At 47.6% G+C, this 115343-nt stretch carries 113 protein-coding genes, 1 tRNA gene and 3 pseudogenes (2 of these 117 only partly in view); 58 read left to right on the top strand and 59 right to left on the bottom strand.

Translation table 11 applies throughout. The features are described from left to right. The 3 genes from ACV7NC_RS06235 to ACV7NC_RS06245 form a co-directional block, all read right to left on the bottom strand. A protein-coding gene (locus ACV7NC_RS06235) for a TolC family protein (protein WP_458154648.1) crosses the window boundary here: on the bottom strand, positions 1-309 show its beginning. Its footprint begins 1119 nt before the window's first position; the window shows 309 of its 1428 coding nt (coding positions 1-309); its start codon is at positions 307-309; the stop codon falls past the left edge of the window. 116 nt (positions 310-425) lie between these two features. Then, positions 426-767, bottom strand: a complete 342-nt coding sequence (locus ACV7NC_RS06240; RefSeq protein WP_458154649.1) for a hypothetical protein — start codon at positions 765-767, stop codon at positions 426-428. Between the two features lie 144 nt (positions 768-911). Further along, positions 912-1508, bottom strand: coding sequence for a Maf family protein (locus tag ACV7NC_RS06245; protein WP_458154650.1), 597 nt, complete (start codon positions 1506-1508; stop codon positions 912-914). Between the two features lie 56 nt (positions 1509-1564). Here ACV7NC_RS06245 and ACV7NC_RS06250 point away from each other — a divergent pair, with 56 nt between their 5' ends. From ACV7NC_RS06250 to ACV7NC_RS06295, 10 genes are all read left to right on the top strand, one after another. Further along, entirely contained in the window at positions 1565-2080 is a 516-nt protein-coding gene (locus ACV7NC_RS06250; protein WP_458154651.1) for a YceD family protein, read from the top strand. Between the two features lie 18 nt (positions 2081-2098). Then, on the top strand, positions 2099-2278 hold the full coding sequence (gene rpmF / locus ACV7NC_RS06255; RefSeq protein WP_458154652.1) for a 50S ribosomal protein L32: 180 nt from the start codon (positions 2099-2101) through the stop codon (positions 2276-2278). A 64-nt stretch (positions 2279-2342) separates the two neighbouring features. Continuing rightward, positions 2343-3371, top strand: a complete 1029-nt coding sequence (plsX, locus tag ACV7NC_RS06260; protein ID WP_458154653.1) for a phosphate acyltransferase PlsX — start codon at positions 2343-2345, stop codon at positions 3369-3371. A gap of 13 nt (positions 3372-3384) precedes the next feature. Further along, complete coding sequence (locus ACV7NC_RS06265; protein ID WP_458154655.1) at positions 3385-4341, top strand: beta-ketoacyl-ACP synthase III; 957 nt, start codon at positions 3385-3387, stop codon at positions 4339-4341. A 3-nt stretch (positions 4342-4344) separates the two neighbouring features. Further along, a complete protein-coding gene (gene fabD, locus ACV7NC_RS06270) occupies positions 4345-5289 on the top strand; it encodes an ACP S-malonyltransferase (protein ID WP_458154656.1) in 945 nt (314 codons plus the stop codon). A gap of 55 nt (positions 5290-5344) precedes the next feature. Next, a complete protein-coding gene (gene fabG / locus ACV7NC_RS06275; protein ID WP_458154658.1) occupies positions 5345-6082 on the top strand; it encodes a 3-oxoacyl-ACP reductase FabG in 738 nt (245 codons plus the stop codon). A gap of 111 nt (positions 6083-6193) precedes the next feature. Further along, positions 6194-6433, top strand: a complete 240-nt coding sequence (gene acpP, locus ACV7NC_RS06280; RefSeq protein WP_292917131.1) for an acyl carrier protein — start codon at positions 6194-6196, stop codon at positions 6431-6433. 43 nt (positions 6434-6476) lie between these two features. Next, a complete protein-coding gene (gene fabF, locus ACV7NC_RS06285; RefSeq protein ID WP_458154659.1) occupies positions 6477-7718 on the top strand; it encodes a beta-ketoacyl-ACP synthase II in 1242 nt (413 codons plus the stop codon). Between the two features lie 17 nt (positions 7719-7735). Continuing rightward, entirely contained in the window at positions 7736-8731 is a 996-nt protein-coding gene (gene mltG / locus ACV7NC_RS06290; RefSeq protein ID WP_458154660.1) for an endolytic transglycosylase MltG, read from the top strand. Positions 8732-8770: 39 nt separating this feature from the next. Then, the gene (locus ACV7NC_RS06295) at positions 8771-11362 is read left to right on the top strand and encodes a glycosyltransferase family 39 protein (protein WP_458154662.1); all 2592 of its coding nucleotides are present in this window, start codon (positions 8771-8773) and stop codon (positions 11360-11362) included. Positions 11363-11373: 11 nt separating this feature from the next. Here the strand turns inward: ACV7NC_RS06295 and ACV7NC_RS06300 are convergent, their stop codons facing one another. The 4 genes from ACV7NC_RS06300 to pgeF form a co-directional block, all read right to left on the bottom strand. Continuing rightward, on the bottom strand, positions 11374-11826 hold the full coding sequence (locus ACV7NC_RS06300) for a DUF4019 domain-containing protein (protein ID WP_458154663.1): 453 nt from the start codon (positions 11824-11826) through the stop codon (positions 11374-11376). Positions 11827-12070: 244 nt separating this feature from the next. Beyond that, the gene (locus ACV7NC_RS06305) at positions 12071-13093 is read right to left on the bottom strand and encodes an IS110 family RNA-guided transposase (protein WP_458152745.1); all 1023 of its coding nucleotides are present in this window, start codon (positions 13091-13093) and stop codon (positions 12071-12073) included. Between the two features lie 182 nt (positions 13094-13275). After that, positions 13276-14085: a ZIP family metal transporter gene (locus ACV7NC_RS06310; RefSeq protein WP_458154664.1), complete on the bottom strand. Its 810-nt coding sequence runs from the start codon at positions 14083-14085 to the stop codon at positions 13276-13278. A 74-nt stretch (positions 14086-14159) separates the two neighbouring features. Next, on the bottom strand, positions 14160-14921 hold the full coding sequence (gene pgeF, locus ACV7NC_RS06315) for a peptidoglycan editing factor PgeF (protein ID WP_458154666.1): 762 nt from the start codon (positions 14919-14921) through the stop codon (positions 14160-14162). Positions 14922-15159: 238 nt separating this feature from the next. On the opposite strand from pgeF, the gene ACV7NC_RS06320 reads away from it, so the two are divergent. The 9 genes from ACV7NC_RS06320 to ACV7NC_RS06360 all read left to right on the top strand — a co-directional run bounded on the left by ACV7NC_RS06320 (position 15160) and on the right by ACV7NC_RS06360 (position 25815). Beyond that, a complete protein-coding gene (locus ACV7NC_RS06320) occupies positions 15160-16296 on the top strand; it encodes an ankyrin repeat domain-containing protein (RefSeq protein WP_458154668.1) in 1137 nt (378 codons plus the stop codon). Between the two features lie 14 nt (positions 16297-16310). Next, positions 16311-17066, top strand: coding sequence for a glycerophosphodiester phosphodiesterase (locus ACV7NC_RS06325; protein WP_458154669.1), 756 nt, complete (start codon positions 16311-16313; stop codon positions 17064-17066). Then, positions 17063-18652, top strand: a complete 1590-nt coding sequence (locus ACV7NC_RS06330) for an FAD-dependent oxidoreductase (protein WP_458154670.1) — start codon at positions 17063-17065, stop codon at positions 18650-18652. The genes ACV7NC_RS06325 and ACV7NC_RS06330 overlap by 4 nt, the downstream gene beginning before the upstream one ends. Continuing rightward, positions 18649-20037 carry an FGGY family carbohydrate kinase gene (locus ACV7NC_RS06335; protein ID WP_458154671.1) on the top strand — a complete coding sequence of 463 codons (1389 nt, stop codon included), beginning with the start codon at positions 18649-18651 and terminating at the stop codon, positions 20035-20037. The genes ACV7NC_RS06330 and ACV7NC_RS06335 overlap by 4 nt, the downstream gene beginning before the upstream one ends. A gap of 183 nt (positions 20038-20220) precedes the next feature. Beyond that, a complete protein-coding gene (locus ACV7NC_RS06340) occupies positions 20221-20808 on the top strand; it encodes a protoglobin domain-containing protein (protein ID WP_292924014.1) in 588 nt (195 codons plus the stop codon). A gap of 75 nt (positions 20809-20883) precedes the next feature. Further along, on the top strand, positions 20884-21609 hold the full coding sequence (locus tag ACV7NC_RS06345) for a glycosyltransferase (protein WP_458154672.1): 726 nt from the start codon (positions 20884-20886) through the stop codon (positions 21607-21609). Between the two features lie 32 nt (positions 21610-21641). After that, positions 21642-22862, top strand: coding sequence for a hypothetical protein (locus ACV7NC_RS06350; RefSeq protein ID WP_458154673.1), 1221 nt, complete (start codon positions 21642-21644; stop codon positions 22860-22862). Next, complete coding sequence (locus ACV7NC_RS06355; RefSeq protein ID WP_458154674.1) at positions 22859-23989, top strand: D-alanine--D-alanine ligase; 1131 nt, start codon at positions 22859-22861, stop codon at positions 23987-23989. Before ACV7NC_RS06350 ends, ACV7NC_RS06355 begins: the two co-directional genes overlap by 4 nt. Positions 23990-24201: 212 nt before the next feature. Then, positions 24202-25815: a hybrid sensor histidine kinase/response regulator gene (locus ACV7NC_RS06360; protein WP_458154675.1), complete on the top strand. Its 1614-nt coding sequence runs from the start codon at positions 24202-24204 to the stop codon at positions 25813-25815. 36 nt (positions 25816-25851) lie between these two features. On the opposite strand, the gene ACV7NC_RS06365 is transcribed toward ACV7NC_RS06360, so the two are convergent. The 8 genes from ACV7NC_RS06365 to arfB all read right to left on the bottom strand — a co-directional run bounded on the left by ACV7NC_RS06365 (position 25852) and on the right by arfB (position 31606). Further along, positions 25852-27033, bottom strand: coding sequence for a hypothetical protein (locus tag ACV7NC_RS06365; RefSeq protein ID WP_458154676.1), 1182 nt, complete (start codon positions 27031-27033; stop codon positions 25852-25854). Between the two features lie 32 nt (positions 27034-27065). Further along, on the bottom strand, positions 27066-27833 hold the full coding sequence (locus ACV7NC_RS06370) for a CPBP family glutamic-type intramembrane protease (RefSeq protein ID WP_458154677.1): 768 nt from the start codon (positions 27831-27833) through the stop codon (positions 27066-27068). A 153-nt stretch (positions 27834-27986) separates the two neighbouring features. Further along, a complete protein-coding gene (gene dnaB, locus ACV7NC_RS06375) occupies positions 27987-29375 on the bottom strand; it encodes a replicative DNA helicase (RefSeq protein ID WP_458154678.1) in 1389 nt (462 codons plus the stop codon). A gap of 113 nt (positions 29376-29488) precedes the next feature. After that, positions 29489-29944, bottom strand: coding sequence for a 50S ribosomal protein L9 (rplI, locus tag ACV7NC_RS06380; protein WP_458154679.1), 456 nt, complete (start codon positions 29942-29944; stop codon positions 29489-29491). Positions 29945-29956: 12 nt separating this feature from the next. After that, positions 29957-30238 carry a 30S ribosomal protein S18 gene (gene rpsR, locus ACV7NC_RS06385; protein WP_458154680.1) on the bottom strand — a complete coding sequence of 94 codons (282 nt, stop codon included), beginning with the start codon at positions 30236-30238 and terminating at the stop codon, positions 29957-29959. A gap of 23 nt (positions 30239-30261) precedes the next feature. Beyond that, the gene (gene priB, locus ACV7NC_RS06390) at positions 30262-30558 is read right to left on the bottom strand and encodes a primosomal replication protein N (protein WP_458154682.1); all 297 of its coding nucleotides are present in this window, start codon (positions 30556-30558) and stop codon (positions 30262-30264) included. A 14-nt stretch (positions 30559-30572) separates the two neighbouring features. Next, positions 30573-30977: a 30S ribosomal protein S6 gene (gene rpsF / locus ACV7NC_RS06395; protein WP_458154684.1), complete on the bottom strand. Its 405-nt coding sequence runs from the start codon at positions 30975-30977 to the stop codon at positions 30573-30575. A 200-nt stretch (positions 30978-31177) separates the two neighbouring features. After that, positions 31178-31606 (bottom strand): alternative ribosome rescue aminoacyl-tRNA hydrolase ArfB, encoded by a 429-nt coding sequence (gene arfB, locus ACV7NC_RS06400; RefSeq protein ID WP_458154686.1) that lies wholly within the window; start codon positions 31604-31606, stop codon positions 31178-31180. 124 nt (positions 31607-31730) lie between these two features. On the opposite strand from arfB, the gene ACV7NC_RS06405 reads away from it, so the two are divergent. From ACV7NC_RS06405 to ACV7NC_RS06415, 3 genes are all read left to right on the top strand, one after another. Then, entirely contained in the window at positions 31731-33002 is a 1272-nt protein-coding gene (locus ACV7NC_RS06405; protein ID WP_458154687.1) for a flavin-containing monooxygenase, read from the top strand. 198 nt (positions 33003-33200) lie between these two features. Continuing rightward, on the top strand, positions 33201-34580 hold the full coding sequence (locus tag ACV7NC_RS06410; protein WP_458154688.1) for an L-serine ammonia-lyase: 1380 nt from the start codon (positions 33201-33203) through the stop codon (positions 34578-34580). A gap of 455 nt (positions 34581-35035) precedes the next feature. Beyond that, positions 35036-35518 carry a hypothetical protein gene (locus ACV7NC_RS06415; protein ID WP_458154689.1) on the top strand — a complete coding sequence of 161 codons (483 nt, stop codon included), beginning with the start codon at positions 35036-35038 and terminating at the stop codon, positions 35516-35518. Between the two features lie 46 nt (positions 35519-35564). On the opposite strand, the gene ACV7NC_RS06420 is transcribed toward ACV7NC_RS06415, so the two are convergent. After that, complete coding sequence (locus ACV7NC_RS06420) at positions 35565-36053, bottom strand: hotdog fold thioesterase (protein WP_458154690.1); 489 nt, start codon at positions 36051-36053, stop codon at positions 35565-35567. 390 nt (positions 36054-36443) lie between these two features. Between ACV7NC_RS06420 and cheY the strand changes: the two genes are divergently transcribed. Then, entirely contained in the window at positions 36444-36851 is a 408-nt protein-coding gene (gene cheY, locus ACV7NC_RS06425; RefSeq protein WP_458154691.1) for a chemotaxis response regulator CheY, read from the top strand. Between the two features lie 38 nt (positions 36852-36889). Beyond that, positions 36890-37645, top strand: a complete 756-nt coding sequence (gene cheZ, locus ACV7NC_RS06430) for a protein phosphatase CheZ (protein WP_458154692.1) — start codon at positions 36890-36892, stop codon at positions 37643-37645. A 431-nt stretch (positions 37646-38076) separates the two neighbouring features. Here cheZ and ACV7NC_RS06435 read toward each other — a convergent pair. After that, positions 38077-38605: pseudogene (locus tag ACV7NC_RS06435) on the bottom strand (ATP-binding protein); the annotation flags it as partial. Between the two features lie 58 nt (positions 38606-38663). Further along, positions 38664-40062, bottom strand: a pseudogene (istA, locus tag ACV7NC_RS06440) (IS21 family transposase); the annotation flags it as partial. Between the two features lie 239 nt (positions 40063-40301). On the opposite strand from istA, the gene ACV7NC_RS06445 reads away from it, so the two are divergent. Genes ACV7NC_RS06445 through ACV7NC_RS06455 form a run of 3 tightly spaced genes read left to right on the top strand, consistent with a single transcriptional unit; the run spans position 40302 to position 41229 of the window. Beyond that, positions 40302-40586 carry a hypothetical protein gene (locus ACV7NC_RS06445; protein ID WP_458154693.1) on the top strand — a complete coding sequence of 95 codons (285 nt, stop codon included), beginning with the start codon at positions 40302-40304 and terminating at the stop codon, positions 40584-40586. 29 nt (positions 40587-40615) lie between these two features. Then, positions 40616-40930, top strand: coding sequence for a type II toxin-antitoxin system RelE/ParE family toxin (locus tag ACV7NC_RS06450; protein ID WP_458154694.1), 315 nt, complete (start codon positions 40616-40618; stop codon positions 40928-40930). Beyond that, on the top strand, positions 40927-41229 hold the full coding sequence (locus ACV7NC_RS06455) for a helix-turn-helix domain-containing protein (protein WP_458154695.1): 303 nt from the start codon (positions 40927-40929) through the stop codon (positions 41227-41229). Before ACV7NC_RS06450 ends, ACV7NC_RS06455 begins: the two co-directional genes overlap by 4 nt. Before the next feature lie 160 nt (positions 41230-41389). Here the strand turns inward: ACV7NC_RS06455 and ACV7NC_RS06460 are convergent, their stop codons facing one another. After that, a complete protein-coding gene (locus tag ACV7NC_RS06460) occupies positions 41390-41614 on the bottom strand; it encodes a hypothetical protein (RefSeq protein ID WP_458154696.1) in 225 nt (74 codons plus the stop codon). 413 nt (positions 41615-42027) lie between these two features. On the opposite strand from ACV7NC_RS06460, the gene ACV7NC_RS06465 reads away from it, so the two are divergent. The 8 genes from ACV7NC_RS06465 to ACV7NC_RS06500 all read left to right on the top strand — a co-directional run bounded on the left by ACV7NC_RS06465 (position 42028) and on the right by ACV7NC_RS06500 (position 50230). Then, positions 42028-42699 (top strand): hypothetical protein, encoded by a 672-nt coding sequence (locus ACV7NC_RS06465; protein ID WP_458154697.1) that lies wholly within the window; start codon positions 42028-42030, stop codon positions 42697-42699. A 180-nt stretch (positions 42700-42879) separates the two neighbouring features. Next, positions 42880-43074 (top strand): helix-turn-helix transcriptional regulator, encoded by a 195-nt coding sequence (locus tag ACV7NC_RS06470; RefSeq protein WP_458154699.1) that lies wholly within the window; start codon positions 42880-42882, stop codon positions 43072-43074. 9 nt (positions 43075-43083) lie between these two features. Next, positions 43084-44790, top strand: a complete 1707-nt coding sequence (locus ACV7NC_RS06475) for a replication endonuclease (protein ID WP_458154700.1) — start codon at positions 43084-43086, stop codon at positions 44788-44790. 242 nt (positions 44791-45032) lie between these two features. Further along, positions 45033-46280 (top strand): IS256 family transposase, encoded by a 1248-nt coding sequence (locus tag ACV7NC_RS06480; protein ID WP_458153863.1) that lies wholly within the window; start codon positions 45033-45035, stop codon positions 46278-46280. 105 nt (positions 46281-46385) lie between these two features. Continuing rightward, positions 46386-47501 carry a hypothetical protein gene (locus tag ACV7NC_RS06485; protein WP_458154701.1) on the top strand — a complete coding sequence of 372 codons (1116 nt, stop codon included), beginning with the start codon at positions 46386-46388 and terminating at the stop codon, positions 47499-47501. A 136-nt stretch (positions 47502-47637) separates the two neighbouring features. Beyond that, on the top strand, positions 47638-48999 hold the full coding sequence (locus ACV7NC_RS06490; RefSeq protein ID WP_458154702.1) for a hypothetical protein: 1362 nt from the start codon (positions 47638-47640) through the stop codon (positions 48997-48999). Further along, complete coding sequence (locus ACV7NC_RS06495) at positions 48996-49325, top strand: helix-turn-helix domain-containing protein (protein WP_458154703.1); 330 nt, start codon at positions 48996-48998, stop codon at positions 49323-49325. Before ACV7NC_RS06490 ends, ACV7NC_RS06495 begins: the two co-directional genes overlap by 4 nt. Continuing rightward, entirely contained in the window at positions 49235-50230 is a 996-nt protein-coding gene (locus ACV7NC_RS06500) for a tyrosine-type recombinase/integrase (RefSeq protein ID WP_458154850.1), read from the top strand. Before ACV7NC_RS06495 ends, ACV7NC_RS06500 begins: the two co-directional genes overlap by 91 nt. 22 nt (positions 50231-50252) lie before the next feature. Here the strand turns inward: ACV7NC_RS06500 and ACV7NC_RS06505 are convergent. The 8 genes from ACV7NC_RS06505 to ACV7NC_RS06540 form a co-directional block, all read right to left on the bottom strand. Then, positions 50253-50328, bottom strand: a tRNA-Thr gene (locus tag ACV7NC_RS06505). A gap of 26 nt (positions 50329-50354) precedes the next feature. Next, entirely contained in the window at positions 50355-50777 is a 423-nt protein-coding gene (locus ACV7NC_RS06510) for a ClpXP protease specificity-enhancing factor (protein WP_458154704.1), read from the bottom strand. Continuing rightward, positions 50774-51373, bottom strand: coding sequence for a glutathione S-transferase N-terminal domain-containing protein (locus ACV7NC_RS06515; protein WP_458154706.1), 600 nt, complete (start codon positions 51371-51373; stop codon positions 50774-50776). The genes ACV7NC_RS06510 and ACV7NC_RS06515 overlap by 4 nt, the downstream gene beginning before the upstream one ends. A gap of 49 nt (positions 51374-51422) precedes the next feature. After that, positions 51423-52136, bottom strand: a complete 714-nt coding sequence (locus tag ACV7NC_RS06520; RefSeq protein WP_458154707.1) for a cytochrome c1 — start codon at positions 52134-52136, stop codon at positions 51423-51425. A gap of 4 nt (positions 52137-52140) precedes the next feature. After that, positions 52141-53388, bottom strand: coding sequence for a cytochrome b (locus ACV7NC_RS06525; RefSeq protein WP_458154708.1), 1248 nt, complete (start codon positions 53386-53388; stop codon positions 52141-52143). Next, positions 53389-54000: a ubiquinol-cytochrome c reductase iron-sulfur subunit gene (gene petA, locus ACV7NC_RS06530; RefSeq protein WP_458154709.1), complete on the bottom strand. Its 612-nt coding sequence runs from the start codon at positions 53998-54000 to the stop codon at positions 53389-53391. A 193-nt stretch (positions 54001-54193) separates the two neighbouring features. Next, positions 54194-56923, bottom strand: a complete 2730-nt coding sequence (gene secA, locus ACV7NC_RS06535) for a preprotein translocase subunit SecA (protein ID WP_458154710.1) — start codon at positions 56921-56923, stop codon at positions 54194-54196. 99 nt (positions 56924-57022) lie between these two features. Further along, positions 57023-57823, bottom strand: coding sequence for a M23 family metallopeptidase (locus ACV7NC_RS06540; RefSeq protein ID WP_458154711.1), 801 nt, complete (start codon positions 57821-57823; stop codon positions 57023-57025). 149 nt (positions 57824-57972) lie between these two features. Between ACV7NC_RS06540 and ACV7NC_RS06545 the strand changes: the two genes are divergently transcribed. After that, a complete protein-coding gene (locus ACV7NC_RS06545; RefSeq protein ID WP_458154712.1) occupies positions 57973-58434 on the top strand; it encodes a DciA family protein in 462 nt (153 codons plus the stop codon). A gap of 157 nt (positions 58435-58591) precedes the next feature. On the opposite strand, the gene ACV7NC_RS06550 is transcribed toward ACV7NC_RS06545, so the two are convergent. Then, on the bottom strand, positions 58592-59008 hold the full coding sequence (locus ACV7NC_RS06550) for a Kazal-type serine protease inhibitor family protein (RefSeq protein WP_458154713.1): 417 nt from the start codon (positions 59006-59008) through the stop codon (positions 58592-58594). On the opposite strand from ACV7NC_RS06550, the gene ACV7NC_RS06555 reads away from it, so the two are divergent. After that, entirely contained in the window at positions 58974-59237 is a 264-nt protein-coding gene (locus ACV7NC_RS06555; RefSeq protein ID WP_458154963.1) for a hypothetical protein, read from the top strand. The two genes, ACV7NC_RS06550 and ACV7NC_RS06555, sit on opposite strands and share 35 nt — an antisense overlap. Here ACV7NC_RS06555 and ACV7NC_RS06560 read toward each other — a convergent pair. After that, positions 59213-59380 carry a hypothetical protein gene (locus ACV7NC_RS06560; protein ID WP_458154714.1) on the bottom strand — a complete coding sequence of 56 codons (168 nt, stop codon included), beginning with the start codon at positions 59378-59380 and terminating at the stop codon, positions 59213-59215. The genes ACV7NC_RS06555 and ACV7NC_RS06560 overlap by 25 nt on opposite strands. Positions 59381-59896: 516 nt before the next feature. Here ACV7NC_RS06560 and ACV7NC_RS06565 point away from each other — a divergent pair. The 4 genes from ACV7NC_RS06565 (at position 59897) to mgtE (ending at position 65376) form a co-directional block, all read left to right on the top strand. Then, positions 59897-61753 carry a ribonuclease catalytic domain-containing protein gene (locus ACV7NC_RS06565; protein ID WP_458154715.1) on the top strand — a complete coding sequence of 619 codons (1857 nt, stop codon included), beginning with the start codon at positions 59897-59899 and terminating at the stop codon, positions 61751-61753. A gap of 108 nt (positions 61754-61861) precedes the next feature. Continuing rightward, positions 61862-62782, top strand: a complete 921-nt coding sequence (locus tag ACV7NC_RS06570) for an energy transducer TonB (RefSeq protein WP_458154852.1) — start codon at positions 61862-61864, stop codon at positions 62780-62782. Between the two features lie 52 nt (positions 62783-62834). Next, positions 62835-63662 (top strand): shikimate dehydrogenase, encoded by an 828-nt coding sequence (gene aroE / locus ACV7NC_RS06575; RefSeq protein ID WP_458154854.1) that lies wholly within the window; start codon positions 62835-62837, stop codon positions 63660-63662. A gap of 268 nt (positions 63663-63930) precedes the next feature. Beyond that, positions 63931-65376, top strand: a complete 1446-nt coding sequence (gene mgtE / locus ACV7NC_RS06580) for a magnesium transporter (RefSeq protein ID WP_458154716.1) — start codon at positions 63931-63933, stop codon at positions 65374-65376. A gap of 66 nt (positions 65377-65442) precedes the next feature. On the opposite strand, the gene ACV7NC_RS06585 is transcribed toward mgtE, so the two are convergent. From ACV7NC_RS06585 to ACV7NC_RS06615, 7 genes are all read right to left on the bottom strand, one after another. Further along, a complete protein-coding gene (locus ACV7NC_RS06585; protein WP_458154718.1) occupies positions 65443-66309 on the bottom strand; it encodes a YicC/YloC family endoribonuclease in 867 nt (288 codons plus the stop codon). A 22-nt stretch (positions 66310-66331) separates the two neighbouring features. Further along, the gene (locus ACV7NC_RS06590; protein ID WP_458154719.1) at positions 66332-67348 is read right to left on the bottom strand and encodes a metallophosphoesterase; all 1017 of its coding nucleotides are present in this window, start codon (positions 67346-67348) and stop codon (positions 66332-66334) included. A gap of 8 nt (positions 67349-67356) precedes the next feature. Then, the gene (locus ACV7NC_RS06595) at positions 67357-68967 is read right to left on the bottom strand and encodes a peptide chain release factor 3 (RefSeq protein WP_458154720.1); all 1611 of its coding nucleotides are present in this window, start codon (positions 68965-68967) and stop codon (positions 67357-67359) included. Between the two features lie 4 nt (positions 68968-68971). Further along, positions 68972-71023, bottom strand: a complete 2052-nt coding sequence (locus ACV7NC_RS06600) for a dipeptide ABC transporter ATP-binding protein (RefSeq protein WP_458154721.1) — start codon at positions 71021-71023, stop codon at positions 68972-68974. After that, positions 71020-72531, bottom strand: a complete 1512-nt coding sequence (locus ACV7NC_RS06605) for an ABC transporter permease (RefSeq protein WP_458154722.1) — start codon at positions 72529-72531, stop codon at positions 71020-71022. Before ACV7NC_RS06605 ends, ACV7NC_RS06600 begins: the two co-directional genes overlap by 4 nt. 390 nt (positions 72532-72921) lie before the next feature. Next, positions 72922-73944 (bottom strand): PstS family phosphate ABC transporter substrate-binding protein, encoded by a 1023-nt coding sequence (locus tag ACV7NC_RS06610; protein ID WP_458154723.1) that lies wholly within the window; start codon positions 73942-73944, stop codon positions 72922-72924. A 50-nt stretch (positions 73945-73994) separates the two neighbouring features. Continuing rightward, positions 73995-75728, bottom strand: a complete 1734-nt coding sequence (locus ACV7NC_RS06615; protein ID WP_458154724.1) for an OprO/OprP family phosphate-selective porin — start codon at positions 75726-75728, stop codon at positions 73995-73997. A 355-nt stretch (positions 75729-76083) separates the two neighbouring features. Between ACV7NC_RS06615 and ACV7NC_RS06620 the strand changes: the two genes are divergently transcribed. The 11 genes from ACV7NC_RS06620 to nudB all read left to right on the top strand — a co-directional run bounded on the left by ACV7NC_RS06620 (position 76084) and on the right by nudB (position 85316). Beyond that, positions 76084-76893 carry a methane monooxygenase/ammonia monooxygenase subunit C gene (locus ACV7NC_RS06620; RefSeq protein ID WP_458152066.1) on the top strand — a complete coding sequence of 270 codons (810 nt, stop codon included), beginning with the start codon at positions 76084-76086 and terminating at the stop codon, positions 76891-76893. A gap of 150 nt (positions 76894-77043) precedes the next feature. Continuing rightward, entirely contained in the window at positions 77044-77478 is a 435-nt protein-coding gene (locus ACV7NC_RS06625; RefSeq protein WP_458154725.1) for a hypothetical protein, read from the top strand. Between the two features lie 38 nt (positions 77479-77516). Continuing rightward, positions 77517-78032, top strand: a complete 516-nt coding sequence (locus tag ACV7NC_RS06630) for a GNAT family N-acetyltransferase (protein ID WP_458154727.1) — start codon at positions 77517-77519, stop codon at positions 78030-78032. Between the two features lie 3 nt (positions 78033-78035). Next, positions 78036-78863, top strand: coding sequence for a diaminopimelate epimerase (dapF, locus tag ACV7NC_RS06635; protein WP_458154728.1), 828 nt, complete (start codon positions 78036-78038; stop codon positions 78861-78863). 17 nt (positions 78864-78880) lie between these two features. Beyond that, entirely contained in the window at positions 78881-79558 is a 678-nt protein-coding gene (locus ACV7NC_RS06640; RefSeq protein ID WP_458154729.1) for a DUF484 family protein, read from the top strand. A gap of 17 nt (positions 79559-79575) precedes the next feature. Further along, positions 79576-80475, top strand: a complete 900-nt coding sequence (gene xerC / locus ACV7NC_RS06645; RefSeq protein ID WP_458154730.1) for a tyrosine recombinase XerC — start codon at positions 79576-79578, stop codon at positions 80473-80475. A 79-nt stretch (positions 80476-80554) separates the two neighbouring features. After that, a complete protein-coding gene (gene hslV, locus ACV7NC_RS06650; protein WP_307933292.1) occupies positions 80555-81076 on the top strand; it encodes an ATP-dependent protease subunit HslV in 522 nt (173 codons plus the stop codon). Positions 81077-81155: 79 nt separating this feature from the next. After that, a complete protein-coding gene (gene hslU, locus ACV7NC_RS06655; protein WP_458154731.1) occupies positions 81156-82490 on the top strand; it encodes an ATP-dependent protease ATPase subunit HslU in 1335 nt (444 codons plus the stop codon). A 168-nt stretch (positions 82491-82658) separates the two neighbouring features. Then, positions 82659-82964, top strand: coding sequence for an FmdB family zinc ribbon protein (locus ACV7NC_RS06660; protein ID WP_458154732.1), 306 nt, complete (start codon positions 82659-82661; stop codon positions 82962-82964). Between the two features lie 120 nt (positions 82965-83084). Continuing rightward, the gene (gene aspS / locus ACV7NC_RS06665; protein WP_458154733.1) at positions 83085-84866 is read left to right on the top strand and encodes an aspartate--tRNA ligase; all 1782 of its coding nucleotides are present in this window, start codon (positions 83085-83087) and stop codon (positions 84864-84866) included. Between the two features lie 18 nt (positions 84867-84884). After that, positions 84885-85316: a dihydroneopterin triphosphate diphosphatase gene (nudB, locus tag ACV7NC_RS06670; protein ID WP_458154734.1), complete on the top strand. Its 432-nt coding sequence runs from the start codon at positions 84885-84887 to the stop codon at positions 85314-85316. A gap of 171 nt (positions 85317-85487) precedes the next feature. Here nudB and ACV7NC_RS06675 read toward each other — a convergent pair whose 3' ends face one another. The 5 genes from ACV7NC_RS06675 to ACV7NC_RS06695 all read right to left on the bottom strand — a co-directional run bounded on the left by ACV7NC_RS06675 (position 85488) and on the right by ACV7NC_RS06695 (position 90629). Further along, a complete protein-coding gene (locus ACV7NC_RS06675; protein WP_458154735.1) occupies positions 85488-86300 on the bottom strand; it encodes a nucleotidyltransferase family protein in 813 nt (270 codons plus the stop codon). Between the two features lie 95 nt (positions 86301-86395). Beyond that, a complete protein-coding gene (locus ACV7NC_RS06680; protein ID WP_458154736.1) occupies positions 86396-87688 on the bottom strand; it encodes a SulP family inorganic anion transporter in 1293 nt (430 codons plus the stop codon). Between the two features lie 247 nt (positions 87689-87935). Then, the gene (locus ACV7NC_RS06685) at positions 87936-88937 is read right to left on the bottom strand and encodes a cadmium-containing carbonic anhydrase (RefSeq protein WP_458154737.1); all 1002 of its coding nucleotides are present in this window, start codon (positions 88935-88937) and stop codon (positions 87936-87938) included. Between the two features lie 486 nt (positions 88938-89423). Next, positions 89424-89786, bottom strand: coding sequence for a DUF1428 domain-containing protein (locus tag ACV7NC_RS06690; protein ID WP_458154738.1), 363 nt, complete (start codon positions 89784-89786; stop codon positions 89424-89426). A gap of 63 nt (positions 89787-89849) precedes the next feature. Next, complete coding sequence (locus tag ACV7NC_RS06695) at positions 89850-90629, bottom strand: DUF5995 family protein (protein WP_458154739.1); 780 nt, start codon at positions 90627-90629, stop codon at positions 89850-89852. A 331-nt stretch (positions 90630-90960) separates the two neighbouring features. On the opposite strand from ACV7NC_RS06695, the gene ACV7NC_RS06700 reads away from it, so the two are divergent. Further along, positions 90961-91947: a malate dehydrogenase gene (locus ACV7NC_RS06700; protein ID WP_458154741.1), complete on the top strand. Its 987-nt coding sequence runs from the start codon at positions 90961-90963 to the stop codon at positions 91945-91947. 295 nt (positions 91948-92242) lie between these two features. Here the strand turns inward: ACV7NC_RS06700 and ACV7NC_RS06705 are convergent, their stop codons facing one another. Together ACV7NC_RS06705 and fur are read right to left on the bottom strand one after the other, a co-directional pair. Next, on the bottom strand, positions 92243-93514 hold the full coding sequence (locus ACV7NC_RS06705; RefSeq protein WP_458154742.1) for a lytic murein transglycosylase: 1272 nt from the start codon (positions 93512-93514) through the stop codon (positions 92243-92245). A 2-nt stretch (positions 93515-93516) separates the two neighbouring features. After that, a complete protein-coding gene (gene fur, locus ACV7NC_RS06710) occupies positions 93517-93957 on the bottom strand; it encodes a ferric iron uptake transcriptional regulator (RefSeq protein WP_307933276.1) in 441 nt (146 codons plus the stop codon). A 76-nt stretch (positions 93958-94033) separates the two neighbouring features. On the opposite strand from fur, the gene ACV7NC_RS06715 reads away from it, so the two are divergent. Genes ACV7NC_RS06715 through ACV7NC_RS06725 form a run of 3 tightly spaced genes read left to right on the top strand, consistent with a single transcriptional unit; the run spans position 94034 to position 96103 of the window. Beyond that, complete coding sequence (locus ACV7NC_RS06715) at positions 94034-94435, top strand: outer membrane protein assembly factor BamE (protein ID WP_458154743.1); 402 nt, start codon at positions 94034-94036, stop codon at positions 94433-94435. 52 nt (positions 94436-94487) lie between these two features. After that, positions 94488-95294, top strand: coding sequence for a 4-hydroxy-tetrahydrodipicolinate reductase (gene dapB, locus ACV7NC_RS06720; protein WP_458154744.1), 807 nt, complete (start codon positions 94488-94490; stop codon positions 95292-95294). A gap of 8 nt (positions 95295-95302) precedes the next feature. Next, positions 95303-96103, top strand: coding sequence for a symmetrical bis(5'-nucleosyl)-tetraphosphatase (locus tag ACV7NC_RS06725; RefSeq protein WP_458154745.1), 801 nt, complete (start codon positions 95303-95305; stop codon positions 96101-96103). On the opposite strand, the gene ACV7NC_RS06730 is transcribed toward ACV7NC_RS06725, so the two are convergent. From ACV7NC_RS06730 to ACV7NC_RS06790, 13 genes and pseudogenes are all read right to left on the bottom strand, one after another. Beyond that, positions 96057-96851 carry a lysophospholipid acyltransferase family protein gene (locus ACV7NC_RS06730; protein ID WP_458154746.1) on the bottom strand — a complete coding sequence of 265 codons (795 nt, stop codon included), beginning with the start codon at positions 96849-96851 and terminating at the stop codon, positions 96057-96059. The two genes, ACV7NC_RS06725 and ACV7NC_RS06730, sit on opposite strands and share 47 nt — an antisense overlap. A gap of 155 nt (positions 96852-97006) precedes the next feature. Then, positions 97007-97324 carry a P-II family nitrogen regulator gene (locus tag ACV7NC_RS06735; RefSeq protein WP_458154747.1) on the bottom strand — a complete coding sequence of 106 codons (318 nt, stop codon included), beginning with the start codon at positions 97322-97324 and terminating at the stop codon, positions 97007-97009. A gap of 41 nt (positions 97325-97365) precedes the next feature. Then, positions 97366-98322, bottom strand: coding sequence for a sodium-dependent bicarbonate transport family permease (locus ACV7NC_RS06740; protein WP_458154748.1), 957 nt, complete (start codon positions 98320-98322; stop codon positions 97366-97368). Positions 98323-98611: 289 nt separating this feature from the next. Further along, entirely contained in the window at positions 98612-99886 is a 1275-nt protein-coding gene (locus ACV7NC_RS06745) for a sensor histidine kinase (protein WP_458154749.1), read from the bottom strand. Continuing rightward, on the bottom strand, positions 99867-100556 hold the full coding sequence (locus ACV7NC_RS06750) for a response regulator transcription factor (protein WP_458154750.1): 690 nt from the start codon (positions 100554-100556) through the stop codon (positions 99867-99869). The genes ACV7NC_RS06745 and ACV7NC_RS06750 overlap by 20 nt, the downstream gene beginning before the upstream one ends. Positions 100557-100587: 31 nt before the next feature. Further along, positions 100588-101661, bottom strand: a complete 1074-nt coding sequence (gene hemE, locus ACV7NC_RS06755; RefSeq protein ID WP_458154751.1) for a uroporphyrinogen decarboxylase — start codon at positions 101659-101661, stop codon at positions 100588-100590. Between the two features lie 347 nt (positions 101662-102008). Further along, positions 102009-103130: a deoxyguanosinetriphosphate triphosphohydrolase gene (locus ACV7NC_RS06760; RefSeq protein WP_458154752.1), complete on the bottom strand. Its 1122-nt coding sequence runs from the start codon at positions 103128-103130 to the stop codon at positions 102009-102011. Further along, the gene (gene aroB / locus ACV7NC_RS06765; RefSeq protein WP_458154856.1) at positions 103123-104223 is read right to left on the bottom strand and encodes a 3-dehydroquinate synthase; all 1101 of its coding nucleotides are present in this window, start codon (positions 104221-104223) and stop codon (positions 103123-103125) included. Before aroB ends, ACV7NC_RS06760 begins: the two co-directional genes overlap by 8 nt. A gap of 60 nt (positions 104224-104283) precedes the next feature. After that, positions 104284-104820 (bottom strand): annotated as a pseudogene (locus ACV7NC_RS06770) (shikimate kinase); the annotation flags it as partial. A gap of 103 nt (positions 104821-104923) precedes the next feature. After that, positions 104924-108052 (bottom strand): efflux RND transporter permease subunit, encoded by a 3129-nt coding sequence (locus ACV7NC_RS06775; protein WP_458154753.1) that lies wholly within the window; start codon positions 108050-108052, stop codon positions 104924-104926. 414 nt (positions 108053-108466) lie between these two features. Continuing rightward, positions 108467-109504 carry an IS630 family transposase gene (locus ACV7NC_RS06780; protein WP_458151853.1) on the bottom strand — a complete coding sequence of 346 codons (1038 nt, stop codon included), beginning with the start codon at positions 109502-109504 and terminating at the stop codon, positions 108467-108469. 50 nt (positions 109505-109554) lie between these two features. Next, positions 109555-111279: a methyl-accepting chemotaxis protein gene (locus ACV7NC_RS06785; protein ID WP_458154754.1), complete on the bottom strand. Its 1725-nt coding sequence runs from the start codon at positions 111277-111279 to the stop codon at positions 109555-109557. Positions 111280-111326: 47 nt separating this feature from the next. After that, positions 111327-111839, bottom strand: coding sequence for a chemotaxis protein CheW (locus tag ACV7NC_RS06790; protein WP_458154858.1), 513 nt, complete (start codon positions 111837-111839; stop codon positions 111327-111329). A gap of 392 nt (positions 111840-112231) precedes the next feature. On the opposite strand from ACV7NC_RS06790, the gene ACV7NC_RS06795 reads away from it, so the two are divergent. Further along, entirely contained in the window at positions 112232-112615 is a 384-nt protein-coding gene (locus ACV7NC_RS06795) for a VOC family protein (protein ID WP_458154755.1), read from the top strand. A gap of 7 nt (positions 112616-112622) precedes the next feature. Here ACV7NC_RS06795 and ACV7NC_RS06800 read toward each other — a convergent pair whose 3' ends face one another. After that, positions 112623-113408 (bottom strand): M48 family metallopeptidase, encoded by a 786-nt coding sequence (locus tag ACV7NC_RS06800; RefSeq protein WP_458154756.1) that lies wholly within the window; start codon positions 113406-113408, stop codon positions 112623-112625. Between the two features lie 78 nt (positions 113409-113486). Here ACV7NC_RS06800 and ACV7NC_RS06805 point away from each other — a divergent pair, with 78 nt between their 5' ends. Further along, on the top strand, positions 113487-113693 hold the full coding sequence (locus ACV7NC_RS06805; protein ID WP_458154758.1) for a dodecin: 207 nt from the start codon (positions 113487-113489) through the stop codon (positions 113691-113693). Positions 113694-113762: 69 nt separating this feature from the next. Here the strand turns inward: ACV7NC_RS06805 and ACV7NC_RS06810 are convergent, their stop codons facing one another. Together ACV7NC_RS06810 and devC are read right to left on the bottom strand one after the other, a co-directional pair. Beyond that, positions 113763-114440, bottom strand: a complete 678-nt coding sequence (locus tag ACV7NC_RS06810; protein WP_458154759.1) for an ATP-binding cassette domain-containing protein — start codon at positions 114438-114440, stop codon at positions 113763-113765. Next, on the bottom strand, positions 114440-115343 hold the 3' portion of the coding sequence (devC, locus tag ACV7NC_RS06815) for an ABC transporter permease DevC (RefSeq protein WP_458154760.1). 266 nt of this gene lie beyond the right edge of the window; 904 of the gene's 1170 nt are visible here — the last part of the coding sequence; the start codon falls outside the window, past its right edge — the gene reads right to left on this strand; the stop codon is at positions 114440-114442. The genes ACV7NC_RS06810 and devC overlap by 1 nt, the downstream gene beginning before the upstream one ends.

A 115343-nucleotide genomic window follows, 5' to 3' on the forward strand; every position in this document is an offset into this window, starting at 1 on the left:
GAGTTCCGGGTTTCGCAATAACCCAGCTTGCAATGTCGCTCCTTCGAGCGCCTTCATTTCTTTGACAAATGCCGCCAATTCGGGATTAAGCGTTAAAGCCAAATTGATCGCATCGCGTAAAGTCAAATCACCGTTATCACGCACCGGCATGGTCGATAGCCGTTCCTTCGAAGGTTCTGTTACGGTGCCGAAAGTGTCAGCACCCGCTTCAATGCGAAACGGAACAATCATGATCAGGATGAAACATAGCTGCAAGACTCGCAGCCCGGATGCAACCCATCGTGTGAAATTCAGATCGCTTAATTTCATGAAATTCTCCCACAGAGCTATAACATGTATGAACCGTGCTCTTGTTCAGAGCCATACTGGACTGTTCCTTAGCTGACTATACGTTAGCAATCAGCGCATAAACAGCCATAACGTCGTTAGCTTGCAGAGAAATTGCGGGGTGGCCGGAGCGGCAAATCCGGGATTGCTTCAGGTACCGCTTCAGAAATAAAGACGGTCATCACTTCCGTCATATTCTGACTAGGAACCGAAGGGAAGGAATTAAAGAAAAATGGTTGGTATTGTCCTGCGGAATGTAAGCACAGATGCGTTGCCGCATCCAGTTCAACGCCATCCCAGGAAACGTTGTTGCGATGCATTTCCAGATGGGTTGCGGGATCCGCGGTAAGTGCATGGCGAATATGATCCAGTTCATGTGCGAAAACCTCGCCCCGGAATGATAAACTCAGCCCGTTCGTCAATATGCTGACAACTAGCATAGCGATTAGCGGATAAGCTCTGTATTTCCTCATGAATGTCTCAATTAAAGATCAGTGAAAGTTTCACTTCGATATAATCATTTCATATTATGCCAAGCTTTGCAATTATGGATCAGCATAATAAAACGCTTTTATTGACACATATCAAATAATTCGCACCCCTTCCGCCGACAGCATTGTCACCAGAGCGATCAACGGCAATCCGATCAATCCGGTAGGATCGTCGCCTGTCATTTTTTCGATCAACGCAATCCCCAATCCTTCTGATTTCGCACTGCCGGCGCACTGATAAGGTTGTTCCATGCGCAAATAGTGATCGATTTGCTGATCATCCAAGGACCGATACTTCACATAATAGGGTGAGAGATGGGTCTGCAGCCGGTTGGTTTCGCTGTTCAACAGACAAAGTGCCGTATAAAAAACCACTTCCCGGCCTTGAATCAAGCGCAACTGCTGGGTTGCATTGCTGTGATTTAATGGTTTTCCCAAATGCCTATCATCCAAGGCAGCCACTTGATCGGAACCGATAACCAACGCGTGCGGATAAATACCGGCAACTGCGCGCGCTTTCGCTTCGGCCAAGCGGCAAGCAGTTAGTTGGGGTAATTCTTGATCCAGCGGAGCTTCATCAATCTGTGGACTGCAGGTATCGAAAGGAATCTGTAAACGTTGTAGCAATTCTTTCCGGTAAATTGAACCAGAGCCCAGTATTATTTTTGGGGTAATCTGTTGTGTTTTCAAAATTTCCTTCTGTATTTTTTGACACTTACGATTAAAAACTATAACATGCGCGCCTTATGTCTGTACGGTTTGTTATTGATCCCCTCGAATTTGTAAAAAATGCGGGTAATCGCCATGATAAAATCCCGTTGGATGAACTTGCACGGTTGCATGACTTGTTGTTTGACCGGGAAGGAGAAATAATTTACCACATCACCGGACGGCTCGATCAAAACGAAAAACCGGGCTTGCATTTGCGGATTAATGGAAAAATTCATCTTAATTGCCAGCGCTGTCTTGACAAATTAGTTCATACCGTTGATCTTGAAACTTTCCTGTTACTTGCAAAAGATGAATTTGAATTGGATCAAGCAGACGAGGATGACAGTATGGATGCGATATTAGCGACATCTGAACTTGATATTCTCAGTTTAATCGAAGAAGAAGTCATATTAAGTCTTTCCATTTCATCACGTCACGCCGAAGGTGAATGCAGTACGCTAAAATTGAAACCAACTGACAATAATCCGGGCGATAATCCACAATCGGCACATCCTTTTGCGGCACTGGCAGCATTAAAAAAAGCAAACTAAGTTTAAGGAGTAATTCACATGGCTGTTCAACAAAATAAGAAATCCCCCTCAAAACGCGGCATGCATCGCGCTCATGATTTTCTGACCAACCCGCCATTGGCCGTAGAACCCAGCACTGGAGAAGTTCATTTACGTCACCATATTAGTCCCAACGGATATTATCGTGGCAAAAAAGTGGTCAAAACCAAAAACGATTAAACTATTTTCTATTGCTACAAACCATATTGAAATATAGCTTTTCCGAGTCTCAAGAGCACCGAAATTGGATATCACTGTAGCAATAGATTGTATGGGCGGTGACCATGGTCCCCATGTTACCGTTCCATCTGCGTTGGATTATTTGCAGCAAGATCCCGAAGCCAACATCATCCTGGTTGGAATTCCCGACGCCATTGAAGCCGAATTACACGCTGCTAAAGCTGATTTTGGCCCGAGAATCCGACTGCACCCTGCCAGTGAAGTCGTCAGCATGGACGAATCCCCTTCAGCGGCATTACGCGGCAAAAAAGATTCATCGATGCGCGTAGCTATTAATCTTGTCAAAACAGGAGAAGCGCAGGCTTGTATTAGCGCTGGAAATACCGGTGCGCTATTGGCAACGTCCCGGTTTGTCTTGAAGACAATCCCTGGTGTTGATCGACCTGCACTTGCAGTGGTACTACCCACTAGCACAGGTCACACCTACGTTCTGGATCTGGGAGCCAATATCGATTGCACCGCCGAGCATTTGTTTCAATTCGGTATTATGGGCGCTTCGCTAGTATCCTCAGTGGAGAATAAAGCATTTCCCAGTGTCGGGTTGCTTAATGTCGGCGAAGAAGAAATCAAAGGTAATGAAGTCGTAAAACAGGCGGCCGAGCTATTGCGCCGTAGCGGACTCAATTTTTATGGTAATGTTGAGGGCACGGATATTTATAAAGGAACAACGGATGTTGTAGTATGTGATGGGTTTGTTGGAAACATCACATTAAAAACATCGGAAGGTCTGGCTCAAATGCTGGGAACTTATTTACGGCAAGAATTCAAACGCAATCTTTTAACCAAACTGGCCGGGGTGATTGCAATGCCGGTGATTAAATCCTTCAAGCGCCGAGTGGATCATCGCCGTTATAACGGTGCCAGTTTTTTGGGTTTGCGAGGTATCGTCATCAAAAGCCATGGATCGGCAGATAAATATGCCTTCAGTTTCGCAATCAAACGCGCCGCCGATGAAGTGCGAGGCGGTATGCTGCGGAGAATCAGTGAGCGGGTCGCAGAGTTCTCGCGTCAGGCTCAATCCACTTCTAATTAAATTGACCCGATAAATGTATTCAAGAATCACAGGCACAGGTAGTTATTTACCGGAAAAAATTCTCACCAACGCCGATCTGGAACGTATGGTCGATACCAGTGATGAATGGATACGCACCCGCACCGGTATCACCCAGCGGCATATAGCACGTGATGATCAGGTTGCCAGCGACTTGGCGTTGTATGCCAGCCAGAATGCCATGCAGGCTGCCGGTGTCAGCAGTGAAGATATCGACTTGATCATCGTCGCCACGACAACGCCGGACATGATATTTCCTAGCACTGCATGCATCTTGCAAAATAAGCTGGGTATTGAAAATTGCCCGGCATTCGATGTGCAGGCGGTTTGCAGCGGCTTTGTATATGCACTGGCTACGGCTGACATGTTTGTCAGTTCCGGAAAATGCCGCAATGCCTTAGTGGTAGGCAGTGAAATTTATTCCAAAATACTCGACTGGAATGATCGCAATACGTGCGTTTTATTCGGTGACGGCGCTGGCGCAGTGGTTCTATCACAAAGCGATCAGCCTGGTATCTTATCAAGCCATCTCCACGCCAGCGGCAGTCATAGCAATATTTTGTCGGCACCTGGGTGTATCAGCGGCGGAAGAGTGCAAGGCAATCCCTATATCAATATGGAAGGGAATGCAGTTTTTAAATTTGCCGTCAAAGTCCTGGAAGAAGTCGTACAAGAAGCGGTCGAGAAAAATAATCTGCAATCGACCGACATCGATTGGCTGATTCCGCATCAAGCGAATATCAGAATAATACAGTCGACCGCCAAAAAACTGGGATTACCGATGGACAAAGTCGTCGTATCGGTCGACAAACATGGTAATACATCCGCAGCTTCGATTCCGCTTGCATTAGATATCGCGGTTCGAGACGGCCGTATACAGCGAGACCAATTGCTATTACTTGAAGGAGTCGGCGGCGGTTTTACATGGGGTGCAGTGCTACTGCGTTGGTGATTTATGACATTTGCATTTGTATTTCCTGGGCAAGGTTCGCAATCGGTTGGCATGATGAACGGTTACACCGACTTACCCGTCATACAGGAAACTTTTTCAGAAGCTTCCGATATTCTCAAGCAAGATTTATGGTCCCTGGTTAATAATGGCTCCGTCGACGATCTGAATCTTACCGTCAATACGCAACCGGTCATGTTGACTGCTGGTGTTGCAGTCTATCGCGCATGGACGAGCCTTGGCGGAAAAAAACCGGCAATCATCGCCGGCCATAGCCTGGGTGAATACACGGCTTTAGTCGCAGCAGAAGCTTTAACTTTTGCCGATGCGTTGGCATTGGTCCGCTACCGAGCGCAGGCAATGCAACAGGCGGTACCGGAAGGTAAAGGCGGTATGGCTGCAATCTTGGGATTGGATGATACAAGCATCGAAACCATTTGCCGTGAAATTACCGCCCAAAGTAATGGTGAATCGCTGGAACCGGCTAATTTCAACGCTCCGGGCCAAGTCGTTATTGCCGGACACAAAAGCGCCATTCAACAGGGTATCGATCTGGCCAAGGCGAAGGGCGCCAAAAGAGCAATCATGTTGCCAATGAGCATCCCTTCGCATTGCTCGCTGATGAAACCAGCTGCCGAGCAAATGAAACAACAACTGGATAAAGTGACGCTGCATGCGCCACTCTTGCCAATTCTGCACAATGCCGATGTAAAATCTCACACCAATCCGGCAACCATCAAAGATATATTGGTGCAACAACTCGTGAGTCCGGTGCGCTGGGTCGACACGATCCAGGCTATCGCCGCTAAAGGTGTCACGCATGTAGTTGAATGCGGACCAGGGAAAGTGCTGGCTGGGTTAAATAAACGTATCGATCAAAATTTGCAGCAGCTCTCGCTGGGGGATAGTGAAGCCATCACGCAAGCTGTCAATCAATTAAAGGTTAATTAACCAAATGAATATTAATAATAAATTGTCATGGCTCTGGTAATTATGGGGAAATGATATGGAAAACAGAATAACATTAGTTACCGGTGCCAGCCGTGGGATTGGACAAGCGGTAGCGCTTAAGCTCGGTCAGCACGGCGCAGTGGTAATTGGCACAGCCACTAGTGAAAATGGCGCCAACACAATTAGCCAGTACTTGGAAAAAGCCGGCATCAAAGGACATGGCGTGGTTCTGAATGTCAATGATGCTGCGCAAATCGAAAGCACCATCGCGGATATTCGTGAAAAATTCGGTGATGTCGAAATATTAATCAATAATGCTGGAATTACCCGCGATAATTTGCTCGTTCGTATGAAAGACGAGGAATGGGATGACATTATGGAAACCGATTTGAAATCGGTATTCCGCCTAAGTCGCGCGGTGCTTCGCGCAATGATGAAAGCTCGTTACGGCCGTATCATCAATATTTCATCGGTTGTCGGTGCTATGGGGAACCTGGGGCAAACGAATTATGCCGCGGCCAAAGCTGGCATTTTTGGATTCAGTAAATCGCTGGCGCGAGAAGTTGGCAGCCGCAATATCACGGTTAACTGTGTTGCTCCTGGCTTTATCGATACCGATATGACCCGCTCGCTGGCTGATGCCTTTCAACAAAACCTGATCCAGCATGTCCCGCTGGGAAGATTAGGACGTCCTGAAGAAGTCGCTTCGGCCGTGGCTTTTCTAGCTTCTTCAGCAGCCGGCTACATTACAGGTGCAACGCTTCACGTAAACGGCGGAATGTATATGGATTAACTTCCAGATCGAGATCTGCGAAGGAGGATTATTAGCTAAGTTGCAGTGTTGTTGAGATTGAAAATTTGTTAAAATAATCGAGTTTATCTTACCTGATAAGGAAATACCTAGATGGAAAATATTGAACAGCGTATTAAAAAAATTGTTGCTGAACAACTGGGCGTTAACGAGGCTGAAGTTAAAAATGAATCGTCCTTTGTTAATGATCTTGGAGCCGATTCACTCGATACGGTTGAACTGGTAATGGCGTTGGAAGAAGAATTCGAATGTGAAATTCCGGATGAGCAAGCTGAGAAAATCAATACCGTCCAGGAAGCGATAGATTACGTCACAGCACACACCACGAATTAGTTTAAGTTTCTTCATAAGATAAGCACATTCACGCGGAGTCATTTTGTCCAAACGCAAGGTAGTAGTAACCGGACTGGGTATCGTCTCGCCTGTAGGAAGCACAATTTCCAGCGCATGGGATAACATTATTTCAGGAAAATCCGGAATCACCCGGATTACTCGTTTCGATGCATCCGCTTTTGCTTCACAGATTGCTGGTGAAGTAAAAGATTTTGATATTCACCAATACCTCTCGCCCAAAGAGGCTCGCCGGATGGATATTTTCATTCATTACGGCATGGCAGCGGCTATCCAAGCCGTAAAAAATGCTGGCATTGACGATATTTCTCATCTCGATCCGGAAAGAATTGGCGTGAATATCGGTTCAGGTATCGGGGGACTGCCGATGATTGAGAATACCGACACCGCTTATCATGCCGGGGGACCGCGTAAAATTTCACCTTTCTTTATCCCCAGTACGATTATCAACATGATCGCAGGTAATTTATCCATCATGTATGGATATAAAGGACCTAATTTTGCGATTGTAACCGCTTGCACAACGGCGACGCACAGCATTGGCAATTCCGCGCGCATGATTGAATACGGCGATGCCGATGTGATGGTTTGTGGCGGCGCGGAATCTTGTGTTACGCCATTGGCCATCGGCGGCTTCGCGGCCGCTAAAGCTTTATCAAGCCAAAATGACCATCCGGAATCCGCAAGCCGTCCTTGGGATATTGATCGCGATGGTTTTGTGTTAGGTGAAGGCGCAGGCGTTTTGGTACTGGAAGAAATGGAACATGCCAAAAAACGCGGAGCGAAAATTTATGCCGAACTTGCCGGTTTTGGAATGAGCGCCGACGCTTTTCATATGACCGCACCCTGCGACGACGGAGAAGGTGCCGCGCGCTGCATGTCCAATGCACTCAAAAATGCAGGTATTGATACGACTGCAGTTGATTACATCAATGCACACGGCACTTCGACCCCATTGGGAGATATTGCGGAAACAATCGCGGTTAAGCGCTGCTTTGGCGATCATGCGCGGAAATTGGCTGTTAACTCCACAAAATCCATGACAGGTCACTTACTGGGTGCTGCCGGAGGCGTAGAAGCGATTTTCTCGGTTCTGGCCATCCATCATAAAATTGCACCGCCCACGATCAATCTGATCAATCACGACCCGCAATGTGATCTGGACTATATTCCCAATGCTGCCCGGGATATGGATATCAAAGTTGCTTTATCTAACTCCTTCGGATTTGGTGGAACCAACGGCACGCTTGTTTTCCGAAGTGTGTAATCTTAACCATCCGATGCATGCGCACGCTAAGACGCCTCCTCTATATTAGTGTGCTTATGGCCATGCTGCTTGTGGCATGGTTTTATCTTCATGTTCATTCGAGTATCACGCTTCCAACCCTACCCTATGAGTTTTCCGTCCGCGCAGGCAGCAATCTAAAACAAGTTGCACAGCAGTTGGAAGACGATGGGGTTATTCTTAATAAGTGGACTTTCATTCTACTTGCTCGTTACTTGGATCAAGAATCAGCAATCAAAGCAGGCGATTATCTGCTCAATGAAACAGTTACTCAGCTGGCGCTTTTAAACTACTTAACTTCAGGTGACGCCAAGCGCAATGCAGTGAAATTCATTGAAGGCTGGACATTCGCGCAATTACGGCAAGTGCTAAATGAACACCCGCTTATAAAAAAGCTCACGGCTGATTTAGATGAATCAGAGATCTTACGCATGATCGGTGCAACCGAAACCGCCGCGGAAGGGATTTTTTTCCCCGATACCTACTATTTTTTGAAGGACAGCAGCGATATCGAGATATTGCAACGCGCCTATCGCACCATGCAAAAGCATTTACAATCAGAATGGGCATCTCGCGCTCAGACATTACCATTAACGACACCTTATGAAGCGCTGATTCTGGCGTCGATCGTCGAAAAAGAAACCGGTGTGGAAACCGACCGCGCCGAAATCGCTGGCGTGTTCATAAACCGGCTGCGGCAAGGAATGCGATTGCAAACGGACCCTACGGTCATCTACGGCTTGGGTGAGCAGTTTGATGGAAATCTTCGCAAAAAAGACCTTCTCACCGACCAAGCCTACAACACGTATACGCGTCATGGCTTACCGCCCACCCCTATCGCCATGCCAGGTCTTGCCTCGATTCGTGCTGCGCTGAATCCGGCAGAAACCGACTCTCTTTATTTTGTTGCAAAAGGCAATGGTGAATCGCATTTTTCCACAAACTTGGCAGATCATAATAAAGCGGTCAATAAATACCAGAAACAACCCAAATAAATGTATGCCAACTATCCCTAAACCCGCCTGTGGAGCTGCATGACCGATTTTTCCATCGTAGTGCCCACTCTCAACGAAGCTGAGAATATTGATGCACTCGTCACCCGCCTCCTAGCTCTGGATCTTTCTCCCGGGTCCTTTGAAATCATCTTTGTGGATGATGGTTCCTCCGACGGCACACCGGAGAAAGTACGAAATTGGGGCAAACAATCCTGTGTCCGCCTGATCGAACGACGTGAAAAACCCGATTTAACCGGCTCGATTTTGGCGGGTGTTGCTGCAGCCGGTAGTGATGTCATTGTCGTTATGGATGCGGATCTTAGCCATCCACCCGAACAATTGCCGGACATTGTCACACCGGTGTTGAACCGCTCTTTCGATGTTGCCATCGGCAGCCGCTATATTGCAGGCGGAAAAACCGAAAATTGGCCGTTATATCGTCAACTGCTGTCACGCATTGGCGGTTTGATTGCTCGCCCCATTTGCGATGTCAATGACGCGACCTCCGGCTTTTTTGCATTCCGGCGCGAACTGGCGGATAACATTTCAAACCATGCGCGTGGTTACAAGATCTTGCTGGAACTGTTGATGGCCAATCAAGGGAAAATCAGGGTCACGGAAATTCCAATCTGCTTCAGCGACCGCACGCATGGTGCATCGAAATTATCGTTTTCGCATCAGCAGGCGTACATACAGCGTTTGATTACATTAGCCGGCGGCACCGCCTCGCTCAACACGGCGGGGCGATTTGCAGTGGTAGGTCTGTTTGGCGTGATCATCGACGCCTTGATTTTCCAATGGATGATGAGCCGTGACGCCGGACTTGCGATGTCGCACTTTGTCAGTTTCTTTGTCGCCGCAACCACCAATTACGCATTCAATTCCAAGTGGTCTTTCCGGGATCATCACGCGGGTTATTTACACTGGCATCAATTCGGCCGTTTCCTGACGGTCGGTTTTCTGGCTTTATTGCTGCGTGGCGGTGTCTTGGCATTGCTGGTTTATGTCTTTCAGGTTCCACCCGCACTGGCAATTTTTCCGGCGATTGCCGCTACCGCTGTCGTGAATTATCTCGGTTCCGCTTTTTATGTCTTCCCGGATCAAAAGCATCCGCCATCCCTCGATATCCAGTGGCGTACGGCAGCTATTGGCATTGTTCTATTTGCAGTATTGCTGCGTCTGGTTTATTTCGGCCTGGCCCAGCTAATCCCGGATGAAACCTACTATTGGCAATACGCGCAGCACATGGATCTCAGTTTTTACGACCACCCGCCCATGGTCGCTTGGCTGATCTGGATGGGTACATCAATCTTGGGACACAACGAATTCGGCGTTCGAATCGGCGCGCTGCTCAGCGGCTTGATCGCAATGGGTTATTTGTATGCCATGGCGCTGAATTTATATGACAAATCCACTGCGATGCGCACCATGCTGTTGCTGGTCATATTACCGCTGGGATTCGGCTCGGGTTTTCTGATGATTCCGGATGCGCCGTTAGTCGCGGCGTGGGCGGCTACCCTCTATTACATGGAACGCGCATTGGTTGCAGGGCAACGTTCCGCTTGGCTCGGCATGGGGATTGCTTTTGGTCTCGGACTGTTATCCAAGTATACCTTGGGGCTATTAGGAATTGCCGCGCTGATATACGTGATGATCGATCCAACCGCGCGCCGCTGGATGTTACGTCCTCATCCTTATTTAGCTTCGCTGCTGGCGCTGCTGCTATTTTCACCGGTAATACTGTGGAATTATGAAAATGATTGGGCCTCGTTTGCTTTTCAATCCAACCGGGTGTTGACGGACCGCTATCAGTTTGCCGTTCATCAGTTATTTCTTCACATCATCGTATTATTAACACCCATCGGCTTTGCCGCTGCGGCGTTCGCGTTGTTTTCAATCAAGAAGCCAATCGATCAACCGTTGGAACGCAGACAACACCTATTTGTGCAAATTTTCACCGGCGTTCCTCTGATCATCTTCATCATTGCAAGCCTATCGGATGCACCACGCTTTCACTGGACCGGCCCTATCTGGCTGGCAATTTTACCCACCCTCGCCTGGATGATCGGCCATAGCGAGCAGCTTGGAACACTCGGCAAGCGCATACTGAAAGGCTGGCGGCTCACGGCCGTTAGCTGCATTCTTGTTTACGCATTTGTATTGCATTATGTCGTATTGGGAATACCCGGCATTCCCTATCATCTGTTCACCGAGCATTATTTCTGGCGGGAAACGGCCGATGAAATCCAACAGATTGCAGCGGATGTCAGGAATCAAACCGGTAAAGAACCGGTCATTGTTGGTATGAGCAAATGGTCTGTGGCCAGTGCGCTGGCATTTTACACCCATGGAGAGTCGGTATTGGATATCCGCTCACGCAATATGTTTGGCGATAGCGGTGCCATGTATGAATACTGGTTGCCTTCACAAGCACCGGTGGATCGCCCGGTCATCCAGGTTGGCATGAAACGCCGGCACCTGGAAAAAACCAGGCAGGGCACCGATCTCAAACCTATGCTGATACAACCCGGATCGATTGAGTATCGCGTGATAGAACGCTATGGCACGCCAGTAAGACGAGTCTACTACCGGATTTCGGAAGGATTCAGCGGCATAACGCCGGAAAACTAAGCAATCAAAAGTTACTTGATCGCATAATCGGCCATCTGCCAGCTATTTTCCACAGTTTTAGCCAGCGTGACTGTCTCCATCGCCAATCCTTTTTCAGCGAATGTCGTATAAAACTGCAGCACGACATATTCGCCATCGGGAAATCCGGAGATTGATTTGGTCGCCCCTGCGGTAGCCAAATACCGGGCAGTCATTGCACCACGGGGGGTTCTGATGCCAGAAATCGATTTTACCCATTCCGTTTCGGAGTTTTTTGTTTTAAACAAAGCCGATGCTGTTTCCCAGCTTTCTTTGTATTTTCCATCATCCACCAACTCAAACCAGGACCGCGCAGCACTTTCCACCGCTTTTAAGATTTCGCTGTCATCCGCTTGCGCAAAGCTACTGCAAACAAGTAACAGCATAAGCATGAACCATTTTTTCATTATTAAACTTATATGGACACCTCCCGGTTTGGCAAGCAATATTTCGTGTTTTGGTAAAAAGGAAATCGGCTGCAGTCTTATATCCGGCCTTATTGCAGATTGGATTTCTGTCTGCGGGCCCTAATGGAATTCGCCAAGAACGCCCTCATCTCCTCGTCGTGCTCGAAGCACTGGTAAAAATTCAGGTTTACGTTCTTGCGGTCCGACCTGTTTCGCCATCACACGGATTTATCTACCTGCGCAACCTATCAGCATTCCACTCCTTTTCAGTGGTTGTTCTTTGTTATGTGAGCACTTGGCTCACATAACCCTTTTGGTACTCTCGATCATGCGCTAAAATCGCCCACGCCGTTCGCGCCATCTTGTTGGCCATCGCAACAATGGCCACATTCGTCGGGCGCCTCTGGAGCAGTGCTTCACTCCACGCGCCTTTATCTTTGGCGTTGAACATGACGGCCCTGGTGCCATGGATCAGCAAGGTGCGTAAATACGTGTCGCCCCGTTTGCTGATACCTAACAGCTTGATCTTGCCGCCCGTGCCGCTCTGCCTTGGAACAAGCCCCACAAAGGCAGCAAATTCCCGCCCAGATTTAAAGCTATCTGCTTCACCCATCGTGGCGACAAGGGCAGTTGCCGTCAGCATTCCCACACTGGGGATCTCAGCAATCTTCCTGCATGCAGCCTGCTGTTTCTGCCAATCTTTGATTCTGCGTTCAATGTTCTTCACGTCCGCTTCGATTTCATCGAGCCGATTCAATTGCTCCTTGACTGCTTCAAACAGCACACCAGGTACGATTCCTTCCAGTTCAGTCATGCGCTGCTGTATTTCTGACAGACCTGCTTGTCTGCCGCCCTTCAACGTAACACCAAATTCGTAGAGTAAGCCGCGCAGCTGGTTCACTTGCATGGTACGGAACTTGATTAGCGATAATCTCATCCGGTGCAGTGCCAGCAGCGCTTGTTGATCTTCTGTTTTACCCGCAACCATGCGCATCCCCGGTTGCCGTACCGCCGTCCAGATTGCCTTGGCATCCGCCGCATCGGTCTTATTGCCTTGCACAAAGGGCCGGACAAACTTGGCGTGAATCAGTTTAACCTCATGTCCCAGTGCCATCAGTTTGCGTCGCCACCAGTGCGCGCTTCCGCATGCCTCAATTGCAATCAGCCCAGCTTCACGTTGCGCAAAAAATTCCAGCAATTCCTGCTTGCTAAACTTGCGGTTGTGTATCTCGCCGCTCTCGTGTGTCACCCAGCACAGTTGAAAAACTCGCTTTGCGATATCCAACCCATAGGTTGTAAAATTCATTTCAGCCCCTCCATCCGTTTGTGGAAAGATTCTATTATCTCCACCTTGGCACGTAGATGCCGTCAGGTCCGCGAGGGGCTCTAACTCAATTTCTATTGCTTACCCCGACTCCCCGGTGGGGAGGGAGGCGTCCATGCCATCTCCTCAATTATCAAACCCTCATTTGCGTATTACTCAGATGATCACTGCGCATGGGGAAAAATATTTCCAATGATCCAGATTGAAGCAATTCCGAGCAAAATTAAAGTCACTTGCTGGATGGTCGCATGAATTTCCGGGCGTTTATGCAATCCTGGGATTAAGTCAGACATCGCTACGTAGATCATACTGGCGGTGGCAATCGCCAGTAGCGGTTGTACCAGGAAACTCATATTATGCAAAGTAAAGTAGGCCAGAACGCCGCCAACCAGTGTTGCAAAACTGGAAAATAAGTTCAGTAGAAACGCTTTATGGCGCGTGTAGCCAGAATTTAGCAAAATGATAAAATCCCCGGCTTCTTGGGGAATCTCATGCGCGATGATGGCAATCGAAGTTACGATGCCTAATTGCACGTCGACCATAAAAGCAGCCGCAATCAGTATTCCATCAACGAAATTATGAAAGGTATCGCCGACAATCACCATCATTCCGCTGCGGCCGTGATCGTGCTGATGGTAATGCGGTGCTGACGCTGCTAATGCATGGTCATGCGAAGGATCATGCGCCTCGCAATTTTCCAGATGACAGTGCCGCCATAACACCAGCTTCTCTAAAATAAAAAAAGCCAGAATACCAAACAGCACCGTCATAGATACTTGCACGGGATTATCGGAGTGCTCAAGCGCCTCCGGCAGAGTATTCAAGAAAGCGGCTCCCAGCAATGCGCCAATCGCATAGGACACCAGCAAGGATAACCAGGATATCCTGGCATTGAGCGCCAACACAGCGGCAAACAATATACTCAACACCCCGCCCAGCAGGCTGGCGGTGATGATCCAGGTAAGCGTCGACATAAAACTAATCGAAAAGGAAAGGCGGGATTATACGCTGTTGCAGCTAACTGGATAGAATCACATGTTAATAAATTTCATTCAAGCCAGATCAACGCTGCCATCCGCCCGGTTTCGCCATCGCGACGGTAAGAATAAAATCGGGCGGGGTCGCTATAGGTACAGACTCCCCCGCCATAAATTTTTGTTACGCCGCAATTGCTGAGCCGCTGCCGCGCCAATAAAAAAATGTCTGCAAGCCACTTTGCCTGGCCATTAGAGTGCTTGGGTTGAAAAGCTTGTTGCGCGCGATCATCATGCTGCACGAATGCCGCATAAACCTCCGCGCCGACTTCAAAATGATCCGGACCAATAGCTGGCCCCAGCCACGCCATTAACCGACATGGATCCATTTGCATCGCTTCGACGGTATTCTCGATGATGCCACCGGCCAAACCGCGCCAACCGGCATGCGCAATACCCACCCCCGTTCCAGCCTGATCACACAGCAATACCGGCAAGCAATCGGCCACCATCACTGCGCACACTGTTTGCTGCCGACGGCTGAAAGCAGCATCTGCCTCGGGAATCTCCGCTGCAGCATGTTCAATTTGAACCGGCTGCGCGCCATGCACTTGGTTTAGCCATTTCGGTTCCTGCGGCAAATGATGGCGCAATAAAGCCCGGTTCTGCGTTACATTTTCCGGTTTGTCATTCACATGCGCACCGAGATTCAATGATGTATACATTCCGTGCGCACCGCTACTGACGCCACCGTTACGCGTGGTAAACAACGCTCTGACGTTGTCCGGCGCCGGCCAATCGGGAACAATCCAATCGTTGGTTGTGATCACCTGCATATCCCTAAATAAAATTTGAAAATTTTGACCCGGTTCACAAAATTTCCGCTGCCTCTGAAAAAACTTCCAATCCCAATTCAACCTTTAACCGGATATTTCTGAGTTAAAATATGAAGGATAAGAAGTAACAATCAAACTCAATGCACTTGCACTGATCCGTTATCTCCTTAATAACCCTAAATTGACCATAACAAGCCCGTAATAGGTGTAATCGATGAATTATATAAAGAACTACCTTTTGATAATACTGAAATCTTTAGCTCGCACCATCGTAACCATAGCGATAATCATACCCTTGGCGCATGCCGCAACCGAAGACGAAACCGAATTCCTTAAAGCTGCATTTTCGGGAAAAACCGAGACCATCACGCAGTTTCTGGAAAAAGGCATTAATGTCAATTATCAAAACGAAATGGGATTCACTGCATTGATCGTTGCTTCGCAATTCGGTCATAGCGAGATCGTAAAAAAATTGCTGGAAAGCAATGCTGACGTCAATCACAAGAATGCAGGCGGCGTAACGGCACTGACCATTGCTACCAAAAACGGCCATGCGGATATTGTTGAAATGCTCTTAGCCAAGGGCGCTGATATCAATGCCCAAACCACCGATGGCATTACCCCGTTGATGCTGGCCATCCAAAAAGGACGGGATGCCATCGTCGATACCTTGCTGGATAAAGGCGCCGACATTCATCTGCACACCCAGGAAAAACTCACGGCTTTGATCATCGCCGCCATGGAAGGCAAAGGTTCTATCGTCGAGAAGCTGCTGGCAAAAGGCGCAAAAGTTGATGATCAAGCATCGGACAATACCACGGCACTCTATATGGCCGCGCGGAATGGCCATACCGCAATCGTTGAAACCCTGTTAGCAAAGAATGCAGCCGCGGATATAGTAGCCGTCGACAATACTACGCCATTATTTATCGCAGCTCAAAATGGTCATAGCGACATCGTGAATGCACTACTGGCAAAGAACGTCAAGGTTGATGCGCAAGATCAAAATAGTGCCACACCATTGACTTTGGCGGCTCTGATGGGACACAGCGAAATCGTAAAAACACTCATCAAGCACGGCGCCGCCATAGATCACAAAGCCACGAATGGATTCACTCCATTAATTCTAGCCGCACAGAACGGCCATACGCCGGTCATCGAAATTTTATTGGAAAACGGTGCAAAAATTGATTTGCAAAACGAAGACGGCGTAACCGCACTCATGTGGGCAGGCTTGCATGATCACACTGATGCGGTCAAATTGCTCTTGGCAAAAGGCGCGGACACTTCGATCAAAAGTAAAACCGGGAAAACCGCGGCAGAAATTGCAAAAGATCCCGCAATTGTCGAGTTGCTGCAAGCCGCTAAAAAATAATCACGGATACTTGTATGAATTCGATGCCTGAGCACTCGCCACCTGAAAAATGCCAAGTGTTCGCGCATCGCGGCGCCAATCGTGAAGCCATGGAAAACACCCGCAGCGCTTTCGACAAAGCGCTGCGCTATGCCATCGACGGTATCGAAACCGATGTGCAGTTAAGCCGCGATGACGTGACTGTGCTTTGGCATGACCGTTTTCTCGACAAAATCGGATTGAACGGCAAGCACATCGACGATTTTGATTATCAGCAACTGCGCGCACTGATTAATCCCGATTCCGGTAGTGAAAGTATCATGACGCTAGCGGATTTTTTGCGCGAGTACCGGCAGCGTTGCCGGTTACTGATCGAAATCAAGAATCGCGATTGGGAACCGGTTTCGCGTCATCATAGCAAAATGCGGCAAACGCTCGATTTAATCGGTAACGATCCTGATCGGCACATGCTGATATCGTCGTTCAATCTCGCAAGTCTGGAATATGCGCATCAATACCGTACAGATTTTCCGCTGATCTACAATTTTGAAACCGGTCAAACTATCGATGATGCGCTCAGGCTATTGACTTCACACGAATTTCTGCACGGCTTCTGCTTGCCGATCGATACTGCTGATCAAGCCATCGTCGATTTATTGCACGATCATGGCAAATGTGCCGGTGTCTACACCTGTAACAGCGATGCCGAGATTACTAAAGCACTGGAGCTGGGCGTGGATATCCTGATCAGCGACGTACCGCAGCAAGCATTGATATTGCGCGATCGATGAAACGTGACTTCGCCGCATTAGGACAGCAGAAATTCGATCTTTTGATTTGCGGTGGCGGTATTTACGGTGCCTGGACTGCGTATGACGCGGCATTGCGCGGACTGAAAGTCGCCATCGTCGAGCAAAGCGATTGGGCCAGCGCGACTTCTTCCGCTTCGTCCAAATTGATCCACGGCGGTTTGCGTTATCTGGAAACGTACGATTTCAAGCTGGTCAGCAAATCGCTCCAGGAACGTACCCGGCTGTTGCGCATTGCGCCGCACCGTGTTTGGCCGTTACGCTTCGGCGTACCGGTCTTTGCCCGGCAACGAATCAACCGGTTACAACTGAAATTGGGGTTGTCGCTATACGATTATCTAGCGGACGATACCGATCCATCCATGCGGCATCGATATTTCAATCCCGAGCAATTCAGCGCGCATTTTCCTGCAATCAAGCAAAATCAACTGAAAGGTGGGTTCACCTACGCCGACGCGCAAACCGACGATGCTCGCCTGGTACTGGAATTGATCGCCGGTGCGCAAGCGGTTGGCGCTTGTTGCATCAACTATTGCCAGTTGTTGCAAATCCTGGAAGCAGAAGGCAAGGCTAGCGGCGCAATCGTTCGCGACCAATTGACCGGTCACGAACTCCCGATTCATGCCCGCAAAATCGTGTTCACCACCGGTTTGTGGTTAGCCAAAGAATCACCGAGCCGGGATTGGTGCCGGCTGGCCAAAGGCGTGCATCTGATCATGCCTTCCATACTCGACACCGATGCGCTGTTATTGACGGCACCTGCCGATGGCCGGGTGTTTTTCATGATTCCATGGTACGGTTTGACCTTGCTCGGAACCACCGATACCGATCTCAACGCCGATACCGAACAGGTTGCGGTTGAAACCAGCGATATTGATTATTTGCTTGCTGCTGCCAATCACTATCTAAGAGTTCCCTGGACTCGTCGCGATATCATCGGTAGTTTCGCCGGTGTGCGGGTTTTTAAACAACCGTCGCAATCGGCTTCAAGCGAATCACCGTCCGCGTTGAGTCGAGACTGGGAATTAAAAACCGCTCCGAACGGCGCGCATTACGCCATTGGCGGTAAAATCACTTCCTCGCGGCAAGACGCTGCCCGCATCGTGGATACCATCTGTACACAACTGGGCATCGCCGCTGTTTGTGTCACCCAGGAAAAACCGTCACCATGGGCACCGCCTGGCGCTTTCGCAGCATGGCATTCACAAATGACAATGCAGGCAACACAGCTTGGAGTCGATGCTGCCAGCATACATTGGCTGCTACGCCGTCACGGCATCAAGGCGACAGCAATCCTGCAACAAATCCAAACAAATGCGCAACTCGCACAGCGCATTGTACCGACCTTGCCATTCATTCTCGCCGACCTGCTGCACTGCGCAGCCACCGAAATGGTCGTTCATCTGGATGACTTGCTGCGCCGCCGTTTGCCGTTGCTAATTCTGACTAAGCTTAGCGAAGAACAGCTCAACCAAATCGCTCGGTTGGTTGCCAGTCCTTTAGGGTGGGACGAAGTACGCATCGCGCAAGAAATATCCCGTTGCAGCAACTTCCGGAACATAGAATGATTGCTGCGGTCGCTTTGGATTTAGGCACTACTTCCATCAAAGCAGCTTTGATGGATTCCTGCGGAAATCTCTCTTCCATCGTTTCCCGCTCGGCGCCGGTTATCAATGGACAACAGGGTCGCTATGAAAGCGATGCCTTGCAATATGCTGAGTCAGCCGATGCAGCGCTCGCACTGTGTCTTTCGGAAACCGCTTCGAAACCGCCGTTAGGCTTATGCAGTCAGCGCTCATCTTTTTTGATTTGGGATAGAACCACCGGTCAACCAGTAACACCGTTGATTTCGTGGCAAGATGACCGTGGAGCCAGTTGTTGCGACCGTTTGCACGCATCGGCCGGCACGATTCAATCAATGACCGGCCTTCGGCTAACACCCTATTACTTCGCTCCAAAACTCAGTGTGTTATTGCAGCAGAACCCGTTATGGCGCGAGAAACTCATCGAAAGTGAATGGCAAGTCGGAACGTTGGATACCTTTCTGATTTGGCGCTGGACACACAAGCAACATTTCATCACCGATGTTTCAATGGCGGCGCGAACGCTATTGATGGATATTCACCAGCAGCAATGGTCTGAGGATTTATGCCAGTTATTTGATGTCCCACGCTCGGTTTTACCGGAAATTCAACCTTCAACCGGCTTCAATCTGCCATTGAGCAATGGATTGACATTGCAAGCCAGTGTCGGCGATCAATCCGCGGCATTATTCGCCAGCCTGGCGGATAACCGCAGTGAAGCATTGGTCAATCTTGGAACGGGCGGATTTGTCATCCGCTCGCTTAAAAGCGGTGAATCGGCATTTAACGGTTACCTGCAAACGCTGGTCTGTCGAACCGGTCAGCCAGCGCATTTTGCCATCGAAGGAACGCTTAATTCGATTGCCGCAGCACTCGCGCCTTATCCGGTGAAATCGTGCACCTTGCAAGATCTTGCAACCAGCGATATTTATTGTTTGGCCGAGCCCAGTGGCTTGGGCGCACCTTATTTCCGCAATGACTGGGGGCTCTATTTTTCTCAAGCAATCACCCATTTGAACCAGCAGCAAGTTGCTTCACTGTTACTCGAAGCGATTATTTTCAGGGTAACGCGCATCGTCGAAGAATTTCATCAGCATGCACCTTTGTCGGGGGTATTGTTATCCGGCGGCTTATCCGAATCGCCCTGCCTTCAACAGGGCATCGCTCAGTGTAGCTCAGTGCCGGTTTTCCACTTGCAGCAAAAGGAAGCCAGTTTGCAGGGCGCCGCCATGCTGGCTGCTGGATTTACGGTTATCAACCGCACGGCGAGGAAAAAAATAATGATCGAACAAGCCAATCCCAAGCTCAACGAAAAATACTTGCACTGGAAACAGTGGTTGGATGTTCTGCTGAAAATCCCTCGCAGTTGACATGAAAAATCTAGCCTTACAAATAATCAATCCTGTAAAATTCGCACCGCGAATATCGGTTCACTGGAATGATTCTTTTCGAACCAAGATTAAATGCATCATCGCATGATATTGAATGATTGGGTAACGATGTATGTTGTTACCGCTGAGAATCAACATCTTAAATTATAAAAAGGAAATCTTATGGCAAATATACCCGGTTATACCTACGGCACTGCTGCCGTTGCAAAATCTCCCGTTTCCATGGACGATTTTGCCAAACTCAAACAAGCATCGCTATTTGGCGATGACGATGTGCGTTACTTGAAAATGTCGCATGACGTGCTGAAAGATCAAGTCGAGCAAATTCTCGATGTATGGTACGGATTCGTCGGTTCAACCCCGTTCCTGCTCCACTACTTTACCAATGCCTCCGACGGCCAACCGAATATGGATTACCTCGGTGGTGTCCGTAAACGTTTCGGCCAATGGATTCTGGATACCGCCAACGCTGATTACAATCAAGATTGGTTGAATTATCAACACGAGATCGGCTTACGCCATCACAGCACAAAGAAAAACACCACCGACAATGTAAAAGCGGTGCCGATTATTCACGTGCATTACATTTTTGCATTGTTGATCCCGATCACCACCACATTGCGCCCGTTCCTGGAGAAAGGCGGCCATTCGCGCGACGATGTCGACCGTATGCAAGACGCATGGCGCAAATCGGTGCTGATGCAGGTGATTCTGTGGTCACAACCGTATATCAAATCGGGCGAGTTCTAAACTTACGCTGGAGAGCGGCACGCCCGCTCTCCACCAAAATTCGCACCTCACACCATTTTTTGCAGCATCACCCCCATGCATCTTTCGATCATCATTCCTGCTTTTAACGAACAACAGTTAATCTTGGAGTGTTTGCGCTCGATCCGGGAGTCGGTCAACGCCAATTCAAGAACCGGTTTCACGCATGAAGTGATTGTTGTCGACAACAATTCCACCGATAAAACTGCAGAACTCGCCAAACAAGCTGGCGCCACAGTGGTTTTCGAACCGGTCAACCAAATTGGCCGTGCGCGTAATGCCGGTGCTGCCGTCGCAACCGGTGATTGGCTGCTGTTTGTCGATGCCGATAGCCTGCTAAATCCCGGTATGGTCGCTGACATCCTGCAACTCATCGAAAGCGGTCGATATGTCGGCTGCGGCAGTGTCCTGCACATGCCCGGCTTACCCTGGTGGGGTAACGCTGCCATGCGGCTTTGGACTGCACTTTCGGTAACTTTCCATTGGGCTGCAGGTGCGCTGGTGGTTTGCCGCGCCGATGCATTCCGTGACGTGGGCGGCTTTAACCAGGAGATGTTCGCCGCTGATGAAATCGATTTAAGTCAACTACTTAAAAAGTGGGGACGCCAACGCGGATTGAAGTTTACGATCCTGACCCGTCACCCATTGGAAACGTCTCCACGAAAAACCCAACTCTATACTGGCCGTGAAATTGCCGGACAGTTATTGCGTGTCATCTTTAGTCCCCGTAAAACGTTACTCGACAAAAAGAAATTACCGATCTGGTATGACGGTAGGCGTTAATCAGAAAAATCCATTTGCGGGGTTTATTGCACGTGACAATTCTTTTGCCCTCATTGAGGCTGGCACTGGTATGCGGCGGCACCGGGGCTGAACATATCGGCAGTATTGAAAGCGCGCTGTGGCTATTGAGTCAATTCCGCGCCGATCACCATCCTGCTTTCTTCTACCAGCACCCCGACGGTCGCCTGGCAGAAGCCGCTGAATTACCGGCTTTGTTCGAAACTTGGGCAACACATCCTTATATCAAAGCTTGGAGCGATCAGTCAGGCGCCGAACGCTGCCGAGCCATCTTCCGGCAAGCAACAGCCTGGAGCGGAGCACCATGGACCACATTGACAAATAACCAATGGGATTTGGTATGGCCGGCCTTCCATGGCCGTGGCGGTGAAGACGGCAGCTTCCAGGGTTTTTGCGAAATTCTGGACTTGCCTTATGCCGGTTGCGGTATCGCGGCTTCCGTTATCAGCGTCGATAAAATAAAAACCAAATCAATCTTGCGTGTTTCCGGGCTGCCGGTATTGCCGCAGATCACGATCGACGATTGGGAATTAGGCGCTGATGACGTGCTTTCAGTATTGATTGAACTGCCAGAGCATCATCAAACAGAATCCGGGTCAAGTTTTGATGCAATCAAAGCCATCAGTCCAACACTGGCTAAGCGCATAGTCGAATCGGAGCAATGCCTGCATTATCCGGTTTTCGTCAAACCGGCCAGCTTAGGATCGTCGCTGGGTGTCACTAAAGCTTCCAATCGCCAGGAATTGATCGCCGCGCTGATTCAATCATTATCGTTAGACCGGCGTGTGCTGATAGAACCGCAATGCAACTGGCCGGAGTATGGCATCGGATTGTGCGGCCTTGACGAGCCGAAGATTTCATTAGTAGTCGGATATGCACTGAACCCTGATTTTTTTGATTATGAAGCCAAATTCGGCGACCAGGCGCAAGAAGATGCCATTCCGGCGCATCTCGACAATCACCAAATGCATCAGCTTCAGGAGCTGGCCGTGGCTGCCTGGCATGCACTGGATCTGGAAAGCTGCGCACGGATCGACTGTTTCTATGAAAATGGTCAGTTCGCAATCAACGAAGTCAACACGATGCCAGGCTTCGGTGCGCATAGCGTCTACGCAGAAGCCTTTACCAAAGCTGGATTACCGCCAGCAGCCCTATTGGATGAAATCATGGCGGCCGGTTTGGAACGTTATCGCCGGCGCAATCGGCTCAATTTCGGTTTTAAGGATCGGCTATGAACGGAATCCGTCAAACAGTCACGGTGCTTTTCGGTGGAAAAAGCCCGGAACACTGGGTCAGCGTCAAATCCGGATTGTTCGCGTTATTGCATCTTGATCCGTCGCGCTATCTGGCCTGCGGCGTTTATTTTGATCAACAAGGCAAGCCGACGTCCGCTGCTGTTTGTCGTGATGCAATCGCAACCTTTTTTGCCCGTAACGAAGTTACTTTTTTCGGACCTGGCGAAACCCCTCCATCGGATGATCTTTGTACATGGTTGCAGGGACGTGCACATCCATCCGGTGAGACTTGTCTTCACGACGGCGGTCAAGGGGATTGGGGACTCTTCTTGCCGGTTTTCCATGGTCAGGGCGGTGAGGACGGCAGTATTCAAGGATTCCTCGAATTCATGCGGTTGCCTTATGGCGGTTGTAATCTGGAAGGCTCGGCGCTAGGGATCGACAAAATCCTGACCAAACAATTCTGCGAAGCAAGCGGATTGACCGTAGCACCGTGGACTGGAGTTACCACGATTACTTGGACTCGTGAAAAACAAGCCTGCTTGGAGCGTTGCCGATCTTTAGGCTTCCCTCTGTTTATCAAACCTGCCCGCTTGGGCTCGTCGATCGGTTTGCACCGTGTCATCCGCTTCGAAGATCTTGCACTCGCAATCGAAGAAGCATTGAAATGGGATAGCCGTATCCTGGTCGAGGCGCAGGTTCAAGGCATCGAATATGGTATCGGCATCGCCGGAAACCTAGCACAACCCAGGATATCCGCGATTGCCGAATCCACGCTTCGTGCCGACAGTTTCGACTACGATGCCAAATACAGCGCCGATGCGCTCGACGACATCGTCCCCGCTCGCCTAAGCGAAACCGATACCGTCAAACTGCAGAACTTTGCTCTAAAGGTTTGGCGGGCATTGGATATGCGTGGAATCGCCCGCATCGACTGTTTCTTGGGTCCCCAAGGCCCGGTGCTCAATGAGGTCAACACCATGCCGGGATTATCCGCCTGGGCTCCGTTCGTCATGGCGTGGCGGCACATCGGCGTACGCGCTCCGGATTTGATGGATTTGATGGTTCGTGAAGCTTTGGAGCGATACCAAAATCCCATTGTCAAGCACCCACCCAATCTTTTGTAGCGATTTTTCTGAAGCCGCTTCAAGCCTACCATTCAGCTTTTTGCTTCTTCTACTCCCGTCATAAGTTACAATCGAATGGTCTGCACATGATGCGATGCAGATTCAGTAATTAATTGTAACGTGCCGATTTCAAATTTTTACCCTTTAATGGTTATCCATTTTTGAATCATCAATCTGCTATAACACCGCCATTGTTCCTCCATGACGAATCTATGATTGCTCTACTCGCTATATTCTCGCTGGCTTGTATCGGCTATATTGTATATCTCCGCCGGCGTTGCAACAGCAGCCAGGAATCGATGCGTGTACGCGCTATTGAAGCCATCATCCAAACGACCCGCTACGGAGTCATCGAAACGGATTTAAACGGAACCATTCTGATCTTTAACCCTGCAGCCGAAAAAATGCTGGGCTACCGCGCAGAGGAAGTGATCGGCAAATTGACACCTGCCATTATTCATGTTCCGGAAGAGATTGCGGTTCGTGCTATCGAATTGGGAATCGAACCCAGTTTTGATGTTTTCGTCAAAAACCCCCGGGAAAAACGCGAGGTGGAAACCCGGGAGTGGACGTATATCCGCAAAGATCGGTCGACATTTGTGACTTATTTATCGATCAGCGCATTAAGAGATGGAAATGATCATTTGATTGGATATGTGGGTGTCTTCGAGGATATTACGGCACTCAAAGAATGGCAGAAAGCGCAACAAATGAAAGATGAATTTCTAGCCAATGTCAGTCACGAGTTGCGCACCCCGCTGAATGCTGTCATGGGTTTATCGGCATTGATTAAAGCGGAGACCGATTATGAGAAAATCAGAAATTATGCGCAAAGCATCCATTTATCCGGCAGCCATTTGCGCGATATCGTGAATGAATTGCTCGATTTCTCGAAAATGCAAGCGGGTAAGTTTCAAATTGAGAAAGCGCGGCTACCGCTCATCAAAGTTTTCAAGGATTGCCATGCGATACTGCTCGGATTGGCGGAGGAAAAACGCGTAAACCTCCGGTTCGATTATCAGAAAATTGCTGAAGACTGCTATGTAGAAGGCGATGAAATCCGGCTGAAACAGATCGTCAATAACATCGCATCGAATGCCATCAAATTCTCAGAAGACGGCATCGTTGAGATTTGTGCCGGTTATCGCGACGGCTTGCTTTCCGTCATCATCAAAGATAACGGTATCGGCATGAATGCAGAGGTCGTCAGAAATCTCTTTAAACCGTTTTATCAAGCGGACGGTTCGATAACCCGGAAATTTGGCGGTACTGGTTTGGGCTTGGCAATTTCAAAAAACATCATCGATAAAATGGGCGGATCGATCAAGGTTGAATCTGCAATCGGCAAAGGGTCGACTTTTATCTTGTCAATTCCGCTATCCCCCGCACCAGAACTGCATAATCGCATCACCAATGAAAATCCGCTGCATAAGTTCGACCACCGCTTTCATGTGCTGATAGCGGAAGATAATGTGCTGAATCAACTCATTCTTGAACAAATATTACTTCAGTTTGAATTAAACGTGACCAAAGCCGGGAATGGCAAGGAAGCGCTTGATCTGGCGTTAGAGAACGAATTTGATCTAATTCTGATGGATATGCAAATGCCTGGAATGGATGGCCTGCAATCGACGCAGATGCTTAGGGAAAAAGGAATCCTGGCGCCGGTGATTGCTTGCACGGCCAATGCCTATCAAGACGATAGAACCGCGTGCATCGCTGCCGGGATGAACGATTTTATTACCAAACCGATCGATATCTCCGCGCTTAATGCGCTACTCATTAAATATCTCTCAGCACAACAGCAATCGCAGCAGAACACCTAACTTCGAAAGATTAAAAAGAGCTATTGTGGTGAAAAACTATTTGGCGATGGTGATGCTGGGCACGCCGATGCGCGGCAAATCGGTAACGGTCATCTGAAACAACAAGAATAACAACTGGAAAGCATCGCGATTCCAACGTGCATAGGGTCCTGAAGTATTAACCGCATAATAGCGGCTATCCCAGCGAATGGAGAAATCTGTTCCTGACGGTGGTGAGCTGGAAACCAAAAATTCCATGGTTAAATCGGGGTTTTCATTGCCCAGTATCGGCGGTGTTCTAGGGTCTTTTTCGACATGATAACCGGCTTCATGACCCAGCGACTTACCCAAGAAACTCAGAATGGCATGAAAACTTCTTAACCGGAAAAAACCGCTCATCGGCCATTCGCCGCCGGAATAACCGGCACGGATATCGAACGCGATATCGCTCACATCCCATTCACGAGCGCGTTCGTTCAATTTCTCACGCTCTGCTTCAGTCAGTAAATCAGGATCGTAATTGGTGATCAAAATCGGTCCAGGAATTTGTTTGCGTAACGAAAAGGTATCGTCCGCGGAGTTATAGTGCACGATAAACTCCTTTTGCAGCGACTGGAAACTGTCAGGCGCAATGGTAGCGGCTGGGATAGTCCAAGTATGCGTCAGTAATAACGGTTCCGCGTATAGTTGATTGTGATCCTGGATAGCAGAAAGATGGAGTGCGACGCGGCGAAACATTTCATAGCCCATCCTGTCCGCCGGGCTATTGCGGTAAACACCGTGCTGACCGGAATCCTCCAAACGCACTTCCTGTGCCATCATACGTAGCAACATGTCGACATCATAGTGTTGACGCAATAACAACGTCAGTTTGCTTTGTGGAAAGGGGGTCAACAGGCGCTTGGTAAATTCTTCACCCTCGATCGGAACAATACTGATGGTCGGGCTTTCAGCAAGACTGCCGCCAAAAATCGGCATCAAAGTTGTTCCGGCAAGCCCTCCCAGTGCTGGGGTTGCGCCGGCGTTGGCAGCAAAAGTAAAGGTAGCCGCAATATTGGATACACCGGTGAAATGAATCGGTTGACGGTAATGCGCACGAACAATATTGACGAGCAGTTGTTGCGAAATGGCATCGGTTACTGCTTCATCGTATGCGATGACAGCACGATTCAGGGCAATCGGGGATACACAGCCGGTTAAGAGAAACAGGATGAAAAAATACGAAAAGTATTCCCGCAATCTATGTAGCTCGAGCTTCGTATTTTTACACTTCACCCAAACATCCCGTTCATTTGAAATTCGCTTTTCCTGTAAAGTGCACATAAATCCATCGTCAGTGCGACACTGCAGTGAATCATAACACCCAACCAGATACTTCTGCTTTTTAAACTTAAATACCCCAGCACAACCCCGGCAATAATTGCGGCGATGGTTTCCGCCATCGGCTTGCCAAAATGAATCATACAATACGGAATTACCATGACGAATATGGCGTAGAACCCAAAGCGCTGCTTTGTTCCGTGCAGAATAAAACCCCGAAAGAAAAATTCCAAAGCTGCGAACTGCAAGAAATAGATCATTTCCCAAATAAAAAACTTGGGAAATAAACTTTCATTCTTCCCAACTTCATAAAAAGGATAGCGCTCCAGGAAACTCCCGGAGCCGGAAAAATAAATTACCAGCGGAATCATGAAAACCAGCATGTACAGATACAGCGGATAATCTTTCAGCGCCCCTTCAGATCTTAAGCCATAATCCGACAGCTTTTCCTTAAATACGAACCAAATAATACCTATGGGTACAATCAGATAGAAGAAAATAACGATTGTTGCCCAATACGTCAGCATGTAAAGTTGACCATTCACTGGATCGTCAATTCTGCCCTGCAACATTTCCGCAAGCCGGAGCAGGTTCAAATCGTTCAGGATGGAAATCACAAACCAAGGATTTCCCAAATAGCGCGTACAAGTCAAAGACAAGGCAACGATCAAACATATCAGCACTACTTTGAGATCGATACGGTTGCCATTTTCTTGCAAAAACTTTAGAGAATCAGTCTCTGACTTAAGAAAAATTGATGAAAAATTTTTTTTATTAATCAAATTTCTAGATTTTATAAGAAATGAAATTGTGCATGCCTCCCAGAAAAATTCTGAAATCACTACCCAGTTTTAACATTTCACACTGACAGGTTAATAATATTCCGGTCTGGCATGGTTTTCGAAACGTGTATATTCCCCCAGAAAGGTTAAATCAACTTTTCCAATCGGTCCATTGCGCTGCTTACCGATGATTATCTCTGCAATGCCTTTGTCTGGGGAATCCGGGTTATAGACTTCGTCTCGATAAATAAAAAGGATCACATCGGCATCTTGTTCAATGGCGCCGGATTCTCGTAAATCCGACATGACCGGACGCTTGTTTGGGCGTTGCTCGAGACTGCGATTCAGTTGCGATAATGCAATTACCGGCACTTTAAGTTCCTTGGCCAATCCTTTCAATGCCCGTGATATTTCAGAGATTTCGGTAGCCCGGTTTTCCCCTTGACTGGTGGAAGACATGAGTTGTAAATAATCAACCACAATCAATCCTAACTCCCCGTATTGGCGATATAGCCGCCTTGCCCGCGCTCGCAGTTCCAATGCATTGAGCGCCGCGGTCTCATCAATATAAATGGGCGCTTCATTTAATTTGCCTAAGGCATGGGTCAATTTGGGCCAATCTTCATCGGCTAGACGCCCCGTTCGCACTTTATGCTGATCAAGCTTACCGACGGATCCCAATAACCGCATCGCCAGTTGAGCGCCTCCCATTTCCATACTGAATACCGCAACCGGCTTGTTCAATTCCAGCGCGACATACTCGGCAATATTTAACGAAAAGGCGGTTTTACCCATAGAGGGGCGGCCTGCGACAATAATCAGATCCCCCGGCTGGAAACCGGATGTTTTCTGGTCAAGATCATGAAATCCGGATGCCACGCCGGTCACATTGCTCGGATTATCCTGGCTATATAACAATTCTATCCGTTCCACAACTTGTTTCAGCAGCGGTTGGATGCCGACGAATCCTTCTTTTCCGCGTGCACCTTCTTCGGCGATTTCAAAAACCTTGGCTTCCGCTTCGTCCAGTAAATCCGCAGCAGATCGCCCGACCGGATTGTAAGCCGAATCTGTTATTTGCACACCGATTTGCGCCAGATTACGCATGATGGAACGCTCACGCACAATTTCTGCGTAGCGTTTGATATTTGCAGCGGACGGCGTGTTCTGCACCATCGCGCCGATGTAAGCAAGCCCACCGACGGTTTGAAGCTCGGCGGATGTTTCCAATGACTCCGCCACCGTTATCACATCGGCTGGTTTACTTTGCTCGATCAATTTACAAATGTGGTGATAAATCATCCGGTGATCGTACCGGTAAAAATCATTCTCGGTGATTATGTCAGCGACTTTTTCCCAAGCATCATTGTCCAGCATCAATCCGCCGAGAACTGACTGCTCACTTTCTATCGAGTGAGGAGGCGTTTTATAAGGGTCTGTAATTTGATCCTGCAAAAAGCTGATCGGTGATTGCGCCATGGAATTCAACTATGCGATTGGAAGTTTTTTCATTCTAACATTAAGCTGCACTGCAAATAAAAAAGGACTACCGAAATAGTCCTTTTTTACAGTTAATATTTATAAACAATATCTTACAAAGATGCTTCCCCGAGTACCGAGACCGTAATATTGGCAGCTACATCACTATGGAGCGCGATAGTCAACGGATAATCGCCAACTTGTTTCAATTGACCATGCGGCATACGGATCATGGATCTTTCGATGGAAAATCCTAAACCAACCAACGCTTCCGCAATATTCGCATTGGACACAGAACCGAATAACTTCCCATCACTTCCGGCTTTCTGGGTAATTTGTACCAATAACCCTTCAAGTTTTGTTGCAACTGCTTTAGCAGCTTCAAGAGCAGCTGCTTGTTTTTTCTCCAGCTCTGCTCGTTTCGTTTGAAACTCGGCTATCGCCTGCTCGGTCGCACGCTTTGCTTTTCCTTGAGGAATTAGATAGTTGCGAGCAAAGCCGCTTTTAACATTAACGATGTCTCCCAGTTGTCCCAAATTCACAATTTTTTCCATCAAAATAATTTGCATTGCAATGACTCCTTAGTGACGATCGGTGTAGGGCAATAATGCTAAAAAACGTGCATGTTCAATCGCCGTGCTCAATTGCCGCTGATAAAAAGCGCTGGTGCCGGTTATACGAGCCGGAATAATTTTGCCATTTTCACTGATAAAGTCTTTTAAAAGATCAATGTCCTTATAGTCCACTTGCTTAATACCCTCCGCAGTAAATCTGCAGAATTTCTTGCGCTTGAATAACGGACGATTTGCTTTTTTATCTTTTTCTTTGTCTTTACTATCTTTTCGTCTGGTAAAACGTGTCATATTCGTTGATTCCTAATGTCTGATTAAATAAGTTCGATCTGGCTAGCATGCAAAACGAGCTGTTGATTCATATGGCTTTTCCTATTCAAGAAACCGCTCAATTTCACCATACTATCGACTTTAACCTCAGCAACTTGCAGAGCCAATTGATCCATCGCTATCGCAAAAACATCAAAAATTATTTGCCTCATTGCTCCTGCTTCCCTTTGCCGCGATTCATGATGAACGGTGAACTCGATCACGGCAATACCGGCGGGTGTATAACGCAAAGCGCCCAGCTTAATGAGTTTTCCACAAATAATTGTTTGATTACATTCCAATTGAAACCAATTAACTATGCGGAAGCACTGGGTTCGTCTTCAGCTTCTATCTCATCAATAGCTGATTCTGAAGCATCCCCACCACTTGCGCTTGATCTTTCTTCCTGACGCATCATTGGAGACGGTTCCGTAATTGGAGTATCAGTACGAATGGTCAAATGCCGCAGAATGGCATCGCTGAACTTGAACGCATGATCCAAGTCGTCCAGTGTTTCTTGATCACACTCTATGTTCATTAAAACATAATGTGCTTTATGAACTTTCTGGATTAGGTAGGCAAGCTGACGGCGCCCCCAATCCTCAACACGATGAATCTTACCATTTCTTGCGGTAACAATACCGCGATAGCGTTCGATCATGGCTGGCACTTGTTCACTTTGATCAGGGTGAACAATAAACACGATTTCGTAATGTCGCATATTTTCCTTATGGGTAAAGTCTTCCGCGCATGGCAGTAAGACAAGGTTGAAAACTAGTGATTTTACTAAACCACTCGTACAATTTCAATTAAATCAATTAATCGGCAGCGAATGAATATCAATTTTCACAGAACTAGGCCACTTAGCAAGCTTTCATGCCGAAATCTCAGGCTGATGGGAAATTGATCATTCCTCCGATATCATTCAGCTACTATTTTTCCGCGCAAAATTTTTTTCCGGCTATGTAAGCTTTTTTCTTCCAATCGTTTGGTCTTTGAAGCAAGGGTTGGTCGAGTGGCTTTTCGTGGCTTGACCTCGGCAAGAACATTGTTGATCAAGTTTTGCAACCGCGCCAACGCATCAGCCTTGTTCTTGGTTTGGCTGCGAAAACGCTGCGCTTTAATGACGACAATGCCATCACTGGAAATTCTATGATCCTTAAAATGCAATAACCTTTCTTTATATGGCTCTGGCAGCGAAGAAGCTTTGATATCAAAACGCAAATGAATCGCAGTCGATACCTTGTTGACATTCTGCCCACCGGAACCCTGCGAGCGCACAGCTTGTATTTCGATTTCAACCAACGGTATGGTTACGCCATTGGCTAATGTAAGTATCGTATCGCACATACGCAGTATTATTAATCACACAATCGGCAAATAATTAATATGAGGCCGAGATTAATTGTCAGCGACACTGCTGAGATAAAATAGCCCATCATCAATAACCCGACACTCAAGTATCCCAAACAACATGCGCATTGCAATCATCGGCGCCGGCTGCTCCGGACTCACCGCCATCAAACAACTCGCAGAAGCGGGATTAGATGATATCGTTTGTTTTGAAAGAAACGATCAAATCGGCGGTAATTGGATCTACAAGGCAATGCCAAGTCATAGCAGTATCTGCAATACAACCCACACGATTTCCAGCAAACAAATGTCCCAATTCAGTGATTTCCCTATGCCGCAGGACTACCCCGATTATCCCAGTCACCAACAAATACTCGCCTACTTTCAAGCTTATGCGCGGCATTTTCAGTTGGAAAAATATATTCGTTTCCAAGTTACCGTATTGCAAGCGCACAAAATCCAAAACGAACGGTGGCGTTTAACCTTATGCGATGGTACTCAACCCGAGTTTGATTATCTCTTCGTTGCAAATGGGCATCTGTCGATTCCTCGTCATCCTGACTGGAAAAACAATTTTTCAGGAATATATCTGCATTCTCACGATTTCAAGAGCAATCAGGGATTAGAAAACCAGCGTATACTCGTCGTGGGGGCAGGAAACTCCGGTTGTGATTGCGCAATTGAATCAAGCCGCAATGCGGCTTCCGTCGATATTAGTTTACGTTCACCGCAATATATTATACCCAAGCTCATCATGGGAAAACCCACCGATACTTTCGCAGCCTCCATGCGCTGGCTTCCGCAATATCTGCAGAACTGGTTACAAAAGCTTTCCTTGCGCATTCAAATCGGATGTTACCGTAATTATGGACTACCGGAGCCAGTTTTTTCACCGACGCGAGCGCACCCAACCGTAAATTCAGAAATTTTCGACAGAATACGGCATGGCAAAATACGTCCACGCCCCGGAATTGAAAGTGTTTCTGAAAAAACAGTCTGCTTTGCTGATGGATCGACTGCAGAATACGATGTCATCATAGCCGCTACCGGTTATATCACCACCTTTCCTTTTTTTGATCGCACTTTCATAAATTGGGAGAACACAGCTCACATACCGCTTTATTTGCGAATTTTTCACCCGGATCACCCCAGTTTGTTCTTTATCGGTCTAATACAACCGCAAGGCTGTATTTGGACATTGGCGGAGGCGCAGTCAAGACTCGTATCTAAAATTTTAACTGGCAAAATTCACCTGCCTGATAATTGGCGCACACTCGCAGCTGCAGAGGGAAAATATTGGGTGCGAAAATTCCTGGCCCGTCCCCGCCATTCGCTTGAAGTTCATTACTACCCTTATCTAAGGCAAATTCAGCGATTGATCAAACAAAAATAGGAAATGTACTTCCGGAAAAACTTATGCCCCATTCTGCACTTTGAATATGCATACTAAAAAGCTATGTGACAATTCAAAAAAATTTGAGTCGCCCCATGACATACTGCATACTAATTGCGCTTTAATTTTCAGATTACACTCTCTAAATCGTATATATACTGATCTATCTATTCGAATTCTTTTTTCACAGGCAATACAATGTTTATTAGCGTTCTTGATCTTTTCAAAATCGGTATTGGTCCATCCAGTTCACATACCATGGGTCCAATGGTAGCAGCCAATGATTTTCGCAACCGGATTTCGTCATTCATCGCAAACAATCCAGCGCCATCTTATTTACAAGTGCGTTGCACTTTGCGCGGCTCGTTGGCTTTCACCGGAAAAGGTCACGCCACCGATCGCGCCGTAACCTTAGGCATGAACGGACATACGCCGCAAGGTTTGGCCACGGAAAACGTGAATGAACTATTTGAGAAACTGTGGCGACAAACTTCGTTTCAAGTTGCTCATTCGGTTACCGTCCATTTTTCCCCTCCTGAGGACATAATTTTTGATAAGGGCGAGCCACTGCCGGAACACCCCAATGGCATGATCTTCCAGTTACTGGATGGCACCGGACGGACACTTCTGACCGAAACTTATTTTTCAATCGGTGGCGGTTTTATCACGACGATTGCGGAAATCGGACAAATCGTAGCGCCGATCAAAATGGAAGCAACCCGCTCTTGCGGTTTTCCATTTGACTCGGCGAACCAGATGATGAAAATGTCTGCCGATAGCGGCTTAACGATTGCGGCCATGAAGCGCAGCAATGAGCTGGAACGCATCAGCGAGCAGGCATTAAACGCAGGGCTTGATACGATTTGGAATGCCATGCGTACTTGCCTTGAAAATGGTTTGGTTGCGGAAGGTCAGCTTCCGGGTGGCTTAAAAATCAAGCGGCGCGCGCATGCGTTATACCAGCAACTGCAAAATAATCCGCAGAAAGCCACCCTTAATGATTGGCTATGTGCTTACGCGATGGCGGTCAACGAGGAAAATGCTGCCGGACACTTGGTAGTCACCGCACCAACCAATGGCGCCGCCGGGGTAATACCTGCGGTTATTTACTACGCGTTCAAGCACGAGGGTGCAACTCTGGAACAAGTGCGCGACTTTTTGCTTGTTGCCGGGGCCATCGGTGGCTTAATCAAGCACAACAGCTCAATATCCGGTGCTGAAGTCGGCTGCCAAGGTGAAGTCGGTTCGGCTTCGTCAATGGCTGCTGCCGGCTTATGCGCTATCAAAGGCGGCTCCACCGCACAAATCGAAAATGCCGCAGAAATTGCACTGGAACATCACTTAGGCATGACCTGTGATCCTGTTGGCGGCTTGGTGCAAGTTCCCTGCATCGAACGTAATGGATTTGGCGCCATTAAGGCTTATACTGCAGCATCACTGGCGATTCGTGGCGATGGTCAACATTTTATGTCGCTGGATAATTGCGTTGCGGCGATGAAACAAACTGGGTTGGAAATGTCTGTAAAATATAAAGAAACTTCATTGGGCGGTCTGGCTGTCAGTATTACCGAATGTTAACAACTCTCATCAATAGATGAGCCGCATTGCTAGTAACATCCAATCGATCCGAATATTGCGGTCAATCGAGTTAGAATCTGCCTGACAACAATTTAGACGCTCTTATAACTGCTCTGATGACAAACGCTGACATATCAGTTTGAGCTGAGAGTCAATTCAAAAAAAACGCCCATAAGGGCGTTTATCGATTAACATTTGGAAGATACGAGAGCAGTGTAACATGATAATTGTGAAGGATTTGTGATTAAGAACGGACAACCTCGAATCGCAATTCATCGTTTCTCCAGTCAACCTCAGCTCCGATAATAAACTAACTCGGTTTATATGTAAGATAGCTATTTGCAGCAAAATTTCACTCTGTACATTTTTTATTTCGATCTGTGTATCATAGATCAGTACTTATCGGTGTCGATAAAATCGTTTACAAATAACTCAATCAAACAAAAGAGGGACTTATGGGCGCTATTTTCTTTTATGTGTTTATTTATTTTCTTGGATACTATGGCTCGAATGTATTGAACATACTGACGGTGCGTCCGATCGTAACCAATCGGTTTATCGCAGCATTGATACCGGTTTACGGGGTTGCCTTTATGCATGCCTACATGATCGTCACCAAACCTCTGCCGCCAGGAAAAGATGTAACAGTCGAGTTTGCTCTCTTTGAATTTGTCGCCCTACCAGTCGTGCTTGTGACAATGGGAGCGATTTATTTCATGTGGAACAGCAAAGCAAATCCAGATAATCGTACAGCTAATGTGTCAACTAGAACAAATACTGATACTGAATCCGTCACCTCTGAATCTCCCGCAACCCAAGATCAGCAAACAGATTCACCTGCACAAATCATTGCTCAAACTGAAGTCACGGTATTATCAAAAGAAAAGCAAAACAACGACAAAACTGATCACGACCTAAGCGGTGGCGGCAAAAGCTAATTAACCAATTTCAAGAAATCCCGATCTAGTATTTTTTATCAAACACTTAATCACTCTTGCGTTTCCTGTCAACTATCACATGTTCTTTCTGAGCACTTAATGTTCCTTGATCAATGATCGCTAATGTCAATCGCGAAATAGCTACACGTTTTCCGGTTGCTTCTTCTAGTATATCTGTCTGCCAGACTTGTGTGCGGCGGCCAGTATGCAGCGGTGTGCAGATACCTATGACATGACCTTTGGTGACTGCACGAATGTGATTTATGTTCAGCTCCAATCCAACCGCCCGATATTTCTCAGGGTCAATTGTCATCCACCCCGAGACGCTGCCCAATGTTTCTGATAACACGCAGCTGGCACCACCATGCAAGATGCCAAAAGGTTGTGTTGTCCGCTTATCAACCGGCATTCTTCCTTTCAAAAAATCGGAACCAAGCTCAACAAATTGGATACCGATATGTTCCCCCATATTGGCATTTCGCAAACCTTCTAAATAATCAACAGAATATTCCTTAAACCAAATACTACTATTCATAATTTTTCCTTAACAACTATTGCCCGATTCAAGTGAAATTATGGATTTTATAACTTTTTCAAAACAGCATGAATCGCCAAAATGAGTTAAATGCAAAATAAATACAAAACACTGATCGATATCATAGGCTAAAGGGTTAGACACAATAAAACCACTCATAGCTTCATTAACAAAAAAAGAATAATAAAATCAATTAATTTATGAATACTGACTACCTGATTCAGAAAATTAATTTTGAGATTTCTCCTAAACTTTCAAAGCTGATTGTCGTAAAAATAGCGGTAAAGTTAACAGCATACAATTAAATCTAACAGTTAAACGAATGTGGATTGTGCCTAGAAGAGACTGCACTAAAACAAGGATAATTTAGTTAAATTACGGAGAAATAGAATGCCTGACAAAAATTTAAAATTCTTAGTTGTGGATGATTTTTCTACAATGCGTAGAATTGTTCGCAACCTTTTAAAAGAACTTGGTTTTGTCAATGTTGATGAGGCTGAAGATGGGGCAGTCGCATTACGAAAATTACAAGATGGCAATTTTGATTTTATTGTTTCAGATTGGAATATGCCAAACATGGATGGCCTAACAATGCTCCAAAATGTTCGCGCCAACGAAGCGTTAAAGAAAATCCCTGTGCTCATGGTCACTGCTGAAGCGAAAAAAGAAAATATCATTGCTGCTGCGCAGGCAGGAGCAAGCGGTTATATTGTAAAACCTTTTACCGCTGCCGTTCTCGAAGAAAAGTTGAATAAAATATTCCAAAATATGGAAGTAAAAGTTTCAGCAAAAGCTTAACTACTATTAACATTCAAAAACAAACTGGCGAGCAGAAAATGAATACAAAACACCAAATCAAAGAAAAAGTCGATGATGCTGCGAAAGCTACCACCAAATCAAAATCGAGAAAAACAATCCGATTAGCGAATTTACCATCCTCTCCAGTAAATATAGATCATGAAGAAACCGAAACAGTAACAACTAATAAAAAGGTTATTGATCAGATTGGACAAATGACCAGGAATTTACATGATAGCTTACGGGAATTGGGGTATGACAAGCGTCTCGAGGCAATTGCCAATGAAGTTCCTGAGGCCCAAAACAAATTAACGTATATTGCCAGTAAAACCGAACAAGCTGCCGAACGAACGCTGAGCGCAACTGAAATCGCAATGCCGATCCAAGAAAAACTTTCAGCCACTGCAGTTCAATTATCCACACAGTGGAAACAAGCAATTGAAACACAACAAAATAATCCAGATACTGAAAAATTCAAAACCCTTTTAATCGACACACTCCAGTTTCTTGACAATATTCCTGAACAGGCCAATGCAACCAATACGCAATTGCTTGAAATTATGATGGCACAAGACTTTCAAGACTTGACAGGCCAAGTCATAAAAAAAGTCACGCACATGGTACAAAGTTTAGAGAAAGATTTAATCGATCTGTTGCTTGCAAATGTTCCAAACAAAATTGCCTCGACTGAAGAAGGTCTTCTGAACGGACCTGTAACAAATCCTGAAAAAAGAAATGACGTTGTTTCTAGCCAGGATCAAGTTGATGATCTGCTCGCAAGCCTCGGCTTTTAGTCAAAACGACTTTCATAATAGCTATTTATACACGATTCTGGGTTGGCGTACCTAAACTGCTGACCTAGGATCATTCCTGAATACTGCTACTGTTTGATAACCCTCTCAATCCTAATCGGGTTTGCGTAGAAAGTTCTAGTTTAAAAGCCTCCTTCTATTTCAAAGTGGGCAAGATACTATATTAGTCAACAAAAACTGGAGTCTATTTAGATAGTCAGTCCTGCAAAACACTTGGAGACCCTATAAATATTGGAATTCATGCGAATTAGTAAACGCTGAGTGTTGATACCGGTTTAAAATTGACCCCCCATTACGGTTGAAATTTGACCAGGGGGAAACAGGGCACAGGATACCCTGCATCTGTGGATAAGTCGACCAGACTGAGTTGGTGTTTTTCCTCCGGTTGGTGTTTTTGATTCAATCGTGAATCACTACAAATTGACCGAATTTTCTTCTGATGCACATTTTTCTTTTTCCCGTTGCTGTATTCTGATCTTTGCACTTGCAGCGCTTTGTTTGTAACGAAAAGACTCGTTACCGGTTTCGATGATGTGACAATGGTGCGTGAGTCTATCCAGTAACGCGGTGGTCATTTTGGCGTCGATGAATACGTTGCTCCATTCTGCGAATGCGAGGTTGGTGGTAATGATTACGCTGGTTCGTTCATAAAGCCTGGAGAGCAATTGGAACAGCAACGCACCGCCGGCTTGTGAGAATGGCAGATAACCCAATTCATCGAGAATGACCAGATCAACCTGCAACAAGCTTAGGGCAAGCCTGCCTTGCTTGCCGGTTGATTTTTCCCGTTCCAGGCTATTGGCAAGGTCAATGGCGGCTTCCAAATCGCACCTTCTTATCCTGATGCTGTATGCCTGAAGTGCCGATGGCGATGGCCAGATGCGTTTTGCCGGATGACTCGAATTCAGCAGCAATATCAGGCGTAATCTGTTGTTGAAGATCGGCATAACAGCCAGCCATGCCATGTAATTTCAGTGCCTTGAGTTGCGCCAGTATGGCAGACATGCGACACCTCCTGCCGGTTCAGGCGGTCATAGCGCGCGGTATTGGCTTGCGGTTCTTCCTTGAGTTTAAGTGTCGTTTCCACAGGCGCCGGCATGTCGGTGTGTTTCAGCCGCGCCAATACATTGGCAACATGCTCAGCGCTTATCACGTCGGATTCGAGTACCAGATCAACGGCAACCAATACCGCTTCCAATCCATGCATCGGCACCAGACTCAGCACTTTGGACATGGTTCGATCGGCTTGCTGGCGGTCTCTACGCCGCAGTGCTGTCTGTAATTTCAACAGGGACGCCGGCAGTTCCGCAAACGGTGCGCCGTTACGCAATGCGCCCGGTTTCTTCTCGATGACCGGCATACTGGTGAACGGCTACCATCTGATTGGCCAAACGACAGGGTGCGGAATATCGGTTGCGCTGCAATGTAACCAGACAGGTACTGGACACTCGCGCCGATACTTCGATATAGCCATCGAACGGCACTGGCATCGGCATTAGGTACAGTTGTTCCTGTTCCAGTGCATCGGCAAGGGTGATGCCCGCATAATTCGGATGTTCGATTTCAGACCACAGCGCGCGACAGCGCGTTTCAAGCCACCGGTTTAAGTCATCGAATGAGCCAAACTGTTGTTGTTTGGCTTCATTCCAGATGCGGCGGCGCATGTCCTGAACATTCTTCTCGACCACACCTTTTTCCCAGCCGGAAGCCACATTGCAGAAATCAGGGTCGAACAGGTAATGCACCGTCATCGCAAAGAAACGCGTATTCACCACACGCCCGTTACCTTTGGATACCTTGTCCACGGCCGTCTTCATGTTGTCATAAATGCCGCGTTTCGGCACGCCGCCAAAGGCAGTGAATGCACGGGTATGGGCATCAAACAACATCTCGTGGCTTTGTGACGGATAACCCGATAACATGAAGGCGAGACTGGCACACAGCTTGGTGTGCGCAGCCAATATCTTACGGTGGATGCCGCCAATCACCAGCCATTCCTCGCTCCAGTCAAACTGAAACGCTTCGCCCAGCGCAAACTTCAGTGGCACATACGCCGTTTTACTTTGTCCGTCTTGATTGCGCCAGTTACGAACAAAGTCACATACAATCGTATAACCGCCTGTATAACCCTCGTTCAATATCTCTTTGAACAGCATCAACGCTGTGCGCCGATCCTTCTTCGGACGACGTGCATCCGCTTCCAGCGCCAGCAATAACCTGGATTGAAACGCTGTCAGCTTGCCAAGCTTCTTCGCTCTTTGATATTTCATTGCGCTATCGCTTGGCGCTTTCAACCACTTCTTGATCGTGTTCCGCGACAAACTCGTGCGGCGCTGAATTTCATTAATCGACAGGTACTCTCGATAAAACATCCGTCGTATCTTTCCATACATAACCATGGTAATCACCTCTTAAATTCTCCTGCCTAAAATTTAGGCAGAATACCTGAATTACCTGGTCAATTTTCAACCGGTACAACTAGCTTCTTCTGGTCAATTTTCGTCCGGTGTCAACACACAATCTGCCGTTATCTGATTTTCTTTATGATTTGCTGCTGAAAAGAAAAGAACATGCCATCAATGAATAGGTATTCCATAGAGCCAGCGGAACCGGTTATGTTTCCGAACAGCGCAAGCAAATGGCCAAAGTTATCAAGGAATCCGGCATATCCTTCACCATCCACGATTTGCGCCGCACTTTTTTAACAGTTGCAGAAAGTCTCGACATCCCAGCTTATGCCGTAAAACACTTGGCCAATCACAAAATGAGCAACGATGTAACTGCCGGATACATCGTCACCGATGTGGAGCGATTGCGGCAACCAATGCAAAAGATAACCGACTATATCCTTAAGTGCGCTGGATATAAGCCATCTGCAATCGTTACCAATCTATCAAAAAAGAAATTACATAAAACATCTTGACTTAATACGGCATTGCCGTAATATGAATTATGTATACCATTGCCGAAACCGAAGTTTTCAGTCGTTATGTTAGTGATTACTGGACTGAAGACGAACGCGCAGCTTTTGCCGTTTGGATTGCAGAGCACTACGACACCGGAGATATTGTTCCAGGATCAGGCGGCTGCCGAAAAGTGCGCTGGTCACGCAAAGGAAAGGGCAAAAGCGGCGGCTTACGCGTGATCCATTACAATATGCTGGAAGATGGCACTATTTGGCTACTGCTGATCTACGCCAAAAACGAACATGAGAATATACCCGCTCATTTACTTAAAGCAATCAAGGAAAAAATAGTATGCCCATGACTGAGAAAGAACTGAAAAAACGCGACGCCAAACGTGATTTAGGAGCGGAATTGCTCGAATCCGTCACGCAAATGAAATCCGGGCATGCAAGCCGAATACACAAAGTTAAAGTCCCGCCAGTCGTTTCAGCGCGTATAAAATCAGGCTTGTCACAATCGGATTTTGCAAAATTGCTCGGCGTTTCAGTAAGAACATTGCAAGACTGGGAACAAGGCCGCCGTCAACCGAGCGGTGCAGCAAAAACGCTGATTGCAATTGCTGAGCGCCGCCCCGAAATTTTGAAGGAAATCACTGCATAATTTTGCTGGCGCGAAGAAATATCTGATCCTTTGACAGTGCTTCCTCGGCTTTAATTTTGAATAATTTCAGGCAAATCCGCCTCCAATCATTACTACCTCTTAATGTATAAAGGCCAATGTTTATTCAACATTGGCCTTTAACTCAAACTTTCAGAAAACTTTAAGCGTAAATTTTTTTCATCGGTAAGCGGGTTTCATTTTTTGATGCGCTACCAATCACTAAGTAGCTTAAAAAGAATACCGCACCTAAAATAACATCAACTTCTAGCCACCCCGCAAGCGAATTCAAATCTCCAAACAACATAAATCCAATTGCCGGAACAATTCCAAATAACACCAGAGTCATCCTCGTAGCTGTGCTGATAACATTGTGGTTTGCTTTCATTTTAATCTCCTAGTCGATAGCTTATTAATAAATCACAGCTATTATGACGGATAATTTCACAAAAAATTCACATATTATTTACAAAAAAATCACATTTCCCATCCTATATTTATAACTTATTGAATATATACATTTAATATATTTAAGAAAATCATTTAATCACTCACGCCCCTTGCCCATGAAATACAGGCGTCTCCGATTGACAAAATTCAGGCATAAAAATTAAAAGGAGACCGCATATTCAAGCCATGCGCTTCTAACGATTTGTCTTACGTTCCATCCTATTTCCACGCAAAAAACCGGGGCTTGGCAGTACAAAATAATGTTAATACCTTCAGGATACAATTTTCTAAAGTGATCGAGCGGCAAGCCGTCAACAGAAGTTATTCGATTCTCATAGTAAACAAATTGATATGTACCTTGACGACAACCCCGATTACAAAACGGTTTGGCAACTGGCACATGATTGGGCGAATCTTAATCCGGAAAAAACCGATACTAAAGCAATCCCGCCCGTACTCAGAGAACACATCATTCGGCTAATCCTTGCCATACGAAACAAAAAGATTTCTGCACGGACACGCAAACGATCAATTTTTATTGATGATTCTGTTATCTCTCTGATAGTCGATACCCCTCATTATCTAAGAACTCTAAGCTGTTTATTAAAAGATGCCATTAATAAATCCTACCTGGATTCGCTGTATATTAAGCGTGAAGATGTGATTGATTTGTGCATCACTTCCCATCACGTTCCGCCGTCCTGCTGGATGCCAAAATATCTACCTGATGGACAAATAATTAAGAAGGAAGCTAAAAACTACCGGCCAGCTAACGAAACGGAAGATCGGATTCGCTGCCAGACAATAGCCACTGTTTTATGGGAGCTTGATCCAGCTATACATCTTGTCCATATGGCTCAATCAACAATAATGCAGCGATTTGGCAATGGCAGAGACTATGGTGAAGAAACGGTGAAAGATTGGATCAAAAGCGTTGACCCGCAAAAAAAGCGCAAAAAAGGCGCTCCTCCAAAGGTTCAATATAAAATTGAACTGATAAAAGATCCCCAGCTTGGGGATTAGCAGCGCAATTAATCGCTATTCGATTTTAGTCTGGAGACGCCAAGCCGCATCGCTACTCGCTTTAGAAATCCGCCAATCCTGAGCAATACTTTTAATTACCTCTCAGTCAACTGACCCTTTTTTATTTCTCGGTAAGTTGCAGCAGTATTAATTCCATTTCAACCACAAATGGAGTTAATCATGCATGACTTTTTACTCACTACTAAACAAGCCGCGCAAATCTTGGGCGTCAGTGTCGCATTCCTGGAACGAGACCGCTGGGCCGGAGCGCGAGTACCTTTCGTCAAAGTAGGCTCCCGAGCAGATCGCTATCGCCATAGCGATCTGCTCGCCTATATTGAATCGTGCACGCATTATTCAACCAGTCAGTACTGAGGTGTGTGTATGCACACGTCAGTACATGATAGCCAGGAACTACTACTCAGTCCCGGTGAACGCATCGCCGAAGGCATATTAAGTTTACTTGATGAACCGGATGGCAACGATAAACGATGGCGCGCGCCGATATTCCGGCAATTGCCCAAACGATTTGCCGGAATTGTCGCTGATGACTACAAAGAAACGTATATCTTCGATGGCAGGCAGCAAGCTAATCTGGGCCTACTTGAAGCCTACGGGACAATTACTAGAAATAGCATTCCCCTTAATGCCAACGATAGTGACCTAAATGATCTGGCAAAAAACATCGTCAAGGAAATGCAGCAAATCAGCCGAATTTACCAGAATCTGGAATATGCCGTTTCCCGGATGCTGCGCCGGGCGCAAAAGTATGAAGTCGATTTATCACTGTTTGAAGACTCAAATATCACAACCACCGGCATCTATACCCGTCTGACCGATGAAACCTGGTGGCTGCAACGGCTACGCAAGATTCACGCACAAAAACTGGAACAAGACGCCATCCGCATAGGATTGGTGCATCAACGCGCGAGCCGTTATGTCAGCGATGAAACATTATCAAGGCGCAAAGAACAGAAAAAACGTATCCGCCGCGTTCTCGATGCAATAATGGCGACCAATGAACTCGGCCAGTCTTTCACGCTCAGCGAACTGGCAGAATTAGGTCTGGCCAATCCCCGCATCCGGCGCAGTGAATTGATGGTGCGCACCTTCGGTTTTGAATACATTGCCAATGAATTGGGCCATATCGGTGAATTCTATACCATCACTTGCCCATCCCGAATGCATGCCCGGCATTCCGGCAGCGGCGAGCGTAATTCCAGGTACGACGGCACAACACCTAAGCAAGCGCAAAAATATCTGAACAGAGTCTGGGCACGAATCCGCGCCAAACTCAAACGCGACAATTTTCCTGTGTACGGTTTCCGTATTGCCGAGCCGCAACACGACGGCACACCGCATTGGCACTTATTGCTATTCATGTCGTCCGAACAAACTGAGAAAGTCAGAGAAATCATGCAGCACTATGCGCTGGAAACAGATGGCGATGAACCCGGCGCACAGCAACACCGATTCAAAGGAATCCCCATCGATAAAAGCAAAGGCTCAGCAGTAGGTTACATCGCCAAATACATTTCAAAAAACATCGATGGTCATGGCTTAGAAAAAGACATCGACGGCAGCCCGATACAGGAAGCGGCTGAACGAGTGGAAGCCTGGGCATCGACTTGGGGAATCCGGCAATTCCAGCAGATTGGCGGCGCACCGGTCAGCATTTGGCGGGAACTTAGAAGAATCGACGATGCGCCCGAAGGTATTCTGGAACAGGCAAGACAAGCAGCCGATCAGGGTCACTGGTGGCAATTCATTCAATTAATGGGTGGCACCACTGCCAACCGGAAAGACAATCCGATCAAACTGATGAAAATCGACTCGAAAGAACGGGGCAAATATGGCGACCCAATAGGCAAGAAAATCTGCGGCGTTGAAAGCGATACCATTCAGCTACCGACGCGCTTGCATCAATGGCAGTTTCAGAAAATTACAGTCGATACAGAACCAACTGAACGGCAAAGCGCAAAGCGCCTGAGCGGGAGCGACAACGGCAGCGGCCGCGAGGCCGCATTTGCGGCGCAGCCGCCTTGGAGTTCTGTTAATAACTGTACGCAAAATAATAATCTCATCGGTTAGTAATCATATCCAGTTTAATTAACTAATTGATTACAATATATAATTAGAAAATAAAATAATTGAAAGATGAAGAACTGCTTTCATATTTTATGGAGTTTTTTTAGAAGAAATTATTTGCTTATATTAGGCCTGTATTAAATTGAGCTATGATTATTTCTGGTGTATGACAAGGGAGAAGGAAGCGGTGTAACCTGTTGTAGAGGATCTCGGCAGATCAATCAACAAAACGAGGAAAACACCGCATGACAGATAGTAATGTTTTTAATCTGAATAAACCAGAACAAAATGATCCGTTACAGGAAGTGCTGCGAGAAGGCGCGCGTAAGATGCTGGCCACCGCTATTGAAGCGGAAGTGGCTGTTTTTCTCAAGCAACATGGCGGTTTAAAAACTGACGAAGGAAAATCGGTAGTAGTCAGAAATGGTTATCTACCGGAGCGCTCGATTCAAACCGGTCTTGGTGATATTGGGATCAAAGTGCCGAAAGTACGCGATCGCAGCGGTTCCGGCATCAAATTTAACAGCAATCTGATTCCTCCCTACTTGAAACGAACGCGCAGTATTGAGGAATTTTTGCCCTGGTTGTATCTGAGAGGTGTTTCAACAGGAGATTTCACAGAGACGTTAAAGCACCTGCTGGGAGCAGATGCGCCCGGATTGTCGTCTGCAACGATTGGCCGTTTAAAGCAGAACTGGGAACAGGATTATCAAAACTGGATTCGCCGTGATCTGACTGGCAAACGGTATGTTTACGTCTGGGCTGATGGTATCTACAGTACGGTGAGAATGGATGACCGGTTATGTTTTCTGGTGATTATCGGCTCTGATGAAACGGGACGTAAAGAATTGCTGGCGTTGTCTGACGGTTATCGTGAGTCTGAAGCAAGCTGGACTGAAGTATTGATGGACTTGAAACAACGTGGCCTCAAAGACGCTCCCAGATTGGCTGTCGGTGACGGCGCATTGGGATTCTGGAAAGCTGTAGCTCAATGCTGGCCGGATACCGGTCAACAGCGCTGCTGGGTGCATAAAACCGTAAATGTAATGGAAAAGCTGCCCAAAGCCATGCAACCCAAGGTCAAGGAAGCATTGCATAACATCTGGCAGGCGGAAACACGGGAAAAGGCTTATAAAGCGTTTGATCACTGTGTTGAACGGTTCAGTCCGAAATATCCAAAAGCGATGGAATGCCTGGCAAAGGATAAAGATTCCATGCTGGCCTTCTATGATTATCCTGCAGAAAACTGGCAGCACATTAGAACAACCAATCCAGTCGAATCAGTTTTTGCAACTGTCCGACTGAGAACAGCCAGAACCAAAAACTGTGGAAGTCGGACAACAACCTTGACGATGGCGTTTAAACTGATGGAAACGGCGCAGAAGAAATGGTTCCGGCTGAGAGGTTATAAATTGTTAGCGGACGTTGTGCAGGGCATCAAGTTCGTTAACGGCGTTAAACAAAAAGGAGATCAAAAACAGCAAGCCGCTTGATTCTCCATACACCAGATTTGACTATAGCTCTATTCTAATTGACTATCCGTCTAATGAAATCAGGATGAGTGCCGAATTTAAAAAATATTTATTCCTGGTTGCCGCATGACTATATCTTCAACTTTCAATAAATTCCTAAAAGGATTGATCAAGAATGAATCAACAAATCCAGTAAACCTGATCCCTCAGCGATTTTTACAAATCTTTAAAGATCATGGTGTTTCTTCTTCTCGTATTCCTCGATTACTACCGCAAATTAAACTCAGTGACCTAAAATCTGAGGATGCTTTATTGCAAGTACTCAATCACGAAGTTTTTGAACAAATCGCCCAATTATTCGGTATCCGCAGACAATGGCTGGAAGGCGTTGATGATCAAATATATGAATTGCATAGTTGCTATAAACACCCGGAGATCTTTTTTAAGGAATTTTCCGCTTTTTGTCATCGTAAAGACAATAGCTTATATCTCCCAGTCCGTGCATTCACTTCTTGCAAGAATCTTGATTACACCGACTCGGCATGTCAGCCTATAGCACTTGTTCTTGTTGATCAGATCACAACGTTAGACGATCAAGATATTTTTCGTTATTGCGTTTTTAACGATCAATGGAGCTGGAGTTATGCATCAACAAGAATTCAAGTGAAAGCAATGGTTCGATTAGTTTCACTTGTCACCAATGAGCCAATACCGCTTCATGTCATAGAGCCGGATCAAATTGAAGCATTGTATGAAAGCACTATTTTCCCAGGTTATCTGATTGGCGGGCATTATACGACCAATCCGACCCTCGACGATTACACCACCACCGGTTATCACAACTCCAAGGAGATCGACGAATTTCCTGAAGTACTGAAATACATTGAAGAGTATAGGCTTCGGGACTTGATCACCAATGAACAATGGAAAGATATCCAGTCTTACAAACATTCAGAAAATTTCCCGGCTCAATTGGATAAGCCTCAAAAAGCCCGACAGCTAGGTAAGCGCGAAAGAAATAATCAAGAGCTTTGGAAGTTAGTTCGAGAAGCAGCCCGTGTTATGTGGGCGGAAGAAGGTGATAAGTTAACCATATCTGAAGCTGTTAGGCGTATTAAGAAACTTGAGCATTTAAAAGCTTCCAAGCTTCAAAACAATACAATTCACAAACATATTGCCGATCTGGCAACTAATCATAAATCTGGACGCAGGCCTGGAAATTCACCTAAATTATCATCCTAATTATATTTAATATACTGAATATCTATAGAAAATAATTAGGACGAATTATTTATTATCCTAATTAACACTATAGAATTTTTTTATTCTTTGCTGTGCAAGATTATGCGTGTTCCTTAAATTTATACAGGAGCACAACATGTCACAAAAAACTGGTAGAGCAATTAAAGCCGCCGAGCCAACGCAGAAGACGACGAGCTTCAGCGAGGAGGAGAGATGCGAGGGCGAGGTGGAAAAAGATTTGACGGATGCATCGCATCAGGCTGATTCAGCTCCACAGGGTACGCCATCTTGTAACACAGTACCCTCAAACGACAATCCTAAACATTTCAAACCTCTGCTTTATGGAATTGATAGTCTTTATCTTTCCTACTATGGGCAACTCTCGGAAGATTGGGACAGCAAATTATCTAAATTAAAAGAAAAAGCACAATCTGAAGATGAGAAAGTGCAAGCCTTGGCACAAGTCGCTATCGGTTCTCACCTGTTTGAAGTCAGTTATAGAGGCTTTCCGCGGTTTCCCTATGTCCTGTCGGATAATTGCTTCTTCATCAAACTGAATCGCAGCCAATCCAGCAAGCTGCCGATGGCGCATGTTCAGGTTTACAGCGAATATCTGGCGGCGGTCGGCGCTGAAGCAGCCGAAAAAGATTTGCGCTTTGTCGTCAATACGCTGGGATTGGTGCCCGATGCTCCAGGCGTCAGCCGTGCCGATTTGTTTCTGGATTTTGTCTGCATCGATAATCTTTCTGAAATTCATCATTCCGACTGGATCACGAGAGCAAACCTAATGGCAAAATACTTCGATTGCCGCTTAGATGATCCATTTACCGGCTGGGTTATCGGTATAGGCGGCGATTTACATGCTCGCTTATATGAAAAAGTGATTGAGATTAAAACCAAGTCTCATAAAACCTGGTTGTTTTCTTTATGGGAAAGCAACGGCTGGCAAGCTGACGAAAAGGTCTGGCGTATTGAATTCCAGGCTGAAAAGCAATTACTGAAGCAACTCGGAATTATCGGTCTATCTGAGTTACAGTGTAACCAAGCCGCGCTATGGCATTATTTCACGCATGATTGGCTTCGCCTTTCTACTCCGAGTTTGACAGACAGTAAGCGCAATCGCTGGCCAAATCATCCATTATGGGACGATATTTCCAATATCTACACATTGCCTTCCGATCAACCGCGTTTGAAACGTTTCTCTATTGGCAGATTGCCGCATGATGAACGAATCTTCGTGCATGGCCTGGGCGGTCTTACTTCCTTCATGGCTAGGGAAGGTATTGAGGATTTTAGTGAAGGTGTCGGTGAATATCTGCATCATGCTACACAATACCATGCCAGAAAGAATGAAAACCTTCAGCGTTATATTCAGCGCAAGGTGAAAGTCAAAGGCAGGAAATATAACACCATCAACAATTGCGAAAACCTTGCAGAAACTATTCAGGGAAGAAAGCAAAGGGCAAAAGCCTATCAAAGTGCGAAAGATGGCGAATGAAAACATTCAATCTTGAAGAAGCCGCCCTATTCCTTAAACTGCATCCCGAAGAACTGCGCCGCCGTGCCAAAGCGGGGATTATTCCCGGCGCCAAGGTGGGGAAATGTTGGGTATTTATCGAAGATGATCTTGTTGCCTGCTTACGCTCGTTATATGCTATTCCCCGGCAAGCGTTGCAAGTGGGACATGAGGAGAAGCAATTATGTCACTCTTTAAACGTGGTAAGACGTGGTGGATTAGTTTCACCACACCAAGCGGCGAGCGAGTTAGATGCTCTGCTGCAACTGAAGATAAAACCCAAGCACAGGAATTCCACGACAAGCTGAGAGCTGAATCTTGGCGAGTTGGGAAACTGGGAGACAAGCCAAAACGTACTTGGGATGAAGCAGCCTATAAATGGCTGATGGAGACTGAGCACAAAGCTTCACATAAGCAGGATATGAAGCAAGTCGCATGGATTCAGCAGTTCTTTAGAGGCCGATTGCTTTCCGAGTTAACTCGGGAAGTGATTGCTGAAGTGGGTGAAGTGAAGCGCAAAGAAACTTCACCTTCAACGGCTAATCGTTATTTGGCAACAATCCGGGCAATTTTGCGTCGTGCTGCCCTTGATTGGGAGTGGATCGAGAAAGCACCGTTTATTCGACTGTATAAAGAACCTAAACGGCGTATTCGTTGGATTGAGCCAGAGCAAGTTAAAATGCTTCTCGATGAATTACCTGAGCATTTAGTTGATTTGGTCAAATTCTCGCTTTGTACGGGGCTACGAAAAAGAAATGTAACCGATCTGGAATGGTCGCAAGTTGACCTGCAAAGAAACGTTGCATGGATTCACGCTGATCAAGCCAAAGGAAGAAAAAGTATTCATGTCTCGTTAAATGCTACTGCAATGGAAATATTGCGAAAACAAATTGGTAAACATCCGGTGAGAATCTTCACTTATCGAGGAAAGCCAATTAACCAAGTTAATACCAAAGCTTGGCGTAGAGCATTAAAACGAGCTGGTATCGAAAACTTCCGCTGGCATGATCTGCGACATACCTGGGCGAGTTGGTTAACTCAGAAAGGTGTCCCTTTAAATGTGATTCAGGAGATGGGTGCTTGGGAATCAACTGAGATGGTAAAGCGTTATGCTCATTTAGCTCCCGAGCAATTCAGAAAACATGCAATGGTTGTAGATGAGCTCCTGAATAACACAATTTTGACACAAGTGGAAAGTCAGGAGTCTAGATAAGTTACTTAAGTTATTGTTTTTATGGTGCCGACACCAAGAATCGAACTCGGGACCTTCTGATTACAAATCAGCTGCTCTACCATCTGAGCTATGCCGGCATTATGACAAGAATAATCTAATCGATTTACTTGATTATTCTAAGTTTGGGTTTACTTGCTTTTCTTTCTAGAAAATTTTGAGTACTGTGCTCGAAATTTTCATTATCAAAGTTGTCTATCGCTTCAATATTCTCAACATTATCAGAAGTGAAAGTGATACCTTGATTAACTTCCTTAGCAAATATCCCTTTAATCGCATCCAAAGGGATACTAAGTTTCTTAGCAATGCCGTTAAATCGAGCCGTAAAACTTAAACCATCATGGTTGATAGTCAGTTCATGTACAGCAATCGCACTGATATTGAATATTATTTCATTATTTCTGATATATTCTTTAGGAATATCCAGCTCATCAAAAACTGTGACGGAAATATATGGAGTAAAGCCGTTATCACTGCACCAATCATAAATAGAACGAATTAAATAAGGTTTGGTAGATTGATTCATCATTTCCGCATTACTTTTTCGGATGCCGACAACGCATCAATGAATAAAGGACGACTAAACAATCTTTCGGAATATTTCAATAGAGGCGCTGCCTGCTTGGGAAGCTTAATTCCAAAATATTCTAAACGCCATAGCAATGGAGCAATAGCAACGTCCAGCATCGAGAACTCGTCGCCAAGCATGAATTTTTGCTTCTCAAAAACAGGAGATATCATCGTTAGATTTTCAGCAATCACTGTACGAGCCTTATCTATTGCTTTTTGATCGTTTCCCTCGAAAGCATCAATATGACAGAATAGCTCCTGCTCGAAACGAAATAGAAGCAATCTGGCACGAGCACGCATCACTGGATCCGCCGGCATCAACTGTGGGTGCGGAAAGCGATCATCGATATATTCATTAATAATATTCGATTCATACAAAACTAGATCGCGTTCCACTAGCACAGGAGCTTTGCCATAAGGACTCATGACAGCCAAGTCTTCTGATTTATTATTGGGGTCAACATCAATCACTTGAAAATCCATATCTTTCTCGTGTAGAACAATTCTACATCGATGACTGTAGGGACATGTGATTGTTGAATATAACGTCATCATAACTTCAATCTCTGACTAAATCACCTGCACATTCAGCAAGCTCGAAGCCTTAATGAATATCTCTCCAATATTCTTTTTTCAAGACATATGACAAAGCAAACATAATCAATAAAAAGATCATTACCTTAATGCCCAGATCTATCCGAGCATTCGCGTGAGGTTCCCCCAAATAAACCAGATAGTTTACCAAGTCACCGACTAATTTATCAAAATCGGCTTTGGCCATTTGGCCTGGTTTATCGAGCATTAAGCTTTTTTCATCCCCTTTCACAACCAGTCGCTGTTCACCTTGGAATTGATACAGAACATGGGGCATTGCCACACGATCAAAGACTAGATTGTTCCACCCAGTGCTTGTAGCATCATCTCTATAGAATGCTCGCAAATAGGTATATAACCAATCCGCTCCTCGCGCACGAGCAATAACCGACAAATCTGGTGGAACAACGCCAAACCAATCTTGACCTTCTTTTTTACGCATTGCGGATAACATTAGATCACCAACCTTCTGCCCAGTGAACACCAGTTTATCCAGGATCTCTTCATTCGATAACCCGATATCGCGGTGACGGTTATAACGCATATAACTTGCACCATGACATGTTAAGCAATAATTTACAAAGGTCTCCGCGCCACGTTGCAACGAAGCATTGTCTGTAATATCAACCGGGGCTCTATCTAAAGGAACATCTGATTCAGCAGCAATAGCATTACCAAATGGAGCCATGCATAAAATTAATAAAGCGATCATTAAGTTCTTCATTTTTTTACTCTTGTAGTCTTTTGGGCTCAGGTTTTGTTTTATCTATCTTGCTATACCAAGGCATCAAGATAAAGAAAGCAAAATATATCACGGTAAATATTTGCGCTAACAACGTATACAACGGTGTGGGCGATTTTGTTCCAAGCCAACCCAATACAAAGAAGCTAATAACAAACCAAGTTAAAGCTATTTTGAAAAGTGGTCCTTTATATCGAATCGACTTAACCGGGCTTCGATCCAACCATGGCAAGAAACAGAAGATAACCACTGAACCCGCCATTAATATAACCCCCCACAATTTAGCATCGATTCCCAGGAAGTTGACAGTTACAGCTCTCAGCATTGAATAATAGGGAGTAAAGTACCAGACAGGTGCAATGTGATCCGGTGTCTGCAGTGTATTCGCAGGAATAAAATTGTTATATTCCAAGAAATACCCACCCATTTCAGGAGCGAAGAAAATAATTCCACAGAATACAAACAAGAAAACCACAACCCCAACAATATCTTTCACAGTGTAATAGGGATGAAATGGTATGCCATCGACAGGAATGCCTGTTGAAGGATTTTTATTTTCTTTTATTTCGATCCCGTCTGGATTATTTGATCCAGTCTCGTGCAATGCCAGGATGTGCACAAATACCAATACCAGCAAAACCAGAGGCAATGTCACAACGTGATAAGCAAAAAACCGATTCAGTGCTGCATCAGAAAGCGTGAAATCACCCAAAAGCCATTGCTGGAGCGTATCACCAATGGCCGGTATCGCACCAAACATACTAACAATTACTTGCGCTCCCCAATATGACATTTGTCCCCATGGCAGAATGTAGCCAGTAAAAGCTAAACTCATGAGAACGAAAAATATACACATGCCTACCAGCCACAGCAGTTCCCGCGGTTTCCGGTACGAACCGTACATCATCCCCCGGAACATATGCAGATAAACAACTACAAAAAACATGGAAGCACCTGTTGAATGCATATATCTGATTAGCCAACCGTATTCCACATCGCGCATGATATATTCAACCGATGCAAACGCCTGGCTAGCATCAGGTTTATAATTCATCGTCAGGAAAATACCGGTCAACAATTGGTTCACCAAAACCAATAGGGCCAAGGAACCAAAAAAGTACCAGAAATTAAAATTTTTCGGTGCGTAGTATTCGGAAAGATGAGCTTTCCAATTCGATGTTAATGGAAAACGCTTATCAATCCACTCAATCATGGAATTAAACATATTACTCATTTACGCAGATCCCTCACTCTCAGATCCAATTAAAAGACGACTATCACTCAGATAAGCATGTGGCGGCACAACCATATTCGTCGGAGCCGGTACACTTTTATACACGCGACCTGCCAAGTCAAATTTAGAACCATGGCAAGGACAGAAAAAACCACCTAACCAATCAGGACCCAAATCTGCAGGTGCGACATCTTTTCTGAATACAGGCGAACAACCCAGATGTGTACATATACCTTCGGTAACCAATATTTCAGGTTTGATAGAGCGCGTGCGATTTCTGGCATATTCAGGTTGCTGATTCTTTTCTGAATTCGGATCAGCTAATTGATCCTCCAATTTTGCAAGTGTCTCAAGCATTTCTGGTGTGCGATTTAATACCCACACGACCCTGCCACGCCATTCAACCATCATCAGCATACCCGGCTCAAGCTTGGAAATATCAACTTCTACCGGTGCTCCCGCTGCTTTTGCTCTCTCGCTGGGCATCATACTTAATAAAAAAGGCGTTGCAATTGCAGCGCCTGCTATACCACCCGCTACTGAAGTCGCAGCGACTAAAAACTTTCTCCTGCCGCTCATCTTATCATCGATGCTGAAACTATCTGCCATCATATTCAATCATTCCGTCAATAATTATCTCGAATAACTATATAAAAACAATGGGTAAAATTTAGAATCCCAACTGTTTTTTCTAACTTCCCTAACGCGCCAACCACAAAAGCGCGCAGTATACCACAATCGTTTCAAGGATAATAAGATTCTTCTTCCTCTCAAAATCCCCAAAACGCACTATATTTGAAAACGATTACTTAATCTTTCCATGACATTGTTTATATTTCTTACCCGAACCACATGGACATGGTTGATTGCGACCAATCTTTTCATTGGAACGTACAAATGGTTGAACTTTATCATTTTGGATTTTCTCATTGCCGGTATCTTCTTCAAAAGCTCCCGATGTATCATGGTGAAGTTCGATTCTCTCGGGAGATCGCAACGTTTCTGTCGCGGCATCAACCTGCTGTTCATTTTTAATTTGAACAGTCAGAAGTACCTTTGTAACCTCATTCTTGACTTCTTCAAGCATATTGGTAAAAAGCTCGAAAGCCTCACGTTTGTACTCTTGCTTCGGATTTTTTTGCGCGTAACCGCGTAAGTGAATACCCTGGCGTAAATGATCCAATGCCGCCAAATGTTCTCGCCAATGCGAATCAAGAATTTGCAGCATTACCACTCGCTCATAATGATGCATAATTTCCGCACCGACGAGCTGCATCTTGTTTTTATAATTTTCTTCAGCAGTATTAAGAATGCGCTCTAGCAAATTCTCTTCATGCAATTCAGGTTCTTTTTCAAGCCACTGCTGAATTGGAAAATGTAATTGATAATCTGCCGCAAGCACTTTCTCTAATCCCGCCACATCCCATTGTTCTTCAACGCTTTGCGGCGGAATGTGGGTGTAAAATTGATCACTTAGCACACTTTCTCGAATTGCTGTGATGGTCTCCGAGATATCATGACTGGCTTCAAGCAACTCATTTCGCTGCTGATAGATGACATTACGTTGGTCGTTGGCTACATCATCGTACTCCAGCAACTGTTTCCGCATATCGAAATTTCTTGCTTCAACTTTGCGTTGCGCGTTCTCAATTGCACGCGTGACCCATGGATGCTCGATGGCTTCTCCTTCCGGCATCTTCAATCGATTCATAATATTAGCGACGCGATCAGAGGCAAAAATACGCAACAACGGGTCTTCCAATGAGAGAAAAAAACGACTCGAACCAGGATCTCCTTGCCTACCAGAACGCCCGCGCAACTGATTATCTACACGCCGAGACTCATGACGCTCCGTTCCCACAATATGCAAACCGCCTTTACTGAGAACTTCTTGGTGCGTAACTTTCCATTGTTCGTAGATTTCATGTATGCGCTTTTCTTTATCTGCTTCGCTTAACTTGTCATCATGACGTATCCGCTCAATTTCTGGCTCGGGATTACCCCCCAGTACGATGTCAGTGCCTCGACCTGCCATATTGGTTGCGATCGTAACCATTTTGGGACGCCCTGCCTGTGTCACAATCAGCGCCTCGCTGGCGTGTTGTTTTGCGTTCAAAACTTGATGAGGCAATTTTTCCCGGTCGAGTAATTTTGATAACAATTCATTATTCTCAATGGAAGTTGTACCCACCAAAACCGGCTGGCCGCGCTCATAACAATCCTTGATCTCATGTATGATGGCCTCATTTTTTTCTTTCGTGGTGCGATAAACTAAGTCCATACGATCTTCGCGGATCATCGGTTTATGCGTTGGAATGATAATCGTCTCCAAGCCATAGATCTGCTGGAATTCAGCGGCTTCCGTATCTGCGGTACCCGTCATACCGGATAATTTGTGATACATGCGGAAATAGTTTTGAAAGGTTATCGAAGCCAGCGTCTGATTTTCTTTCTGAATAGCAACGCCTTCCTTCGCTTCAACGGCCTGATGCAATCCATCAGACCAGCGCCTACCGGCCATTAAGCGCCCGGTAAACTCATCGACGATAATGACTTCACCGTCCTGGATAACATAATGTTGATCCTTAAAGTACAAATTATGCGCACGCAAACCTGCATTTAAATGATGAATCAGATTAATGTTTGCAGGATCATAAAGACTGGTGCCCGATGCAAGCAAACCGGCCGATGCCAGCAATTTCTCGGCATGTTCAAACCCGGCTTCACTCATAGTCACTTGATGGGATTTCTCATCGACGCTATAGTCGCCGGGACTATCTTCGGCTTCTTGTTTCACCAGCTTTGGAACCAACGCATTGATGCGCACGTAAATTTCAGTATCACCTTCGGCCTGCCCTGAAATAATCAATGGCGTGCGAGCTTCGTCAATCAGGATTGAATCCACTTCGTCGACGATTGCAAAGTTCAGCACCCGTTGCACACGCTCATTGGCGTGCGTTACCATATTGTCGCGCAGATAATCAAAACCGTATTCGTTATTGGTACCGTAAGTAATGTCAGCCGCATAGGCCGCTTGCTTTTCGCCATGCGGCATCTGGGCATAAATAACGCCAACGCTCATCCCCAATGCCTGATAAATTTTACCCATCCATCCGGCATCACGCTTGGCCAAATAGTCATTGACTGTGACAACATGCACGCCATGGCCCGACAAGGCATTCAAATAGGCGGGTAACGTCGCCATCAACGTTTTGCCTTCGCCGGTTCGCATCTCGGCAATCTTACCTGCGTGCAGCACCATACCCCCGATAAGCTGAACGTCAAAATGGCGCATCTGCAAAACCCGTTTACCGGTTTCACGCACTACGGCAAAGGCTTCTGGCAATAGCGCATCCAACGATTCACCATCTTGAATGCGTTGCTTGAATTCGTCTGTCTTGGCACGCAAGTCAGCATCCGATAAAGCCGCCATCGCCGGTTCCATCTCATTAATGGTGCGCACGATCTCAGTATATTGTTTGATCATTCGATCATTGCGGCTACCAAAAATTTTCTTGAGTAAATTGCCTAGCATAAGTCTTAAAGGATTAGGTGTAATTAAATAATTTATTAAAAAAACAAAGGGTGAGTTAAATGCTCACCCCAAATCTATCGTACATTCTTTAAATTCAATTCAGCTCGGTTTTTTTAAAAATTTAGATGGATTTTGCGGTTTATCTTTATGCCGAATCTCAAAATGTAAATGCGCTCCCGTTGAACGTCCAGTATTGCCAACTTCACCGATTTTCTGGCCTTGCAATACGACTTCCCCAAGTGCTACTTCCAACTTTGAAGCATGTGCATACCGACTTACGAGATCATCGCCGTGATCAATTTCGATCATATTACCATATTCAGGATGGCGATCCGAATAGATCACCACGCCACCAGCCGCAGCTTTTATCGGCGTTCCTATTTCCGCAACAAAGTCGACACCTTCATGAAATGCTTTCTTGCCGGTAAATGGATCAATCCGGTAACCGAATCCTGAAGAATACCAGTCGGTGTCAACGGGCATTTCAGAAGGCAATACAAACTTGTTGACCCTGCCGTAGCGCAGTAAAGAATCCAATGCACCGAGCTTGTCTGCTCTTTCATCCAACAGGTTCGATAGTTCCTGGAGTTTCTGATTAAATTCTACAAAAGTTAGATCTTCCGATAAAACATCGTTACGCACACCGCCTTGTCCCGGAATTTCTCTAAATAATAAATCATGCGTTTTAATTCCGGTTGATTCTGCCATACGTTCGCCTAGTGCATCCAAACGTAACAACTGCGCTTGCATCTGACCCAACTTACTGGCCATGATGTTTAAATTGTCCTGTAGATGCATTTGAATTTTTTGATGCCTTTGCTCTTGAGGATTTACCAAAATTGCTCTTAACAATGGCGATTCGATACGATCAGCATAACGCAAAGAAAAAAAATTGATCACTAACGCCAATGCTATGATAATGAATGAAAATAGAGCGACTGATAAAATGATATTCGATTTGGTTAATGTCAGCTTGCGCGCTCGTTCGGAATTATTTGCTATCAAAATAATGTTCATACTTCTTTTCATTGGGTATTTTTTAAATAACCATGACCCCTCTTAAAGTTGATTCTTATCTTAATTTACTTGGCAAATCACCAGAATATGCGGGCTTGCTATCAGCAGCCCGTCAATTATTTAAGGACCAGTCAACCTTCCACAAACTAATCCCGCGTCAGTTGGCGCAATACTGCCAACTTAGTCGGATTACCAATGGTAAATTAACCATATTGGCGGAAAATGGTGCCATTGCAGCAAAACTTAAGCAGTTATCCCCATCGCTGCTTCGAAAACTGCAACAGTGTGGGTGGGAAGTTACTTCATTTCAAATATTGGTGCAAGCACAAAACTCGATTGCAAACACAAAATATATTGAAAAACATACAGATATAAAAAAACCAAAGCTAAGTCAAAGCGGCAAGGAATGCTTCAATCAACTTGCCGCAACTTTGCCAGACTCTGAATTAAAAGAAGCCATTTATTCATTGCTAAAAAACCAAGAGAGATCTTAAACAATCCATCCAAACGCTATCTGTAGTTACACTGAATGAGATCTTCCATAGCTAACTGATTTATGCTTTTTTACGGCCACAAGTATCGCGATGATCGTCGGTGTCAATCCAACTCAGTGAACACCCATTTCCTGAACAATCATTCCAAACAGGAAAGTCAAGATCGGGTACATTCGCCTTTATATAATAACGAAACACCCGCGGCAGCGGCATCGCACGCATTGCCATAGGTCTTGCCATCGCAACCGCAAACCGGGGCGTACTGTTTGGTACAAGCCTTCGGTTTATCTTTGCACGTGCCTTCGCTGCCTGAAACGTTGCATTGTCCTACATCGTAATCACAATATTGGTTAATTGCCGGACATTGCTTTCCAGGAATCCCACCACAGCTTAAAGATTTGATCGTCCCGCTGGATTCACATCCCTGAGCTACAAGAAATAACCAGAGTAAAATTAAGTTGCAAACCAGTCTCTTCATTTTTTCATCCTTATCTGCCGACAATAAGCACTTTATTCGCAGAATGTCATGGATCAAAATCTTGATGCAGTTAAAACAATATCCGCGAACTGCCATGCCTTCTCAAATGCTTTCTGGATCTCATCATAATCTTTTCCCTGCTTTTGCAGACTTTGCTTCAGGCCTAACAATACCTATCCATTTTTGGGGTAATAATGGTGGTTATGTGGATAATACGCAGCCGTATAAAAGCTTTGCACTTTACAACTTGCAATACAAGCTTCATCCACTGCCGCAGTGCTGGTATTTGCTTCTGCGGCATCATGACATTGCTGCGAATGCTTGAAAATGCGCTTCGGGAGATAATACCGCTTGACCGTTATTGGTCACATTGATATTCGGACCAAGCGCCAAAGCTTCCCCCCAAATAAAGCACCCCGCCGCAAGCAGCGAGGTATTAACCTCGCTCTTCAATCTGCTGGTTTTCAACCAGCTTCCGCCCCAAGGGGCGGGGGATTAAACCCAGAGAGATTAAAACTGTTGCGATCGCTGTTAAGGCATTGTTGTATTTCATTTTCCCGTCACCCCGTGCATTTCCGTGATCAGCTTGCCGAATGGATGCGGTCTGCAAACTTTAAAAGTTATTCAAATCATACCGGCACTATCCACTTGGATAACTGTCTCTACTTATCTTATTTTTTCACTTAGCGCTCCGGTATATAATATAAAACTGCTAATCGGATTCTATAGAATTATCGTTCTTAATGAATCGTATGCGAATGTGATTTATTCTTGGGAAACGCTGATTAATTCGGCGAACGAGATGAAGCACGAGACGCACGGCGCACAGCAACCGAGACATATCAACAAGATAATCGAGGGAGCGAGTACCGCGCAACGAGGTGATTCGCTCGTATAGTCAATTAATCAGCATTTCCCTTGGACGATCCTTCATCCTTTCTCTATTCTTGACTCTGACTTTATCCGACCGACCCCGAAAACAACATGAATGTTTTTTATGAAGAAGCTGGAACCTTTAAAGTGGGTACCATTCTGGCTGACAACAATACCTCATTACAAATTGAAGCTGTGCATGGTAAGCGATCAAAAATTAAAGCTTCTGCGGTATTGTTCCGGTTCGACACCCCCCCATTGGCGGAATTTATGGGGCATGTGCAGAAAGTTGCCGAAGAACTGGATCCGAATTTTCTTTGGGAATGCTGCGCCCAGGAAACCGAATTCGCGAGCGACAACCTCGCCACAGATTACTTCGGACATGCGCCAAGCCCTGTAGAAGCTGCAGCAACGTTGTTGCTCTTGCAAAATGCACCCATGTATTTTTATAAAAAAGGACATGGCCGTTACAAAGCCGCGCCGCCCGATGCACTCAAGGCAGCATTAGCAAGCCAGGAAAAGAAACGGCTACAGGCCGAACAACAAGCCCGTTACGTCGAACAATTGAATCAATTCATTCTGCCAGAAGAATTTAAGCCATATCTCTCACAGTTACTCTACAAACCGGATAAAAATTCCACCGAATGGAAAGCGCTTGAAACCGTCTGTTCCGAGAAAAAGCTTTCCGTAGTTAAGCTGATGGAAAAATGCGGCGCCATTCCATCCTCGCACGATTACCATTTCAATCAATTCATTTGGGAATTTTTCCCGGAAGGTATTGAGTTTGGCGAACTGGCATCACACTCAGCCACAGACAGCTTCGCAGATCTGCCGTACGCGGATACCGCCGCTTTCAGCATTGACGATGCATCCACGACCGAAATTGATGATGCGTTTTCGGTAACCCCTTTATCTTTCGGGAGTTTTCGCATAGGCATACATATCGCTGCACCTGCGCTGGGGATACCTCCCGAGTCTGCGCTTGATCAGTTGGCTGCCACGCGTCTGTCGACGGTTTATTTGCCCGGCAATAAAATTACCATGTTGCCTGACAGTGTCATTACCCGATTCACTTTGGCGGAACAAGCCATCTGTCCGGTTGTTTCTCTCTATCTTGAGGTATCGGACGACTACACGGTTACCGGCACAGAAAGCAGACTTGAGCTGATAAAAATAGCCGCCAACTTGCGTCATAACGAATTGGAGCAACATTTTAATGAGGATGCATTAAGCAAGGGCCATTTTCGGCACCCCCTCAGTCAGGAGCTGACTTTCTTATGGAATTTTGCTTGCAGATTGGAGAACCTGCGTGGTAAATCAAATGATACCAACAATGACAAAATTGATTACAGCTTCGAAATCAACGGTGAACATGTTTCAATCATCGAACGCCGCCGCGGCTCCCCCATTGACAAAGTTGTCTCGGAATTAATGATTTACGTCAATACCGAGTGGGGAAAACAATTAACGGATGCGGGTATCACCGGTATCTTCCGCAGTCAGGCAAATGGTAAAGTGAAAATGAGCACTTCTCCTGCTCCCCATCAAGGACTCGGTGTCTCCCAGTATGCCTGGAGCAGTTCCCCGATGCGGCGCTACGTCGACCTGATCAATCAGCGGCAGCTGATTGCGCTGCTGCGCGGCGAACCTCCACCCTACTCCAAGGAGAGCAACAATTTATTGATCGCAATGCGCGACTTTGATATGGCTTATGGGATTTACGGCGAATTTCAACGATCGATGGAACGGTATTGGTGCCTGCGCTGGCTGCTGCAGGAAAAAATACAAACAATCAATGCGCAGGTTATTAAGGAAAATCTGGTTAAATTGGATCATATTCCGCTTGTCACACGAGTACCATCATTGCCGGAAATGGCACCAGGCGCTTATGTCAAACTAAAACTCTCTGAAATCGATCTGCTGGATCGTACTTTTCATGCGGAATTCCTGCAAAAGCAGGATCTTTAAAAATATCACTTGAGCATTCCATCAGGAATATGTGACAAGAAAAAAGTAGTTGCCTACAATAACGTATCTTTATTTGCAGGTTATATTCAACTCTTAAGGTTTAACTGAATAGCTGTGATCAACCAAACACTTGGAACTTCACCCCCAAACCAGGACAGCTATCTCTCCTTACAGACGAATCGCTTATCGATTGCGATGGCGGTTTCGTTGCTGTTGCACGGCATTATTCTCTTTGGAATCGCCTTTCAGTTTCCACAACCCAATTTCGACAAAATTGCATCGTCGCTTGAAGTGGTGCTGGTTAATAGCAAAACGCCCTCAACACCTAGGGAGAGCAAGTTGCTCGCGCAGGATAATCTCGATGGTGGCGGCAACACCGACGACGATCGCAAGGCAAAAACACCTTTCCCGGTTCTGCCTAAAAGCAAGCCGGTAGTTGATGACAAGATCGCACAGCAGAAAGTCAAAGAATTGGAGCAGCAGGCAAAGAAATTGATGGCAGCTGTGAGTGAAGTACCCCAGATCGAACTCACCAGCGCAGCGGATAATACCGATGAAATCAAACCGAGCGATCCGTCGGACACAACCGAATTATTGCTGCGAAGCCTCGATATTGCACGGCTAAGAGCACAAATCGATCAAGACCATGAGACCTATCAGAAACGCCCTAAACGAAAATTTGTTGGCGCACGTACCAAAGAGTTCCGCTTTGCGCGCTATGTTGAGGATTGGCGCTTGAAAGTCGAGCGCATTGGCAATTTGAATTATCCGGAAGCTGCCAGAAAAGAGAAGCTCTATGGCAACCTGCAATTGACTGTCGGAATCCGTGCGGATGGTAGCTTGGAATCGATCGAAATCAACCGCTCCTCTGGCAAAAAAATTCTCGACGAAGCTGCCATCAATATCGTTAAACTTGCCGGCCAGAACGGGTTCGCACCTTTCCCGCCGGATATCAGCCAGGATACCGACATCCTACACATTACCCGCACTTGGGTCTTTGCTTCAACAGATATGCTGCTCAGTCAATAAATGTTCCGTTTTTAAATCCCGGCTTTTTTAAATGTCATCCATTAATCCGCTTATGCTCGACTTGTATGCAGTGATGGGCAATCCTGTTTCTCATAGCAAATCGCCTTTAATACATGCCACTTTTGCACAACAAACCGGGCAATCGATGCAGTATATCGCACTGCTTGCGCCTATCGACGGCTTTAAAACGGCTGTAGAAAATTTCCGGCAACAAGGCGGGAAAGGACTCAATGTTACGGTCCCCTTCAAGCTGGAAGCCTTTCAGCTGTCGACCTGCCTCACGGAGCGTGCAAAGATTGCACAGGCCGTGAATACGCTTAAATTTGATGGCAATGATATCTTGGGTGATAACACCGATGGTGCTGGATTGGTATGTGATATCGAATTGAATTTATCGATCCCGATTGCAGCAAAACGTGTCTTGCTACTCGGCGCCGGTGGCGCTGCGCGTGGCGTCATTCTGCCGTTGCTGCAAAAAAAGCCAGCGCTGCTGGCCATTGCGAACCGTACGATTAACAAAGCAAAAAACCTGCAAGAACAGTTCAGGACATATGGCGATATTACCGCAGGGGATTATCTGCAATTCTCCAAAGAAAAATTCGACATCATCATTAACGCCACCTCTGCCAGTCTTCATAACGAACTACCTGATATCGCTCCCGGCACTTTTAAACATGCCGAACTGGTTTACGACATGATGTACAATTTAGATAATCAGACACCTTTCCTTAAATTCGCGCAACAGCATGGCGCACAAAAATTTGCAGACGGCATCGGCATGCTGGTTGAGCAAGCAGCTGAATCTTTTTTTGTATGGCGCAACATAAAACCACAAACAAAACCGGTCATTGCAATGCTGAAATCAAAAAGCAGAACTTAGACCTCTAATCGTCCAGCGCTCAAACATAGTGTTGCAGAAAAATCCCATCAATTGCAGCTCATGAAATGCCTGTTTGCGTATCAAACCGTTTTCATCAAGAATGAATCGGTTGCCAAATTTATCCAGCCAATCGCCATAGCTAAATAAAGTTGGTACTGAGGTAACGCTGAAGGTTATACTTTTCGGTCATCCAACTGCAAACTTTTTAGCGTATAAACTCCAAGCAAAAGTACTCAAGATTAAATTGGCTTGCTGATACCATTCGACTATGACCGAAACCAATACCAATAATAACGATCAAGAAGACTCGCAGACGCCGCTTCAACAGATCACATTTCTGTTGCGCAAGTATAAATTAGTCGAAGGCTTGGTGAATTTACAAGATTCTCCCGATCTATCCTTAAGCGAATCCGAGGTCCAGAAAAAAAACCTCTCTGAGCTGCAATCTTTTTTAGATCAACTGCACCCCGCGGATATCGCGCACATCCTTGAAGCATTGCCGCTGGAAGATCGGTTACTGATCTGGAGCATGATCAAATCCGATCGGGACGGCGATGTATTGCTCGAGACCTCCGAAGCGGTTAGAGCAACGTTGATCACTGACATGGGCGCGCAAGAGCTGGTCGCCGCGACAGAATATCTGGATGCCGACGAGATTGCCGACCTCGCTCCAAACTTGCCTCAAGAAGTCATGGAAGATGTTTTCCGCTCGTTGCCCATTGAGGAACGCGAGCAATTACGCGCAGCCATGTCTTATCCGGAAGATTCCGTTGGCGCACTGATGGATTTTGATGTAATCACCATCCGTGAAGACGTGCGGCTGGAAGTCGTATTGCGCTATTTACGCTGGCTTGAAGAGATGCCGGATCACACCGATCAGTTGTTCGTTGTCGATAGAAATGAACATCTCAAAGGTGTATTGCTAATCAATCGCTTACTGGTCAGCGACCCGGATACCTTGGTCGCTGATGTGATGACTAAAGAAATCATCAAGCTGCGCCCTGATGATGTTGCCCAGCAAGCCGCAAATGCGTTTGAACGCTATGATTTGGTTTCTGCATCGGTCGTCGATGAAAACGACAAATTGCTCGGCCGCGTCACCGTCGATACGGTGATTGATTTTATTCGTGATAAAGCCGAGAACGAAGCATTAAACTTGGCTGGTTTAAGCGAAGACGAAGACCTCTTTGCGCCGGTTCTCAAAAGCGTCAGAAATCGCTGGGGATGGCTGGCGATCAACCTGATTACCGCCTTTATCGCATCCCGGGTTATCGGGTTATTCGAGGATTCCATCGAAAAGCTGGTGGCATTGGCCGCTTTGATGCCGATCGTGGCCGGTATCGGCGGCAATTCGGGAAATCAAACGATTACCATGATTGTGCGAGCATTGGCATTGGATCAGATAAATACGCGTAGCACCTGGAAATTACTTGGTAAAGAAATCGGCGTCAGTTTGGTCAACGGTTTTGTCTGGGGCACCATCATCGGCATATTTACCTTTGCGATCTATCAGAATGCGGAACTGGGACTGGTTATGACTCTGGCGATGATGCTCAACTTGCTTTTGGCCGCATCGCTAGGGGTATTGATTCCTCTAACTTTACGGAAATTTGGCCGCGATCCGGCACTCGGCTCCAGTGTCATGATCACTGCGGTTACTGACAGCGGTGGTTTTTTTATTTTCCTTGGATTGGCGACTATTTTCTTGCTATAGCGACATACCAGCCAGTTAACAAGTACATCCACTCACTGACCGGAATTCTCAAACAGATTACACAGATTACTCAATATTCTGCACTTGTTCGCGCATTTGTTCGACAAGTACCTTTAATTCCATGGAAATCCGGGAAACCTCCAGATCAACCGACTTTGAGCCAATTGTGTTGGCTTCACGATGCAACTCTTGCATCATAAAATCCAATCTTTTACCAACCACACCGCCTTGGTTCAAAATCCGTTCCACTTCGTCGAGATGCGCCTGTAAGCGCGACAATTCTTCATCGACATCAATTTTGCTGGCAAATAACGTGATTTCCTGGTGAATCCGATCATCTTCGTTATTGCCGAGAATTTCTTCCAACCGGGTGCGTAGTTTTTCTTCGAAAGAAGCAATCAATGCCGGGATGCGTGGAGATGCAACTTGCAGCAATTGGCGCATTTGCAAAATGCGATCCAGCAAAATGGCTTTCAGCTTATCTCCTTCGCGCATTCTTGCAGCTTTTAAATCCTTGAGCGCGGTTTGCAACAGCGTCATGCCAACTGCATCCCATTCCTCGCTAGGTGCCGCATTACTCTCGAGCATACCAGGCCACTTTAAAATCTCTGCGATGGTTAAAGACGCTGCGGACGGGTAGCTTGTTCGGATGGTCTGCTCTAATTGCATCAATCGTTCCAATAAACCGTGATCAAGTTGCTGATCGATTTCTACCGTATGAACCGGTGAAAACAATAACCGGCATTCGATTTTGCCGCGGCTGAGTTGTGTGGTCAGCAATTCCCGCATCGCAGCTTCCAACCGGCGGAAATCATCCGGCAAGCGAAGCTGGATATCAAGAAAACGGTTATTGACGGAGCGAATCTCGAGATTGAACGATCCGTAAGGTGTTTGCTGGCTCGCGGCCGCAAAGCCGGTCATGCTGAATATCATAATTTAAGTTTTCCGAGAACGTTTAAAAAACGCCATCATCACAAACGGCTGGAGCGTTTTTTGGGTCGAGTAAACCGGTTACGCTAAATGGCCTGTCTTTATTGTCAGGATCAAATACAATTTGACTGGCGTCGATATACTTGTAGTCGCCAGGCGCATTAAGCCGCCACAAATTTGGAATCACCGCATACGGCTGATGCAAGCAATAGGCTGGAGTATCACCATGAATGACCAAAACCGGTTTCGTGAATTGAGCCGCGTAACGCTTAATCTCATCGCGTAACATGCGATAACCATCGCACTCTGTGCGATTATTGGGTGTACATAATGGCCTTTCGTGGTCGAAGTCAAAAATATCCGCCTGGAACGCTATCACAACGGCCTGTGCAGATTCTGCTTCCGCGAATAGCTGGTTCAACCATTGTTTATTCGATTGATCACGAAAGTCGGCTTCATTTAACGCTTCTTCCAGATTACTCCGCAAAATTTCCTTGCGGCCGTTGTTCGTCCCCGGAATATGCAGCGTTGCAAACATAACCGGGCCGATGCGCCAGCGGGCATTCTCAACAAATCCGTCTTGGCGCACCAAACCCGGAATATGTTTGGTCAATTGCCATTGATCTCGATGATAGAAAAGCTGGCGAAGAAAACCCAACCGCTCCAGCTCATCATAACGTGTCGACAAGGTAAAACGGTCACAGTCGGTCCAGTCGTTATCGCCGGGTGTGTAGACTGTCTTATGGGGATTTAAAAACGCAATCTGCCGATAGTGATCTTGCAACAGCTCGTCACTGCAACTCAACCGTCCCCTTTTGAAATCGCCTAAATGGATTAAAACCGGAGGATCTATAGATCTAATTGCTTTGGCGAGCGCGCCGCCGGGTTGTTCCAGCAATGCATATTCCGCATCGGTATAGGGCATATCACCAATTACGACAAACCGGGTTGTTTTCTCACTGCTGGAGAGTAACGCATCGCCCGCATGCAATGGCAAAGCCGAAGACATGCAGACTAGCAACAACCATTGCCAAACCGTCATGGTTCGCGTTATCCGTTCAAGTGATTTTGAAAAACCAGGCCGGCATGTTCACGCAGCTTATGAAAGCAGATCGCCGGCCAATTTTCCTGCGCCACGCTCAATTCTGCGCCAAAGGATGCCAGAAAAGTCGGCGCATCAACCGCATCGTACGCGATCCGATGCGCATTGGCTTCGATGAATCGTTGCAATTCGCGCGGATCGTCGCAGGTGATCCAACGCGCCAATTGGTATTTGGCGGACGCGATACGAGCTGCGACGCCGTACTCGTGCTGCAAGCGGTGCGCGACCACTTCGAATTGCAGCGTACCGACCGCCCCGAGCAACAGCATATTGCCAAGATGCGGACGGAAAACCTGGATTGCGCCTTCCTCGCCAAGCTGGGCCAATCCTAGTTTTAGCTGTTTGCTGCGTAACGGGTCGGCAATTTCAACCGTACGGAAAATCTCGGGGGCAAAGAAAGGCAAACCGGTAAATTGCAAAACCTCGCCTTCGGTCAACGTATCGCCCAATTGCAGCGTGCCATGATTCGGTATACCGATAATGTCTCCTGGATAGGCCTCTTCCAGAATATCGCGGCGTTGCGACAAAAACGATACTACCGTGCTGGTGCGGATATCCTTACCGTTACGCGCCACTTTCAGATTCATGCCGCGCTTGAAATGACCGGAGCAAACACGCACAAACGCAATCCGATCGCGATGCGCGAGATTCATATTGGCTTGAATTTTGAACACCATACCGGAGAATTTTTTCTCATCGGGTTGTACTTCACGTTGAATCGCATTGCGCGACTCCGGTGGCGGCGCCAGATCCACCAGAGCGTCGAGAATCTCCCGCACACCAAAGTTATTGATCGCCGAACCGAAGAACACCGGTGTTTGCTCACCGGCAAGAAAAGCCGCGTGATCGAAAACCGGCGATGCGCCTTTGATTAAATCGATTTCCTGCAACGCGGTATCCAAATCCATGCCGAAACGCTGCCGGATTTGCGGATCGTCAAATTGCGCAATCACTTCATTATCAGTGTCAATGCGATCGGATCCCGGTTGAAAAACACGCATGCAATTATGCTTCAAATCGCACACCCCGTGAAAATTCTTCCCCATCCCGACCGGCCAGGTAAACGGAATCGTCGACATGCCGAGCGTGCGCTCGATTTCATCGAGCAAATCCAGCGGCTCACGTACTTCGCGATCCATTTTATTAACAAATGTCACGATCGGGGTATTACGGGCACGGCAAACTTCCAGCAATCGCAAGGTTTGCGCTTCAACACCGTTAGCGGCATCGATGACCATCAGCGCAGCGTCAACCGCCGTCAACACGCGGTAAGTATCTTCCGAGAAATCCTGGTGGCCAGGGGTATCCAGCAAATTGATGATGCAATCGCGATATTCCATCTGCATGACCGAGCTAGCCACCGAAATCCCCCGCTGCTTCTCGATTTCCATCCAATCGGACGTAGCATGTCGGCTGGCCTTACGTGCCTTCACGCTACCCGCAATATGAATCGCTCCTGCATACATCAGCAGTTTCTCTGTCAACGTGGTTTTTCCGGCATCCGGGTGAGAAATAATAGCGAATGTGCGGCGGCGCGCCACTTCGTGTTGAATACTCATAATTTCAAGAAATCTGTTCGGGTGAATAAAGAAAACAGTGCGTTGAATGCGTTGCGCTGAATAAACTGGCCGACGGATAGCGTTCCCGGCAAACCGGCATCGCTTTCGGACAACGTGGATGAAAATGACAACCGGCCGGAGGCTTAGCCGGTGACGGTAAGTCGCCTTTTAGCGGAATGAATTTCCGATCCGCGTCAGCAGCAATCCGCGGCACCGACGATAACAATGCTTGGGTGTAGGGATGTTTCGGGTTGCCCATTACTTCATCGATAAGCCCGCGTTCAACGATCCTTCCAAGATACATGACTGCAACCTCATCAGCTAAATATTCCACAACTGCGATATTGTGGGTGATAAACAAAAAAGCAAGTCCTAGGTTATTTTGCAGGGTTTTCAACAAATTCAGGATTTGCGCTTGCACCGAAACATCCAAAGCACTGGTCGGTTCATCGCAAATCAATAATTCCGGATTCACTGCCAAAGCGCGCGCGATGGCAATGCGCTGACGCTGCCCGCCCGAAAATTCGTGCGGATAGCGCCATTTTACCTCAGCCGGCAATCCGACTCGCTGCAATAACGAGTCGATTTCCTGGTCGCTTGAGCTGGCTTGCATATTATCGGCTTTTGATGATGCGCTGGCTGCACCGATCTTTAACGCATTCATCCCTTCTTGCAAGATTTCCTTGATACGCATACGCGGATTCAATGACGAATAGGGATCCTGAAAAATAATTTGGAAGTGCGAACGAATTGGTTTTAATTGGCCCCGTTTCAAGCCTACCAGCTCCTGCCCTTTAAACTGCACACTGCCGGTAGTGGGTTGAATTAACTGCAAAATACTTTTTCCTATCGTTGTTTTCCCGCATCCGGATTCACCGACCAATGCCAATGTTTTCCCGGAAGCAATCTGCAGCGATACACCGTCAACCGCTTTTACATGCCCGACCACGCGTTTGAACAGGCCTTGGCGAATCGGAAAATATACTTTGAGGTCGGCTACTTTCAATAATATTTGTTCCGTTCGCTGTGCTTCGGAATACAGCGGAATCCTTTGTGCCGGTGCGCCGGTTACCACCTGTGTATGACTCACGCCGGATTGATACAAATGACAACGCACCTGGTGCGCATCATCGAGCCGATGCCATTGTGGAACCGCATCACGGCACATTGCCATCACTTGATTGCAGCGATCCGCAAAACGGCAGCCGCTGAATTGCTGTGATAGCGACGGCACATTGCCATTCATCACCGTCAACGCTTGATCGCGTTTATTTTTGCCAGGCAGCGAAGCAAATAATTGTTGCGAATAAGGGTGTGCCGGTTGCTGGAAAAAAGCTGCACGAGGCGCCACTTCCACGATTTCTCCGGCATACATCACCGCCACGCGCTGCGCCATTTCCGCCACCACCCCTAAATCATGGGTAATCAATAATATTGCCATGCGCGTGCGTTGCTGGATGTGCCGCATTAAATCGAGTACTTGCGCTTGGATGGTGACATCCAGGGCGGTCGTTGGTTCATCGGCGATCAATAGTTCCGGCTCACCGGCCAACGCCATCGCGATCATGGCGCGCTGTTTCATACCCCCGGAAAACTGAAATGGATATTCATGCATACGCCGTTGCGCATCCGGGATGCCGACTTGCTCGAGCAATTCCTGAATCCGTGCTTGTTTCATCGCAGGCGTCAGATCGAGATGCTGGTGTAACACTTCTCCAATTTGCTCAGCAATCGTCAATACCGGGTTCAGGCTTAACATGGGTTCTTGGAAAATCATGCTGATCTGTTTACCGCGAACTTTGCGCATCGCCGCCTCAGGCAATTGCAAAAGATCCATCCCATGAATTTTGATTTCCCCGGCGACAATTTCACCCACATCCGGGAGCAATCGCATAATCGACAGAGCCGTCATTGACTTGCCGCAACCGGATTCGCCCAGCAGCGCAAATGTCTCTCCCTGCAGAATATTCAGCGATAGGCCATCAACAGCCCTGACAGGTATATCGCCGGTATGCAGCAACGTCGCTAGATTGTCTATTTCCAGCACGGTTTTCATTTCGAGCGGGAAGAACCTGCCGGAGTCATGGCGCCGGCAGTTTTGTTTGAAGAAATCTCATCTTTTCCATACCGTTGAAAAAAACGGCTGCTTAATTTCAGTGTCCGCATACGTGGATCCAACGCGTTTTGCACCGCATCGGCAAACAGATTGGCGCTCAAAACTAGCGTAAACATAAAACTGAAAGCCGCCAGTAAAGCCCACCACACCATCGGTTCCCGCGCCATTTCCAGACGCGCGGCATTAATCATGGTGCCAAAACTGATCATTGAAGGATCGACACCGACACCGACGTATGACAGCACTGCTTCAGCCAGCACCAATCCGCTGAAATCCATCACTGTAGCAATTAACACGATGTGCATCACATTCGGCAGGATATGGCGGCTGATGATGCGCCAATGTGACACGCCGAAAGCATGCGCCGCCTGAATATATTCCAATTCGCGCAATTTCAGCGCTTCTCCGCGCAACAACCGGCACAAACTCGTCCAACTGGTGACACCGAGAATCATGCACAAAAACAACAACCGCAAATCGGCGCGTGATGCAACGGTTTCGAACAATTCCGCATGCGTTTCGATATATACCTGCATCATCAACACTGCCGCCGCAATTAACAGCACACTGGGAATCGAATTTAACGTGGTATAGATGTACTGAATCACATCGTCAACCCAACCCCGGAAATACCCGGCCATGATCCCGAGCAGCAGCGCGAATGGCAGCATGATCAGCGTGGTCAACGTTCCAATTACCAATGCAACCCGGATACTTTTAAGTGATTGATACAGAATATCCTGGCCTACTTTGTCAGTACCCAATACATGATAGTGCGTTGCCAGCATTGCGCTGCAACCAATCAGCAATAGCAAAATCAATAAAGTAATCAAGATCGCGTACCACGGCACTTCGCTGGTACGCCGCCAAATGACGGACATGCTTTGAACAAAATTTCGTTGATGGCGGCGAGATAGAAAGGCTATTAAGCAAAGGGCTATTCCAAGCCAAACCAAGAAACCATACGCCAAACCTTTAAAGATTCGCTCCAGAATGTCTGGAAGATATTCCTTTTCAGGATCTTGCAAATGCGATCCACCATATTCCAAACGGGCGAAAGCCCGCACCTGCCCGCCATCCGGCGACTCGATTGTTTCCTTTGCATAGAGGTGCGTTGCCAGCGGTGCGGAATAGGTTTTCTCAACGTTGGTCCGGAGCGGCGTTAAAACTATATCCAGCAAACTTAACACTTCTACGCTGTAAATCGTCTCGCCGCTTCGATTCTTATGGTCGAGCGCTGGCCGGAAATGAACGGTGTCGAGCAACCCGACCAATAGAAAAAAAATTAACACCGTCAATGCCGACATGCCGCTGGCACTATGCCCGACCCGCTTCCAAGGCATCAACAAGTGCTCATTCCGGCGCACATACCAAACCCAAAAAAATATCGACAACACAAACAAGTAGACAAGTGCATCCGTCCACAAAACAATTGGGCTAAAAGGCATGGTCTGATGGATTATTGAAAGCGCACTGACATCATATAGAAATACAAGGAACAGTTCCTATCATAAATGAATGCCACGGCTTTTTGAAAAAAACATGACTGCCGATTCAAGAAAAAACAGCCAAGAAACTCGGTTCATACTCGATGACCCTGCATTTCCAGTCTGTTTTCTCCGCATCAGTAGTAACGCAGAAAGTCTCTAGCTGCCTGCGCGTAATCTAAGCTAACGAGACCTTTACACGATGTCATGAGCGGTACGAGAATAAGGCAAAAATTTGCGAAAAAGCGGAGTTTACACGGAGTAAATGAGCATTTTTCGCGAATTTTTAACGCAATTATCGTGCCGCGTAGTAACCGTGCAAAGATCTCTTAACTTATTAATTCCCCGAAATTAATAGTTCTCATACTGCAGTCGTTCCTCACGGCGGATCAATTCATCAATCGTCAAGCCAATAACTGGCACGCCATTGAAAACCGTCCCCGCTCTTTTTTTATTGAAATGTCCAAGCATGGTTGTGTAGGCTCGCGGTGGCAATGGAAAAAAATGGGTTTCCTTTACCAACAGCAACGCATTTTTCAGATAAAACTCGACAAATTCCTTCACTTCCGGCTTCTCGGCTGCCTTGAGGCTGACATAAATAAACATAGGCCGCGATAATGGCTGATAGCTGCCGTCTTCGACTGTCTCGACCGAGGGTAGAACCGCTCCTTGACCATTGCCGTTATCAATCGCTACTGCGGCAACTTTATCTTGATTTTCGACGTAATACGCAAATCCCAGAAAACCCAAGCCATTATTATCACCCGCCACAGCCCGCACCAAGCCGGTGTCATCTTCGGATCTGGAAAAATCCGTGCGGCTCGACTTCGCTTTTCCAATGATCGCCTCGGTAAAATAATCGTAGGTGCCAGAATCTCTTGCAGGCCCAAACAACTTGATAGCTTCTGCCGGCCATGCTGAATTAATCTGATTCCAGTGGGTAATTTTACCTTCGGCCACCGGTTCCCAGATTCTCTTCAACTGCGCAACCGTCATGGCCCTGCTCCAGGTATTGCCGGGATGAATCGCTACGGTAAGCGCATCAAATGCTACCGGTATTTCGACGTACTGCACCCCGGTGTTTTTGCATTCTTTCATCTCGTTTTTTAAGATTGGACGAGAGGCATTGACAATATCAATCTCACCCCGGCAAAACTTCCTGAAACCACCGCCGCTGCCTGAAACAGCAACCGTCACTTGCATCGTTCCCTTCTTAACTTCTTGGAATTGGTCGGCAACCGCCTGGGTAATCGGATAAACAGTGCTGGAGCCGTCGATTTTGACCATTGACTGTGCATGCGTCATCCCGGCAGTACTGATCCAGAAACCCGAGAAAAATAAAATGATCACCTTAAAATTGTATGACTTTGGCATTTCGTTCTCCTGTTTGTAAGGATTGCTATTCGTACCAAAAATAATTTCAACTAAAAATCGATGGTCCATTGCGTCAGGAAAGCACTCAAATCGCCATTGTTCCAGCCATTGGTGCGAGCACCGGCGCCACCGGAATAACCATCGGTGTTGGTAATCGGTGTCCTCGCAGTATTGATATCGAGTACATGGATCACGTTTGCCTGAAATTTGACGTTCGAATGCGGGTACCAATTCAAACCGAATCGAACCATATCCGCTTTACCACCTGCGATGACTCCCGAATTCATATCGATGTAATCGTAACCGGCTGCAATTTCCCAAGCCCCCCAGCCCGATCCGTTGAACTGGAATGGACGATTCGGTTTAATCCGGTTCGCTGCGCCGTTTCTCACATGATACGCTTTAGATTCGCCTGTCAGGAAGTAACTTGCAAAACCGTAATAACCCGTGAGATGCTCGTTATCATAGTTAAATCCATTGATATTGGTCCGCAAATATTCCCCTTGCGCCGAAAATGGACCGTACACAAACCAGGATTCCGCACCGAAACGATCGTAGCTGGTGACTTCTCGGCGATTCGGATTGCTTAAAGCGCCGGTGCTTAAGTTACCGGTGTTCAAAATATTGGTCCGGTCGACGTTGGTTCCCGGAAATGCAAAGAACGACATGCCACCGCCGCCGCCAATCTGTCCTTCACCAACCATCGTGCCATCTGCGCGATACTGTGTATTAACATGCGTATGTCCAGCCGAAACACCGATATGCAGGAATTTCGTATCATCTTCCATCCAGGGCCTGCCGCTGATACGGCCGATGCCCTGCCAGCCGGTATCGCCTGAGCCGTTGTTACGATTCTGATTACCGTTGGCATTGACCGATGTTGAAGCGGAGGACCAGGAACCGATCGGCTCCGTTTGAAACGCGATCCCGGTTTGCCATCTTTTAACCGCGTAATTGGCGCCAATACCCGTTTTATAGGTATTCGGGTTATCGACGAAGGAGTTGACCGACATATGCCGTTCGATAAAAGTCAGATAACGGTTACTGGCCGCTTCTTCCAAACTGAATGGTTCCTTGAACGAACCCAGTTTATAGGAAAGCGCATCGGTATGGTTTAAACGTACAAAGGCATCGGTAATTCCCGATCCAACCGATCCATTGCCCCGGCTGAAGTCATACTCGAATTTATAGTCCCATATTTTAAAGAAAGTACCTTCAACGCCTAAACGAGCACGGCGGATATTCATGCCGCTGTTCAATTCATTGGCTGTGTGCGCACCGGTTGCGGGATCCGGATCATTGACAAAATTATATTGCGAGGCCGGTTGTATCCGCCCGTTAAGCGACATAGAAAAATTGCCATCTTTGGTAGCCCAATGCAAACCGCGATCGTCAAAAGTGCCATGAATTTTCTCTACTTCTTTCATGCGTTCTTCAAGCACCGATACTTGATTGACAAACCGGGCCTTTTCCGCCTTCTCCGAAATTCTGGCAAGACGCTCCGCAGATCTTCTTTTTTTCATTTCCTCGGATTGATCTTCAGCCAATTGCGTCGAATCCCCCGAGGTTCTTAATGGTGCTTCCACAACTTTCGGCGGTTCGGCCTTGGCAGGCACGTTATCGGCTTTCACAAAAGTTCCCATATGTACGCGACCAGGACCCGGCTCCGCATAAATCTGCTTGGTTGTCGTATCAACATATAAATCCAAAGCATGTGCAGTGGTTGCCATACCTAGATTGGCTACAACGATCGCTATCAAGAAAAGTCTGTATAGTTTCATCATCAGTCTCTGATCCGTAGTTAATAATTCAATCGATAAAGATGACGAACGTTATAAGGCAGCAATGTTACAGATTTATGACAGTTACATTTTTCTTACAGAAATGTGACAGAACTCTGTTGCTGTCGAGCCAGAAATAACAGTTAACCACTTGAAGTAATGTCAATTAATTTCTAAAATATATTCGTGCTGAGTGTAATAATTATAATTAACTGCTCATTGCACAATTGTTTTGATGAAATGACGGGAACTTTCATTAATTAAAGGCCTGTCTAAAACCACATGTTGAACAGGGAATAATCTTTTTCTCTGCAAGACATCTATTTCTACTAACCATTTTTAATAGGAGGCACACAAAATGGCAACAACGTATGGCACAACGAGTAGCGCGTCGAGCGCGAGCTATGACATGTCGCTGTGGTACGACTCGAAGTACTACAAACTGGGCATGGGCACCATGCTGCTGGTAGCGATATTTTGGATCTGGTTTCAAAGGACATTTGCGTATTCCCACGGAATGGACTCGATGGAACCGGAATTTGACAAAGTGTGGATGGGACTGTGGCGCGTACACATGACCCTGATGCCATTGTTTGCATTGGTCACCTGGGGTTGGATTTTAAAAACCCGTGACACCAAAGAACAATTAGACAACCTGGATACCAAGTTAGAGATCAAACGCTATTTCTACTGGATGATGTGGCTGGGTGTATACCTGTTTGGTGTTTACTGGGGCGGCAGCTTCTTCACCGAACAAGATGCAAGCTGGCACCAAGTGATTATTCGTGACACGAGCTTTACGCCAAGTCACGTAGTGGTGTTTTATGGCTCATTCCCGATGTACATCGTATGTGGCGTAGCTTCATACCTGTACGCGATGACCCGTCTGCCACTGTACAGCCGCGGCACATCATTCCCGCTGGTAATGGCAATTGCTGGCCCATTGATGATTCTGCCGAACGTAGGATTGAACGAATGGGGTCATGCATTCTGGTTCATGGAAGAGCTGTTTAGCGCGCCATTGCACTGGGGCTTTGTGATTCTGGGTTGGGCAGGTTTATTCTCAGGTGGTATTGCAGCACAAATTATCACCCGTTACTCTAACCTGACAGACGTAACCTGGAACGGCGCCAGCCGCGAAATTCTGAACAACAGAATTGTTCCTTAATCCGCTTGCGGATGTTATAACATCAACCTGCTGTCGGACGATCCGACAGCAGGTTTTTTTATGGCCTATTTCCGTTTAGCGATCTATCCGGTATAACTTTCAATTCGCAAATGAACTCGATTGTCTCTTTTATAGTACCGGTATTTTTTTATGGAAAACTTGATCCTCTACATTCAACAATGGATACCTATGGATGTGCTCCTTGGCCTAACGATCGCATCCATTATCGGCTTTATAGGTTCTCTAATCGCCATTCCATGGATCCTGATCCGCCTGCCAAGCGACTATTTTGATCTGCGGGTCCCTCGCCACTGGATGAAAGACCAACACCCTGTGTTACGCATTATTGGATTGATCATCAAAAATTTCGTCGGTACGATATTCTTGATTGCGGGTTTCCTGATGCTATTTCTACCTGGTCAGGGCCTGCTCACGATGCTGATAGGCATCTCTTTTATCGATTTTCCCGGTAAGCGCAAGCTGGAAGCAAAGATTGTCGGACAACGCACCGTTTTACATGCCATCAACACCATGCGCAAAAAATTCAATAAACCGCCTCTCATTTTGTCTCCCGTGAACTATTGAGAAACCTACGATAGTTGTTTTGTTCACTACTTAAAATCATGACTGTTGCCATTTTGCCCATGACAGCACCGGATGCTCCCACAGTTTCAAGGCTTGCCGAGACAATCTGGCGGCATCATTACTCCGGCATCATTTCAACTGCACAAATAGAATACATGTTGAAGCAGCGCTATCAACCAGCATTGATCAATGAGCAATTATCGAACCCGGATATCTGGTGGCGAAAGCTTGTTCTTAAAGAAAATATCATCGGTTTCTCCTGCTGTATGCGCACAACCATTCCGGGCGAACTCAAAATCGACAAGCTATACATCCATTGCGATCACCATCGGCAAGGCCATGGCGCCAGACTAGTGAGGGATGCGGTTGAAATATTGAGAAAAAATAATCTGCAATCATTGATTTTGACGGTCAACAAACACAATCGCAGTGCGATTTCAGCCTATCAACATTATGGATTTGAGGTGACGGGTGATAGTATTGTGGATATCGGCAGCGGATTTTTCATGAATGATTATTTGATGACGCTTAATTTTGAACACTGGAATGCCTGATTCATGAAACTGAAATTCACCAAAATGCAGGGGCTTGGTAACGACTTCGTGGTGCTGGACGGAATCCATCAGGCCATCCATCTTGATCGCCAGCAATTGCGTTTTCTGGCTGATCGTCATTTCGGCATCGGTTGCGACCAAATCTTGCTGGTCGAAAAGGCTGAAGGTGAAGCTGATTTTCGCTATCGTATCTTTAACGCCGATGGCGGTGAAGTGGAACAATGCGGCAATGGCGCCCGTTGTTTCGTGCGTTATGTGCACGATCACGGTTTGACTGAAAAAAACGAGATTCGCATCGAAACGATGAGTGGCATGATATCGCCGAAATTGGAGATTAACGGCAATGTCACCGTCAACATGGGACAACCCGTTTTTGAACCAACGCAGATTCCTTTTATTGCAGACCACGTTGCACCGACTTATCAACTTGAAATAGCCGGTCAGCCGGTTACAATTAGCGCATTGTCAATGGGTAATCCGCATGCAGTTCGAGTCGTCGCAGATGTTGACCATGCCCCGGTCGAAACAGAGGGTGCTTTGCTCGAGCGGCACCCGCGTTTTCCCAAGAAAGTGAATGTCGGCTTTATGCAGGTAATTGACCGCCATCGCATCAAGTTGCGAGTATTTGAACGCGGCGCGGGCGAAACACTTGCTTGTGGTACCGGCGCATGCGCTGCGGTGGTTGCCGGCATCAAGCTGGGGTTACTCGACGCGCAGGTGTCCGTCAGCACCCACGGCGGCGAACTGACGATACGCTGGGAGGGAACGGGTCAGCCGGTTTGGATGACCGGTCCGGCAGTCACGGTGTTTGAAGGCGAAATAAATTTGTAATCTATCAAGGAAACATCATGAAAGCAGAAGATGTCGCACAATTTTTGCAGGAACATCCCCAGTTTTTCAACGATTACGCTGATTTGCTCGCGGATATTCAAATCTCGCACCCGCAGGACGACAAAGTCATCTCCTTGAACGAGCGTCAGATCATCTCCTTGCGAGAGAGAAACCGCGCGCTGCAAGACAAGCTTCTGGAATTGATTAGTTTCGGTGAAGAAAATGATGCGATCGGAGAAAAAATGCACCGGCTTGCAATCACGCTGATTTCCGTTTCCAATCTGGATGAACTGTTAAATGCGTTGTATTTCAGCCTGAAAGAGGATTTTTCCGTACCGCTGGTGGCGATGCGCTTCTGGAATATACCGAATACCGATCCATCGAAAGTGGAGTTCACCCCGATCAGCGAAGATGTGCGAGCCATTGCCGAAAGTCTGGCCCAGCCTTATTGCGGCAATCATATCGCGGAGGAAATCAAGCGCTGGTTTGGTGAAAACTTGGAACATTTGCATTCATTTGCGATGATTCCTTTGAATACAACGCAAACCATCGGCTTGCTTGTTCTTGGCAGCCCGGATGCAGAGAGATTCTACCCGGAAATGGGAACATTGCATTTAAAACGCCTCGGGGAATTGGCCTGTACCACTTTAGCGCGCTACGGTCAGCTTACAAATGCCGAAAGCGTTACCGTATAGATAAAGACAATCATGTCATGAATGACGCTCCCGCATCCGCATCTTTAGTAGCTGCATTTATTGACTATTTAACTTACGAGCGACGGTTATCGCCGCATACCAGCAAGAATTATTCGCGCGATATCAGTGTTTTGCAAAAACAGCTTAACCCCAGCGACTTGGAGCAAGTTCACGCGCACCATATCCGTCATGTCATTGCGCAGCTCCACGGCAAAGGTCTTTCCGGCAGAAGTCTGTCAAGAATGCTGTCGGCTTGGCGCAGCTTCTATCGCTATTTAATCCGGAAACACCGCTTTACGCAAAATCCTTGCATTGGCATCCGCTTACCCAAATCACCACAAAAACTGCCGAACGCGCTTTCCCCCGACGAAGCAGCTCAATTACTGCAGTTTCCAACTGATCAGTTGTTAACGATCCGGGATAGCGCCATGTTTGAATTATTCTATTCTTCGGGGCTGAGGCTAATGGAATTAACCCAGTTAAAACCCGGCGATATCGACTTTGCCGAGGGAACCATCCGAGTGCTTGGCAAAGGCAGCAAGACCCGCATCATTCCGGTCGGTAAATTTGCGATCCAAGCGTTGCAAGCTTGGCTGAAACAACGTGTTTTAATCGTCAAAACCGACGAAACGGCACTGTTTTTATCGCAGCACGGCCATGCGATCAGCCCTCGCACCATCGGTTACCGCTTGAAACAACGTGCAAGGCAGCAAGGTATTCAACAAAATGTGCATCCACATATCCTGCGGCACTCGTTTGCTTCCCATTTGCTGCAATCCAGCGGCGATCTGCGTGCAGTCCAGGAAATGCTCGGACATGCGCATATCACTTCCACCCAGGTCTATACCCATCTGGATTTTCAGCACCTGACCAAAATCTACGATGCTGCGCATCCCCGGGCCAAAAAAAGGAGTTGAATAACGCGGCTTGCTTCTTGACCGGATCAGCGATGCTTTATGCGTTATAATCGAATTTTGTAACAAATTAAGAAATTTCATGACAACCATTGTTTCAGTAAGGCGCGGCAAGCAAGTTGCGCTGGGGGGTGACGGTCAGGTAACGCTGGGAGCGGTCGTGGCCAAATCGAGCGCACGTAAGGTGCGTCGGCTTTATCATGACAAAATTCTGGCGGGATTTGCCGGTGGTACTGCCGATGCATTTACCCTGTTTGAACGGTTCGAAGGCAAGCTGGAAGCGCATCACGGCCATATCATGCGAGCCGCCGTCGAATTGGCCAAAGACTGGCGCACGGACCGGATTTTGCGCAGGCTTGAAGCGATGCTGGTAGTTGCAAATGAAGATGCAACTCTCATCATCACTGGCGCGGGCGATATTATCGAACCTGAACTAGGGATTGCCGCGATTGGCAGCGGCGGCTCGTATGCCTTGGCTGCGGCCCGCGCATTGCTGGAGAATACTGATCTGCCGCCCAAGGAGATCGTAAAAAAAGCATTAACAATCGCCGGTGATATTTGTATCTATACCAATCAAGACCACATTATTGAAACAATTGATTAATTCACTGCATTTCAGCCGTCTGGCTGATCGATAATTTGGTTTTCTTGTTATATTTCATCCTATTTTAGAACTTAACATCATGTCACAAATGACCCCTCAGGAAATCGTCCACGAATTGGATAAACACATTATTGGCCAGCAGGCAGCTAAACGAGCTGTCGCGATCGCACTGAGGAATCGCTGGCGCCGTCAGCAAATTGCAGACCCGTTGCGCCAGGAAATTACGCCCAAAAATATTCTGATGATCGGTCCGACGGGGGTCGGCAAAACTGAAATTGCCCGCCGTCTGGCTAAATTGGCCGATGCGCCCTTTATCAAAATCGAGGCCACCAAATTCACCGAAGTGGGCTATGTCGGTCGTGATGTCGACTCGATCATCCGCGACCTGGCGGAAACCGCCATTAAGGAAGCCAGAGAACGAGAAACGCGAAAAAAACAGCCGCTGGCGGAAGATCAGGCTGAAGATCGCATACTCGATGCGCTTTTACCGGGGTCAAGGGATTTCGGCTTTCAATCCAATAGCGAAGATCACGACAGTTCGACCCGGCAGAAATTTCGCAAGAAACTCCGCGAAGGCGAACTGGACGATAAAGAAATTGAAATCGATGTAGCTTCGCCGCGCGCCAGCATGGAGATCTTCGCGCCTCCCGGCATGGAGGACTTGACATCTCAAATCCAGGGCATGTTTCAGAATATGACCGGCGAGCGTAAAAAAACCCGCAAAATGACAATTCGTGAAGCAAAAAAATTACTGCTTGAAGAAGAAGCTGCAAAAATGGTCAATGACGAAGAACTGAAATTGAATGCCATTCAGAATGTCGAGCAGAACGGCATTGTTTTTCTCGATGAAATTGACAAAATCGCCAGTCGCTCCTCGGGCCACACTGGCGGCGATGTTTCCCGCCAAGGCGTGCAGCGTGATTTGCTGCCGCTGGTGGAAGGCACAACCGTATCGACCAAATACGGCATGATCAAAACCGATCACATTCTGTTTGTCGCCAGCGGCGCGTTTCACATGTCCAAGCCATCCGATCTGATACCAGAATTACAAGGCCGTTTTCCGATCCGCGTCGAATTGGCCAGTTTAAGCGTCAGCGACTTTGAACAGATCCTGACCAATACCGACGCCTGCCTGACCCGGCAATACGAAGCGCTGCTGGCGACCGAGGGCGTGAAACTGCAATTTGGCAGTGACGGCATCAAGCGATTGGCAGAGATCGCCTTCTCAGTCAACAGTAAAACCGAAAATATTGGCGCCCGGCGTTTGCATACTGTCATGGAAAAACTGCTCGAAGATATTTCTTACGATGCTCCCAAACACAGTGGAGAAACTATCATGATCGACGCCGCCTATGTCGACGAACGCCTGAAGGATCTGTCCCAAAGCGAGGATTTGGCGAGATACGTTTTGTAGATAACTGAAATCCCGGAAAATCAATCTGACTATGCAAAGTTGTCAGTACAATATCGTTCCGGATAGAAGTGCCCTTCGGTGCTAACTCAGCACGGTCAGATACCTATCAAACCCAGGGAGTTAAGGTATAATACCCGGTTTCTCAATATTGTATCGTTGGAGGTCTCAATGCCTATTTATGAATATCTTTGCAATTCATGCGGTGCTGAGAAAGAGCATTTACAAAAAGTGAGCGATGCACCGATTGCAGCATGTCCTGTGTGCGGCAGTAGCAACTATGTCAAACGCATTTCTGCTGCTGGGTTTCAACTGAAAGGAAGCGGCTGGTACGTTACCGATTTCAAGAACAGCAAATCCAAACCGGCGGATAACGCTGCGGCAACTCAAGACAGCGCGCAGACAAAGGCTGCACCCGCTACGGATTCAACTGCAAACAAAGAAAGCAACACCGCTTCTACTGCAGCCGTCGAGTAATGGACTGAAGCCGTTAACGAAATACCGGAACGGTCTGATTGACCCGATCGTTGGATCGCTTGCAGTGCAGCAAAAAACAATACCCTTTAATTTTCATCATTCAACCTACTGAACAACATCATGCGTACCAATTACTGCGGCGCCATCAATGCCGGATATCTCGATCAAACCGTCACGCTTTTCGGCTGGGTTCACCGGCGTAGAGATCACGGCGGTGTGATATTCATCGACTTGCGCGACCGCGAAGGCTTGGTGCAAATCGTGTGCGATCCTGATAACGCGTCAACCTTTCAGACCGCCGAGAAAGTACGCAATGAATTCGTGCTGAAAATTACCGGCAAGGTGCGCAAACGCCCGGAAGGAACCGTCAATACGGCGTTGTTCAGCGGCGAAATCGAAATCCTCGTCAGCGCCATCGAAGTATTGAACACTTCGTTGACGCCGCCTTTCCTGATGGACGATGACAATCTCAGCGAAGTGGTGCGGCTGGAACATCGTTATCTCGATTTGCGCCGTCCGGCCATGCAGTCGAATCTGCGCTTGCGCCACCGGGTGGCGATGGCAGTCCGCATGTTTCTCGATCAGAACGGTTTTCTCGATATCGAAACGCCGATGCTGACCAAATCGACACCGGAAGGCGCACGCGATTATCTGGTGCCGTCGCGGGTAAACGCCGGTCATTTCTTTGCGTTGCCGCAATCGCCGCAGCTATTCAAGCAGTTATTGATGATCTCCGGGTTTGATCGCTATTATCAAATCACCCGCTGCTTCCGCGACGAAGACCTGCGCGCCGACCGCCAACCGGAATTCACGCAGATCGATATTGAAACCTCGTTCCTGTCAGAAAATGAAATCATGACGCTGATGGAAGGCATGATCCGCGGGTTATTCAAATCAGTGATCAATGTCGATTTGCCTGATCCATTCCCACGGCTCACGCATGAACAAGCCATGTTCAAATACGGCTCGGACAAGCCGGATTTGCGCGTGCCGCTGGAATTCACCGAATTGACCGACATCATGAAAGATGTGCCGTTCAAGGTTTTCCGCGAAGCCGCGGAAAAACCGGATGGCCGCGTTGCTGCGCTATGCGTGCCGAAAGGCGGCGAGTTGTCGCGCAAGGAAATCGACGATTACACCAGCTTTGTCGCGATCTACGGCGCCAAGGGATTGGCGTACATCAAGGTCAATAACTTGGCGGATGGCGTGGAAGGGTTGCAATCGCCGATTCTGAAATTCCTGCCGGAAGCAACGATTCAAACAATCCTTGCCAGAACCAAAGCGCAAAACGGCGATTTGATATTCTTTGGCGCGGATAAGGCTAAAATCGTCAATGAATCGCTGGGCGCATTGCGAATCAAAGTCGGTCATCAGCACGGCCACGCCGAATCCGGCTGGAAACCGCTATGGGTCGTCGACTTTCCGATGTTTGAATTCGATGACGAAGAAAACCGCTGGAAAGCTTTACACCATCCGTTCACCTCACCGGCCGACGGCCACGAAGATTTGCTCGAAACCGATCCTGGCAAAGCGCTTTCGAAAGCTTACGACATGGTATTAAACGGTTCCGAGATCGGCGGCGGATCGGTGCGGATTCACCGTCAAGAGGTGCAATCCAAGGTTTTCCGCGCATTGAATATCTCCGAACAGGAAGCGCAAGAAAAATTCGGCTTCCTGCTGGAAGCGCTGCAATACGGTGCGCCGCCGCACGGCGGCATTGCCTTCGGGCTGGATCGCATTCTGACGATGATGACCGGTTCGGAATCGATCCGCGATGTCATCGCTTTTCCGAAGACCCAGAGGGCGCAATGCCTGTTGACACATGCGCCGAGCGCCGTCGACGAAAAGCAACTAAGGGAATTGAGTATCCGCTTGCGCCAAACGGAAGTAAAACCAGGCTAATAATCTGTCACTCAGCGGATGTACAAAATACCGGTTTCCGTTCTGGTTGTGATTCACACCGCTGATTTGCAGGTCTTGTTATTGGAACGTGCCGACCATCCTGGTTATTGGCAATCTGTAACCGGTAGCCAAGATCCCGGAGAAACCCTGCTTGACACGGCAACACGCGAAATCGCCGAAGAAACCGGCTTAAACGCTGCCGACTATCAGTTGACTGACTGGCACGTTAAAAATCGCTATGAAATCTATGAAGAATGGCGCTGGCGCTATGGTCCGGATGTGCGCTTCAATACCGAACATGTTTTCGGTTTATGTGTACCAACTGCCATTCCGATCAAACTCTCAGCCCGTGAACATTTGAATTTTGTCTGGCTACCGTGGCAACAAGCCGCCAAGAAAGTCTTCTCCAGCAGCAATGCCGAAGCCATCATGAGCTTGCCGGCACGGTAACAAACCTCAGGAAACGCTGATTAATTCGGCGAACGAGATGAAGCACGAGGCGCACGGCACACAGCAACCGAGACATATCAACAAGATAGGCGAGGGAGCGAGTACCGCGCAACGAAGTGATTCACTCGTATAGTCAATTAATCAGCGTTTTCCTAAAAGTTGTCACGTTAACTATTGCTGCTGCCTCAGCAACGATTCCGCCAGTTGCAAATCTTCCACTTTATCAACATCGATACCGGCACGCGCATCGCTCAGTACCAGCACTTGTATCGTGACGCCTGATCTCTCTGATACCGCCGCGACGCCTTGCTTCAACGTTAGAAAACCAAAGAAATACGACAATACGGTTTTGAAGCCCAATACCCGTGCAATCAATTTAACCGGATTTTTCCGTAAATCCTCGGCTTGCTGCCAGAAACGCACCAGCGCGCGTCCTTGCGATCTGAACGCATAAAGATTGCAACCGCGGTAACCGCCGTCGCGCAAGCGTATGATGGTGCGCCTGATACCGGGAAAAGCCGTCGCGATCGCTTGTTCCGTCACGGTTCCAACCGTCGCATCAGCCGCTGCCATCCGTGATGCACTTAAAAATTCCTGCACCATTGCAGGCGTCAACAATGCATGATCGGCCGTGGTAATTAGCACCGGAGTGTCATCATCAACAATACTCAGCCCTCGATCAGCGCTGCGGCTTGGCGAATCGAGATTGGCTAACCAGGTAACTTGCCCATTGGCAATTCGTTGTTGCAATTCCGGACAATGATGCAGCAACGACTCCGGCGGGCCGCATAAGATAATTTGATTGATCGATTCGCAAGCGGCAAGCGTATCCAGAACGCGGATAATCATCGGAATACCGGCAACAGGCGCAAACGCTTTGCACGCCGCACCCGTATGCAGAGTAATGGGATCCTTGCCGGTGCGATCGGCTGCTAAAACCAACGCAGCGAATGGTTGCGATTCGGGTCGTTTCTGGTCATTCATAGTGTTTTCACAGCGTTATAAAAAATTCTCCATCCATCAGGCTATGGTAGCGGGGATAGAGCCGGAAAACAATTTCTCAGAACTATCAGGTGCGATTAATCGGCGCCGCCGCCGATAGAAAAACGCTGCAAATATTTCCTGATGATCGCGCCGGTCTTAATATTATGCACGTAATACAACACCACATAATTCACGAACCCATGGATAGCCAGTGCCAGCAGCAATCCTTCGAATATCCCCAGGCGATAAACCAGTAACGCGCATAACGTCGCAAGCATCAGTGCATACTGTCCTTGATGCGCAACATGCAACAATCCCAGAATCATTTTCCAGCCGGTGAAAATCATAATCACTGCCAGTGAAAATTTCGGCATAAATTCAAGATATTGTGTATTGATCACAAAGAATAAAATTACCAATCCAACCACCAGTACCGAAAACTTGGTATAAGCGCCAGCCAGTTTATTGGTGGTGCTTTTGGCCAGTCCATCCAGGTTTGTCATGCCGCCGAAAAAACTCGACCCCATGTTGGCAACCCAGATAGCCAGCAAGCTATTATTAGTGTTGCATTTGCGCTGCAATGGATCGATCTTCTGGATGGCAGCATTACTCATGACTTGCTCAATCACATCAATAATCGCCAGCATAGCTGCAAAACCAACAGCATAGAGCCACATCAACGCATGGTCGAAATGGGGCAACGGCAACGATAGATACAAAGGCACATCTTCCACGTGCAGCATCGGCATCGCGATGAACTGCGCCAGAATCGCACCGGCAATCATTACAAAGAAATACGGAATGGCGGGTTGCCTGGCTTGAAATTTGCTGAAGAGAAACACGAATGCAACCATGGCCAGCAAAGAAATCGACACCATCTGGATACGCACGGTGTTCCAGAAACTTTCTGTAACCATACTGTCCGGTATCTCGTAAGTCATGGCAAAAAAATTGATAGCAATTTTAAGCCCAACGCCGGCCAATAATCCTTCTACCAGATACTCCGGAACAGCCACCAGAATGTACTTCTGCAAATTGAATTTCCAGATAATGGCTTGCATGAGAGCCGTCAGAAAAATAACAAACGCCATATTCTCCATGCCAAACGTCGCTACGCCCAATGCCAGCACCGGTGCCAAACCGGCGGCAACGCCGGGTGCGCCGACATAATTCCCAGGACGAAACCAGGCATTGATCCAACCGACGAAGCATGCAAAAACAACCGTTGCCAGCGCTACCTTGATTGGATAATCGGACATCAATGCAATCCCGGCGGATAGCGGGATCGCCATCGTGCCGGTAATAATGCCGGCTTGCAGATCGCGGCCAAGAAATTGCGTCTGAAACGCAGCCGAACCGGTCAATGGATTTTGCGTTTTTTGCGGCATGATTTTTCTGAATGATTCAACAATATCGTATGAACTACTCGCGCCAAGACAAGCAGCCACCTACGAGCTTCTCTCAGACCGCCTCATTACATACTATTTGTCAACACGTGGCATTGATATACATCACAACTTGTGAACCGCGGAACAATTGGGGTTGCCGCTGAAATGATTCAGGCGCATGCCTGCTTTATCCGGTATCGAGCCGATCCCTGAGAAAAAGCAGGCATGCGCCTGTTATATGAGAAAATTAAGCGATAGGGATAATCCGCAATGAACCATGGCCGAGAATCGAAGCCGTGGCAACATTCTGGATCGTAATTGCTTTTGCGATACGCTGAACATCGTCATCGCTGCCACTCGCGTTGATATCTTTGGCCGCATTGCCAAAAGCCCAGGCATCGACCACGAACATATCGTATTGCGGACCGTACTTGGCGCGAATCGCGGCACGGTCAACGGTGGTTCCGGGCTTGGTATTCAACGCAATACCGAGTTCGTTGTGCTTGCCGACCAGCTCTTCATACAACGCTCCGCAATCCTGAGCCGTTTGCAGCACCGCTGCCCGGTCTTCCGCGAAGAAACCTGCTTGACCCAGGCGATTGTTGGCTTGCTGCACAATCGAGCCTTTTTCCGCATCGGTCACATTAATGCCGAGCTTTCCGACCAGCGCAGCGATATCGTTAATACGCTCCGAGATATGCTGATAAATCGTCGGCGCTTTGGCGCAGGCGCCGCATCCGCAAGGTCCGTGGTCATCGCCGTGCACACCGGTGGAGTGCCCTTTCGATTTGAGCGTATGAATCGCTTGGGTCGTCATTTGAAGCTCATTCACGTCTCCGGCGGATGAGCCGCCCAGATCGCTGCCATACACGATGCTCAAGGTGCCACCCGCCGCACACGGTGCGCTGAAACGCGAACCATCGGCTTTGGTGCGTCCGTCGACACAGATTTCCGGCACCACGCCATTTGCGGGCACGTTGAATACGCCGGCTGCAATCGCTTGATACATCTGGATTAATACATTCTTGTCGATATCGTCACGATTATCGGGACCGATGCTGCCCAAGCCCAAGTTAAATTGGCCTAGTGAAATATACTGATTGAGGTTATCTTCCGAAACGGAAGCGGTTGAGGCGGGTGCTGAAGCTGCTTGTGGTTGTTGTGGAGGCGGGTTTGTTTCTGGTGCTGATGATGCTGTATCTTGACTGCCTGTAAAATGTTTTAACAGATTTTTTAAACTTTCAAACATTTTAGATATCCTTTGTAGTAATTAGTCATTTGATCATAAGTTCTACTTCATACTTGCCATATTCAAAGTAACTCAAGGAAAGGGCAAACATTGCCAAGGCCTTTTTAACAGTTTTTTTAACTTCCTTGGATGATAAAATAAACCCGGCGTTAGGATTCTAACACTACTTTTCCGTACTACAGATAGTAATTCTTCATTTTCTGCCGGTTACTGTTGCAAATTCCCGTACAGGCATAAGGGATTCCGTAATCCGCACAGCGCCTCGTACAATCAATCTATAAGGTGGTCAAGTGCTAATAATCGTAGCGCATTGCACCATGAAAGTTCGCCGCAAACTGTGCAATGCCCTTCGGTTATTGCAACTTACAAAATGAAACGAAGGTAATTGATTCGAAATCGGTAAAGCGATAAATGCGGCACATATAAATTAGGATTACAAAGAACCGGTTTGATACCCGTTAGTTATTGCGTTCAAACGCTAAAAAATCACAAATTGACAATCGCGGTAAAACCGCCATACGCCATCCGCTTACAATCGAATGGATGCGCATCGGGATTCATCATTCCGGCCAAACGCGGATCCGCCATGACAGCTTGATTGACCCGGTCGCGGTGTTCTTTCGATTCGAAAACCACCCACGCAAAAATCACTGTTTCATCCTCATTGGCACCGGTTAATTGCTTAAACGAAACCATTTCTTTCTGTTCGAGATCGTCGCCGGCGCATTCGATATAAGCCAGCGCACCGTGTTCCCTCCAAATAGTGCCAGCTAATTCTGCCATTTTTTTGTAATCGTCCAATTTATTCACGGCAATCGGAAGCACGTAACCATCGACATACCTTCCCATCTTCTTCTCCCTAATCAAGTTAATCAGATTCATCCAGTAGTGCGCGACAATCAGTTTTTTGCATCACTCCAGAATTTCGATACGCTGGCGCGTTGTGCCACGTTCTCCCAGGCGGATGATGCCGATGATGAGCGAGCCGTAAAAACCCGGATGTGAAATGACATTGGAAAACAATGCCATCATCTCGTCTTTTTCCCGAATGGCTTGTTGCCGCTGCGGTGTCGGCAGGGGCGATAATTTCTCCGCGAATGACCAAGCTGCATCGCGGGCTTTTTCCATGCTGAAATTGATGATGGCGGTTTGCACCGAACCCAGAAAGCGATTCAGCAATCCCAATACCGGCCAAATCTGCGCCAGTTCGCTTTGCACATCACCCACTAATCCGGCCAGGACCTTATTGATTTTCTCGAAATCCCCTTTGAGGTTTTGCAGTTCTTCCGGCGGCACGGTTTCCGCCGCGGCGATGCCCAGGTCCAAATTGATATGCGCGTTCATGCCCAATAACAAATGCTGCAACACGATTGGCCACCAGTGTTGCGTGGCGTCAAAGGCCCGCACCCAGGATTGGGTTGGCGTTTGATCGGTGAAGTGCAGATAGCAAGCGCGAATATAGCGGTTGGCGAAAATCACATCGAGCCGTTCCATACGCGGGCCGTCGTCGAAATAATTTTGCTCGATGCCTTTTTTGACTTGAATGGTCACTTTGCGGTACAGCGCCGCAAAGTAGCCGATGCGTGAGTTGTTTTGCTTGGACCATTCGACGATGGCGGTTAACTGCGTGATGACATCGTCGATAGTGACCGCTGGGGAAGCGATGGCCGAAGGAAAGCTGGTGGGCGACATAACATCTCCTTGAAATTGTGAGTGTCTGCATCATACGCAATGTGTGCGGTGATGCAAATCAAAGCGTTCAATCCGATGCAGGTATGTTGCATCCGCACCCCATCGCAGCGGAATCCGTATTGGATTTTGATGGCTAGCCGGGCTTATTGCTGTGGCTTATTCTCAAGCCCGGTGTTTATTCTGACATGCAATCAATACACTATCTTCATTCTGGCCATCACAGCGCAGCGGCTCTTCCGCGAGGCTTTGATTGCAAGTATAATTCGTTCACATTTCCCCATATACCGCCAATTTTCCAACCTATTGGTGGCTTTTCGAGGATTGGAAAAAAATGAAACCGCCCATTCGTATTGCCGTCACCGGCGCAACCGGACAGATTTGTTATAACCTGTTATATCGCATCGCAGCGGGTGACATGCTTGGCAAAGACCAGCCGGTCATTTTACAGTTACACGATGTGACCGAAGCGCAGCCATTCTTTGAAGGGGTGGTGATGGAGCTTTATGATTGCGCCTTTCCGTTGCTGGCAGGTATCGTCACCACCGATAACCCGGAAGTTGCGTTCGATAATGCCGACATTGCACTATTGGTTGGCGCGCGCCCGCGCGGCGAAAATATGGAGCGCAAAGATTTGCTGGCGGCGAATGGTCCGATCTTCATTGCACAAGGTAAGGCATTAAACGCTGCTGCAAAACGCGATGTAAAAATTCTGGTGGTCGGAAATCCGGCCAATACCAATGCTTTTATCACTTTGAAAAACGCGCCCGATTTGGACCCCGGCAACTTTTCGGCGATGCTGCGGTTGGATCACAATCGCGCCTTGTCGCAAGCCGCTTTAAAACTTCGGGCACCGGTTTCCGGCATTAAGAAAATGATCGTTTGGGGTAATCATTCCAACACGCAATTCCCCGATTTGAGTCACGCCATGCTCGGCAATGACAAGGTCTCTTCTCTGATCAATGATGCCGGATGGGTTGAGCACCACTTCATCCCGACCGTGCAAAAGCGCGGCGCGGCCATTATCGAAGCGCGCCGCGGCAAATCCAGCGCCGCCAGCGCCGCCAATGCGATCATCAATCACATGCAAGATTGGATCTTCGGTACACGGGAAGGCGATTGGGTGTCGATGGGCGTACCATCAAACGGTTGCTACGGGATACCAAGTGGCGTGATTTATAGTTTCCCGGTCACTTGCCAAAATGGCCGGTATCAAATTGTCGACGGTCTGGAAATTACCGATGCGGACAACGAAAAAATGCAAGCAAGTTACCGGGAATTAGTTGCCGAACAGGAAGCTGTCCGGCATTTGCTCGTTTAACAGGTCGTTTAAAAACTATCTGCGTTGCCGCTACGGTGTTAAAAACAAGCTCATAATGCTCATTTATACCGCATAAACTGCGCTTTTTCGCCTGTTTTTGCCTTGTATCGGCTGCCTCGAAAACGTTTTTCAATGGCCTGTTAAGGAAGCGCTGACTAATTCGGCGAACGTGATGAAGTGCGAGGCGCACGGAATGCAGTAACCGAGGCATATCAATCAGATAGACGAGGGAGCGAGTACCGTGCAACGATGCAATTCGCTCGTGCAGTCAATTAATCAGAACTTCCTTAAGGAACTATTCCACCGATTGTTGCATTACCCCGCTCGCCGCTTCACGGATCGCAATCAACAAACCGGTATCCAGATGCCCATCGGCGATACGTTGTGTTCTCTGTTGAAAGCGGCTGATTGCCTTGCGTGTGGCGGAACCCAGCACCCCGTCCGCTTCACCGGCATCAATCCCTAATGCCAGCAAATCCCTTTGCAGTTGACGCACTTGTTCGCGTGAAATTTTGACGGTTTCAACGGGCGGCAGGCGGTGCAGGCCCATCGCGCCTGCAATCCGGTCAGCCAGGTGCCCTACGGATAATGCATAAAACTCCGAGCGATTCCAGCGCATGATTACGTGAAAGTTTTGAGTGACTAAAAAAGCAGGACCTTGATGCCCCGAGGGTACCAGCAAGGCGGCTTTATGCTCAGCGGGACCCAGCGCCGCACCGGATATCGCCGTCACGCCAAGACGGCCCCACTCGGCATAACTCATCATTTGATCGCGACCCGCCAGCGAATAATCAAATGACGGCGGCAAACGGACTTCCTGCCCCCAGTTTAAACCCGGCACCCAGCCCAGTTGGCGTAAAAAATTAGCGGCAGAACCCATCGCATCCGGGATACTCCCCCACAAATCGCGACGCCCGTCTCCGTCAATATCTTTAGCGTAGCGTAGAAAAGTCGACGGCATGAATTGCATATGCCCCATCGCTCCCGCCCAAGACCCGATCATCCGCTCAGCGGCAATATCTCCAGCATCAACGATCCGCATCGCATTGAACAATTCTTGCATAAAAAAGGAGCTGCGGCGGGGATCACAAGCCAGGGTCGCCAGTGAGTCGGTGACCGAAAAATCCCCGAAGAAACCGCCGTAGTTGGTTTCCAACCCCCAAAATGAAACCAGAAACTGCGCCGGAACACCCGATTCCTGTTCAATCTGCCGCAGCAACGCACGGTGCCTGGTAAACAATTCACGTCCGCGTTGAACACGCTCGTCATTAATGCGGGTGTTGAAATAGTTTGCAAATGTCTGCGTGAATTCAGGCTGGCGCCGGTCCAACTCAATGACGCGCGGCAAGTATCGGGCTTTCCCCAGAACCTGTTGGATGGTCTTGTCTGAAATGCCTTCGGTTCTCGCTTGATCCTTCATTCTGGAGAGGCATTCGCCAAACTGGGGATTGCTGGCTTCTGCCTGATGCATTAACAATAAAAACGCGAATGCAACAATAACTGCCCGCAAGCGCCTGATATTTAGTGAAGACTTGATTGAAGGAATGCTGAACGCGATCACCGGCATTTTTATTTTCGATGCGGACAGTCGGTTTTTATGCAATCCGCATAGAGCGACAAGGAATGCTCTTGCAATTTAAAACCGCGTTCTTTTGCGATGGCGGTTTGACGTTTTTCGATTTCGGCATCGTAGAATTCTTCCACGCGGCCACACTGCAAACAAACCAAGTGATCGTGATGACCGTCGCCTTTCAGTTCAAATACCGCTTTACCGCTCTCGAAATGGTGGCGCTCCAGCAAGCCGGCCTGTTCGAACTGCGTTAACACCCGGTAGACTGTTGCCAGCCCGATGTCTTCACCTTCATTGATCAGTTCCTTATAAACATCCTCAGCCGACAGATGCCGCACACTGCTTTGCTCGAATAAATTCAATATTTTCAGCCGTGGCAGCGTCGTTTTAAGGCCGCTGTTTTTTAGATCGATGCTTTTCAGATCATCAAAGTTACCCATAGTTATCTCTGTTCGGAAAATAATTTACTGTATCATATAGCGCCGTGTTCACTTTGGAAATATATAATATCAACAAATGGCCGCAAAATTCACCGCTCTGCTTTCTTTCCTGCTGCTGACAAGCTGTTCGTATCTGCCGCACGTTATTTATAGAATCGATGTGCAACAAGGAAACGTCGTCACCGATGAAATGCTGGAAAAATTAAAGCCCGGCATGACCAAATCGCAGGTGTTATTCGTATTGGGATCGCCGCTGATCATTGACGCTTTTCGTGACAATCGCTGGGATTATGTCTATCTATTCCGGGAGAAAGGCGACCTGACCGAACAAAAGCGGCTCACACTGTTCTTCGACAATGATACTTTGGTCAATATCGAAGACTATATGCACTTCTCAAAAGATTCTGCAAAACCAAAACCGGCTGAAGCACCCCCTGCAAAAGACGAAGCCAAGCCAGATGAAGAAGCGCCGAAATAATTCATTAAAACACTGTTTCTATTTGATTTAACTAGAAATCATCGGGATAATTATGATAACTCAGAAGATTGCGATTGCAGGTTGCTCAGGACGCATGGGACGGACACTGCTGGAAGCAGTCGCGCAAGCACCGGATCTGCAGCTGGCCGCTGCGCTCGAGCGGCCCGGCAATCCTTATTTAAACAAAGACGCGGGGGAATTGGCTGGGATTCATTGCGGTATCCCGGTTACCAGCGATTTCGCAACCGCATTGAAAAATTGCCAGCACTTGATCGACTTCACCCGCCCCGAGGGAACATTGGCACACCTGGCTGCTTGCCGTGAATCCGGGGTAAAAATGGTCATCGGCACCACTGGTTTCTCAACCGAAGAGAAAACCCAGCTCAAATCGGCATCGAAGGACATTGCCATCGTATTTGCGCCGAACATGAGTGTAGGCGTCAATGTCACCTTCAAGTTACTGGAAATCGCCGCAAAAGTGCTGAATGAAGGGTACGATATTGAAATTGTTGAAGCACACCACCGCCATAAGATTGATTCACCCTCCGGCACCGCTTTGCGTATGGGAGAAGTCATTGCCGATTCGCTGGGCAGGGACTTGAGTAAAGTGGCGGTTTACGGCCGCGAAGGCGTAACCGGCGAAAGAAAACCTGAGACTATTGGTTTCGCTACCATACGCGCAGGCGATATTGTCGGCGATCACACGGCTATGTTTGCCGGGATTGGCGAACGCGTCGAAATCTCGCACAAAGCCAGCAGCCGCATGACCTTTGCCATGGGCGCGTTGCGTGCGGTCCGCTTCCTGGCTGACAAACCGCACGGTCTGTTCGACATGCAGGATGTTTTAGGGCTGCGCTGAGCTTTTCCATGGCCATCTATGCAATCGGGGATTTACAAGGCTGTTTCACACCTTTCCAGCGGCTGATTGATTTGATCCGCTTCGATCCGGCCAGCGACAAATTGTGGCTGGCGGGCGATATCGTCAATCGCGGCCCGGATTCCTTGTCCTTGCTGCGCTATATTAAACAGGCCGGTGATGCGATATTGATGGTACTCGGCAATCATGATATCCACCTATTAATGGTTGCTGCCGGCATTGCAAGAAATCACCCGAGCGACACGATTCAGCCGGTTCTTGACGCTCCCGACCGCGACGAACTGCTGCACTGGTTACGCCATCGGAAATTGTTCCATCACGAAGGCTCATACGCCATGGTACACGCCGGCTTGCTGCCATCGTGGACAATCGCGCAAGCCGGGCAACTTGCACACGAAGTGGAACATGCCATGCGCCAGGATGATTATCCCGGGCTTTTTTCCCGGATTTACGGCAACGAACCCAATCAATGGCAAGACGATTGGAGCGGTTTTATCCGTTTGCGAGTGATCGTTAATGCCATGACGAGAATGCGCATCTGCACACCCGATGGTCAAATGAATTTGTACTTCAAAGGAGAAATATCATCCATCCCGACCGGTTATCTGCCCTGGTTCAGCGTTCCGCAACGCGCCAGCCAGCAGCACACCATCGTTTGCGGACACTGGTCTGCGCTGGGACTTCACGTCAGTGAAAATTTAATCGCGCTGGACAGCGGTTGTATATGGGGAGGTCCATTAACGGCTATACGGCTGGAGGACCGGAAAATTTTCCAGGTTCCCTGTGCGTAACGGGTACCGATAATGTATCGGCAATCGCCCGTTCAGCCAATCGTGCCAATTCCCGCCGATTTTTCAAGCCGCATGAAACCGGCTGATTGAACGTTAATTCCGCATCGATTGAGGGCTGGCTCAGTATATTTTGCAACGACAGAACCAGCGAAGGATCGATGTACGCAGCTTCCAGACACACACCTCCTGCCGGATTACGATACCTGATTGCAACCGGATACAACATCGCATCGGAATTCACCGCCGATTGCAGTAATGAAGCATGAAAATGATTTAACTGCAAACCATCGGCCGTCGTTCCTTCCGGAAATACCGTCACCCGTTCTCCTTGATCCAGAACTTCGCTAATTTGCTGGTTAATGCGTTGCGTATCGCTGCGTTTCGCTCGTTCGATAAATAAAGTGCCGGCCCTCCGGCTCAAAAAACCCAGTACCGGCCATCGGCTGATTTCAGCTTTGGCGACAAAACGCGCCGGACACGCCGCCATCAACAGACAAATATCCAGCCAGGATACGTGATTGGCCGCCAGCAGCACACGCGGCATTTCCAGTGACGGCAAACGTCCATGGCACGACAGTCTGATTGATAGAATCGACAATACGCCGTTGGCCCAGCGGCTCATCATAGCGCGTTGAATATGCAAGGGAAGATAAGGATAAATCAAGGATTGCACCAGCCCTGACCCCACATGGAACAATAACTTGGTGACCCGGATGGCACGCAGTAAGAAAGGCGTTGTTTTTTGCATGAAGCGAAGATTGGCAACCGACAAAAAGGATGGTTGTATCAGATTACACTGGTTTATGCCAATCTATTTGCATCGCCTGCAATGCTCACCGCACATGGCGGCAAGCATTGAGGATAAACGAAAAAAATAGAACTATTTGAGAACGATTGCTTCAATCAATAAGAGACTGCAGGACCTTCAAGCCAGAAACAATCGGAAACCAGACACATCCCCCCCAGCTCTCTTAAGACAGGCCTGAGTTCATTGATGATCTTTTGCGCTTGCTCATCCTTACAAGCAAGCACAACCATCACGTTTTCCTGCTCCATTAAAACATCTCCAGGATCCCGGACACCGCGCGAACCCAGTCCGCCGGCATTTTTAAGAACAGTGTAACCCCGGACTGAGCATCTTTCCAGCAACTCGGTCAATTGTTCAAGCTGTTCAATACCGACAACAATCTCGAATCGTTTCATTGCAATTGTATTATTCATGATTTTTCCTATTAATAGCCGGTTAATCGATAAGCTCTTTCTTAAGCTGACATGCCATGGAACCAAGCTGACATTTCCCAGTAAATTGGCACACCGATAAAGATGTTAAAGGGGAAAGTCACACCCAACGATGCGCCGATCGAAAGCGCGGGATCCGCATCCGGAACTGCGATGCGCATTGCAGCAGGCGCGGCGATGTATGAGCAGCTGGCATACAGAACGCCCAGCAACATGGTACCCCCCTCAGACAAACCAAATAACCAGCCTAAGTAATTACCGAAGAATCCTGCCAGCAACGGAAATAAGATACCGAAGGCGACAATGAAAACACCTTTCTCCATCACTGATTTCAGACGCGATGCCGCCAGCAGCCCCATTTCCAGCAAGAAGAACGCTAACACGCCCATGAACAAGTCCATGAACATCTTATCCAGCGGCGATACCAGTTTCACCACGCCTGCGTAATAGCCGATCAATACACCGACAATCAGCAAATAAAGGCTGGTACCGGTCAGGATCTCATGCATCAGCTTGCCCCATTCGGTTTTCTCACCACCCGCGCCCGCCCGCGCCAATACAGTACCGGTGACCAGCGCCGGAATCTCCATCAGCGCCATAATCAGCACCATAAAGCCCTCGGAATGCTGATCTTTTGCCGCCAGGAAAGCCACCCCCACCGCAAAAGTCACCGCGCTCACAGAACCGTAATGCGCTGAAATAGCGCCTGCATCGGCCTGTGTGAATCTTCCAATAAATCGCAAGATGGGATACGCAGTCAGCGGAACTAATGCAGACAAAACAACCATGGAAACAGCGATCGGTAAAACCTCCATGATTTCGTACTTCGCCATTGACACACCACCTTTAAAACCGATGGCAATCAACAAAAACAAACTCATACTTTTATACAAAGCCTCGGGGATTTTTAGGTCAGATTTGATAACACCTGCCAAAACCCCCGCGACAAAAAAGAAAACTACCGGTTGTATAGTAGCCATGGAACACTCCCTATTTTAGTCGTAAATACAAATTAATAAAAAAATCCATCCCAGCAACTTGCAAAGTGCCATAGAGTCTTGAGAAATTGCACCATCCAAGAATCAGAAAATTCAATTCTTTGACCGAGACTCTACAGTTGCAGCAACCCAATTAGAGTAGTTAACAACCAATCACTCTGCTTAGATCCGGAAGTCCGTGACTGAATTGCATTCTTCACTTCACGAAGAAAACTTATCACAGGAGACGTGAAAAATTCGTGAAGTGAACGAAATACTTTTTTATGAAATATTAAGGAAAAATAATGTGGAAAGTCGTACCTTTACCGGGGGTACTATCAACTTCGATGCGCCAGCCGTAGTGATCGCAAATGCGTTTTACAATCGCCAACCCGATGCCCAATCCTTCACCTTGTGAAGATCCGCGGAAGAAACGCTCATACAGAAGCGGCAAATAGGCTGGCTCAATACCGATTCCCGAGTCTGTGACGGATAAACGCTGGTTATCGTAATCCACTCGAATAAAACCACTCTCGGTATACTGGACAGCGTTGCGCAGCAAGTTCATCAGAGCGGTATGCAAGGCTTGACGATTTAGCACGACCGTCACCGCCGGTGCGATATTAACTTCAAAATCAAGTCCTTTACGGTAAATTTCGGTGCAAATCGGCTCAACGGCATCGTACACGCACTCAGCGATCGCAACCGGCTCGGTGACGCCCAACGCCTGTTCCCGCGCCAAGAACAGCAAAGCTTGCAATTGCTCGCCCATGCGCGTCGCCGCACTCTCGATCATTTTTATCCGGTGTTGCGCTCTCACCGGCATGTCAGAAGAAGCAGCCAGCAATTCGCAACTGGTCAGAATGGTGGTAATAGGTGTCCGTAATTCGTGACTGATATTGGCGGTAAACTCTTGCTCACGCTGCAACATCCGCTTAATGCGGATTTGGTAATCATCCAGAGCCTGCGCCAACTGCGCAACTTCCTCATCCATACCCGGCTGCAGCAACAGTCCTGTTTGATTGCCCTCCGTTGCCAAAGTACTGACACGATCCGCCAGATCCGTCACCTGCCTGACCAGCACACCAGCCAGTAAATACCCGACGACGAATGCTATGGCAACCACTGCAAACCAGGAAAACAAAATAATCACTCGTAATTTACTCAGCCGTTGCTGATGCAACGCAATCCGGTAAGCAACAAGAAATTTCACCCCTTGGTCGGTACGAACCAGTACGTGAAAATCCTCCAGACCATAGTAAATTCGATGATAACCCGCGTTCAATCCACGCAAGTAAGTTGGAATTTTCAGCTCAGCATCAATGCTATGAATCACATAGCTTTTAAGATGCAAACCTACTTGGTAAATAGAATCAGATTGTTTTTGATAGCGCTGAACGAGATGATCCATTTCCATCTCGATTACCTGCTCAATATGCTCTTCCTCAATGTTATCCGAAACAAAGTAAAGAATAATGCAAAGCGTCCCGACGATAAAAACGCTAAATGTTGTCAGCGCTACGGCAACCCGGTAGCGCAGGCTGTTTTCACTCGGGAATCTGAACACGCGATGTCAAACAATAACCGAGACCGTGCACGGTTTCTATCGGATCGTATCCGCCGGCTTTGGTCAATGCCCGCCGCAGAATATGCATGTGGCTTCGCAAGGTATCGCTGGTTTCTTGTACATCTTCCCAAGCTTCCATTTCCAATTCTTCACGGCTGAAAACCCTGCCCGGCTCGCTCATCATCAAAGCTAATAGACGGATGCACTTGGGAGGAAGCTTGACGTTTTTGTTCTCAAAACGAATGGAAAGCGTTTTTGGATCAAAGGAAAGCTTGTCAAATTCCAGCGTGCGATTGGCTACTTTTCCGGCATGCCGCTTATGCAGCGCCAATAAACGGGCTTCCACTTCTTTTAACGCAAAGGGCTTGATCAAATAATCATCCGCCCCTTGTTCAAAACCCGCCAGCTTATCTTCGAGCGTGTCACGTGCGGTCAGCATCAAAATCGGCGTGTCGATTTGCGATTCCTGCCTGAGTTTACGGCAGAGCGTCATACCGTTCATTCCGGGCAATCCTAAGTCGAGTAAAATTGCATCAAACCGTTGTGTAACCGCCAAATGCAAACCAGCAACACCATTCACGGCTGCGTCGACCGTGTGTCCTCTTGATTCCAGAAAGTCATATAAGTTGGCAGCGATCGCCAGATCATCTTCAATAATTAATATATGCATAAGATTACCTGCAACTATCAATTGGTTGTGTTCACGCCCCACCGGCATGGAACCTGCGGCTTAAAGTATGAACAGCGTTGACTAATGCCGCAGCATTCTCCGGCGGTGTAAATTGCGAAATACCATGACCGAGATTAAACACGTGCCCGCTCCCGTTGCCGTAACTCACCAGAATTTTATCAACTTCTGCGGCAATGATTTCAGGCGTGGCGAACAGCACAGACGGATCGAGGTTTCCTTGCAATGCCACTTTATCGCCAACACGACGGCGTGCTTCTCCGATATCAATGGTCCAATCCAATCCGACGGCGTCGCATCCGCTGTCTGCAATCGCTTCCAGCCACAAACCGCCGCCTTTGGTAAAGACAATGTTGGGTATGCGCGAGCCATGCTGTTCCCGTTTCAATCCGGCAACAATTTGACGGATGTAACGTAAGGAGAATTCCTGATACGCCGCGTGCGACAACACGCCGCCCCAAGTGTCAAAAATCATCACTGCTTGCGCGCCCGATTCGATCTGCGCGTTCAAATAAGCCGTTACCGCCTTGGCATTGACGTCCAGGATATGATGCAACAGTTCGGGACGCGCATACATCATGGTCTTGATTTCACGGAATTCGGTGCCGCCGCGCCCTTCCACCATGTAGCATGCAAGCGTGAAAGGACTACCGGAAAAGCCGATCAGCGGCACTCGATTGTCCAACGCTTTTCTGATCTCCGATACCGCATCCATCACGTAACGCAACTCTGCTCCCGGATCAGGTACCTTCAATGCCCGGATTTCCGCTTCTTCACGCAACGGGTGTTTAAACATAGGACCTTCACCTTGGGAGAAATACAATCCCAATCCCATCGCATCCGGTATCGTCAAAATATCGGAAAACAGTATCGCGGCGTCCAGCGGGAAACGCGCGAGGGGTTGCATGGTGACTTCGGTTGCAAATCCGGGGTTCTTGCAGAGAGAAAGAAAATCCCCGGCTCGCGCTCGCGTTTCATTATATTCCGCAAGGTATCTTCCTGCCTGACGCATCAACCAAACCGGTGTGTATTCAACTGGCTGCTTCAACAATGCGCGCAGCAATGTGTCGTTTTTAAATGTTGTCATTCCAAAGCTTGTGTTTATAGTTGTTATAAAAGGCTGCAATCTTGCAAATACCTTACCATGACTGCAATTTTACCAGTGAATGGCCATCGCGTATATTCTCAATCCACCCGATGGTTATTCGGGAACACCGTTTCCCGAATTAGGACAAATCCAATGTGTGAATAATTCAAAGAAATTTTTGCTGCTCTAAGGAAGTGCTGATTAATTGCCTGCGCAAGCGATATGCGGCGTTGGGTGGTGCTCTGAAACTCTCCTATCCTATTGATACGTCTCGTCTCTTGCGCTCCATCCGCTTTGCATCTCATCTCGTTCGGCGAAATAATCAGCATTTCCCTAATAAAAACCCGTCAATCCGCCGCAATCGTGAACAAGCGCTGATACTCTTTGATTGCATAACGATCAGTCATGCCAGCAATATAATCAGCAATCGCCTGTTCCCCGTCGGCATCAAATTTTTCCTGATACTTTACCGGTAACAGCCGTGTTTCCGAACTGAAAGCGGCAAATAATTTCTCGATGGTATGGCGCGCTTTGTTATTCATGCGCATTACCCGGAAATGCCGGTACAGATTATCAAACAAAAATTTCTTTAATTCTTGCTGTTCTTGCTTTACTTGTACACTAAAACCGATTAACGGCGGTGCGGCATGAACGTCTTCCAGATTGCGGACACCCGCATCACGGATATTATCGGTGCTCTGCTGGATAAGATCGGTCACCAGCGTATTGATCATATTGCGCACGGTTTCATACACCATACGCCGCTCGGAAAGTGACGGATGCTTCGCCTTCACTCGCTGAAGATGGCGGGAAAAAATCGAAACTTCCTGCAGTTGCGCCAAATTGATCAATCCAGACCGCAAACCATCGTCTACATCATGATTATTATAAGCAATCTCGTCAGCAAAATTTGCTAACTGCGCTTCCAGGGAAGGTCTTTTGTGCTGCAAAAAACGCTCTCCCAATGCACCCAATTTCTGTGCATTTTTCCTGGCCACATGCTTGAGAATACCTTCCCGGGTCTCATAACATAGATTAAGCCCATCAAAAGCCGCATAACGCTCTTCCAGCACATCGACAACCCGCAGCGATTGAAGATTGTGTTCGAAACCGCCATAGTCGCGCATGCATTCATTCAGCGCGTCTTGCCCGGCATGTCCGAACGGCGTGTGCCCCAAATCATGCGCCAAGGTTATGGCTTCGACCAAATCCTCGTTCAATCCCAAGCTTCTTGCAATCGACCGGCCGATCTGCGCGACTTCCAGGCTATGTGTCAAACGCGTACGAAACAAATCACCTTCATGATTCACAAACACCTGGGTTTTATATTCCAGCCGGCGGAAAGCCGCCGAATGGATTATGCGATCCCGGTCCCGCTGAAATTCGCTACGTCCAGCCGGCGGCTCCTCATGAATTGCGCGTCCTCGTGAATTTTCAGAAGACACCGCGTAACCGGCAAGCTCACTCATGCGGCATACAAGCCAGAATCGTGTCGTTCAATAACTCGGGAGGAACATCGGCGCGCATCACGGCTTCCCCAATGCGATTCAGAACGATAAATCGCGTTTTACCGGCTTCAACCTTTTTATCCAGCGTCATTAATTGCAGATACTTTTCCACCGGCATCGCGGGCGCAACAACCGGCAGCCCCGCCTGGAGAAAAATTTTGCGGATCCGAGTCACATCCGCTTCGCTAATCAGCTTCATGCGGCGCGACAGCTCTGCCGCCAGTATGGTCCCGGCCGCCACTGCTTCGCCATGCAACCAAACACCATACCCCATGCCATTTTCGATTGCATGGCCAAAGGTATGGCCCAAATTCAACAACGCCCTTACACCTTTCTCCTTTTCATCGGAGGCCACTATTTCTGCCTTATTCTCGCAGCTTCGCCGGATCGCTTCGTTCAGCGTTGCCGGATCCCGCGCCAGCAAGCGATGCATATTCTGTTCCAGCCATTCGAAAAACTGCGGATCACGAATCAGGCCATATTTGATAATCTCGGCGATTCCCGCGCGCAACTCCCGGTCGGGCAAGGTATTCAGCGTTGCGCTATCGGTTAAAACCAAGCGCGGCTGATAAAACGCACCGATCATATTTTTTCCCAGCGGATGATTGATGCCGGTTTTACCGCCGACCGAAGAATCCACTTGCGCCAATAGCGTGGTTGGAATCTGGATGAACGGCACGCCGCGCAGATACGTTGCCGCGGCAAATCCGGTTAAATCGCCGACGACGCCGCCGCCCAACGCCAAAATAGCGGTTTTACGCTCGCAATGGTTAGTGAGCAGCGCGTCAAAAATCAGGTTCAATGTTTCCCAATTCTTATTGGCTTCGCCGTCGGGAAGAATGATCGGAATGGAAGTAACACCTTTACTTTCCAGAGCTGTGCGCAATTTATCCAGATACAATGGCGCGACGGTGGTATTGCTCACAATCGCCACCCGTTTTTGCGGCAAGCACGATACTATCAAGTCGGCCTGCTGCAAAATCCCGTGACCAACATGGATCGGATAGCTGCGTTTATCGGATGAAGCGGTAAAATCTACCGTAATGGTTTGCATAGCGTTCATATCACTACCGTGCATAATGTGATCGAGGTCATTGGAGATTAATTTATTAATAAGTTTTTGAATCAGAAAACGGACACCTTGCTTGCCACTGTCGATGATCAGATGCGCCGTTTCGCGGTACAGAGAATCACGCTGATCGTAAAGTTCGGTCAATCGGCCGTACAAATTGTCAGTCTGTAACAAGGGCCGGTTTTTGTCGTGCCGGGTACGCCGGTACAAATCATTGACCGATGCCCGCAGATAAATAACAATGCCACAGCGCCGCAACAACCGGCGGTTGTCGGGACTCAGAATGGCTCCACCGCCGGTCGCGAGTACCACATTGTTTTTACGTGCCAAATCAAATAACGCTTCCGATTCGCGCTTGCGGAATCCGGCTTCTCCTTCGATTTCAAAAATAACCGGAATTTTTACGCCGGTACGCTTCTGAATTTCATGATCGGAATCAATGAATTCTTTGTTCAGAGAACTGGCCAGCGCTTTGCCGATGGTGGTCTTACCCGCACCCATCATACCAATCAGGATGATGTTGGTATTCCCGATTTTTTTGTGGAGAGGTTGCAGTATTTTCGTTTTACTTACATTCATAGCTGTGATTGTAGCTGAAATCACCGCCTACTCGCGGAAACACTTTTCACTGGGTCGCATTCCCGCCAGAATTATCTTGCGCACTACTCGTCAAATGATCGTTTCATGCGGACGGTTGCTGTTGCGCAGTTTTATCTCCGTTTCCAGGTTGTCCGGGATTTTGCCTGCGCACAAACCAGGAAAAAAATAAGGGCACAAAAATTGTCGCGACCGCCGTTGCCAGTATCATGCCACCAAAAACACCGGTGCCCATCGATTGCCGAGCTGCCGATCCAGCGCCGGTAGCCAGCACCAGTGGCACTACTCCCAAAATGAAAGCCATCGAAGTCATCACGATAGGACGGAAACGCAGCTGCGCTGATTGCAAAGCGGCATGAGAGACCGCCATGCCTTGCTTCATTTTCTGATTGGCAAATTCAACCAGCAGGATCGCATTCTTAGCTGTCAATCCGACCAAAGTCACCATGCCAATCTGAAAATAAATATCATTCGGCATGCCGCGCAGCAGAATCGCCAGCAATGCACCGACCATCGCAAACGGGATTGCCATGATAACCGCCAATGGCAACGCCCAGGTCTCAAACTGCGCCGCTAAAATCAAGAAAACCATCACAACCGCGAGACTCAAAGCAATAATCGCAGCCGGTCCCATTTTTTTCTCTTGAAATGCGGCTCCCGTCCAGGCAATCTGATATCCATCCGGTAAAGTCCGGGCTGCAATTTCTTCCACCAATGCAATCGCTTCGCCGGAACTCACGCCCTTCGCGCCGCTGCCCATTACCTTAGCCGCTAACAAACCATTAAACCGTTCCAATTGTTCCGCGCCAATGATGTGTTTCACCTTACTTAAAGCCGATAACGGAATCATCGCTCCCGATTCCGAACGCACATACACTTTACCGAGATCCTCCGCCGTCATGCGAAATGGAGCTTCCGCCTGCAATTGCACGCGGTAGGTCCGGCCAGAGCGGTTAAAATCATTCACATAGAATGTACCCATGGTGCTTTGCAGCGTTGCATAGATATCCGCGATCGACACGCTTTGGGCGATTGCCTTGGCATCATCGACTTCAATGAAATATTGCGGTACCGATGTCCGCAAAAAAGTATTGACCGTTGCCAATTTGGGTTCTTGCCGTAACATTCGCATCAATTCATCGACGACACGGGCCAATTGCGCCGGATCAGAATTTGTCCGGCTCTGCACAAACAATTCAAACCCGCCGGTACTGCCCAGTCCGCGAATCGCCGGCGGGTTAAAGGCAATTGCGATTCCATCCGGCTGCTGGGCACCCACTTCCGACATTTTTTTTACTACATCTTCCGCCGTCGTGGTGCGTTCGGACCAATCCTTCATTCGCAGGAAAATCGTCGACACATTGGTTTTATTACCGCCGCCAATAAAATCCAAACCGTTGACGGCAAATTGAAAAGTAACGCCAGGCAGCTTGGCCATTTCCGTCGTAATGGCATCGGCGGTTTTAATGGTACGGCCGAGCGCGGCGCCGTCCGGCAATATCACCGCTCCGAGCACAAAGCCTTGATCTTCCGGAGGCACGAAGCTATCCGGTATATTTCTTACCAGAATGATCAAACACACAATTACCGCCGTGAATAACAGTGCGCTTTTAATCGAATAACGCAGACTCAGGCCGACCATGCCGACATAGAACCGGCGCGTGCGCTCAAAATGACGGTTAAACCAGGTAAAAAAAGCCGATTGCCGGTGTGTGGATTGCAGCAACATCGCGCACAAAGTCGGTGTCAACGTGAGCGCCACGATCCCTGAAATCACACCGGCCACTGCCACCGTCACCGCGAATTGTTGGTACAACTCCCCGGCAATCCCTCCCAGAAACGCCACCGGCACGAACACCGCTACCAACACCATGGTCATGGCGACCACCGCGCTGGAAACCTGTTGCATGGCTTTCATCGCCGCATCAAACGGTGATAGTTTTTCATGCGAGATCAGACGTTCGATATTTTCCAGCACCACGATAGCATCATCGACCACAATGCCGATCGACAGTACCATGGCGAAAAGCGTCAAGGTATTAATGGAATATCCCAGCAGCCACAGCCCGGCAAACGTGCCAATCAACGAAATCGGAATGGCAATCACCGGGATCAGGGTCGCCCGCCAGCTTTGCAAAAAGAGATAGACTACCAGTACTACCAGCAGCATGGCTTCCCCAAAGGTCTTCACGACTTCCCAGATCGATTCTTTGACAAACACACTGGTGTCGTAGGAAATGACGTACTCCACGCCTTCTGGAAAATATTGCTTTAATTCCTGCATTCTGGCTTTGACAGCCGCCGCGGTTTCCAGCGCATTGGCACCGGACCGCAGAAAAATTCCGACCCCAAGACCGGGCTGACCGTTCAGCAAAGTGCGCGTGGCATAATCCTGCGCGCCGAGTTCAATACGTGCGACATCCTTCAAATACAGCACACCGCGCATGCCATCGGAGCGCAGGATAATCTCCTCAAATTGCTCAGGCTCCAATAACCGGCCTTTGGCAGTCACGGTATAAACCAATTGCTGATCAAGCAGCGCCGGTTCCTGTCCGATTTTGCCGATCGCTTGTTGCGCATTTTGCGCGCGGATAGCACTCACGACATCGCTGGTAGTGACGCCCAGTTGCGCCATGCGGTCCGGGCGCAACCAGATCCGCATTGCATAATCCTGCGCTCCAAATATCCGCGCCTCACCCACACCCGTGGCCCGTCTCAAATCATCCAACAAGTTAATCGTAATAAAATTACTAATAAACAAGGTGTTGTGATCAGGATTCTTGGAAGTCAACGCAAAGACCAGCAGTAAATCATTGGAGCGCTTCTGCACCGTTATACCGGTCCGCCTGACTTCATCTGGCAAACGCGCCAGCGCGGTATTGACCTCGTTGCTGACATTGAAAACAGCCCGATCGACATCGGTTCCGATTTCAAAGGTAACCGTAATCGTCAATCGTCCGCTGGAATCAGCGCTGGAATTGAAGTACAACAACCCTTCGATGGCGCTCAATTTTTCTTCGATGGGCGCAGCTACGGTTTTAATCATGGTTTCGGCACTTGCACCCGGAAAGGTCGCAGTTACAATAACCGTAGGCGGCGTAATACGCGGATACTGCTCAACCGGTAACTGCACCGCTGCAGCCAATCCTGCTAGCACAATAATAATTGACAGTACCGAAGCGAAGATCGGCCTCGCAAGAAAGAAATTAACCATGTAGCTGTTACCGTACTTTTTTAGCGCTCCCGCAAAATTCAAGTATTCGTACTTAATTTATGGTTGGAGCTGATGTGGATCGGATTCAATAACAATCCAAAATTCGAATATTTTTTGGCGTTACTCGGATGGATTTTTTCATTATTGTAACAATCGCTGCAACTGTCGAGATTTTTTTCATCAGCTCCGGCTTCGTCAGCGCTTTTAGGTAAGTCATCCGATCACATGATTGCAAGCAGTTTTCCTGAGCCGTCCGCAAATCCCGCGGACTGGTCATGACATCGTTTTGGAACAAACTGCAGTCATGCCGACTACAAAAACAAAAACACCACCCAAGAGTCAGGTGGTGTTTCATTATTTTGACTGCGACTACAATGCAAGCTTTATTGATCCGGTCAGATTAAGTTTGAAGTTTCAAGCGGCATATTTGACCCTCGGATCTTGAAAGAAGCTTTTGACCCGTTCGGGTGATTGTTCAAGTTTAACCATGTGTTCGGTGGCAGCGAGTTTGAGTTTGGCCTTGGTGCGCACCGGCACTTTCGTCCCGATGGCATGCTTGAGGTCGGCATTGAGGCGCTCCTCCGGATTCAGTTCCGGGCTATAGCTGGGCAGGTAGAACAGCTCGATTTTGTCTTGTCGTTCAGCGACCCATGCCTTGACCTGTTTGCTGTGATGAACCCGCAGATTGTCGAGAATCAAGAATACCTTCTTCCCGGCATCCTTGATCAGCGCTTCGAGGAATTCGATCAGCCTGTCGGCGTTGAAGGCCTCGTCGATGATCATCCAGCGTGTTTTGCCCTGATTCGTCACTGCGGCAATCATCGATAGCTTCTGTCGCGCACCACCAGTCGCGTAGGTGACTGGCGTCTTGCCTGCCGGAGCATAGCAACGACCGCGCACATCGGTATTGACCAAGGCAGTTTCATCGCCCCAGTGAATCTCGCCGCCTTCCGCCTTGGCGCGCTTCTCAATTTCCGGGTATTGCTCGTTGAGCCAGGCTTGTACGGCTTCAGGCCGCTGCTCATAGGCCTTCTTGATCGGCTTCTGGGGAGTGAAACCCCAACGTGACAGATAGTTGCCTACGCCGCGCACCGACAGCTTGATGCTGTACTCCCGCTCTATCAGTTGCATGACCGCCGCCCGATTCCACAGCGCAAATTCCATCTTCAGTTGCTCCGGGCGCTTGTCACAAATGATCTTGCGGATGGCTTGTTCCTGTTCCTCTGTCAGTGCCCGCCCTTGACCAGCACGCTTGCCTCGCATCCCTGGCTTCAGGGCGGAAAATCCGCCTTCTTCATACCGATCTATCGCAAACCGAACTGTCGGATACGAAAGCCCACTGAGCTCAACAATTTGCATCACGCCGTAGCCCTTGCGATGCAACCGCACCACTTGCTTGCGCCGTTCATGCAGTTGCTCCAGCGTCGAATATCTTGCGTCGTCTTTTTCCATTTCAACAAGATGGGGGGCGATTCATAAATTTCAAGTATTATTGTGCCGAGTCAATAGAATTCTTCCCAATCATCCCCGCCGCCACCGGACGCAACTTTACGGGGCGCCGGTTCATTGGCTGCGCTTGCTTTGGGTGCTACGGCTGCTTTCTTCGTCGCCGGACCTCGGTTCGGCAGCTTCGCGACCGTTGCCGGACGGTTACTTCTTTTAACCGGCGTTGCCGTTCCATAACCACCTGATAGCCTGAATATGCTGACCGCTTGCGTGAGCGATTGCGCTTGCTCTTGCATCGATTCTGCCGCTGCTGCCGCTTCTTCCACCAGCGCTGCATTTTGTTGCGTTACTTCGTCCATCTGCGTTACCGCTTGATTGACTTGTTCGATTCCCGAGCTTTGTTCCTGCGAAGCCGCGGAGATTTCGCTCATGATGTCGGTTACGCGTTTCACCGCGCTCACGATTTCGTCCATCGTCGCACCTGCTTCGTCGACCAGCCGTGTTCCATCTTCTACTTTTGCAACCGAGTCGCTGATCAGTTCTTTGATCTCTTTCGCTGCCGCCGCTGAGCGTTGCGCCAGGGTTCGTACTTCCGTTGCCACCACTGCAAATCCACGCCCTTGTTCTCCAGCTCGTGCTGCTTCGACTGCGGCATTCAAGGCCAAAATGTTGGTTTGAAACGCAATACCATCAATCACGCTGATGATGTCGACTATCTTCTTGGAACTTTCATTGATCGAACTCATGGTCTGCACCACTTGACCAACCACTGTACCACCTTTAACCGCGACTTCCGATGCGCCTGCCGCCAGTTGATTCGCTTGGCGGGCATTATCGGCATTCTGCTTCACGGTGGATGTCAATTCTTCCATCGACGATGCGGTTTCTTCCAGGCTCGATGCTTGTTCTTCGGTGCGCTGACTCAAGTCCGAGTTACCCGATGCGATCTCTCCTGATGCCGTAGCAATCTGGTCTGTACCCATGCGTACCTTTCCAACCAAATCAACCAGATTATCATTCATAGTTTTAAGTGCTTGCAGCAATCGTCCTGTTTCATTAGTCGAATTCACATCAATCCGGCTAGTCAAATCACCGGCTGCCACTGCATTGGCAACAGCTATTGCTTCATTGAGCGGACCTATCACGGCGCGAATTAGCAGAATGTCGATAATAATTGCCAATACAACTCCTAAACCCACCATCGTTGCCGTAAGCGCAAACACTGTATTAAAGTTGCTTTGCGCTTCCGCGTACTCTTGTCCTGCGATTCCAGCTTGGAGTTCTATTAAGCTCAGCATGGTTTGATGCACTGCTTCAAAATGCATGGCGCCTTCGCCCGATGCCGCTGCCATGGCCGCATCGAAATTACCCGCCATCGCAAAATTCAGCACGGCATCCCGTGATTGTTTATAAGTCGGCCATTGTTGCCCGAAAGTAAGCGCCAGCTTCTCTTCTTCGGCCACCAGTACAGTACCCATGAACTTCTGCCATAGCACTTCTATTTCAGTATCGCCTTTTGCAATTGCCGCTGCGCGCTGTTTGACCACTCCAACATCTTTCGAGTTTACCGCAGCATCGGCATAAAAACGGCTGCGATGCATGCGATCAATGATCGTCCCCAAATCCGACAGAACAACCGTGCGATCCTCATACACCGTCTTTAAACCACCATTGGATTGATCAATTCCGTATAAACCCAAACCACCGACACCAACCAGCAGCACCGACAGCATGCCAATGACCAACATCAGTTTTGATCTAATCATCATATTATTTAACATCTAGCTCTCCTCAAAGTAACCTGCTAAAACCCAGTCCATCCAAAAAATCAATTAATGCTTTGTTCGATCAATCCCATATCAGGATTGCTCATCAGCTTTTCGATATCGATCATGATCAACATTCGATCATCAATCGTCCCAAGCCCCATGATGTACTCGGTATCAATCACCGAACCCAATCCCGGCGTTGGGCGCATTTGCTCGGGTTCCAGGCTGATTACATCGGAGACGCCATCCACTACCATCCCCATGACCCGGCCGGCAACGTTCAAAATAATCACCACGGTGAATTGATCGTATTCCACGCTGCCCAGGCAAAATTTAATCCGCATATCGATGATCGGTACAATGATGCCGCGTAAATTCACAACCCCTTTTATGAAATCGGGCGCGTTGGCTATCTGCGTGATGGCTTCATAGCCACGGATCTCCTGCACTTTGAGGATCTCAATCCCATACTCTTCATTTCCCAAGCGGAAAGTAAGATACTCATTTGTTGTACCTGCAACTACTGCACCGGCGGATTCCGTCGCTTTATTTGCAGTCTGTTCCTGAAACATGGTTTCCACTCCTTCTAGCTGCATTACTATCTGATATTAGTTAGTGATTCAAACCTTTATCAAAATAAATCGATAAAGTAGGAGTTTTCTTACGACAAAAAGAAATATTATCTTTAATTGATTTCTTGATGATTACGCAAAAGAAATCGTCACATATAACCATAGTTGATAAACTTTGTTACACTGACCGTCTGCCGCGAGTTCTGAGCAGTACCAATCAATACTAAGAATATCGCTATTTCCATTCTAACGATGTTTGTAAAAACCAAAGTATCGAATAAGATAGAAAAAAACCACTATATAGACAGGGATACAGGAAAGTATTTGTAAGAATCCGGCGTAAATTCAGCTTTACCCGGATCGGGGTTAGCATGATGCAGGAGGACAACAAAATGAAGATTCTCGGTATGAATCATTTCACGGTTTTAAGCAGCAACCTTGAAAGAAGCAAAGCGTTCTACATTAATATTCTTGGTCTTTCAGAAGGCTACCGCCCGCCATTTACGTTTCCAGGCGCTTGGCTCTACACGGGCGATCAAGCGGTGTTACATATCATGGCGGGCAAACCGTTGCCGGCTGATGCGGCTGGTGTCATCGACCACATGGCTTTTACCGCTTCCGGTTTGCAAACAACGGTGGATACGCTTAAACAGCACGGAATCCCTTATGAATTAAAGCGCTTGCAAGGATTGGAAATATGGCAGTTATTCTGCCATGATCCGGATGGCGCTAAAGTCGAACTGGATTTTCCGGCACACGAACCGGCCCCGGAATAATAACCCGCTATTTCTTGCAATCCGGTTTTTTCCCGGCGGCGCGGGCTTGTTGCATCAGTGCCGTGGCTTTGGGCATTAATTCCTGCAAGTCATCGATGCGAGTTTCGTGCGAAGGATGGGTCGATAAAAATTCAGCCGTCTGCGAGCCTTGACTGGCTTGCGCCATTTTCTGCCAAAGCGTAATGCTCTCAGCCGGATTGAAACCCGCTTTCGCCATCAATTCGACTCCGATCAAATCCGCTTCGCTTTCATGCAAACGGCTGAACGGCATCAGCACACCATACTGCGTGCCGACACCGAGCAGACCCATGGCGGTTTGGCCCATCGGCGTCCGCGGCGCAGCAATCGCGGCAATCACTGACATGCCGATTTGCGCGCCCAGTTTCTGTGACATCCGTTCATTACTGTGTTTCGCCAATACATGGCCGATTTCATGACCTATCACCGAAGCCAATTGATCCTGATTATCCACCAAATCGATTAAACCGGTGTGAACGCCAATCTTTTTGCCGGGCAATGCAAATGCATTCAATGACTTATCCTCAAACACAGCGACTTCCCAATCACCGCCGACTTCACGCGTAATGGCGTCGGTGATGCAACGCACAAACTGATTCTCGCGCGTATCCTGACTCATCGGTTTCTCATTCTTCATTTCGGTAAACGCTTGCAATCCCATGGCGTCCAACTCGGCATCCGGCATGAATGCCAGTTGGCTTCGTCCGGTCGGAGTCGTAGCACAAGCGGATAACGTAATTAGTATCAACAAAACAACAACCCATCTGAACTTCATAGCAAACTGCTCCATTAAAATAATCGCCGGAAATATGATATAACGTTTTTTCCAACAACATAAAAGGGGAATTTCAAAATGGGCGATCATGTTTATAAAGTGATTGAAATTGTCGGCTCATCGACGAAAAGTAGCGACGACGCAATTCATCAAGCCATCGCAAAAGCCGGGCAAAGCTTGCATAATCTGGATTGGTTTGAAGTCGTGGAAACTCGCGGTCATATCGTGGATGCCAAAGTTGCGCATTTCCAGGTGAAACTAAAAATCGGTTTTCGCTTGGACTAGTCAGGCTGCTGCAACCTTTTGCTTGAGGTTGCCACAAGTAATGTTTCATCTATCACGCACCATGCCTAATTACGCATTTCGAATCACGCCGTCTTCCAGTTCCACCACGCGATCGGCGATGTCCAGGATTCGGTAATCGTGCGTGACCAGTAATATGGTTGTCTCCGATTCTTTTGCCAGTCTTTTCAAAATTCCGACGGCTTCGTAACCGCTTTGTTTATCGAGCGAAGCTGTCGGTTCATCAGCCAGGACGATTTTAGGTTGCCCGACTAGCGCTCTGGCAATCGAAACCCGTTGACGCTGCCCACCGGAAAGTTGTTCGGGCCGATAATCCATCCGGTCGCCCAGACCAACCGCTTCCAGCATCGCTGCCGCCCGGTCGAGTCTTTGCTGCTCTGACATGGCATCGCGCATTTCCAAGGTCATACTGACGTTTTGCAACGCCGTCAATGCCTTAAGCAGGTTATGTTGCTGAAAGATATATCCGGTCTGCTGCCGGATTTTAATCCTAACCTGTTCATCGCTGCCAACCAGTTGCTGATCCAGCACGTGCACACTACCGTGGCAAGCTTGGCGCAAACCGCCGACGATGGTTAAAAATGTCGTCTTACCGGAACCGGATGGTCCGGTCATCAGCACGATTTCACCCTTGTTAATCGACAGCGTAACGTCCTTTAATACCGGGCGTTCTATTTCACCGCTGCCGAAGCTGAAATTGAGATGCTGAACGTCGATAATGCCGGTCATCAGAACATATCCGCCGGATCAGCGGCTTTCAGTTTGCGAATGGCCAGCAGCCCAGCCATTGTGCACATGGATAGAATAAATAAAAACACCGTACCGAGCTTGCTGAAAGTCATTGGCATGGGCATGAAAATCTGCGATTCCGCCAGATGATATAAAGCCGTTGACAGAATCAGACCGGGAACAAATCCGAGTACTGCCAGAAAAAACGCCGAGGCAAATACTACCCGGATAAAATAGCCATGCTCGTATCCCATCGCTTTCAGTGTGGCGAATTCATAGCGCAGATTGGCAATGTCGGTAAAAAGAATCTGATAAACAATCACAAGGCCGACAACCAATCCCATGATCGTGCCGAAACCGAAAATGAATCCGATCGGCGCCATATCCGCCCAGTAATCCTTTTCATGTTTCAACAACTCTTCGTAGGTAAAAATATCGACAAATTCGTTCAGTTGACGGCTAAGCTCCATTTGCACCTGCGCAATCGCCGCGCCGGAATGCAGCTTGATAACGCCCAGATCAATCGCATGATGATTGCGATTGGGAAAAATGCGCATGAAATTGAGATCGCTGGTAACGATATTGCCGTCAGCCGCAAAGGATACACCGAGGCGAAATAACCCGATTACATTCACTTTGTAATCATTGACCTCGGTGATAGTTCGGCCTGTCTCGAGCAATTGCCGCATCGGTCCAAATTCAGGGCGGGAATATTCGTCGAATAAAATCGTGTCCTTAACACGCAATGCAACGCGGTGGTTTTGAATTCCGGCGATATCGAATATATTCGCATCAGGATCAAAACCGTACACCATCAGCGTTCGCTTAACCTGAGTTTCAATGTTCTTGAACGAAGCAAGCGACAAATACACGGGAGTCACTTCAGCCACTGCCGGATGCCCC

The organism is Nitrosomonas limosa (assembly GCF_054188085.1).

Bases quoted from the DNA above. Each gene is read 5' to 3' on its own strand.
- ACV7NC_RS06240 (WP_458154649.1), bottom strand. From the start codon at position 767: ATGCTAGTTGTCAGCATATTGACGAACGGGCTGAGTTTATCATTCCGG.
- ACV7NC_RS06250 (WP_458154651.1), top strand. From the start codon at position 1,565: ATGTCTGTACGGTTTGTTATTGATCCCCTCGAATTTGTAAAAAATGCG.
- rpmF (WP_458154652.1), top strand. From the start codon at position 2,099: ATGGCTGTTCAACAAAATAAGAAATCCCCCTCAAAACGCGGCATGCAT.
- ACV7NC_RS06265 (WP_458154655.1), top strand. From the start codon at position 3,385: ATGTATTCAAGAATCACAGGCACAGGTAGTTATTTACCGGAAAAAATT.
- fabD (WP_458154656.1), top strand. From the start codon at position 4,345: ATGACATTTGCATTTGTATTTCCTGGGCAAGGTTCGCAATCGGTTGGC.
- fabG (WP_458154658.1), top strand. From the start codon at position 5,345: ATGGAAAACAGAATAACATTAGTTACCGGTGCCAGCCGTGGGATTGGA.
- acpP (WP_292917131.1), top strand. From the start codon at position 6,194: ATGGAAAATATTGAACAGCGTATTAAAAAAATTGTTGCTGAACAACTG.
- mltG (WP_458154660.1), top strand. From the start codon at position 7,736: ATGCGCACGCTAAGACGCCTCCTCTATATTAGTGTGCTTATGGCCATG.
- ACV7NC_RS06295 (WP_458154662.1), top strand. From the start codon at position 8,771: ATGACCGATTTTTCCATCGTAGTGCCCACTCTCAACGAAGCTGAGAAT.
- ACV7NC_RS06305 (WP_458152745.1), bottom strand. From the start codon at position 13,093: ATGAATTTTACAACCTATGGGTTGGATATCGCAAAGCGAGTTTTTCAA.
- ACV7NC_RS06310 (WP_458154664.1), bottom strand. From the start codon at position 14,085: ATGTCGACGCTTACCTGGATCATCACCGCCAGCCTGCTGGGCGGGGTG.
- pgeF (WP_458154666.1), bottom strand. From the start codon at position 14,921: ATGCAGGTGATCACAACCAACGATTGGATTGTTCCCGATTGGCCGGCG.
- ACV7NC_RS06325 (WP_458154669.1), top strand. From the start codon at position 16,311: ATGAATTCGATGCCTGAGCACTCGCCACCTGAAAAATGCCAAGTGTTC.
- ACV7NC_RS06330 (WP_458154670.1), top strand. From the start codon at position 17,063: ATGAAACGTGACTTCGCCGCATTAGGACAGCAGAAATTCGATCTTTTG.
- ACV7NC_RS06335 (WP_458154671.1), top strand. From the start codon at position 18,649: ATGATTGCTGCGGTCGCTTTGGATTTAGGCACTACTTCCATCAAAGCA.
- ACV7NC_RS06340 (WP_292924014.1), top strand. From the start codon at position 20,221: ATGGCAAATATACCCGGTTATACCTACGGCACTGCTGCCGTTGCAAAA.
- ACV7NC_RS06345 (WP_458154672.1), top strand. From the start codon at position 20,884: ATGCATCTTTCGATCATCATTCCTGCTTTTAACGAACAACAGTTAATC.
- ACV7NC_RS06355 (WP_458154674.1), top strand. From the start codon at position 22,859: ATGAACGGAATCCGTCAAACAGTCACGGTGCTTTTCGGTGGAAAAAGC.
- ACV7NC_RS06360 (WP_458154675.1), top strand. From the start codon at position 24,202: ATGATTGCTCTACTCGCTATATTCTCGCTGGCTTGTATCGGCTATATT.
- dnaB (WP_458154678.1), bottom strand. From the start codon at position 29,375: ATGGCGCAATCACCGATCAGCTTTTTGCAGGATCAAATTACAGACCCT.
- rplI (WP_458154679.1), bottom strand. From the start codon at position 29,944: ATGCAAATTATTTTGATGGAAAAAATTGTGAATTTGGGACAACTGGGA.
- rpsR (WP_458154680.1), bottom strand. From the start codon at position 30,238: ATGACACGTTTTACCAGACGAAAAGATAGTAAAGACAAAGAAAAAGAT.
- rpsF (WP_458154684.1), bottom strand. From the start codon at position 30,977: ATGCGACATTACGAAATCGTGTTTATTGTTCACCCTGATCAAAGTGAA.
- arfB (WP_458154686.1), bottom strand. From the start codon at position 31,606: ATGTGCGATACGATACTTACATTAGCCAATGGCGTAACCATACCGTTG.
- ACV7NC_RS06405 (WP_458154687.1), top strand. From the start codon at position 31,731: ATGCGCATTGCAATCATCGGCGCCGGCTGCTCCGGACTCACCGCCATC.
- ACV7NC_RS06410 (WP_458154688.1), top strand. From the start codon at position 33,201: ATGTTTATTAGCGTTCTTGATCTTTTCAAAATCGGTATTGGTCCATCC.
- ACV7NC_RS06415 (WP_458154689.1), top strand. From the start codon at position 35,036: ATGGGCGCTATTTTCTTTTATGTGTTTATTTATTTTCTTGGATACTAT.
- ACV7NC_RS06420 (WP_458154690.1), bottom strand. From the start codon at position 36,053: ATGAATAGTAGTATTTGGTTTAAGGAATATTCTGTTGATTATTTAGAA.
- cheY (WP_458154691.1), top strand. From the start codon at position 36,444: ATGCCTGACAAAAATTTAAAATTCTTAGTTGTGGATGATTTTTCTACA.
- cheZ (WP_458154692.1), top strand. From the start codon at position 36,890: ATGAATACAAAACACCAAATCAAAGAAAAAGTCGATGATGCTGCGAAA.
- ACV7NC_RS06445 (WP_458154693.1), top strand. From the start codon at position 40,302: ATGGCCAAAGTTATCAAGGAATCCGGCATATCCTTCACCATCCACGAT.
- ACV7NC_RS06450 (WP_458154694.1), top strand. From the start codon at position 40,616: ATGTATACCATTGCCGAAACCGAAGTTTTCAGTCGTTATGTTAGTGAT.
- ACV7NC_RS06455 (WP_458154695.1), top strand. From the start codon at position 40,927: ATGACTGAGAAAGAACTGAAAAAACGCGACGCCAAACGTGATTTAGGA.
- ACV7NC_RS06460 (WP_458154696.1), bottom strand. From the start codon at position 41,614: ATGAAAGCAAACCACAATGTTATCAGCACAGCTACGAGGATGACTCTG.
- ACV7NC_RS06465 (WP_458154697.1), top strand. From the start codon at position 42,028: ATGTACCTTGACGACAACCCCGATTACAAAACGGTTTGGCAACTGGCA.
- ACV7NC_RS06470 (WP_458154699.1), top strand. From the start codon at position 42,880: ATGCATGACTTTTTACTCACTACTAAACAAGCCGCGCAAATCTTGGGC.
- ACV7NC_RS06475 (WP_458154700.1), top strand. From the start codon at position 43,084: ATGCACACGTCAGTACATGATAGCCAGGAACTACTACTCAGTCCCGGT.
- ACV7NC_RS06480 (WP_458153863.1), top strand. From the start codon at position 45,033: ATGACAGATAGTAATGTTTTTAATCTGAATAAACCAGAACAAAATGAT.
- ACV7NC_RS06485 (WP_458154701.1), top strand. From the start codon at position 46,386: ATGACTATATCTTCAACTTTCAATAAATTCCTAAAAGGATTGATCAAG.
- ACV7NC_RS06490 (WP_458154702.1), top strand. From the start codon at position 47,638: ATGTCACAAAAAACTGGTAGAGCAATTAAAGCCGCCGAGCCAACGCAG.
- ACV7NC_RS06495 (WP_458154703.1), top strand. From the start codon at position 48,996: ATGAAAACATTCAATCTTGAAGAAGCCGCCCTATTCCTTAAACTGCAT.
- ACV7NC_RS06510 (WP_458154704.1), bottom strand. From the start codon at position 50,777: ATGATGAATCAATCTACCAAACCTTATTTAATTCGTTCTATTTATGAT.
- ACV7NC_RS06515 (WP_458154706.1), bottom strand. From the start codon at position 51,373: ATGATGACGTTATATTCAACAATCACATGTCCCTACAGTCATCGATGT.
- ACV7NC_RS06520 (WP_458154707.1), bottom strand. From the start codon at position 52,136: ATGAAGAACTTAATGATCGCTTTATTAATTTTATGCATGGCTCCATTT.
- ACV7NC_RS06525 (WP_458154708.1), bottom strand. From the start codon at position 53,388: ATGAGTAATATGTTTAATTCCATGATTGAGTGGATTGATAAGCGTTTT.
- petA (WP_458154709.1), bottom strand. From the start codon at position 54,000: ATGATGGCAGATAGTTTCAGCATCGATGATAAGATGAGCGGCAGGAGA.
- secA (WP_458154710.1), bottom strand. From the start codon at position 56,923: ATGCTAGGCAATTTACTCAAGAAAATTTTTGGTAGCCGCAATGATCGA.
- ACV7NC_RS06545 (WP_458154712.1), top strand. From the start codon at position 57,973: ATGACCCCTCTTAAAGTTGATTCTTATCTTAATTTACTTGGCAAATCA.
- ACV7NC_RS06550 (WP_458154713.1), bottom strand. From the start codon at position 59,008: ATGGCAGTTCGCGGATATTGTTTTAACTGCATCAAGATTTTGATCCAT.
- ACV7NC_RS06565 (WP_458154715.1), top strand. From the start codon at position 59,897: ATGAATGTTTTTTATGAAGAAGCTGGAACCTTTAAAGTGGGTACCATT.
- aroE (WP_458154854.1), top strand. From the start codon at position 62,835: ATGCTCGACTTGTATGCAGTGATGGGCAATCCTGTTTCTCATAGCAAA.
- mgtE (WP_458154716.1), top strand. From the start codon at position 63,931: ATGACCGAAACCAATACCAATAATAACGATCAAGAAGACTCGCAGACG.
- ACV7NC_RS06585 (WP_458154718.1), bottom strand. From the start codon at position 66,309: ATGATATTCAGCATGACCGGCTTTGCGGCCGCGAGCCAGCAAACACCT.
- ACV7NC_RS06590 (WP_458154719.1), bottom strand. From the start codon at position 67,348: ATGACGGTTTGGCAATGGTTGTTGCTAGTCTGCATGTCTTCGGCTTTG.
- ACV7NC_RS06595 (WP_458154720.1), bottom strand. From the start codon at position 68,967: ATGAGTATTCAACACGAAGTGGCGCGCCGCCGCACATTCGCTATTATT.
- ACV7NC_RS06600 (WP_458154721.1), bottom strand. From the start codon at position 71,023: ATGAAAACCGTGCTGGAAATAGACAATCTAGCGACGTTGCTGCATACC.
- ACV7NC_RS06605 (WP_458154722.1), bottom strand. From the start codon at position 72,531: ATGCCTTTTAGCCCAATTGTTTTGTGGACGGATGCACTTGTCTACTTG.
- ACV7NC_RS06610 (WP_458154723.1), bottom strand. From the start codon at position 73,944: ATGCCAAAGTCATACAATTTTAAGGTGATCATTTTATTTTTCTCGGGT.
- ACV7NC_RS06615 (WP_458154724.1), bottom strand. From the start codon at position 75,728: ATGATGAAACTATACAGACTTTTCTTGATAGCGATCGTTGTAGCCAAT.
- ACV7NC_RS06620 (WP_458152066.1), top strand. From the start codon at position 76,084: ATGGCAACAACGTATGGCACAACGAGTAGCGCGTCGAGCGCGAGCTAT.
- ACV7NC_RS06625 (WP_458154725.1), top strand. From the start codon at position 77,044: ATGGAAAACTTGATCCTCTACATTCAACAATGGATACCTATGGATGTG.
- ACV7NC_RS06630 (WP_458154727.1), top strand. From the start codon at position 77,517: ATGACTGTTGCCATTTTGCCCATGACAGCACCGGATGCTCCCACAGTT.
- dapF (WP_458154728.1), top strand. From the start codon at position 78,036: ATGAAACTGAAATTCACCAAAATGCAGGGGCTTGGTAACGACTTCGTG.
- ACV7NC_RS06640 (WP_458154729.1), top strand. From the start codon at position 78,881: ATGAAAGCAGAAGATGTCGCACAATTTTTGCAGGAACATCCCCAGTTT.
- xerC (WP_458154730.1), top strand. From the start codon at position 79,576: ATGAATGACGCTCCCGCATCCGCATCTTTAGTAGCTGCATTTATTGAC.
- hslV (WP_307933292.1), top strand. From the start codon at position 80,555: ATGACAACCATTGTTTCAGTAAGGCGCGGCAAGCAAGTTGCGCTGGGG.
- hslU (WP_458154731.1), top strand. From the start codon at position 81,156: ATGTCACAAATGACCCCTCAGGAAATCGTCCACGAATTGGATAAACAC.
- ACV7NC_RS06660 (WP_458154732.1), top strand. From the start codon at position 82,659: ATGCCTATTTATGAATATCTTTGCAATTCATGCGGTGCTGAGAAAGAG.
- aspS (WP_458154733.1), top strand. From the start codon at position 83,085: ATGCGTACCAATTACTGCGGCGCCATCAATGCCGGATATCTCGATCAA.
- nudB (WP_458154734.1), top strand. From the start codon at position 84,885: ATGTACAAAATACCGGTTTCCGTTCTGGTTGTGATTCACACCGCTGAT.
- ACV7NC_RS06675 (WP_458154735.1), bottom strand. From the start codon at position 86,300: ATGAATGACCAGAAACGACCCGAATCGCAACCATTCGCTGCGTTGGTT.
- ACV7NC_RS06680 (WP_458154736.1), bottom strand. From the start codon at position 87,688: ATGCCGCAAAAAACGCAAAATCCATTGACCGGTTCGGCTGCGTTTCAG.
- ACV7NC_RS06685 (WP_458154737.1), bottom strand. From the start codon at position 88,937: ATGTTTGAAAGTTTAAAAAATCTGTTAAAACATTTTACAGGCAGTCAA.
- ACV7NC_RS06690 (WP_458154738.1), bottom strand. From the start codon at position 89,786: ATGGGAAGGTATGTCGATGGTTACGTGCTTCCGATTGCCGTGAATAAA.
- ACV7NC_RS06695 (WP_458154739.1), bottom strand. From the start codon at position 90,629: ATGTCGCCCACCAGCTTTCCTTCGGCCATCGCTTCCCCAGCGGTCACT.
- ACV7NC_RS06700 (WP_458154741.1), top strand. From the start codon at position 90,961: ATGAAACCGCCCATTCGTATTGCCGTCACCGGCGCAACCGGACAGATT.
- ACV7NC_RS06705 (WP_458154742.1), bottom strand. From the start codon at position 93,514: ATGCCGGTGATCGCGTTCAGCATTCCTTCAATCAAGTCTTCACTAAAT.
- fur (WP_307933276.1), bottom strand. From the start codon at position 93,957: ATGGGTAACTTTGATGATCTGAAAAGCATCGATCTAAAAAACAGCGGC.
- ACV7NC_RS06715 (WP_458154743.1), top strand. From the start codon at position 94,034: ATGGCCGCAAAATTCACCGCTCTGCTTTCTTTCCTGCTGCTGACAAGC.
- dapB (WP_458154744.1), top strand. From the start codon at position 94,488: ATGATAACTCAGAAGATTGCGATTGCAGGTTGCTCAGGACGCATGGGA.
- ACV7NC_RS06725 (WP_458154745.1), top strand. From the start codon at position 95,303: ATGGCCATCTATGCAATCGGGGATTTACAAGGCTGTTTCACACCTTTC.
- ACV7NC_RS06730 (WP_458154746.1), bottom strand. From the start codon at position 96,851: ATGCAAAAAACAACGCCTTTCTTACTGCGTGCCATCCGGGTCACCAAG.
- ACV7NC_RS06735 (WP_458154747.1), bottom strand. From the start codon at position 97,324: ATGAATAATACAATTGCAATGAAACGATTCGAGATTGTTGTCGGTATT.
- ACV7NC_RS06740 (WP_458154748.1), bottom strand. From the start codon at position 98,322: ATGGCTACTATACAACCGGTAGTTTTCTTTTTTGTCGCGGGGGTTTTG.
- ACV7NC_RS06750 (WP_458154750.1), bottom strand. From the start codon at position 100,556: ATGCATATATTAATTATTGAAGATGATCTGGCGATCGCTGCCAACTTA.
- hemE (WP_458154751.1), bottom strand. From the start codon at position 101,661: ATGACAACATTTAAAAACGACACATTGCTGCGCGCATTGTTGAAGCAG.
- ACV7NC_RS06760 (WP_458154752.1), bottom strand. From the start codon at position 103,130: ATGAGTGAGCTTGCCGGTTACGCGGTGTCTTCTGAAAATTCACGAGGA.
- aroB (WP_458154856.1), bottom strand. From the start codon at position 104,223: ATGCAAACCATTACGGTAGATTTTACCGCTTCATCCGATAAACGCAGC.
- ACV7NC_RS06775 (WP_458154753.1), bottom strand. From the start codon at position 108,052: ATGGTTAATTTCTTTCTTGCGAGGCCGATCTTCGCTTCGGTACTGTCA.
- ACV7NC_RS06780 (WP_458151853.1), bottom strand. From the start codon at position 109,504: ATGGAAAAAGACGACGCAAGATATTCGACGCTGGAGCAACTGCATGAA.
- ACV7NC_RS06785 (WP_458154754.1), bottom strand. From the start codon at position 111,279: ATGTTAAATAATATGATGATTAGATCAAAACTGATGTTGGTCATTGGC.
- ACV7NC_RS06790 (WP_458154858.1), bottom strand. From the start codon at position 111,839: ATGTTTCAGGAACAGACTGCAAATAAAGCGACGGAATCCGCCGGTGCA.
- ACV7NC_RS06795 (WP_458154755.1), top strand. From the start codon at position 112,232: ATGAAGATTCTCGGTATGAATCATTTCACGGTTTTAAGCAGCAACCTT.
- ACV7NC_RS06800 (WP_458154756.1), bottom strand. From the start codon at position 113,408: ATGAAGTTCAGATGGGTTGTTGTTTTGTTGATACTAATTACGTTATCC.
- ACV7NC_RS06805 (WP_458154758.1), top strand. From the start codon at position 113,487: ATGGGCGATCATGTTTATAAAGTGATTGAAATTGTCGGCTCATCGACG.
- ACV7NC_RS06810 (WP_458154759.1), bottom strand. From the start codon at position 114,440: ATGACCGGCATTATCGACGTTCAGCATCTCAATTTCAGCTTCGGCAGC.